Annotated in this window: 114 protein-coding genes and 1 pseudogene (1 of these 115 running past the window's edge); 45 read left to right on the forward strand and 70 right to left on the reverse strand. The window is 70.5% G+C overall.

Annotated features, from left to right (window positions below):
• Positions 1-71: 71 nt before the first annotated feature.
• Together ACIP84_RS34855 and ACIP84_RS34860 are read right to left on the reverse strand one after the other, a co-directional pair.
• On the reverse strand, positions 72-332 hold the full coding sequence (locus ACIP84_RS34855) for a hypothetical protein (RefSeq protein ID WP_401803543.1): 261 nt from the start codon (positions 330-332) through the stop codon (positions 72-74).
• Positions 333-903: 571 nt separating this feature from the next.
• The gene (locus ACIP84_RS34860) at positions 904-1,290 is read right to left on the reverse strand and encodes a hypothetical protein (protein WP_401803545.1); all 387 of its coding nucleotides are present in this window, start codon (positions 1,288-1,290) and stop codon (positions 904-906) included.
• A 276-nt stretch (positions 1,291-1,566) separates the two neighbouring features.
• Between ACIP84_RS34860 and ACIP84_RS34865 the strand changes: the two genes are divergently transcribed.
• From ACIP84_RS34865 to ACIP84_RS34910, 10 genes are all read left to right on the forward strand, one after another.
• Positions 1,567-2,040 carry a hypothetical protein gene (locus ACIP84_RS34865; protein ID WP_401803548.1) on the forward strand — a complete coding sequence of 158 codons (474 nt, stop codon included), beginning with the start codon at positions 1,567-1,569 and terminating at the stop codon, positions 2,038-2,040.
• Complete coding sequence (locus tag ACIP84_RS34870; protein ID WP_401803551.1) at positions 1,989-4,703, forward strand: Helicase associated domain protein; 2,715 nt, start codon at positions 1,989-1,991, stop codon at positions 4,701-4,703. The genes ACIP84_RS34865 and ACIP84_RS34870 overlap by 52 nt, the downstream gene beginning before the upstream one ends.
• 282 nt (positions 4,704-4,985) lie before the next feature.
• Positions 4,986-5,693, forward strand: a complete 708-nt coding sequence (locus ACIP84_RS34875) for a hypothetical protein (protein ID WP_401803554.1) — start codon at positions 4,986-4,988, stop codon at positions 5,691-5,693.
• Entirely contained in the window at positions 5,686-7,662 is a 1,977-nt protein-coding gene (locus ACIP84_RS34880) for a hypothetical protein (protein WP_401803557.1), read from the forward strand. The genes ACIP84_RS34875 and ACIP84_RS34880 overlap by 8 nt, the downstream gene beginning before the upstream one ends.
• 31 nt (positions 7,663-7,693) lie before the next feature.
• The gene (locus ACIP84_RS34885) at positions 7,694-9,766 is read left to right on the forward strand and encodes a hypothetical protein (protein ID WP_401803558.1); all 2,073 of its coding nucleotides are present in this window, start codon (positions 7,694-7,696) and stop codon (positions 9,764-9,766) included.
• Positions 9,767-11,379: 1,613 nt separating this feature from the next.
• Positions 11,380-12,363 carry a TnsA-like heteromeric transposase endonuclease subunit gene (locus ACIP84_RS34890; RefSeq protein WP_401803561.1) on the forward strand — a complete coding sequence of 328 codons (984 nt, stop codon included), beginning with the start codon at positions 11,380-11,382 and terminating at the stop codon, positions 12,361-12,363.
• On the forward strand, positions 12,360-14,528 hold the full coding sequence (locus tag ACIP84_RS34895; protein ID WP_401803562.1) for a transposase: 2,169 nt from the start codon (positions 12,360-12,362) through the stop codon (positions 14,526-14,528). The genes ACIP84_RS34890 and ACIP84_RS34895 overlap by 4 nt, the downstream gene beginning before the upstream one ends.
• 41 nt (positions 14,529-14,569) lie before the next feature.
• The gene (locus ACIP84_RS34900; protein ID WP_401803909.1) at positions 14,570-15,580 is read left to right on the forward strand and encodes a TniB family NTP-binding protein; all 1,011 of its coding nucleotides are present in this window, start codon (positions 14,570-14,572) and stop codon (positions 15,578-15,580) included.
• Between the two features lie 15 nt (positions 15,581-15,595).
• Positions 15,596-19,165: a helicase associated domain-containing protein gene (locus tag ACIP84_RS34905; RefSeq protein ID WP_401803563.1), complete on the forward strand. Its 3,570-nt coding sequence runs from the start codon at positions 15,596-15,598 to the stop codon at positions 19,163-19,165.
• A 58-nt stretch (positions 19,166-19,223) separates the two neighbouring features.
• On the forward strand, positions 19,224-19,421 hold the full coding sequence (locus tag ACIP84_RS34910; protein WP_401803565.1) for a hypothetical protein: 198 nt from the start codon (positions 19,224-19,226) through the stop codon (positions 19,419-19,421).
• 732 nt (positions 19,422-20,153) lie between these two features.
• On the opposite strand, the gene ACIP84_RS34915 is transcribed toward ACIP84_RS34910, so the two are convergent.
• The 32 genes from ACIP84_RS34915 to ACIP84_RS35070 form a co-directional block, all read right to left on the reverse strand.
• On the reverse strand, positions 20,154-20,504 hold the full coding sequence (locus ACIP84_RS34915; RefSeq protein ID WP_401803568.1) for a hypothetical protein: 351 nt from the start codon (positions 20,502-20,504) through the stop codon (positions 20,154-20,156).
• 28 nt (positions 20,505-20,532) lie between these two features.
• Complete coding sequence (locus ACIP84_RS34920; protein ID WP_401803571.1) at positions 20,533-21,390, reverse strand: hypothetical protein; 858 nt, start codon at positions 21,388-21,390, stop codon at positions 20,533-20,535.
• A gap of 453 nt (positions 21,391-21,843) precedes the next feature.
• Positions 21,844-22,641 (reverse strand): methyltransferase, encoded by a 798-nt coding sequence (locus ACIP84_RS34925; RefSeq protein WP_401803573.1) that lies wholly within the window; start codon positions 22,639-22,641, stop codon positions 21,844-21,846.
• Positions 22,642-22,802: 161 nt separating this feature from the next.
• Positions 22,803-24,671 (reverse strand): DUF3560 domain-containing protein, encoded by a 1,869-nt coding sequence (locus ACIP84_RS34930; protein ID WP_401803575.1) that lies wholly within the window; start codon positions 24,669-24,671, stop codon positions 22,803-22,805.
• A 251-nt stretch (positions 24,672-24,922) separates the two neighbouring features.
• Entirely contained in the window at positions 24,923-25,351 is a 429-nt protein-coding gene (locus tag ACIP84_RS34935; protein WP_401803577.1) for a hypothetical protein, read from the reverse strand.
• Positions 25,352-25,776: 425 nt separating this feature from the next.
• A complete protein-coding gene (locus ACIP84_RS34940) occupies positions 25,777-26,034 on the reverse strand; it encodes a hypothetical protein (RefSeq protein ID WP_401803579.1) in 258 nt (85 codons plus the stop codon).
• A gap of 123 nt (positions 26,035-26,157) precedes the next feature.
• Positions 26,158-26,532: a hypothetical protein gene (locus ACIP84_RS34945; protein ID WP_401803581.1), complete on the reverse strand. Its 375-nt coding sequence runs from the start codon at positions 26,530-26,532 to the stop codon at positions 26,158-26,160.
• 27 nt (positions 26,533-26,559) lie between these two features.
• Positions 26,560-26,955, reverse strand: a complete 396-nt coding sequence (locus tag ACIP84_RS34950; RefSeq protein ID WP_401803584.1) for a copper chaperone PCu(A)C — start codon at positions 26,953-26,955, stop codon at positions 26,560-26,562.
• An 80-nt stretch (positions 26,956-27,035) separates the two neighbouring features.
• Complete coding sequence (locus tag ACIP84_RS34955; protein ID WP_401803587.1) at positions 27,036-27,242, reverse strand: hypothetical protein; 207 nt, start codon at positions 27,240-27,242, stop codon at positions 27,036-27,038.
• Positions 27,243-27,342: 100 nt separating this feature from the next.
• Positions 27,343-27,597 (reverse strand): hypothetical protein, encoded by a 255-nt coding sequence (locus ACIP84_RS34960; RefSeq protein ID WP_401803590.1) that lies wholly within the window; start codon positions 27,595-27,597, stop codon positions 27,343-27,345.
• Positions 27,598-27,863: 266 nt separating this feature from the next.
• The gene (locus ACIP84_RS34965; RefSeq protein ID WP_401803592.1) at positions 27,864-28,412 is read right to left on the reverse strand and encodes a hypothetical protein; all 549 of its coding nucleotides are present in this window, start codon (positions 28,410-28,412) and stop codon (positions 27,864-27,866) included.
• Positions 28,409-28,675 carry a hypothetical protein gene (locus ACIP84_RS34970; protein ID WP_401803594.1) on the reverse strand — a complete coding sequence of 89 codons (267 nt, stop codon included), beginning with the start codon at positions 28,673-28,675 and terminating at the stop codon, positions 28,409-28,411. Before ACIP84_RS34970 ends, ACIP84_RS34965 begins: the two co-directional genes overlap by 4 nt.
• Before the next feature lie 65 nt (positions 28,676-28,740).
• A complete protein-coding gene (locus tag ACIP84_RS34975) occupies positions 28,741-29,112 on the reverse strand; it encodes a DUF3846 domain-containing protein (protein ID WP_401803597.1) in 372 nt (123 codons plus the stop codon).
• A gap of 431 nt (positions 29,113-29,543) precedes the next feature.
• Positions 29,544-30,200 carry a hypothetical protein gene (locus tag ACIP84_RS34980; protein ID WP_401803600.1) on the reverse strand — a complete coding sequence of 219 codons (657 nt, stop codon included), beginning with the start codon at positions 30,198-30,200 and terminating at the stop codon, positions 29,544-29,546.
• Between the two features lie 92 nt (positions 30,201-30,292).
• On the reverse strand, positions 30,293-30,979 hold the full coding sequence (locus ACIP84_RS34985; protein ID WP_401803602.1) for a hypothetical protein: 687 nt from the start codon (positions 30,977-30,979) through the stop codon (positions 30,293-30,295).
• 158 nt (positions 30,980-31,137) lie between these two features.
• A complete protein-coding gene (locus ACIP84_RS34990) occupies positions 31,138-31,515 on the reverse strand; it encodes a hypothetical protein (RefSeq protein ID WP_401803605.1) in 378 nt (125 codons plus the stop codon).
• Between the two features lie 434 nt (positions 31,516-31,949).
• The gene (locus ACIP84_RS34995) at positions 31,950-32,102 is read right to left on the reverse strand and encodes a hypothetical protein (RefSeq protein WP_401803606.1); all 153 of its coding nucleotides are present in this window, start codon (positions 32,100-32,102) and stop codon (positions 31,950-31,952) included.
• Between the two features lie 112 nt (positions 32,103-32,214).
• Positions 32,215-32,589, reverse strand: a complete 375-nt coding sequence (locus ACIP84_RS35000; protein ID WP_401803609.1) for a hypothetical protein — start codon at positions 32,587-32,589, stop codon at positions 32,215-32,217.
• Positions 32,590-32,592: 3 nt separating this feature from the next.
• Entirely contained in the window at positions 32,593-33,072 is a 480-nt protein-coding gene (locus ACIP84_RS35005; RefSeq protein ID WP_401803611.1) for a hypothetical protein, read from the reverse strand.
• A 227-nt stretch (positions 33,073-33,299) separates the two neighbouring features.
• The gene (locus ACIP84_RS35010; RefSeq protein WP_401803614.1) at positions 33,300-34,754 is read right to left on the reverse strand and encodes a hypothetical protein; all 1,455 of its coding nucleotides are present in this window, start codon (positions 34,752-34,754) and stop codon (positions 33,300-33,302) included.
• 157 nt (positions 34,755-34,911) lie between these two features.
• Positions 34,912-36,153, reverse strand: coding sequence for a phosphoadenosine phosphosulfate reductase family protein (locus tag ACIP84_RS35015; protein ID WP_401803615.1), 1,242 nt, complete (start codon positions 36,151-36,153; stop codon positions 34,912-34,914).
• A gap of 105 nt (positions 36,154-36,258) precedes the next feature.
• Positions 36,259-36,942, reverse strand: a complete 684-nt coding sequence (locus tag ACIP84_RS35020) for a hypothetical protein (protein ID WP_401803618.1) — start codon at positions 36,940-36,942, stop codon at positions 36,259-36,261.
• A 69-nt stretch (positions 36,943-37,011) separates the two neighbouring features.
• Complete coding sequence (locus ACIP84_RS35025) at positions 37,012-38,409, reverse strand: hypothetical protein (RefSeq protein WP_401803620.1); 1,398 nt, start codon at positions 38,407-38,409, stop codon at positions 37,012-37,014.
• Positions 38,410-38,511: 102 nt separating this feature from the next.
• Complete coding sequence (locus ACIP84_RS35030) at positions 38,512-38,883, reverse strand: DUF6409 family protein (RefSeq protein ID WP_401803622.1); 372 nt, start codon at positions 38,881-38,883, stop codon at positions 38,512-38,514.
• Positions 38,884-39,119: 236 nt separating this feature from the next.
• A complete protein-coding gene (locus tag ACIP84_RS35035) occupies positions 39,120-39,749 on the reverse strand; it encodes a DUF6248 family natural product biosynthesis protein (protein WP_401803625.1) in 630 nt (209 codons plus the stop codon).
• Between the two features lie 83 nt (positions 39,750-39,832).
• On the reverse strand, positions 39,833-40,549 hold the full coding sequence (locus ACIP84_RS35040) for a hypothetical protein (RefSeq protein WP_401803628.1): 717 nt from the start codon (positions 40,547-40,549) through the stop codon (positions 39,833-39,835).
• A 99-nt stretch (positions 40,550-40,648) separates the two neighbouring features.
• Positions 40,649-42,187 carry a hypothetical protein gene (locus tag ACIP84_RS35045; RefSeq protein WP_401803631.1) on the reverse strand — a complete coding sequence of 513 codons (1,539 nt, stop codon included), beginning with the start codon at positions 42,185-42,187 and terminating at the stop codon, positions 40,649-40,651.
• Between the two features lie 170 nt (positions 42,188-42,357).
• Positions 42,358-42,666, reverse strand: a complete 309-nt coding sequence (locus tag ACIP84_RS35050; RefSeq protein WP_401803633.1) for a hypothetical protein — start codon at positions 42,664-42,666, stop codon at positions 42,358-42,360.
• A 358-nt stretch (positions 42,667-43,024) separates the two neighbouring features.
• Positions 43,025-43,600 carry a hypothetical protein gene (locus tag ACIP84_RS35055; RefSeq protein ID WP_401803634.1) on the reverse strand — a complete coding sequence of 192 codons (576 nt, stop codon included), beginning with the start codon at positions 43,598-43,600 and terminating at the stop codon, positions 43,025-43,027.
• A 290-nt stretch (positions 43,601-43,890) separates the two neighbouring features.
• Positions 43,891-44,424, reverse strand: a complete 534-nt coding sequence (locus ACIP84_RS35060) for a hypothetical protein (RefSeq protein WP_401803637.1) — start codon at positions 44,422-44,424, stop codon at positions 43,891-43,893.
• 69 nt (positions 44,425-44,493) lie between these two features.
• The gene (locus tag ACIP84_RS35065) at positions 44,494-44,790 is read right to left on the reverse strand and encodes a hypothetical protein (RefSeq protein ID WP_401803639.1); all 297 of its coding nucleotides are present in this window, start codon (positions 44,788-44,790) and stop codon (positions 44,494-44,496) included.
• Between the two features lie 236 nt (positions 44,791-45,026).
• A complete protein-coding gene (locus ACIP84_RS35070; RefSeq protein ID WP_401803642.1) occupies positions 45,027-45,425 on the reverse strand; it encodes a WYL domain-containing protein in 399 nt (132 codons plus the stop codon).
• A gap of 298 nt (positions 45,426-45,723) precedes the next feature.
• Between ACIP84_RS35070 and ACIP84_RS35075 the strand changes: the two genes are divergently transcribed.
• Positions 45,724-45,924, forward strand: coding sequence for a hypothetical protein (locus ACIP84_RS35075; protein WP_073919197.1), 201 nt, complete (start codon positions 45,724-45,726; stop codon positions 45,922-45,924).
• 418 nt (positions 45,925-46,342) lie between these two features.
• Here ACIP84_RS35075 and ACIP84_RS35080 read toward each other — a convergent pair whose 3' ends face one another.
• The 3 genes from ACIP84_RS35080 to ACIP84_RS35090 form a co-directional block, all read right to left on the reverse strand.
• The gene (locus tag ACIP84_RS35080; RefSeq protein ID WP_401803645.1) at positions 46,343-46,837 is read right to left on the reverse strand and encodes a hypothetical protein; all 495 of its coding nucleotides are present in this window, start codon (positions 46,835-46,837) and stop codon (positions 46,343-46,345) included.
• A 52-nt stretch (positions 46,838-46,889) separates the two neighbouring features.
• Complete coding sequence (locus ACIP84_RS35085) at positions 46,890-48,131, reverse strand: IS110 family transposase (protein WP_401803648.1); 1,242 nt, start codon at positions 48,129-48,131, stop codon at positions 46,890-46,892.
• A gap of 558 nt (positions 48,132-48,689) precedes the next feature.
• Positions 48,690-49,409 (reverse strand): prepilin peptidase, encoded by a 720-nt coding sequence (locus ACIP84_RS35090; RefSeq protein WP_401803651.1) that lies wholly within the window; start codon positions 49,407-49,409, stop codon positions 48,690-48,692.
• 311 nt (positions 49,410-49,720) lie between these two features.
• On the opposite strand from ACIP84_RS35090, the gene ACIP84_RS35095 reads away from it, so the two are divergent.
• The 8 genes from ACIP84_RS35095 to ACIP84_RS35130 all read left to right on the forward strand — a co-directional run bounded on the left by ACIP84_RS35095 (position 49,721) and on the right by ACIP84_RS35130 (position 59,404).
• Entirely contained in the window at positions 49,721-50,542 is an 822-nt protein-coding gene (locus tag ACIP84_RS35095; protein WP_401803654.1) for a hypothetical protein, read from the forward strand.
• A 110-nt stretch (positions 50,543-50,652) separates the two neighbouring features.
• The gene (locus ACIP84_RS35100) at positions 50,653-50,877 is read left to right on the forward strand and encodes a hypothetical protein (protein WP_319322338.1); all 225 of its coding nucleotides are present in this window, start codon (positions 50,653-50,655) and stop codon (positions 50,875-50,877) included.
• 89 nt (positions 50,878-50,966) lie between these two features.
• Positions 50,967-51,968 (forward strand): conjugal transfer protein, encoded by a 1,002-nt coding sequence (locus ACIP84_RS35105; protein WP_401803656.1) that lies wholly within the window; start codon positions 50,967-50,969, stop codon positions 51,966-51,968.
• The gene (locus ACIP84_RS35110; protein WP_401803658.1) at positions 51,968-52,312 is read left to right on the forward strand and encodes a hypothetical protein; all 345 of its coding nucleotides are present in this window, start codon (positions 51,968-51,970) and stop codon (positions 52,310-52,312) included. The genes ACIP84_RS35105 and ACIP84_RS35110 overlap by 1 nt, the downstream gene beginning before the upstream one ends.
• Positions 52,309-52,920 carry a hypothetical protein gene (locus ACIP84_RS35115; RefSeq protein ID WP_401803661.1) on the forward strand — a complete coding sequence of 204 codons (612 nt, stop codon included), beginning with the start codon at positions 52,309-52,311 and terminating at the stop codon, positions 52,918-52,920. Before ACIP84_RS35110 ends, ACIP84_RS35115 begins: the two co-directional genes overlap by 4 nt.
• 9 nt (positions 52,921-52,929) lie before the next feature.
• Positions 52,930-55,494 carry an ATP-binding protein gene (locus ACIP84_RS35120; RefSeq protein ID WP_401803912.1) on the forward strand — a complete coding sequence of 855 codons (2,565 nt, stop codon included), beginning with the start codon at positions 52,930-52,932 and terminating at the stop codon, positions 55,492-55,494.
• Between the two features lie 74 nt (positions 55,495-55,568).
• Entirely contained in the window at positions 55,569-58,232 is a 2,664-nt protein-coding gene (locus ACIP84_RS35125) for a hypothetical protein (RefSeq protein WP_401803663.1), read from the forward strand.
• Positions 58,229-59,404, forward strand: coding sequence for a hypothetical protein (locus ACIP84_RS35130; RefSeq protein WP_401803665.1), 1,176 nt, complete (start codon positions 58,229-58,231; stop codon positions 59,402-59,404). The genes ACIP84_RS35125 and ACIP84_RS35130 overlap by 4 nt, the downstream gene beginning before the upstream one ends.
• Positions 59,405-59,553: 149 nt before the next feature.
• Here the strand turns inward: ACIP84_RS35130 and ACIP84_RS35135 are convergent, their stop codons facing one another.
• The 5 genes from ACIP84_RS35135 to ACIP84_RS35155 all read right to left on the reverse strand — a co-directional run bounded on the left by ACIP84_RS35135 (position 59,554) and on the right by ACIP84_RS35155 (position 63,563).
• Positions 59,554-60,366 carry a hypothetical protein gene (locus ACIP84_RS35135; protein WP_401803668.1) on the reverse strand — a complete coding sequence of 271 codons (813 nt, stop codon included), beginning with the start codon at positions 60,364-60,366 and terminating at the stop codon, positions 59,554-59,556.
• Positions 60,363-61,031, reverse strand: a complete 669-nt coding sequence (locus ACIP84_RS35140; protein WP_401803669.1) for a hypothetical protein — start codon at positions 61,029-61,031, stop codon at positions 60,363-60,365. The genes ACIP84_RS35135 and ACIP84_RS35140 overlap by 4 nt, the downstream gene beginning before the upstream one ends.
• On the reverse strand, positions 61,028-62,518 hold the full coding sequence (locus tag ACIP84_RS35145) for a pyridoxal phosphate-dependent decarboxylase family protein (RefSeq protein ID WP_401803672.1): 1,491 nt from the start codon (positions 62,516-62,518) through the stop codon (positions 61,028-61,030). The genes ACIP84_RS35140 and ACIP84_RS35145 overlap by 4 nt, the downstream gene beginning before the upstream one ends.
• Positions 62,519-62,754: 236 nt before the next feature.
• Positions 62,755-63,180: a DUF6415 family natural product biosynthesis protein gene (locus ACIP84_RS35150; RefSeq protein ID WP_401803674.1), complete on the reverse strand. Its 426-nt coding sequence runs from the start codon at positions 63,178-63,180 to the stop codon at positions 62,755-62,757.
• Positions 63,177-63,563, reverse strand: a complete 387-nt coding sequence (locus ACIP84_RS35155; protein WP_401803676.1) for a hypothetical protein — start codon at positions 63,561-63,563, stop codon at positions 63,177-63,179. Before ACIP84_RS35155 ends, ACIP84_RS35150 begins: the two co-directional genes overlap by 4 nt.
• A 156-nt stretch (positions 63,564-63,719) precedes the next feature.
• Between ACIP84_RS35155 and ACIP84_RS35160 the strand changes: the two genes are divergently transcribed.
• From ACIP84_RS35160 to ACIP84_RS35245, 18 genes are all read left to right on the forward strand, one after another.
• Positions 63,720-64,973 (forward strand): XRE family transcriptional regulator, encoded by a 1,254-nt coding sequence (locus ACIP84_RS35160; RefSeq protein ID WP_401803678.1) that lies wholly within the window; start codon positions 63,720-63,722, stop codon positions 64,971-64,973.
• The gene (locus tag ACIP84_RS35165; protein ID WP_401803680.1) at positions 64,970-65,500 is read left to right on the forward strand and encodes a GNAT family N-acetyltransferase; all 531 of its coding nucleotides are present in this window, start codon (positions 64,970-64,972) and stop codon (positions 65,498-65,500) included. The genes ACIP84_RS35160 and ACIP84_RS35165 overlap by 4 nt, the downstream gene beginning before the upstream one ends.
• Before the next feature lie 531 nt (positions 65,501-66,031).
• Positions 66,032-66,376, forward strand: a complete 345-nt coding sequence (locus ACIP84_RS35170; protein ID WP_401803682.1) for a hypothetical protein — start codon at positions 66,032-66,034, stop codon at positions 66,374-66,376.
• On the forward strand, positions 66,376-66,882 hold the full coding sequence (locus tag ACIP84_RS35175) for a hypothetical protein (RefSeq protein ID WP_401803683.1): 507 nt from the start codon (positions 66,376-66,378) through the stop codon (positions 66,880-66,882). Before ACIP84_RS35170 ends, ACIP84_RS35175 begins: the two co-directional genes overlap by 1 nt.
• Positions 66,882-69,215 (forward strand): hypothetical protein, encoded by a 2,334-nt coding sequence (locus tag ACIP84_RS35180; RefSeq protein WP_401803685.1) that lies wholly within the window; start codon positions 66,882-66,884, stop codon positions 69,213-69,215. The genes ACIP84_RS35175 and ACIP84_RS35180 overlap by 1 nt, the downstream gene beginning before the upstream one ends.
• Entirely contained in the window at positions 69,215-70,162 is a 948-nt protein-coding gene (locus ACIP84_RS35185) for a replication-relaxation family protein (RefSeq protein WP_401803688.1), read from the forward strand. Before ACIP84_RS35180 ends, ACIP84_RS35185 begins: the two co-directional genes overlap by 1 nt.
• Positions 70,163-70,512: 350 nt before the next feature.
• Positions 70,513-71,058 carry a hypothetical protein gene (locus tag ACIP84_RS35190; protein ID WP_401803691.1) on the forward strand — a complete coding sequence of 182 codons (546 nt, stop codon included), beginning with the start codon at positions 70,513-70,515 and terminating at the stop codon, positions 71,056-71,058.
• 32 nt (positions 71,059-71,090) lie between these two features.
• Entirely contained in the window at positions 71,091-71,951 is an 861-nt protein-coding gene (locus ACIP84_RS35195; protein WP_401803693.1) for an ATP/GTP-binding protein, read from the forward strand.
• Between the two features lie 40 nt (positions 71,952-71,991).
• A complete protein-coding gene (locus ACIP84_RS35200) occupies positions 71,992-72,702 on the forward strand; it encodes a hypothetical protein (protein WP_143204941.1) in 711 nt (236 codons plus the stop codon).
• Complete coding sequence (locus tag ACIP84_RS35205; protein WP_401803695.1) at positions 72,702-73,547, forward strand: hypothetical protein; 846 nt, start codon at positions 72,702-72,704, stop codon at positions 73,545-73,547. Before ACIP84_RS35200 ends, ACIP84_RS35205 begins: the two co-directional genes overlap by 1 nt.
• Before the next feature lie 145 nt (positions 73,548-73,692).
• Positions 73,693-75,057 (forward strand): CpaF family protein, encoded by a 1,365-nt coding sequence (locus ACIP84_RS35210; protein ID WP_401803698.1) that lies wholly within the window; start codon positions 73,693-73,695, stop codon positions 75,055-75,057.
• A complete protein-coding gene (locus ACIP84_RS35215; RefSeq protein WP_376455318.1) occupies positions 75,057-75,974 on the forward strand; it encodes a type II secretion system F family protein in 918 nt (305 codons plus the stop codon). Before ACIP84_RS35210 ends, ACIP84_RS35215 begins: the two co-directional genes overlap by 1 nt.
• Positions 75,971-76,855, forward strand: coding sequence for a type II secretion system F family protein (locus ACIP84_RS35220; protein ID WP_376317589.1), 885 nt, complete (start codon positions 75,971-75,973; stop codon positions 76,853-76,855). Before ACIP84_RS35215 ends, ACIP84_RS35220 begins: the two co-directional genes overlap by 4 nt.
• 39 nt (positions 76,856-76,894) lie before the next feature.
• Positions 76,895-77,134: a hypothetical protein gene (locus ACIP84_RS35225; RefSeq protein ID WP_073919232.1), complete on the forward strand. Its 240-nt coding sequence runs from the start codon at positions 76,895-76,897 to the stop codon at positions 77,132-77,134.
• Between the two features lie 21 nt (positions 77,135-77,155).
• Positions 77,156-77,563 carry a TadE/TadG family type IV pilus assembly protein gene (locus ACIP84_RS35230; protein ID WP_401803702.1) on the forward strand — a complete coding sequence of 136 codons (408 nt, stop codon included), beginning with the start codon at positions 77,156-77,158 and terminating at the stop codon, positions 77,561-77,563.
• Positions 77,563-78,024 (forward strand): TadE/TadG family type IV pilus assembly protein, encoded by a 462-nt coding sequence (locus ACIP84_RS35235; RefSeq protein WP_401803704.1) that lies wholly within the window; start codon positions 77,563-77,565, stop codon positions 78,022-78,024. Before ACIP84_RS35230 ends, ACIP84_RS35235 begins: the two co-directional genes overlap by 1 nt.
• Positions 78,021-78,464, forward strand: a complete 444-nt coding sequence (locus ACIP84_RS35240; protein WP_401803705.1) for a pilus assembly protein TadG-related protein — start codon at positions 78,021-78,023, stop codon at positions 78,462-78,464. Before ACIP84_RS35235 ends, ACIP84_RS35240 begins: the two co-directional genes overlap by 4 nt.
• Before the next feature lie 6 nt (positions 78,465-78,470).
• Positions 78,471-81,974, forward strand: coding sequence for a LysM peptidoglycan-binding domain-containing protein (locus ACIP84_RS35245; RefSeq protein ID WP_401803708.1), 3,504 nt, complete (start codon positions 78,471-78,473; stop codon positions 81,972-81,974).
• Between the two features lie 465 nt (positions 81,975-82,439).
• Here ACIP84_RS35245 and ACIP84_RS35250 read toward each other — a convergent pair whose 3' ends face one another.
• Positions 82,440-83,957 (reverse strand): DUF2637 domain-containing protein, encoded by a 1,518-nt coding sequence (locus ACIP84_RS35250; RefSeq protein ID WP_401803710.1) that lies wholly within the window; start codon positions 83,955-83,957, stop codon positions 82,440-82,442.
• A 729-nt stretch (positions 83,958-84,686) separates the two neighbouring features.
• Here ACIP84_RS35250 and ACIP84_RS35255 point away from each other — a divergent pair.
• Positions 84,687-85,973: a ParA family protein gene (locus ACIP84_RS35255; RefSeq protein ID WP_401803712.1), complete on the forward strand. Its 1,287-nt coding sequence runs from the start codon at positions 84,687-84,689 to the stop codon at positions 85,971-85,973.
• The gene (locus ACIP84_RS35260) at positions 85,970-86,995 is read left to right on the forward strand and encodes a ParB/RepB/Spo0J family partition protein (RefSeq protein WP_401803713.1); all 1,026 of its coding nucleotides are present in this window, start codon (positions 85,970-85,972) and stop codon (positions 86,993-86,995) included. Before ACIP84_RS35255 ends, ACIP84_RS35260 begins: the two co-directional genes overlap by 4 nt.
• A 406-nt stretch (positions 86,996-87,401) precedes the next feature.
• Here ACIP84_RS35260 and ACIP84_RS35265 read toward each other — a convergent pair whose 3' ends face one another.
• The 12 genes and pseudogenes from ACIP84_RS35265 to ACIP84_RS35320 form a co-directional block, all read right to left on the reverse strand.
• A complete protein-coding gene (locus tag ACIP84_RS35265) occupies positions 87,402-87,791 on the reverse strand; it encodes a hypothetical protein (RefSeq protein ID WP_401803715.1) in 390 nt (129 codons plus the stop codon).
• Between the two features lie 217 nt (positions 87,792-88,008).
• On the reverse strand, positions 88,009-88,251 hold the full coding sequence (locus ACIP84_RS35270; protein ID WP_401803716.1) for an NUDIX domain-containing protein: 243 nt from the start codon (positions 88,249-88,251) through the stop codon (positions 88,009-88,011).
• A 265-nt stretch (positions 88,252-88,516) separates the two neighbouring features.
• Positions 88,517-88,669: pseudogene (locus tag ACIP84_RS35275) on the reverse strand (DNA polymerase III subunit beta); the annotation flags it as partial.
• A gap of 111 nt (positions 88,670-88,780) precedes the next feature.
• A complete protein-coding gene (locus ACIP84_RS35280; RefSeq protein WP_401803718.1) occupies positions 88,781-89,257 on the reverse strand; it encodes a hypothetical protein in 477 nt (158 codons plus the stop codon).
• A 2-nt stretch (positions 89,258-89,259) separates the two neighbouring features.
• Positions 89,260-90,072, reverse strand: coding sequence for a hypothetical protein (locus tag ACIP84_RS35285; RefSeq protein ID WP_401803720.1), 813 nt, complete (start codon positions 90,070-90,072; stop codon positions 89,260-89,262).
• Between the two features lie 9 nt (positions 90,073-90,081).
• Positions 90,082-90,603, reverse strand: a complete 522-nt coding sequence (locus ACIP84_RS35290) for a WhiB family transcriptional regulator (protein WP_401803722.1) — start codon at positions 90,601-90,603, stop codon at positions 90,082-90,084.
• Entirely contained in the window at positions 90,600-91,064 is a 465-nt protein-coding gene (locus ACIP84_RS35295; protein ID WP_401803725.1) for a hypothetical protein, read from the reverse strand. The genes ACIP84_RS35290 and ACIP84_RS35295 overlap by 4 nt, the downstream gene beginning before the upstream one ends.
• Complete coding sequence (locus ACIP84_RS35300; protein ID WP_401803728.1) at positions 91,061-91,738, reverse strand: GGDEF domain-containing protein; 678 nt, start codon at positions 91,736-91,738, stop codon at positions 91,061-91,063. The genes ACIP84_RS35295 and ACIP84_RS35300 overlap by 4 nt, the downstream gene beginning before the upstream one ends.
• A 91-nt stretch (positions 91,739-91,829) precedes the next feature.
• Complete coding sequence (locus ACIP84_RS35305) at positions 91,830-92,135, reverse strand: hypothetical protein (protein WP_401803730.1); 306 nt, start codon at positions 92,133-92,135, stop codon at positions 91,830-91,832.
• 176 nt (positions 92,136-92,311) lie between these two features.
• Positions 92,312-92,968 carry a hypothetical protein gene (locus ACIP84_RS35310; protein WP_401803733.1) on the reverse strand — a complete coding sequence of 219 codons (657 nt, stop codon included), beginning with the start codon at positions 92,966-92,968 and terminating at the stop codon, positions 92,312-92,314.
• A 108-nt stretch (positions 92,969-93,076) separates the two neighbouring features.
• Positions 93,077-93,589, reverse strand: a complete 513-nt coding sequence (locus ACIP84_RS35315) for a hypothetical protein (protein WP_401803735.1) — start codon at positions 93,587-93,589, stop codon at positions 93,077-93,079.
• Positions 93,590-93,606: 17 nt separating this feature from the next.
• The gene (locus tag ACIP84_RS35320) at positions 93,607-94,035 is read right to left on the reverse strand and encodes an RRQRL motif-containing zinc-binding protein (protein WP_401803736.1); all 429 of its coding nucleotides are present in this window, start codon (positions 94,033-94,035) and stop codon (positions 93,607-93,609) included.
• A gap of 128 nt (positions 94,036-94,163) precedes the next feature.
• Here ACIP84_RS35320 and ACIP84_RS35325 point away from each other — a divergent pair, with 128 nt between their 5' ends.
• A complete protein-coding gene (locus tag ACIP84_RS35325; protein ID WP_401803739.1) occupies positions 94,164-94,394 on the forward strand; it encodes a hypothetical protein in 231 nt (76 codons plus the stop codon).
• 297 nt (positions 94,395-94,691) lie between these two features.
• On the opposite strand, the gene ACIP84_RS35330 is transcribed toward ACIP84_RS35325, so the two are convergent.
• From ACIP84_RS35330 to ACIP84_RS35400, 15 genes are all read right to left on the reverse strand, one after another.
• A complete protein-coding gene (locus tag ACIP84_RS35330) occupies positions 94,692-94,940 on the reverse strand; it encodes a hypothetical protein (protein WP_401803741.1) in 249 nt (82 codons plus the stop codon).
• Positions 94,941-95,089: 149 nt separating this feature from the next.
• Entirely contained in the window at positions 95,090-95,716 is a 627-nt protein-coding gene (locus ACIP84_RS35335) for a hypothetical protein (RefSeq protein WP_401803744.1), read from the reverse strand.
• Between the two features lie 117 nt (positions 95,717-95,833).
• Positions 95,834-96,436 carry a hypothetical protein gene (locus ACIP84_RS35340; RefSeq protein WP_401803747.1) on the reverse strand — a complete coding sequence of 201 codons (603 nt, stop codon included), beginning with the start codon at positions 96,434-96,436 and terminating at the stop codon, positions 95,834-95,836.
• 83 nt (positions 96,437-96,519) lie between these two features.
• Entirely contained in the window at positions 96,520-98,580 is a 2,061-nt protein-coding gene (locus ACIP84_RS35345; RefSeq protein ID WP_401803749.1) for a hypothetical protein, read from the reverse strand.
• 200 nt (positions 98,581-98,780) lie between these two features.
• Positions 98,781-99,170, reverse strand: a complete 390-nt coding sequence (locus ACIP84_RS35350; protein ID WP_401803750.1) for a hypothetical protein — start codon at positions 99,168-99,170, stop codon at positions 98,781-98,783.
• A gap of 15 nt (positions 99,171-99,185) precedes the next feature.
• Positions 99,186-100,541 carry a hypothetical protein gene (locus tag ACIP84_RS35355; RefSeq protein WP_401803752.1) on the reverse strand — a complete coding sequence of 452 codons (1,356 nt, stop codon included), beginning with the start codon at positions 100,539-100,541 and terminating at the stop codon, positions 99,186-99,188.
• A 15-nt stretch (positions 100,542-100,556) separates the two neighbouring features.
• Positions 100,557-101,024: a hypothetical protein gene (locus tag ACIP84_RS35360; protein ID WP_401803755.1), complete on the reverse strand. Its 468-nt coding sequence runs from the start codon at positions 101,022-101,024 to the stop codon at positions 100,557-100,559.
• Between the two features lie 185 nt (positions 101,025-101,209).
• Entirely contained in the window at positions 101,210-101,491 is a 282-nt protein-coding gene (locus ACIP84_RS35365) for a hypothetical protein (RefSeq protein WP_401803758.1), read from the reverse strand.
• A 144-nt stretch (positions 101,492-101,635) separates the two neighbouring features.
• On the reverse strand, positions 101,636-103,363 hold the full coding sequence (locus ACIP84_RS35370; RefSeq protein ID WP_401803760.1) for a DUF2637 domain-containing protein: 1,728 nt from the start codon (positions 103,361-103,363) through the stop codon (positions 101,636-101,638).
• A gap of 180 nt (positions 103,364-103,543) precedes the next feature.
• Positions 103,544-104,104 carry a hypothetical protein gene (locus ACIP84_RS35375; protein WP_401803762.1) on the reverse strand — a complete coding sequence of 187 codons (561 nt, stop codon included), beginning with the start codon at positions 104,102-104,104 and terminating at the stop codon, positions 103,544-103,546.
• 224 nt (positions 104,105-104,328) lie between these two features.
• A complete protein-coding gene (locus ACIP84_RS35380) occupies positions 104,329-104,637 on the reverse strand; it encodes a WhiB family transcriptional regulator (RefSeq protein WP_401803765.1) in 309 nt (102 codons plus the stop codon).
• Positions 104,638-104,799: 162 nt separating this feature from the next.
• Positions 104,800-104,946, reverse strand: coding sequence for a hypothetical protein (locus ACIP84_RS35385; protein WP_401803768.1), 147 nt, complete (start codon positions 104,944-104,946; stop codon positions 104,800-104,802).
• 118 nt (positions 104,947-105,064) lie between these two features.
• Positions 105,065-105,496, reverse strand: coding sequence for a hypothetical protein (locus tag ACIP84_RS35390; RefSeq protein ID WP_401803771.1), 432 nt, complete (start codon positions 105,494-105,496; stop codon positions 105,065-105,067).
• A 168-nt stretch (positions 105,497-105,664) separates the two neighbouring features.
• Entirely contained in the window at positions 105,665-106,105 is a 441-nt protein-coding gene (locus ACIP84_RS35395) for a hypothetical protein (protein ID WP_401803773.1), read from the reverse strand.
• A 103-nt stretch (positions 106,106-106,208) separates the two neighbouring features.
• A complete protein-coding gene (locus tag ACIP84_RS35400) occupies positions 106,209-107,078 on the reverse strand; it encodes a hypothetical protein (protein ID WP_401803776.1) in 870 nt (289 codons plus the stop codon).
• A 424-nt stretch (positions 107,079-107,502) separates the two neighbouring features.
• Between ACIP84_RS35400 and ACIP84_RS35405 the strand changes: the two genes are divergently transcribed.
• From ACIP84_RS35405 to ACIP84_RS35425, 5 genes are all read left to right on the forward strand, one after another.
• The gene (locus ACIP84_RS35405; protein ID WP_401803778.1) at positions 107,503-108,048 is read left to right on the forward strand and encodes a UTRA domain-containing protein; all 546 of its coding nucleotides are present in this window, start codon (positions 107,503-107,505) and stop codon (positions 108,046-108,048) included.
• A gap of 2 nt (positions 108,049-108,050) precedes the next feature.
• Positions 108,051-108,815, forward strand: coding sequence for a GntR family transcriptional regulator (locus tag ACIP84_RS35410; RefSeq protein ID WP_401803915.1), 765 nt, complete (start codon positions 108,051-108,053; stop codon positions 108,813-108,815).
• 1,253 nt (positions 108,816-110,068) lie between these two features.
• Positions 110,069-111,559, forward strand: a complete 1,491-nt coding sequence (locus ACIP84_RS35415; RefSeq protein ID WP_401803779.1) for a transcriptional regulator — start codon at positions 110,069-110,071, stop codon at positions 111,557-111,559.
• A 13-nt stretch (positions 111,560-111,572) separates the two neighbouring features.
• Entirely contained in the window at positions 111,573-112,457 is an 885-nt protein-coding gene (locus tag ACIP84_RS35420; RefSeq protein WP_401803781.1) for a DciA family protein, read from the forward strand.
• Positions 112,458-112,896: 439 nt separating this feature from the next.
• Positions 112,897-113,234: the 5' portion of a hypothetical protein gene (locus tag ACIP84_RS35425; RefSeq protein ID WP_401803783.1), read on the forward strand. It continues 67 nt past the right edge of the window; 338 of the gene's 405 nt are visible here — the first part of the coding sequence; it begins with the start codon at positions 112,897-112,899; the stop codon falls past the right edge of the window.

Below are 113,234 nucleotides of genomic sequence, written 5' to 3' on the forward strand. Positions count from 1 at the left end.
CGGAGAACGCTGCTCACGTGTCCCTCGGTGCCCTGGGGCGCACGGGGGTGTGTGAGAGGCAGGGGGTGGGTTCAGGCTTGTTGGGGGTGGCCAGCATCGCCTTCGACGACCAGGCGATCGATGCCGGGCTGTTCGGCGCGTTCGACGATGGTGACATCGATCTGTCCGTCGCCGGTGGTGTCGAACTGGTACAGGTCGGCTGTGCCGTCACCTGTGGTGTCGGTCATCCATACGTCGGGCTTGCCGTCACCGTTGGTATCGGCGCTGAGGATGACATGGTGCTCATCGCCCTGAGTCTCGATCGCTTCTTCGGTGTGCGCTGAGGTGTCCATGACCGCCGAATGCCCCAGAGTGAAAGACGGAAACGAGCACGGGTCAAGACGGCTTTAGACGACGGGAGGGGGGCCGCTTCGTGGGGGCTGCGCACACGGGCGGCGCGGCGGGGGGCGGGGCTTTCGCTGCGCCCCCCGCCCCTGGCGGACTCTTCTGATGGTGTATGCGGCTGCTGGCGCGGGCCTGGCTGGCTGGTTGGCTGCAGAGGTGGGTGCCGGGGGTGGTTATTCGATGTGTCCGGTGGTTGGGTCCACCTGCTTCAAGAAGTCCCGAGCTGACGACTGTAGTTCCGGCTCGCTCAATGCTCTGGCCGGCTGCACGGCCGAAGTGAAGCCGTATCCGGGGTTGGGGCCTGACAGCCAGGTGAAGTCGTATGTACCCAACTCGTCGGGTCGCTCGGTGACCTCGAACGCTTCCCCGTCGACCATCAGTGTCAACCGCCGTGTGCTGCGTCTGTCCATGACTGGCCAGTATGCCGGGGTCCTGCCATCGCTCGTTCGTGTCGGTGTCTCAGGGGCGTGCGTTCCGAGCTGATGCAGCATGTAACCTTGGAGAAATTCAGCAACACCCTCAGAGTGCTGCGAGTAAGGCTTTACGATGCTTGTCTACACATATCTTCCCTATGAGCCGGCTCGCCTCGATGTGCTGGGTAAAGCGACGGGCCCGGACCTGAACCAGGTCATGGAGCGCGTACGTCTCGCTGCGATACGCGAGAGTCTCGCGAGCGCTGGGCCGGATGAACCACACGCCCTGAGCGAGGCTTGGATCGCCTTCTCCCAGCACAGCCAATGGCGGCGGATCGCTCGTGTGATAGCTGAGCAGCGGATGTCTGTGTACGAGCCCTCGGAAGACCGGCGCGCAGTCCGCTACGAAGAAGAGCGCCTGCAGCGCCTTGAGAAGGACTGTGCCGACGCCGGGCAGACCGATGGTCAGGACCCCGTCGAAAGGCTCAGGCACCGCGTCTACCGGATCGCAGCACGCCCGGATGGTCGCGGTGTGCTCACTGGAGAACGACCCGGTCCGGGGCTCGCTGGGGTCGCACCACCACGAACCCGATCCAGCTCGCCCTGTGGGCCGGGGAGGACGAACGGGCGCAGCATCTCGCCTGGCAGATCGGACACGACGTCATAGGGCTTGGGGAGCACGGTTGGTGAAGCGGCTGCTGAAGATACGGGGTCTGAGCGGTAGGGCGGCCCGTCCGCAGTGTGCTGAGGACGGTCTGGAGAGGGGTGGGTGGCTGTGTCGGACAACGCAGGAGTCTCGTACGAGGACTGCTCGGTCTACGTGGATGCCACGGACAGCTCGACGGTCATCTCCTGGCTGAAGCAGCGTCTCGGCCCCGGTGAGGAGGGCCGCGGCCTGGTGATGGGGCCGCTGCGGGTGAGCAGCGCCTGCAATGACTACTCCACGGGCAGGAAGGCGCGCCCTTTCGAGTTCCTCGAGTGGCCGACCGTGCTGGAGTGCGAAGCGCCGGCGGGAGTGGAGCCCGGTGCGGTGGTGGCCGCGGTCACGGCTGTGCTGGAGATGCTGTGGTGTGGGGGGTGGAAGGCTGTGGCGGCGTGTGACTTCGAGGACGAACTGCCGGCCCACGGGGGCAGGGATTGCTACCCCCTGCAGTCCCCCGCAGAGGGCCTGCCGCATGCAAGAACGGGCCGATGGCGAAGCCTGCTGGTGCGGAGTGGGAAAAGGAAGAGGAAATCGGTGTGATTCAGCTCCGGGAACACCAAGTGGACCAGAAATCGGCCTTTCGTAGATGGGTGGGATTTCCTGAAAGATCATTTGTGCCTGCGGAAGGGGCGCGGGCCATGGGGGTGTCCGCGACAGGGTCCGGGAAGACGATCACAGCCGCTGCGAGTGCCCTGGAGTGCTTCCCCGAGGGCCGGATCCTCGTCATGGTGCCCACCCTGGATCTGATCGTGCAGAGTGCCCAGTCCTGGCGGCGGGTCGGGCACCGGGCGTTGATGGTTGCGGTCTGCTCGGTGGACAAGGACGAGGTCCTGGAGCAGCTCGGAGTGCGCACCACGACCAATCCGATCCAGCTCGCCCTGTGGGCTGGAACCGGTCCGGTGGTCGTGTTTGCTACGTACGCCTCTCTCGTGGACCGTGAGGACCCTGCCGGTGTGTCTGGCCGTGGGACTGTTCGGGGGCCGTTGGAGGCGGCTCTGGTGGGCGGGGAGCGGTTGTACGGGCAGCGCATGGCGTCGTTCGACCTGGCCATTCTGGACGAGGGGCACATGACCGCGGGGGATGTGGGGCGGCCGTGGGCGGCGATCCACGACAACAGCCGGTTCCCTGTCGACTTCCGGCTCTACCTCACCGCCACCCCGCGGATCCTGGCCGCGCCCCGGCCGCAGCGGGGTCGGGACGGGCGGGAGGTGGTGATCGCGTCGATGGAGGACGACTCCCCCACGTACGGCACCCGGATTTTCGATCTTGGTCTGGCGGAGGCGGTGGAACGCTCGATCCTCGCCGGTTTCGAGATCGACGTGCTCGAGATCCGTGACCCCGACCCGATCCTCGGCCTGTCCGAGGACGCGCTGCGCGGCCGGCGCATGGCCATGCTCCAGGCCGCACTGCTTGAGCACGCGGCGCAGCGGAATCTGCACACCACCATGGTGTTCCACCAGCGGGTCGAGGAAGCCGCGGCGTTCGCCGGGCAGATGCCGGCGACCGCCGCCGAGCTGTACACCGCTGAGGCCTCCGCGGCGGCGCTGGCCGGTGCGGAGGAGCTGCCCGCGTCATCGATCGACGCCGAGCTGTACGAGCTCGAGGACGGCCGCCACGTACCACCGGACCGGGCCTGGGCGGACTGGCTGTGCGGGGACCATCCCATCGCGCACCGGCGTGCGGTGATCCAGCGGTTCGCCAACGGCATCGACGCCGAGGGCCGGCGGGTGCACCGGGCGTTCCTGTCCTCCGTGCGCGCCCTCGGAGTCGGGGTCGACATCACCGGGCTGCGCGGGGTCGAGGCCGTGTGCATCGTCGGCTCCCGCAGCTCCCAGGTCGACATCGTCCAGAACATCGGGCGCGCCCTGCGGCCCAACCCGGACGGCACGGTGAAGACGGCGCGGATCATCATCCCCGTCTTCCTCCAGCCCGGGGAAGACCCCAAGGACATGGTCGCCTCCGCCAGCTACCAGCCCCTCGTCGACATCCTCCAGGCCCTGCGCTCGCACTCGGAACGCATGGTCGACCAGCTCGCCTCCCGCGCCCTCACCCGCAGCACCGAACGCCGGCGCCTCCACGTCCACCCCTCCCCCGCCCCCGCGGCCGGCCCGCAAAACGGGGACGTGCCCGAGGAGGCCAGCGAGGCGCAGCAGGAGGTCGACCGGGTCACCTCTATCGTGGTCAACTTCGCCTCTCCCCGCGACGCCGCCGACATCGCCGCCCTCACCCGCTGCCGTGTCATCCGGCCCCAGTCCCTCGTCTGGCTCGAGGGCTACCAGGCCCTGGTCAGGTGGCGGGCCGAGAACGGGATCACCGGGCTGCACGCCGTTCCCTACGACGTCGAGACCGAGGTCGGGACTACGACAGCGTTCCCGCTTGGGCGATGGGTCCACCAACAGCGGAAATCGCTGCGGGCCGGAGAGCTCGACCCCCACCGCAAAGAGCTCCTCGACGAGGCCGGGATGGTCTGGGAGCCCGGCGACGAAGCATGGGAAACCAAACTCGCCGCGTTCCGCTCCTACCGGCGAGCCACCGGACACCTCGCACCCCGACAGAGCGCCGTCTGGGGCGAAGGCACGGCAGACGGGGAGCAGCTAGCTGTCGGACAACTCCTCGCCAACCTCCGCCGCAAAGACGGCCTCGGGAAGGATGCAGAGCGGGCCGCAGCGCGCGCGGAGCAGCTGGCGGAGATCGACCCGGACTGGAACTGCCCCTGGCCACTCGACTGGCAACGCCACCACCGCGTTCTGGCGGACCTCGTCGACGCCGACGGCCACCTGCCCGACATCCAACCCGGCGTGACCTTCGACGGCGACGACATCGGACGATGGCTCCAGCAGCAGCGCAAACCAGGCTCTTGGACGCGGTTGTCGAGCGAGCAGCAGGAGCGGCTGTCCACGCTGGGCATCAAGCCGCTCGAGGCGCCGTCTGCTGCCCCGGCGGCCGGGCGGGCGGCAAAGGGTTCGGGCAAGGCGCAGCAGGCGTTCCAGCGCGGACTGGCGGCGCTCGCACAGTGGGTCGAGCGGGAGGGCGCGGACCGCTCGGTACCAAGGGGCCACGGCGAAGAGATCGCGGTCGACGGCGAGACAGAACCAGTCGTCGTCAAGCTAGGTGTGTGGGTATCGAACACCCGCGCGAGGCGGGACAAACTCACCCAGGAGCAACTGGACGCGCTGCGGGAGCTCGGCGTGCAGTGGGCCTGACGGAGGCAGCCGCTGGGCCCGGCAGGCGCATCGTACTGCTGCCGCTCTTCCCTCAGCGCTGGGGCGGGCCCAACCGGACCCGCCCTGCAGGGCGGGCCCTCAGGCCAGGGCAGCGTAGAGGCCGGGCTGGGCAGGAGTAACGGATTCCGGGCCTAGATGTCGGTAGCTGGGCGAAGGACAACAAACGGGCCGGCTGCCGTGATCGCGCGAACGACTGCGCGTGCACACCCGGTTTGGTACACGAGGGGTCCAAAGAGGATTACTCGCCGCTACGCTGAGCCGGTGGATCAAGAGCTTCCCACTGCAGACGAATCGGTCACCAGCCGGGAGCAGGATGCGGTGCGCCTGCTACTGCTCATCGATGGTGCGTGCGAGAGCGTCAGCGAGCCTGAGCTTGCCGATCCGGGGCTCGCTGAGGCTGTGGGCGTGGTCCGGACCCAGGTTCGGCTGCAGAAGCTGGATTTCTGGCTGCGCAATCCGGACTACCTCGCCAACGAGCTGCTCACGGAGTACGAGAAGAGCGGCGAGGTGCCCCTGCTGAAGCTGGCGGGCTCGATCTTGAACTCCGAGGAACCGGAAGTACGGCGCTACCCGATGCTGCGCCACCACTTCGGCGCCTACGAGCCCTTGGACGACGCCCTGGCGGTGCTGCGCAGCGCCGGACTGGTGGCCCGTCGCCGGCGCGGCACCGTCAACCGGGTCCGCCAGCACGACTACTTCCTCCTGGAACCGGGTCGCGTGGTGGCCCGTGAGGTAATCCGGGAGGCGCCGGACTTCCGCTACTACGTCGACCGTGCGCGGTTGGTGCTGGCGCTGGCCGACGGGCTGGGCGGCAGCGAGTTGAAGAAGCGGCAATACCTGCAGCGGGAATACGCCGAGGCGGTGCGGGGCGAACGGATCGGTTCGGTCGCCGTCCGTGCGCGGGTGCGGCTGGGGAAGCTACAGGGGCAGGCACGGGCGAAGGGAATTCGGGTGGGGGAAGATGGCTGAGGACGACTATGTCCTGCTGGAGTCGCGGATCGCGGCGCAGGCAGGCGTAGCGGTGGAGAATGTTCGGTCGGTGTTCGCGGGGTACGGCCTGCCGCTGGTCAGTCCTCCTGCCAGGTCCCGGACGCTGCGGCTGCACCGTCTGCGGATCGCCGGGGTACGGACGGGGACGGTGCACCCTGGGCCGTTCGACACCGAGATGCGGTTCTCCGAAGGGCTGACCGGCCTGGTGGCGTCGAACCTGCGGGGGAAGACCAGCGTTCTGGAACTGGTGACGTGGTGCCTGCGGGGGTCCCCGCGGGAGCCGACCGGGGTGCGCCACTGGCTGCGTGAGCTCGACCTTGACGTCGTGGTGGCGGGCAATCCGATGGGCTTCCGCTTGGACCTGGCCGACGAGGAGATCTCCTCCGCCGTCGTCCTGTCCGGACCCGAGATCACGGCGCTGGAATCCGTGCGCACGCCGGACAGAGCGCGCGAGATTGTGCCGGTGCTGCGCGCGTCGGGGTCGGACAGCTACTCCGAGCAGGTGCAGGCCCTGATGATGGACCGACTGGACCTGCACCCGCTGGTCAACAGCTTCCAGCAGACCGGGACCCAGACCCACGGCTGGCCGGTCTACTTCGGGGCGGTCTACCTGCCAGCGGGCCGGGACAAGGCGCTGCTCGGTGACGTGGTCACCGGCGGGTTGCCGGGCCGGCTCCTGCAGGTGTTCTTGGACCTGCCCGCCGCCGCCGCGCTGACCCGGGTCAAGACCGCCTCGGACGTACTGACCGCCAAGCGCAAGGCCCGGCTCGCCGCCGACAAGACCGCCCGGGACCAGCGCACCGGCGAACGGAAAAAGATCACGGATGATCTGGCGAAGGCGAAGGCGCAGCTCGCCCTGCTGACATCGGCAGAGCCGGGCGAGCAGGAGACCCTGACCGAGCTTGCGGCCCGCGCCGTCCAACTGGCCCGCGGCATCGCAGACGCCCAGGACTCCTGGGAGGAACTGATGCAGGCGCACCGCCGGGCCCGAGCCCAGCGCCAGCACGACGCGAAGCTCGTCAATGACGTCACCGAGAGCGCCACCGCCCGGCTTCTCTTCCACGGGCTGGACCCGAAGGCCTGCCCGCGGTGCGACCAGCCGATCGCGGGGGACCGACGCCGGCAGGAGCGCGATTCCCATGCCTGCGCGGTGTGCGCCCGGCCGGTGCACGGTGACGACGACACTCCTCAGGAGGTCCTCGACGAGGCCCGCCAGCGGCTGGAGGAGAGCACGGCGGACGAGAAGACCGCCAAGAAGGCCCTCGAAGCAGCCGAGGCCGGGCTGGCGCGCCTGACGGAAGAACTGGACCTGGCTCAGGCGCAGTTGCGCCGTGCGGAGTTCGCGGTCCAGGTACCGGCCAGGGCCAAGGCCCAGGAAGACGTGCTGCGCCTGGAGGGCGCCCTGAGCGTGTTCCCCGAGCTTCCGCCCCTGCCGGACGACCCGATCGAGGCCGAGGCCCTGAAGGTGCTCAAGGCTGGCACGAAGATCCTGGAGGATGACCACCAGACGGCCGCCGAGTCGCTCTTCGCCGACATCAACCGGGAGATCGCCGATCTCGGCCGGCGCTTCGGCATCGACTCCCTGGAGTCGGTGAAGATCAACCGCGCCGCCCACCTGGACGTGACGAAAGGCGGCGACCGGCCCAAGCCCTTCGGAGAGCAGAGCCCCGGCGAACGGCTGCGCTTGCGCATCGCGGTCGTGATCGCCCTGCTCCGCGTGGGCGCCGCCCATAACGTGTCCACCCACCCGGGCCTGCTGCTCATCGACAGTCCCAAGGCGGAAGAAGTCCAGGACCTCGATATCCGCAGGCTGCTGGGTGAGCTGTCCGAACTGGCCGCTCACAATCACCTGCAGGTCCTGATCACCACAAGGGACTTCGACCTGGCCCACGACGTCCTGCCGAAGCAGAACATCATCGAAGCGCCGGAAGGCAAGCCGTTGTGGTGAAGGACCGCAAGCTTCCGGCAGGAGGGCGGCCATGACGCAGCTGGCGGACCGGCTGGACGCACTGGCAGCCTCTGGACAACCGGTCACCTTCCACGCGGTCGGCCTGACGCAGGACGTCGTCGTCGCCGAGATCACAGAGGTGGCCGCCGGCCCCTGCGCGCCCTTGCTGGCCGAGGCTGTCGCCGCCGTGTTCGACCAGACCGACCCGGTGTGGGCGCAAGCGGCTGGCCTGTTTCCCGCAGGGTTCGCTGGCCAGGGCAGTCTGCTGGCCCTGACCGAGGCCCTGGAGACCCTGCTGGGCAGCAGTGCCGCCACAACGGCCCTGGCCGGGCCGCTGAACACGGTGCTGCTGGACGGTCTGGCCGACGCCATCGCCCGCGTGCCGCTGCTGGCCGCAGCCCGCCTGGAAGGCGCCGTACGGCTGGCAGCCGCCAACGCTGTCCGCCCCTACCGGGTGTGGGAGGCCCTCGAAGAGCTGCCCGGTGACGGCCCCGAGGACTTCACCGAGCGCCTGCCGAGGATCCTGGGTGTCGCCCTGGACTGCTGGGCCCAGCAGGAAGCCACGGTCAGTGCAACCGTGCGTAACTTGTTGGAGCAGCTGTCCGTCGATGAGGCTGCCGATGTCGATGCGCTGTTCGAGCTGGGTTGCGACCGGCTGCGGAGCGCGCTGTCCTCACACGACCTCGTCGACGTCAGCGGCCGGATGACGGAGGCCAGGCGCTTCTTCTCGGCGGCGCAGGCAGCCGAGGAGGCCCGGGATGACGCGGCCGTGTACGTGGCTGTGTGCGATGCGGTGCTGGGATTCACCGCGGGCAACACCCCCCAGGTGGCCGAGGCGGCAGACTGCATCGAACAGGCCCTGGAACGCCGAGCCGCATGGCTGCACGGCACCCACCAGCCCGCATGGCTGCAGCCGCGACGCTCCGCGGAGATCGCCTGGGGGCGACTCCTTCTCCAACTCCGGTCGGCCGCACAGACCCTGACGGCGCCCGTGCGGATGGACCAGTGGCAGGCCCTAGACGCGGTGCTCGCCGCCTACCGCGCCACCCGGACCATTCACCCGGTCGGGACCAGCGGCGATGTCACCGGGCTGGCCGCCCTGATCGAGCCGGCCATCGAAGACGGCTTCCTGCGCGAGCAGTCCTTCCTCAACGCCCTCCGGCACGCCGCAGCACACCCGCAGGACTACCCCGGACCGCTGTTCGACGCGGAAACGGCCGCCGTCGTCATCGCACGGATCGACGCCCGGGAGACCACCACCGACCCCGCCAGGGAGCCCGCGGGCGAGGACGAGGAAGAACCCCGACGAGCAGCTGCCTCCGAGCGACTGCACCGCATCGCCCCCACCCTGGTCCTCAAGCTCGGCAGCCACCGCGCGCTCAGCATCGCCGATGGCCTCGACGATGACGCACTCGCCGCTGTTGAAGGCCTTGCCTACAACGGCGATGTCGCCCGGCTGAAGGCCTCCGACCCGCTGATCGTGCCGCTTCTGGACCGCTTCATCAGGGAACTCTCCGGCCACGCAGAGTTCACCGGCGATGTCCGCCAAACCTTCAGCGCCTTGGTTGAGCAGACGCTGTTGTTCCTCAAGAGCCGCTCCGACCTGACGCGCACCAGCCTCTTCGGAGCCGGTAAGAAGGACGATCCGCCGTACGATTACCGCCGCAAACCGCCGAAGGGCCACAGGAAGGCTGCCGAAGCCGACCTGCAACGCGACTTCCACGGCTGGCTACAGGCCGGGCCGCTGCACAACATCGTCTTCGTCGAGCCGACTGACATGGGAATGGGCCGCGCCGACGTCCTGGTCCACTTCGGCTCACTGCGCTACCTCACCGAGATGAAGCAGGACAGCGACGACAACACCCGCGCCCACATCGAGGCCAAGTACCTCGCGCAGGAAGCCGAATACACCAACACCAACGCACCGTTCGGGCAGCTACTCGTCCTCGACCTCACACCGAAGAGCGGCACCGGAGGGACCCGCCGGATCGACGAACTCACCTGGCTGACCACCCACCGGCCCCAAGGCGCCCACACGGACCGCCGCGTACTGGCCGGCATCGTCACAGGCAACCGCCTCACCCCCTCCGCCTACTCCAAGTAACAACACGCCGTAAGGAGTCGCGTGTCGCTTCCGGGCACGCTGGGAGTTGCCCCTACGGCCGGGGAGACGACGTGGTCGTACCTGTCCCGAGTTGCTGGGCGCTACGGCATGGATCCCGGCGCGCTGCTGCCCTGGTAGACCTGGTCAGGTTTCCGGCCGCGGGACGAGGCCGGTCCGCGCGAGGACACCGAGGTTCTGCTGAACCCGTCCGGCCGACAGTTGCTAGCCCGACTGGGCGGGGCCGACGAGCAAGTGCTGGCGCGGGCGCTGCCCGCGTTTGACAACTGGCCGCAGCCGACCCTTTCCGGCACGCCGGGTGGCCCCGGTAGGGCTGGGCCGGACACAGCGGCAGGCCGGTGGAGGGTCGCGTCGGCTGGGGAGTACGGGCCGGTGGCGTACGGGTGCCGACTGTGCACAGCCGCCCGCACCAGAGAGGACACGGTGGTGGTGAGGTACGTGGCACCGTGGCAGCGGGTCTGCACCCGCCACCGGCGGTGGATGCTCACCTGCGGGGACGGGCACCGGCACCGCAACCTCGACCTGCGGGCAAGCCCGGAGGTTGCCGCGGCGCAGCGGGGCTGGCCGAAGGTCGCCCGGACCGCGGCCGCGGCCGGCGCCGATCCGGGGCGGGTGTTCGCTCTCGCCCACGCGGTGGTGTGTGCGTGGTGGGAGCAGGCCCTGGGGTGGGAGCGGGAGCGGATCTGGCCGGCCCGGCTGCATGCGGACGCCGGAGGTGACGCGGGACCGCGGTTTTGGTGGTGGCGAGTGGTCGCCCGCGACGCGGTGACGTTCCCACCCTCGCCGCCGTGCTACTCGACCCCGGGGTGCAGGAACGGATCTGGGACGATCACGGGCGCGACGGACCGGTACGCCCCTTCCGGCCGGACGGGGCTTTCTTCCGCAAACTCGCAGTACGGCTGGAGCGGCCCTGGCTGGCCAAGTGTGAACAGGCTGCGGAGCGTGGGCTGGTGCTGGAAGGCCCACTGCATGCCGGACCGCTGCTGGACTGCATGGGCGCGTTCACCCGCATCCGGCGCGGACAGCAGCACTCCAAAGGGTACGGGCTGGATCCGTGGTGGCTGCGCGCGGAGCACCGCCCCGCCTCGGCCCGGGTTCAACTGCGCGCCTTGGCTGAACGAGTTGCGGCCGCACGCCGCGCCGGTGAGGACCGCGCTGCCCGGCCCGGTGGCGGTACGTTTGCGGCCCGTCGGCTGTTCCGCGACCCGGGACGGGCGCGGGACCACTGCGTACTACCGCGCCCGGTGACCGTACTGGGCCCGGCGTGGCTGGCGGAGCGGGCTCTCACTGCCCCGTGGGCGGAGCCGCAGCCGGCACAGCGACGGCCCGGGCTGCGGCATGGATCACGCGTTCATACTCCTCGTCGCCCAGGAGGATCGGGAGGCCGAGCATGGTGGCTCAGCAACTGCGACCTCTTCGGGCGCGTCGTCGCCGTGCCGCCGGTACAGCGCCCTTCCCCGGGTAACCGGGGTGAAGATCATGCGGCCGGATGCGCGCCCGGGTCGGTGACGTCATCGGCGGGGCGAGGCGCTGCGCGCTGTGGAGATTGGCTGATTTCGGCGGTTCGCGCGTGTGGGCGCGCTTGACTGGAGCGCATGATCAACGAGCATCACCCGCCGGCCGCCGGCAGCACTGCCTTGCCCGCATCGCCATGGCAGAGCGCGGGAGCGCAAGGTGGTGCGCGGGCCGCAGTGGAGACAGGTCCTCAGGTATCCGGTCCGGCAGACGGAGGATGCGACCAGTCGCCGCTCGTGGCGCTCCGAAAGCCGGCTGGCGCATCCGGGGACTTCGCCGGGCTGCCGGGCGAACTGCCGGATGCTGAGACGACCGCGGATTTACCGGTCGGGATCGGCGACCGGCTGGAAGCTCGGTTCGTTGACCAGGCAGGAACCGAGCAGCGGACGTTGTGGCTGGAGGCCGCGCCTGGTGTCTGCTTGGAGGAGTGCGTCCCGGTGCGGAGGTTCCCGGTGCGCCACGGCAAGCGGATGGCGCCGGGGTGGTGGTGGTCGGCGACCAACGGACGGCTGGTGCACTACGCGTCCGGGGTCATGCGGACCCAGGTGATGCTGCTGGACTGGGATCCTTCGGTCGTGGCCATTGCGTGCCGCCCGGTGGAACTCGCCTGGTCTGAGCGTGGCGGGGGCTGGGTGCGGCATGCACCGCATCTGATGGCCCGGCTCGCGGACGGCAGGGGTCTGCTTGCGGACTGCGCAGGGCACGGCGACATCTCTCCGCGCCTGGCCTGTCGGGCGGCGGTGATGGAGGCTGCCACCGCGGCGGTGGGGTGGCAGTACCGGGTTCTGCGGCCCCCGGATCCGGTTCTGGCGGCCAACCTGCGCTGGCTGGCCGGGTACCGGCACCCCCGCTATAAGGGCGGAAAACTGGCCAGGCGCGCGGCCGAGGCATTCCGGCGGCCGCGGCCCCTGATCGAGGGGGTGCATGAACTCGGCGACCCGATCCAGGTCTTCCCGGTGGTCTTCCACGCATTGTGGCACGGTGACTTGTCGGCTCCACTCGGCGTGCCCCTGCACGAGCGGGTGACCGTGACGGCGGTTGCCCGAGGGCGGGGGCAGGGATGAGCGGCACGGTACTGAAGCCGGGAGCTCAGGTGCGCTTCGCGAAGCGGACCTGGACGGTCGTCATGCTGGAAGGCCTGTCCGTAAAGCTGATCGACGCGGACAACTCCGTCGCCACGGTCCTGGTGAACTACCTCTTCGCCGACCCCGACTTCGAAGTGGTGGGCGCCCCGCGGCGCAGCGTGCCGCCGTTCGGGCTCCTGGAGGAACTGCCGGAGCACGTGCGCGAGCAGGCGTACGCCTGGGAGCGGCACGTGCGCGAGGTGGAGACCGGGTACCCCGTTCCGGGACAGGACCAGGTGCCGCGGGCCGAGTACGATCCGGCCCGGCGCACCATGGCGGAGCGGGAGGAGGCCAAGGCCGCCGAGCTGACGGCGGCCGGGCAGACGGCCAGTGCGGTAACGGTGCGGCGGATGCGGGCTCGCTACCGGGAGCACGGCCTGTGGGGGCTGGTGGACGGCCGGGCCGCCCGCCGCCGCTCACCGGTGGGACGCGCCGACGAGCGGGTGGTCGCCGCGATCGAGCAAGCACTGCAGGCGCAGCGGAAACGGTCGACCGGGACGCTGAGCCGGCTGCGGCGCACCGTCGGCTGGATCCTGGAAGACACCCACGGCGTGGGGGTGGTGAAGGTACCGCCAGCCTCGACGTTCAACCGGCTGGTGCACGCCCTCGCCGACCGCCAGGGACTGCTGGGGACGGCGGCACAGCGGCGCCGTCATTCCTCACGGCCGGCTCCGCCGTTCACCCCGACGGTGGCGTTGCGGCCCGGTGAGCTGGTGATGCTGGACAGCACGCCTTTGGACGTGATGGTGGTCCTGGCCGACGGGGTGGTGGGTAAGGCCGAGCTGACGATCGCGCTGGACGTGGCGACGCGCAGTATCTGTGCGACCGTTCTGCGGCCGATGGGCACAGGGTCGGTGGACGCGGCGATTCTGCTGGCGCAGATGGTGACGCCCCTGCGGATGCGCCCTGGGTGGCAAGAGGCGCTGGCGACGTCGCGGTCGGTCATCCCCTACGAACGGCTGGTGTCTCTAGACGCGCGGCTGGAGGGGGCGGCGGCCCGTCCGGTGATCATGCCGGAGACGGTGGTCGTCGACCAGGGCCAGGTGTTCGTCTCCGCCTCGTTCGTCGCGGCGTGCGACAGCCTGGGGGTGTCGGTGCAGCCGGCGCCTCCGGCCAACGGCCCGGCCAAGGGAAATGTTGAGCGGATGTTCCGCACCATCGGCGACCGGTTCTCCCAGTACATGGCCGGTTACACCGGCTCCGACGTCACTCAGCGCGGCTCTCACGTCGAGGACGAGGCGTGCTGGACGCTGCCGCAGATGCAGGATCTGCTGGACGAGTGGCTGGTCGCAGACTGGCAGCACCGTCGGCACGCATCCCTGCGTCATCCTCTGGCCCCGAAGCTCGCGGTGTCGCCGAACGAGATGTGGGCCGCGCTGGTCGGCGTGACCGGCTATGTGCCGGTGCTGCTCAGCGAAGACGACTACGTCGAGCTCATGCCGGTCAAGCGGCTGGGCATCAACGATTACGGCATCCGCTTCGACTACCGCACCTACGACCACGAGGTCCTCAACCCGCACCGCGGGTTCCAGTCGACGGCCCCGGACGGTATGTGGGAGGTGCACCACAACCCTTATGACCCCCAGCAGATCTGGGTGCGGCTGCCCGGCGGCTGGGAGGAGGTGCCCTGGATCCACAAGGAGCGGGTAAGCCTGCCCTTCACCGACTTCACCTGGCGGCACATCCGCGCGACCGTCGAGCGCCGCGGCGACCGCGACGAGCACGAGCAACAGCTCGCCCAGGCCCTGGACCGCCTCCTGCGGCGGGCCGGCAACGGGGAGGGCACCCGCCGCGAGCGGACTGTCGCGGCACGCGCCAGCGCCGCAGCGTCCCTCGCCGGGCCCGCCCCAAACCGACAGGAGCCGCCCGACCCCCTCACCGCCCCGACCCTCTCCTACGGCCTGGTCGGCGCCTTCACCCCAGCAAGCCTGGATGAGCCCGACGACGAAGAGTTCGAGGACGGCTGGGACGAGGACGAAGACCCGCTCGGCACATCAGACGATGCCGGCGGCGGCGCCGACGGGGACGGACAGCCATCCGGGCGGGCCGCAGTCCCCCGCCCGTCGCGGATCTACGACGCCCGCCAGGAGGCAACCCAGTGGTAGCAGTCCCCGAAGCCGGTCCCGTCCCGGACGAGGAGCAGCAGATGGCGGCCTATGCGCCGCCGACCACGCGGGAGGGCTGGCAGCAGTTCGTCGGCACTCCCCCGCTGAAGCCCCCGCCCACCGGGGACGAGGACTGGTCGCTTGAGGAACGCCTGGACTACCACTCCCGGTTCGTCGTCCTGACCACCCCGGCGATGGAGCGCATCTCGCTGTCGGTGCGGCGGCTTATGCTCCTCAACCGCCGCCAACAGGGCACCGCGCGCCGCGGGCTGATCGTGTCCGGGCCGCCCACTACCGGCAAGACCACCACCCTGCTGGAAATGGGCCGTACCTTCGAACTCGCCGAGCAGCGCCGCCACCCCGGCCGCACCGACCGCCTGCCCGTGGTGTTCCTGGCGGTGCCGCCCGCCTCCACTCCCAAGATGCTGGTATCGGAGTTCGCCCGGTTCCTCGGCATCCCCATCGCGGCCCGGATGAACCAGGCGCAGATCACCGACGCCGTCTGCCACCTGCTGTGCCAGCTGGGCACCACGCTGGTCCTCGTCGACGACGTCCACCTGCTCGACACCCGCACCCGGGCCGGCGCGGAGACCTCCGACCAGATGAAGCACCTCGGCGAGAGAATCCCGGCGACGTTCGTCTACGCAGGCGTCGATGTCGAGGCATCCCCCCTGCTCAACGGGCCGCGCGGCGCACAGTTGGCAGGCCGCTTCACCCTGGTCCGCAACACCGCACTGTCCCGCGGCACAGCCGAACAGCGCGCGACCTGGCTGGACCTGGTCACCGACATGGAAAACGCCCTGCACCTGCGCCACCACACTGGGGGCACTCTGGCCCGGCACGCCGACTACCTCCACCAGCGCACCGGCGGCGTCATGGGCAGCCTCTCCCACCTCATCCGTCAAGCCGCCCTCACCGCCCTCCTCGACGGCAGCGAAAAGATCACCAAACGGCTCCTGGCCGGCATCCAGCTCGACATCCGCGCGGAGCAGCAAGCCCGCCCGCCCCGAAAACGCCTCCCGCGCCCCCGCAACAACGGCACTGGATCCTGACGAGGCAGACCAGCGGTGAAGACCACCAGCCCTTTGATGGAAGCTGCCGTCAGGGATCATTCGCAGCCACCACAGCGCGAGCAGAACGAACTACCCCTGCACAGACCGCCTTCGGGCGCGGTGCGTGTCGCTCCGCTGAACGGCGAGACGACGCTGTCGTTCATGAGCAGAGTCGCCTCCCGGTACAGGCTCACGGCCAAAGAGCTCATCGGCGCCCTCGTGGACGTGGGACGGCGGCCCAACCTGTTCACGGTGCGGCCCGACGGCGAAGTGGTCTTCAACGCCGAGACACGGGCGGTGGTCGCCGCTTACTGCCGCATGCCCGAAGAACACCTGCACCGTGCCCTGCCGGCCTGGGGCAGGGACGTTCCTTCGAGCAGGCTCGGCAGCGGGCCGGCCGCCTGGGTCCGCACCGCAGCCACGATCCCGCCGACCGGCCCCGGATGCCGGGCCTGCACCGCGACCGCCACACGAGGCCAGGAAGAAGCACGCCGCTACCTGCTGCCGCACGGCCGGGTATGCGTCAAGCACCAGTGCTGGATGCTAGAAGCACCCGTCGTCGACGGGACAGCGGCCGTCCCCGGGCAGCTGGACCTGCGGTATGTGCCGCAGATCGGGGCGGCCCAGCGCCGTCATGTACGGCTGCTGCGGCGCTCTGCGCACGCTGGCGAAGCATTCACCGTGGCGCAGGCAATCATGGCTTCGTGGTGGGACGAGCCCTGGCCGGAAGAGATCCTCTGGCCTGACCGGCTGCGGCTGATGGCACCCGGCAACGACCTCGCTTGGCGTGCAGCAGCGCGGGATGCGGTGACCTATCCCGAAGCCGTCACGCTGGCCGCAGCCCTCGCCGACCCGAGCCTGCAGCAGCGGCTACTCGATGACGCGGGGCAGCATCAGCCGCACGCGCTCGCCGATGTCCCCAGCCTCGTGGGCGAACTGGCTCGGCGTCTTGAGCGGCCATGGATCGCCGGTCGCCTCAGCGCCCTCACGACAGGCCCGCTGAACGCCTGGGTACGCGCCTGCGTACGCACCCACGCCGGGCACAAGCCGAAGACACGCAGCATGTGGCACGTCTCCCCGCCCCACCGGCCCGCACCGATCACCCGGCTCCTGGCCGAAACCCGGCCCGTAGACGAAGCGCCCGGAAAAACGGAGTCGGCAGGGGCGCCGGCCCCAGACGTGGCTGAGACCGCCAAGGGGTTCGCGCGCGGCGTGCGCCACGCCCGTGCCTACGCCACCGAGCACGGCCACCTCTGCATTCCTTACCGGTACGAAAAGGACGGGTTCCAACTCGGCCTGTGGCTGTCCAACCAGCGCGCAGCAGGCCCCCAGCTCTCCCCCGAGCGCAGCCAGGCCCTGGCCGCTCTTGACCCGTGGTGGAATCCTGCGTGGAGCACGCTGTGGCAGCGCATCTATCTGCGCGCACGACGGCTGCTGGACTCAGGCACCGACATCAGACCCGAGCAGGGCTTCCCGGGCACCAGCGAGAATCTCGGCACCTGGCTGTACCGGCAGTGCCAGGTCTACAGCAGTCTCCACCCCCAGCAGCGCAGACTACTGGCGCAGATCGGCATCAATGCTGAAGCCGCCCGCCACGCACTGCCGCGGCGTCGCAACCTCGCCGAGGCCCGAGACCAGGGCCTGACCAACGCGCGCGCCTACTGGAAGGAGCACGGGCACCTTTGTGCGAGCGCTACTGATACGTACGCCGACTTCCCCATCGGCCAGTGGCTGACCAACCACCGCGTACGCGCCCGACGCGGCATTCTCGATCCCGCCCTCACGCAGCAGCTGGACGCAATGGATCCGTGGTGGGCACCGCCCTGGCCCTCCGACTGGCAGCGAGCCTGCTACACGGTGCGCGATCTCGTCCGCGCCGGCCACCCCCTCGACCCCGGAAGCGCCTTCACTGCCTTCGACGACGAGCTCGGTCAATGGCTATACACCCAATGTGTGTCCTACTCCGGCTTGGCAGTGGAACAGCGCCGACAGCTCGCGACCATCGGACTGACTGAGCAGACTGTCCAAACCGCCCGCCCCAACCCCGCCACCCACAGGCCGTCCCTGCAGACCGGTCTCCACTACGCCCGCTCCTACGCGGCACTGCACGGCGACCTCAACACATCGCCCTCCGACCGGCACGAGGGCTTCCCCGTCGGAAAATGGCTGGCCCGCCAGCGGCACCAGGCCAGCCTTCACACCGCCAAGTTCGCCACACCCTACCCAGCCGACTCGCTCCTGGCAGCCGTCGACCCGTGGTGGAACCCCCCGTGGAAAGGGGACTGGCAGATCAACCACCGCGCCGCCCGCAAACTCGTCGAAGACGGTCTCAGGCTCCTCCCCGACCAAGGATTCCCCGGCACCCCCGACTGGACTGGGCAGTGGCTCTACACCCAGTGCATCGCCTACCAGAACCTCCACCCGGGGCAGCAACACAGGCTCACGCAACTCGGCATCACCGCCACCAATGCCCCCACCGCACGGCCCCGTCGCGTCACCCAGCAATCCTCATTCGACACCGGCCTGGACCACGCCCGCTCCTACGCTGCCCAACACGGACACCTCGCCGTGCCCAAAAGCGCGAACCACCACGGCTACCGGCTGGGGACATGGCTCGCTCACCAACGCAAACGGGCCGCCAACGGCCGACTCCCCCACCACCGCGCCGAGGCCCTCGACGTCCTTGACTCATGGTGGAACCCACCCTGGGGCCTACCATGGCAAATCACCTACCATGCCGTCAGAAACGAGATCCACGGCCACGCTCTGAACGCAGCCGCAGGCTTCCCCGGACTCCCTCCAGCCTCCACCAGATGGCTGCTCACCCAGTGCATCAACTATGACGACCTCCACCCGGGCCAGCAGGAACTCCTGACCGGCCTCGGCATAACACCCCAGGACGCACACGCCGCCCGCCCCCAGCAGGAAACACGCACGCGCCGCAGAACCGGCGCCAGCCGGTCGCGCCCCACAACCGTCTCCTCATCCATCGACGGCGGCCTGCCCTACGCCCGCTCCTACGCACACACTCACGGCGGACTCGGCACCGCCCACTACACCACCGAACACAACGGATTCCCCCTGGGCTGGTGGCTGTACGAGCAGCGCAAACGCGCCGTCGCCCACCTACGCCGCACCGGCCAACCCTGGCCCCACGACAGACAGCTCACCACACTCGACCCGTGGTGGAACCCACTCTGGCGGGCCTCCTGGAACTACAGCTACCACCAAGCCCACACCCGCCACAACGCCGGCGTGCTCCTCCCCAACCAGACCATCCGATGGATTCGCACCCAGCAGCAAGCCTGGAACCAGCTCCACCCCCACCAACAACACCTCCTGACCACCCTCGGCGTCCACCAATCCACCCCCTTGATCAGCTACAACAGCCGCCCGACGAAAATGACCGGCCAACCAATAGAACTGACCAACGGACCTACCGCCACCCCGAGGCAGGAAACACACAGCTCACAGACCCCGCCCAGCCCGAGCCCGCAAGCAACGTCAAGCCCCTCGCCAACGCAGAGCACACCGCTAGGCCCAACCAGCCAACTGATCAGACCAGCTCAACACCCCGGACACTGATCAGATCGAACGAGCCGCGACAGCCGCCCTCGCCGGGCTGGGCATGGAGTGGGCGGGCGTGGTGCCGGCCGTCGAAGCTGCCCCGGAGTCGCCGGCCCCGCAGCCCGCGCCGGCGGCGGCTCCGACCAGGCGGCGGGTGCGGGAGCATCACGAGGAGTGCGACGGGGAGCTGTACGAGGGCGGGAACTGCACCTGCGACCTCATCGAGCGGCTCGGGCCGCCCTCCGATCGGGAGGGCTACGGGGACGACTTCTGAACGCTCCCCCCACCGCACGAGACCTCGGGCCCGCGCAGGGCCCAGGGTCTCGTGCGCTCGGCGCTGCACCACGGTGGTGCAACAGCGGTCTTCGGTAGACGGTCCGGCGGACGCTTCATTAGGACGCGAAGGGTGCTGGCCCCAGTCCTGCAACGCCGACTTCAGTGTCGCCGCTTGTCGCCATGAACTCGCTCTCACGGCCATCGGGCAGGCGGAGCACTCCCGGGTCCGCGTCGAAGAGGTCAACGTGGCTTTCTGGATCTGCCAGGGTGATGCTTCCGGCCCAGGTACTGTCCCGGTCGGACTTCCTGTTGTCGCTCCGGAGCGGGTCGTAGCGCAGAACAAGGGATGCCGTGACCGCGACTTCGCGACCGTCTGGCATGACGACGACGGCAGGGCCCGCATACCGCTGACGGCCATCGCCAGGGTGGAAGGGCGCTCGAGGATCCATGCCGGGAGGCTAGCGCGCAGCACGTGGACCTCCTAACCTCCCCCGGGGATTCCGAGATCGGACGACTGTGCTCTGCGGGAGACGTCGTCCTGGCTGCCCATCAGGAACTGCGCCCTGCGGGAGGGGTTCTTACCGTGGTGGTGGGGCGGCGGACAGGACCGTCGCTCCTTGCCGGTCGGCGCCGGTCCCTCTCTCCCCCTCCCGGGGGGGCCGACCCCGCCGTGAAGCCGGTCGGGCGTCCCGTTCACAGCCTGGCGTCTGCGGCGGTGGGCCGGGCGTGGCTAGCGGCCTCCCATGAGGAAGAGGGCCGAGGCGGGGTGGGCCAGGTTCTTCGCCAGCTTCTCGGTGCCGGCCGCGACGGCCCGGAGCTCCGCGGCGGTCGTGGCCGCCTCGGTCTGCGGGTCGCCCTGTTCGATCGTGATCCGGTCCTGAGACGCCAGCATCTCCAGGACGTCGGCGGTCTGCTCGAATGCCTGCGGGAGGCGGTCGACCAGTGACTTCAGCGCCTGGGTCGCTTCCGACAGAGCAGGCGCCGACAGGGCGTGCGCGTCGTCCAGGAGCACACGGTTGTACTCCTCGATCAGGTCCCGGGCCTGCCGGGCCAGCTTCGCCGGATCCGTCTTCGCCGCCATGTCCTCGCTCCTCACCGTTGGGTGGTGCTCAATGTTCCAGAACCGGTGCCAGCGGCAGATGCGGCCACAGCAGCTTGAGGTCGCGGGCGACCCGCTCGGCCAGGACGTCGGGGTCGCCTGCGGTCCACTGGTGAGCTGTCCCGATGGCGTTCGCGGCCTTCGTCCTGGAGGAGCTTGCGCCGGGAAACGAGCCGGCCTGGGCGCGGGCGGTGAAGGTCACCGGGCCAGGCGGGCGGGGCAGAAACAGCAGCGGGTGGTGCGGGGTGAAGCCGAAGTGGCCCAGGCGGGCGGCGGGCTCTTCGTCGAAGAGCTGCGGCTCGGTCCACAGGCCGACGGTGACGACGAGCCAGGTGTGCGGCCGGTCCGGGTCTTCGCAGAGCCACAGGTCGAACGTGCCGACCAGGAGGTTCTCCTCCCACTTCCAGACCTTCGCCCGCGGATCGAGAGCGTCGGCACCGTCCCGGCGCAACGGCATCAGGGCGCGCTCGAACGGGGCGATCAGATCGTCGTAGGCCGTCCGCACGGCGGTGCTCGCGGCCTGGTCGACCGTGTACTCACGGTCCGGCGTGACCTCCCACTTCAGGCCGTCGGGCAGCTGGGTGGTCAGGTACTGGCGCAGCGGGCCAAGAGCTTGCGGGAGGCCGTCCGTGTCGCGTCGGGCATGCTCGGCTGCGGGCAGGCGGACCCACCAGGCGTAGTACGGCGTGCCGTCCGGGTAGGTGTCGGTGTCGACGCAGTGTTCGTACACGCAGCCCAGCGAGGCCGCGAGCTCTGTCATCGCCCCCTGGGTGCGCCCGTCCAGGTCCGGATGCTCGCCGGCGAGCTGCGATGGGTCCTGGGCCTCAAGGCGCCACACCACCCACTCAAAGTCGTCCCAGTCCGTCACGCGCACCCCAGTTCAGCGGTGCACCCCGTGCTGTACCCGGCCAACGTCCCGCTCCCCTGCTTCGCCCTGCTCCGACACCCCAGTACATCAAGGCCGACCAGGCGGGCGGGAACGTATCGCGGCATCCGGCCCGGACGAGCGACGCACAAAGCCGGCTGCACCCGGCGCACCGGTTCAGTCGGCGTCCGGGTCGTATCCGAGGCTCTGAAGGGAGTGGAGCAGGTCAGGACGGGGTGGTCGATGTGGTGGTGCTCGATGTCGACGCCGTACGAGCCGCCCACGCCTCCCAGACGTGGCGGGCCGAGGCGGGGGCGGTGCAGGGCGGGCCGCTCCGGGTAGGCGAGAGGCCGCGCGGGTGGAGGCGGGGGCGATCCGCTCGGCCTCCGCGATCGGGTCGAGTACGGCGGCCGCCCGGCCGGAACGGCGGACCGCACTGCCCCGGAGCAGTCAGACCTAACGCGCAGCCCGGTACGGAGGCGCCGGAACGACTCCGCTGGTGGGATCGGTGAAATCGGCCGTGACGACTTCGACAGTGGGCGACACCCCGCGCCACCGGTAGCCGTTGCAACTGGTGTCGATGCCGATGTTCTCACCCAACGTCAGGCCGGTCTCACGGTGGAAACGGGCGTACTGCTCACTGGGACGGTACCGGAAGCAGGGCCGACCGCTGTACTCGAAGGGGGCGGACTGCTGGGGGATGACGAACGCACCATGCCGTGCGAGGGTGGATGCACGGTCGATGACGTGGAATTCGAACCGGTCGCCCCGATAGCGGGGCCCGGACCCGTGGCGCTCGACTCGGGGGCCGAAGGGCGGGTTCGCGATGGCGGTGTCGAACTCGCCCAAACTCAGTTCTTCGGCGTCCATGGTCAGCACGTCGGCAACGATCCACCGGGCCTCGGGCATGAGCTTGCGGCCCACGGCGACGTAGTCAGGGTTCTTCTCCACGCACACGATCTCGCGGGGCGGGAGACCCTCCCACCGGCGGCTACAGAGCTCACGGGCAGCGTAGGCGAGTCGGCCCACACCGGCGCACAGGTCGATAATCCGGGTGCCGACCACATGGAACCGGAGGTCGGACGCGAGGGGCAGCGGTGTGAAGTGGGCTCCGTCGAGCTTGTTCGTGACGCTACTGGACTCCTGCCAGTGCTCGGCAACGGTGTCCTTCTCGTCCTCGGTGAGGTCGCGGGCGAGGGCGACGAGTCGGCGGGCCTCGCGGTGCGCCTTCTGCTCTTCGCGGGTCATGGTCACGATGGAGCTCCTCAGAGTCTTTGTGAATTCAGTTCGCGGTCGGTTGCCACCACCGACCAACAAGACAACTATACCACACATTCATCACTCCCGGCCGGGTTCGTCCCGGTCCATACCGGAGCGGCGGCCGGCCTCTGAAGGGACCGGCCGCCGTGCCCTGATCAGCTCTTGAGTGCCAGGCGGGCAGCCATGTCCGCGGCACTCATGCGGCCCCTGATGTCGTCGTACTGAATGCGGTCGTCCCAGGAGTACGCACGGGTGTTCCGGTCGATGACGGGCTGGATGTCCGGGCCGCCGGGAACGGTGAGCGAGGCGCCGTTGACCCGAAGCACCTCGTACCAGCGGCCTCGGGAGCGCGCGTAGTCGCCCTTGGTGAAGTCGGCGCGGGACCAGAGCTTGACCCCCTCGGCCTCCGCCTTCGCAATGATCTCCCTCCAGTGCGCCATCTCGTCGGCGGTCTCGGCGTGGCGTCGGGTGAGTTCCGCGACGTTCTCCGGCTTGGTGATGTCCCACGAGGAACCGAACGCGGACTCCCCTGCCAGCAGCTTTTCCAGGCCTCGGAGGGTGGCCTCAAGCTCCTTGAGGCGGCGCAGGGTGCGGCCCGGGTCCTTGCGGTGCTGCTCGTAGCGGGCGGCGGCGTCGGCGCGGCTCGCCCAGTGCTCCGCTCGGTCTCCCTCGTCGATGCCCTTTCGCATGTTGTTGTCGATGCGGTCGAGGGCGGCGCGGTGGCGCTTCTCGGAGTGGTGGCCAACCAGAATCGGCTGTCCGAAGGGGATGGCGGAGCCGATACGGCGGGCCTCTGCGAACGCGGCCGTGGAAGCGCCGGCGGCCAGGTCGGCTCGGTCGCTGAACCGCTCGGCGCGGTCGGCGGCGCGCTCCTCCCTCTCCGCCTCAGCTTCGCTGAAGCCGCGGGCGATGTCCTCGCGCACGGTGACGTGCACGGTGTGCCCGGCCTCGCGGAGCGCCTCGGCAAGCGCGTTGAGGGTGAAGCGGTCGGCGGCCTTGTCGCGGGAGTGCGGGAGGTACCAGCAGCCGAGGTTGCGGGACCAGCGGAAGCGGCGGCCCCTGAGGATCTCGGCGGAGCCGTCGCCGCGGGCAGTGCCCTCGGCGAGGGCGCCGCCCGCCCGGGTGTGGCGCAGGACGATCCCGGCGAAGTCCTCCGGAACGTCGTCGCCCTCGACGTCCTCGGCCGGGGCCAGAGCCGGAGCGACAGGGAGACCGGTGTCGGCGGGAAGTGCGGGCAGCTCGGCCGAGACGGTGATTCCGGCTGCGCGCAGGGCCTGGGCGGCGGTGTGAGCGGCAATCAGCCCGGCGCTGGACTGGTCGCCTCGGGTGCCCTTGACGTACCAGCGCGCGGCCTTGCGGCTCCAGTCGAAGCCGTGGGTACGGAGAACCGGGGCGGCGCCGTCGCCGAACATCGTGCCGGTCACGGTGACCCCCGCCTCGGCCGTGTAGCTGACGGTGACCCCGGCGGCGGGGGCCTTCCGGCGAGACTTGGCCGTCGTCTTGGCGGAGCCCTTCGCGGCGGCCTGGGCGGCCTTCCAGCGCTTGGGGGCCACGATCTCTCGCGCGATGAAGTGGACTTGCTGCGGGGCCCAGGTGTCGGGGAGGTACTTCCCGCAGACGTAGGCCGTGTCGCGGATCGCGCCGGGCGCGTCCGGGTCGGCTCCGTCGAAGGCTGCGGACCAGAGGGCCTTCGCCTCGGCGAGGACGTCATCAGAGAAGTCGCGGTGCGTGTTGATGCCGTCCACGATCGGCTTGCCGGTGATCTGCTTTCCGTCCACGGTGACGGTCACCTCGTTGTTCGTCTGCACGTAGCTGTCCGTGGACCCGTCCCAGTGGGCGCCGTGGAGGGGGCCCGCGATCCGGCTGACGGCTTCGGTGTCCGGACCGTCGGTCCAGCTGACGGAGATCCAGGCGGAACCGGTGCCGGTGCCGGTGCGGACGGAGAACTTGGCCCCGGGGAACTCGGCCTTCAGCCGGCTGCGGAGCTCGGCGGACACGTACTTGGTCGCGACGTACTGGGTCATGCGGGCGTCTCCTTGAGAGCTGAGAATGTGGATCCGGTTGTGGTCGGCTGCCACCGCCGACCACGAGATAACTATAACTGACATTCATCACTCTGTCTACCACTCGCCTACTCGCACTGCCGCACCGGCCGGCCGAGCGAGGTAGCCGCCGGCGCCGCTGCCGCAGGCCGCGCAGAGGCGGCCGGGCGAGACATGGTCAGGCCGGAGAGGCTCCGAGGCCGGGCAAAGCGCCCGACCCCGGACCCCCCGATTCAGACCCTCAGACGGGGTGCGGCCGCGTACTCCACACCCCACTCCGGCGGGATCGGTTCGCCGGTTGCCGCATCCGTGCAGTAGGCGCTGGAGATCTCCGCGACGCTGAGCGGCTTGGCGTGGTACTCAACCAGCTTCCAGCCCCTCACTTCGGAGGTCTCGTCGGCGAAGTTCGTGCGCATCACCGCACCACCGCCCACCACGGCGGCGAGGGCGAGAACTGCCATCACCTCAAGGGCGCCTTCCGGGTCCAGGCTGCTCGCCTCGCCGTCCTTGCAGAACGGCACGCAGGCCGAGAGGGTGGCGCCGTTCGCGGATGCAGCGACGACGAGATGGTGACAGCCGTCGCCCACCGCGTTGACGAAGCCCATCAACAGCGCAGAGGCGCGCCCGGCCTCATAGGGGGTCAGGGTTTGGGAGATTGCCATGCCGATTCCTCTCGGTCTGCTTCCGGTTTCAGGTCGGCTGCCACCACCGACCCACTAGATAACTATACCTTACATTCATCACTCTCGGAAGGCTTCGTGGATCTTCCCAGGGGAATTCTCCCCACGCGGATAGCGCCGCTTCCGCCGGTCAGTCCTCGCCGGGCAGGGAGATCGTGATCACGGGCCCCCATTCGTCGCCGGGCCCGCACGTGGCGAGCAGCCAGGCCTGCCCGCTCTCCTAGGCCGTGTATCGGAAGTGGATCTCGACGATGGGTGAGCCCGTGGGCGGCCGTCGGAGGTGGGCCGCATGGACAGCGGCGGTCGGGCCGGAATCTCGGGTGCGCCGTGGATGGCTGCATGGACGCCGGTCTTGCGCCCGCCAGGACTTCGGGTTCCTGGCGGGCGCTTTGCGCGTGTGCCGCTGGTCAGTGACCGATTGGCAGGGCGTCGGCGGCGTGGTCGATGACGTTGCCGTTGGAGCAGTTGTTGTGGTGGTTGCCGGTCCAGTCACTCAGGGCGGGGACGACGGCGAGTTCCTGGATGCAGACGTCGGCTGCGGTGAAGTTCCAGTTGTTCGCGGCGTTGACTCCGTTGCCGAAGTTGCTGTCGTTGTCGGCGAAGGCGGGCGTTGCGGCGGAGAGGGCCGCGGCGGCCAGGAGGCCGCAGGTGATGATCTTTCGCATGGCCGGTGAACGCGTCCGGTTGCCCGCGGGTCACGCGGCGGGCGTCCGAACGGGAAAAGGGACCGGGCGCGGCCGGGCCCGGGGAGGAGACTGGCGGCGCGCGCCCGGTGGTTCGTCGCGGTGTTACTTAACGGTGATGTCGGCGAAGGCGAGGGCGATGGCCTCGGGGTCTTCGTCCTCGTCCTCGTGGAAGCTGGTGGCCGCCCATGCCTTGGTGAGGTGGAGGCGGCGGGCTTCGGGGGAGGCGGGGTCGCCGGCAATGATGACGACGTCCTGCTCGGTGGTGAGGTCCTCGACCGCCTGGACCCAGCGGGTGGCGGCGGCGTTGCGTTCGTCGTTGCGGACGATGACCAGGCTGCCGCGACGGGGCTCGTGGGAGCCCTGGTCGGAGGCGATGAAGGTGTCGATGTCGAGCTCGGCGTCGTTGACCATCAGGTGGATGACGTCGTCGAGTTCCTCGGTCTGCGCGTCGCCGAGGTCGAGGTGGTAGATGCCCATGTCGGTGCTCCGGGTGGTGAGGGGCGGTCAGGAGAGCTCGGGGGAGGTACGGACGGGCATCCGCAGCTTCAAGACCCGGCCGGTGGACAGGAAGAAGATGACCATGGCGCTGTCGCCGGGCGTGATCACGTGGATTGGGTTCTCAAGCATGAGGTGGTACCTGCCCGGCACCATGGCGAAGTTGCCCTTGGCCGGGATCGTGACCTTGTCCACCTTCACCATCTTCGAGGACTCCGAGTCCACGACGGTCTCGTAGATGCGGACGTTCTTGTAGTCGGGGCTCTTGATCTTGGCGATCTCGATGGGTTCCTCGGAGGAGTTCTTGAGCGTGGTGTAGCCGGCGGCGGGCAGCGAGTTGGGCAGCCACCGCAGCCAGGTGGTCTCCGGGACCGTGGTGACGTACGTGGAGACGGGCATCTTCATCGGCGCATGAACCTTTCTGTCGTGAGTCTCAGGGCCTGGTACTGGCCGCAGTGATCAACGAGCTTCATGCCGCCTAGGCGTCAAGATTGGCAAATATTCGCCATATAGACCGAAATCACCCGTCCTTCCAGGGCGGTGTGCGGCTTACTCTCAAGGGATTGCGAGGCCGGTCGGTGCCGAGATAGGGCCAGTACGGCCGGCTGCTCCGGCTCGGGGGTCCAGCGCATCGCATCGGGGCCCAGGTTGTCCGGGTTGGCGGTGCCGTCGATGGGGGTCTTGTCGGTCAAGGGCTGCCCTTTCGTGAGCGGTGTTCTCGGCGGCGGCGGGGTGCCACTCCCCGCCGCCCGGGGCGGGGGCGCAGCCGGGTGGCTGCGCCCCGGGGGAGGGTCAGGCGTTGGCGGTGGATCGGGTGATGGACTGACCGCGCACGCAGCGCAGCGTGAGGGCCTCCGGGTCCTCGGCGAAGGGGTCGCTCAGCTGGTAACGGACATCGGTGCTCCCGAGGTAGTCCGCGCGTCCGCAGTCGACGCAGCCGCACGGCCGGGCCAGGTGGAGGCCGTGGCGCGACGGAATGCTGCCGTGGTAGATGACCAGGTCGCCGGGCTCGATGAGGCCGAGGGTGCGGAACAGGGTGTCGGACATGATGACTCCTCACGGCTATGCGTGGATTCGGTTTGTGATCGACTGCCACCGCCGACCAGCAAGACAACTATAACACACTTGCATCACTTCGGGTGCCCTCATCAGCCCGCCCCCCTGGGTGAATTGGCGGCCTCCGCCTTCCGCCGACGGCGCGGGAACCGCCGGCGCTTCTCCCGTCGCCGGCGCGGCTGCACCTACCGACCGGAACGCCAGCGCGCCCCCACCGTGCGGCAGGAGCACGGTGGGGGCGCAGGATGGGAGGGCGTCTAGCCGGTCGTAACGGTGGCGTGTACGGCCGCGACGGCGGCGGCGGTGTCGGCGGCCAGGTCGGTGGAGTGGGAGTCGTACAGGACGGTGGCCTCGACACCGTCCTTGCCGAAAGCACAGGCGAGCCAACCGGCGTGATCGGTCAGCGGGTAGTCCACCTCGGACTCGTGCCTGTCCTGGCCGGTGAGCAGGACCTCGCCGCCGTCGGGTGTGGGGACGGCGATCCAGGAGCCGCCGGAGCCAGGGTGTGCGCCTCTGGTGGCTTCGATGCCCGCTTCGGCCAGGATCCGCTGGAGGTACTGCCCGGCGGTGTCTTCCTCGGCGTAGCCGAATTTGCTGCAGAACGCGTAGGCCAGGTCCGCGGCGGTGTCCGGGTCGGGGGCGTTGAACTCCTCGGCCCACCGGGTGAAGTCCTCCTCGCTGGTGGCCAGCAGCTCGACCTGGTCGGCGAGGGTGCCCGCGACCACGGCCGCGATGAGCAGTTCCGTGCGGTCGACGTCGAGGGTCAGGCCGATGACGGTGTACGTCTGCGTCTCGGTGGCGGTCATGCGATCAGCCGGAAGCTCGCGGCGTCGACCGCCTGGGCGCCGAGGTCTCCGAGGAAGGCGGCGACGATGTAGGCGCCGTTGTCGCCTCCCCAGAGGGTCTCGGGGGTCTCGCCGTCCTCCTCGGCGCGCCACGGGAAGGTTTCCAGCACGGCGGCGGCCGCGTTCGCTTTGGCCTCCTCGAAATTCGATCCCTCGGCGACGACCGCGAACGAATGGGCGAGATCCCAGACTTCGTACCAGTCTCCGATGATGGTGTATTTCACGGGTTCTCCTTTCGTCGAATTCGAGGCCCCGGAATTCGGTTCCGGGGCCCGGGGATGACCTGCGTTTAGCGGCGCGGCCGGGGGACGTCGCGGTAACGGCTGAGGTAGCGGTCGACGAGCATGAGCGCCTGGTCCTCGGTGAGGCCGAGCAGCGCTCCGCCGCGCGTGGATCCGGTGAAGACGGCCACGCCACGGACCGGGGTGGGCTTGTCCTGGTAGCTGTGGAGAAGCTGGCGCGCGGGGGCGTTGACGGGGAGACCGAGCGGGACGGCCAGCTCGTCGGTCCACATGATCAGCTGGGTGGTCAGGTCGGTGGAACGGACCTGGTCGGCGCCGAGCACGTCCTGCGGGCAGGTGTCGGCGTCCCAGTCGAGCAGGCTGAATCCGCCGGTGGGCTCGACACGCAGGGCGTAGCCGTCCTGAAGGAGGGTGGGCATGGGGGTCCCCTTTCCTGGGAGTTGGTTTTCGGTGCGGGTCGGCTGCCACCGCCGACCCACGACTTAACTATACCAACTATACATCACTTTCGGAACGCCGCAGGCGTCTATTTCCCCTGTTCAGCGGCATGCCGGAGGGCCGCCGGCGGAGTTCGCGCGCACGCCGCCGGCTCGTCCTGGCTCCAGGGCGCCGGCGCCGAAGCGGCCGGCCGCGGGCCGGAGGCGGCCGCGGTGGAGGCTCCCCGGCCGGGCCGAAGGCGCTCCGGCCGCGTCCACGGGCCCGAAGGGAACGCCCGGCTACCTCCACGGCCGGCGAGATGTCCTGCGGCCGGGCACGACTGCGCCCCGGCGCGGCTGGGGGGCCGTGCCGGGGCGCGAGGAGGTGCGGGGGCTATGCGGTCAGCTCCAGGGGCCGCTCAGTCGTGGCAGGTCTAGGCGGCGAGCGTGAGTTCGACGTCGTCCAGGCTGCGCTCGTTGATGGTGACGCCGCTGACGGGGTCGAGGTCGTCGAGCCATAGCTCCTCGTTCTCGGCGAGGTAGCCGTGGAGGGCGCTCGGGTTGTTGGCGATGTACGCGGGGAGACGGACCTCGGAGGTGAATTCGTAGGTGACCTCCTCGGTCACGGTCAGCGCGAGGCACACGGTCACTTCCAGGTCGTGGCCCTCGGGCTCGGGCGCGTCGGCGTTGACCACGAGGCACAGCAGGGCCGCCGTGTCCTCGTACGGGTCGGCACACTCCTGTGCCGAGTCGGGAAGCCGGCCGAACGGGGCGCCGAAACGGTCGAGGTCGCGGAGAACCTGGAGCAGGGCCTGAGGGTCGCGCGGATCGGTCCCGCCCCAGGCCGTGCGCAGTTCGGGGTCGGTGAGCTCGGGGAGCGTGTCCAGGTCGCCGCAGACGCCCTGCGCGCCGCTGGTGGTCCGGAGGCTGTCGAGGTGGAGTTCGCCGGAGCGAGGCTCGCGGCGCAGCACCAGGTAGGCGGCGTGCGGGTACATGTGGGCGAGGGTGGCGGCGAGGGTGCGGGCCAGACCCTGCGCCTGATCCTGGGCGGCTTCGAGTGCGTCCTGGCACTGCTGAATGGTGGTGTGCATCGTTCCTCCTGGGGTGTGGGCGGGGGCCGGCGGTGCGGCCGGCCGTCGGCTGGGGAGCCCCTCCCCCGGCGCCGGGCCGGGGGAGGGGGCGGTCAGGCGCTGAGGAGCTGGTTGCCGGTGCGCTGCCAGTACCCGGCGGGGGCGCGGTCCGCGCGGCACTCGTAGGTGCCGTAGGCGGTCATCGTGAAATCGTCGTCGCAGACCAGGACACGGGCGTCCGGGATGAACTCCAGCGTCTTGCTGTCGGCGGGGAAATCCCTGAAGCACTGGAAGCGGTGGGGGGTGCTCAGGAACCAGTAGACGTCGCCGCGTTCCAGGTCGGTGTATCGGACGCTGACGGTGTCGCCGGGGTGGAGCTTGCACCAGGTGCGGACTTCGAGGTCGGCGCAGATGTCCTTGACCCGGCCGTAGAGGACGTCGAAGGCGTCCGGGGCGATGCCGAGGGCGCGGTCGGTCTCGCCGCTCGGGCCGGTGAAGTGGACGGGACCCCGGACGTCGAGGCCGTCGAAGCCGTAGCGGGCGGCGAGGTGCTGCGCCACGGTGTTGGGGGCGCCCTGGTCGCCGGGGTGGTAGTGCATGTCCGTCTCGTCGTCGAGCGGGACGGTGGTGTAGGCACCGGGGCCGGGGAAGTAGTCGGTGATGTCCAGCTCGACGTGGGGGTCTCCGAAGGACCACGCAACGAGGTGGTCGGGGTGGAGCGTGCCGAAGCAGCTGAATTCGTGCGGGTGGGTGAAGTCCAGGGGCATGCAGTTCTCCAGGGTGTATGGGTTTCCGGTCATGGCCGACTGCCACCGTCAACCACAAGACAACTATACCTCAGCTTCATCACTCCCGGGAGATCTTCGCCCCCGTTTTCACTGAGCCGCCCCCGTGGCCGCTCCCGATATGCAGAACTGGCCTCGCCCGTTACGAGCGAGGCCAGTTGATTTGGCGGCGTTCAGGCCGCGGGCGCGGCCGCGGCGGTCAGCTGGCGGAGGACGTCGAGCGGCCGCTCGGCTCGCGCCAGCCGGGCAAGGCGGGCGCGCTGCTCCCTGATGCCGCGGCAGCCGGCGAGCGGCTGCAGGGTGTCCGGGCGCAGCTGCGTGACGGCCTGGACGTCGGCGCGGCCGCCGAGGACGACGACCGGCCGCGGACCGGGCAGGACGCCGAGCTGCGCGGCCTGGACGGCGAGCAGCTCGGCGGTGACGGAGCCGGGCTGGCCCATGCGCAGGTCGTACGGGAAGAGCGGCTCGTCGAGGGTGACGAAGCCGTTCTGCGCGGAGAGGACGACGACGTCGCCAGTGGCGCCGCGAGGCGCTCGGCCGCCTGTCGGCACAGGAGGTGATAGCCGCCCCGGTAGAGGTCGCGGGCCGGCAGGGCTGTCTTGGTGGGCGCCATCATGCCGCTGCACGGTACGACGATGACGGGCCCGAGCGGGCCGGGTGCCGTCGACCGGGGGGTCTCGCGTACGTCGAGGGCGGCGCCGGCGCTGCGGCTGCTGTGCACGGGGGCGAGGCCTTCGTGTTCGGCCGGCTGCCACGGGTAGGGGTCGCCGACGTGGCGGCGGGCCCAGGCCATCGCGCGGCCGGTGGCGGGGTCGAGGACGTCCCAGCCCGCGGCGGCGTACGCGCGCAGGTTGTCGTCTGTGTGGTCGGGCGCCTGGACAGTCCGGCGGTCGATCCGGGCGACCGCCTGAGCCACAGCGTCGGCGAGGGTGGCGGCGCAGCGCACGACGGCTTCGCGGGGCACCGGGGCGGTGCGGGGCATCAGCTAGTCGACGTGCCACCGCCGGCCGGTGCGGAAGGCCTCCAGGTGTGCGGCGGCGTGGCGGAAGCGGTGGACCGTGCTGTAGGCGCCGGCCCGGTAGACGACTCGGCGGCGGGGGCGGGGCAGCTGCTCGGAGGGGACGGGGATGGCGGACATACGAACACTCCTGGGATCTGGCGCGCGGTGGCGCTGGGGCCGGTGCGGCAGGGGGCGCCGGGGAGGCGGGGCGGCGGCCGGTGTCGGGCCGCCGCCCCGCCGGTGGGGTGGCTCAGCCGGTGGGCGGCAGGAACTGCCGGTCCGGCTCGACGCGCCAGGTCAGGCCCGGGAACAGGCGGCGGACCTGCCGTTCGGCCCAGGGCCGGACGGTGTCCCAGGCCTGCTGCGTCGGCTCATTAGCCCAGGTGTGCCAGCCCTCCGCACAGTTGGCGATCTGTTCGCCGAGCGCGGCCATGAGGGTCTCGGTGGAGATCTCCTCGGGCAGTTCCGCGTTGCTCTCGGTGGTCATGGCGTAGGCCTCGTAGAGGCGTTCGGCCAGGGTCTCGCCGTCGAGGTTGTGCACGGAGGTGACCTGGAGGACGGTGCCACGGCCGTCCGGGTCGAGGACCAGGCAGGTGGAGGGCTGGGGCGCGGTGTTGATGGCCATGACTCAGGCACCAAGCTCGACGCGGCTGGGGCGTTCGCCGCCGCAGTTCGGGCAGGGGTCGGTCTCGTGGTAGTACCAGCTGGTGCACGCGCAGTCCCAGGTGGAGATGGACCACGTCCACTCCCAGCCGCCGATGCCGTAGAGGCCGTCTTCCGGCCTGGGGTTGATGACGGAGGTGACCTGGGCCGGGCCCTCGTCTTCGAGGTACATCCAGCGGATGTGGAGGACGACTGCTCGCGGGGCGCCGTTGCTGTCCGTGCCGCCGTCGATGACGTGGATGGTGTCGGCGCAGTCGTAGCCGTACTTGGCGGCGTCCTTGAGGGTCTCGGCGGAGAGCAGGCGGACGGTGTCGAGGGTGAAGTAGGGGGAGACGAAGCCGTTCCAGCGGTTGGCCGGGTCGACGACGGCGGGGTAGGCGGGGATTCCGTCGATCGTGACGCGGGTGGGGACGGAGCCGGTCTTCGGGGAGGATGGTCGGGTCATGACTCTCCTGGTGTGAGTTCGGTTGGGGTGGTCGGCTGCCACCACCGATCACGAGACAACTATACCAGGCATTCATCACCTCCATGGTGGATGCGGCCCTTGGATCGCCGAAATCCCGCAGCTCAGCGACCCTCTGTGGCGGCCGCCCAAACGCCCGGAACGATCCGGCGGGGCAGTCCCGCCGGCGGTGGTGCAGCCCGGGACTGCACCACCCTGCGTGGGCTGACCTACGCAGCCAGCGCCAGCCGGTCCGCCGGGACGCGCGCGCTGCGCTGCTGCGGCACTACCACCGGCGCCGTGACCTCGGCTCCCCGGTAGACCCGGCCGAGGTAGTCCTCGACCGGCCGGCGCCACGGGCGGCCGGTCAGGGCCCCCAGAACGACCGCGCCGACGGGCGGGCACACCACGTCCCCGATCCGCTGGAAGGCGCTCGTACGCGAGTCCTTGCGGGCCGTCGGCTCCGAGGCCCGCCAGGGGAAGGACGGCAGAAACCCGACCAGCTGTCCGGCCTCGGCCTCGGTCAGCCGGTAGCCGTCCGACTCGCGGTACCAGGTCCTGGCCTTGCCGGTGAGGCACCAGCCGGCCTTGTCCGCGGAGAAAGTGTTCCCGCCCTTGGGGCGGCCGTTGGCGTCCAGTCCCCGCGTGCCGCGAGTGTTGACCCGCTCCCCGGGCGCCCAGCCGAGGGCGGCGGCTAGGGTCTGCTCGGCGAACGGCAGGCCGGACCGCACGGAGCCAGGGATCCGGCCGTAGCGCACCGCCATGAAGAAGACCCGGCGCCGGTGGGTGGCCACCCCGTAGTCGGCCGCGTCCAGCTCGGCCCACTGCTGCTGGGACCAGCCTGCCAGGGCCAGCTCGAAGCTGACCGCCTCCCGCACTTCTTCGAGGAGGTTCGCGGACTGCTCCATGGCGACCCACCGCAGGGTCTCGCCGTGGAGCTGGAGGCCGAGCGCCCAGATGAGCACCTCGGCGACGAGCCCGGCTTCCGGGTCCGGCATGGCGGCCGCCATGGCGCGCACCTCGGCCCACGTCATCCCGGAGCGGTCGCGGTACCCGCCGTGTCCGGCCGCCTCCCCGGCGGCGCGCAGCATGGCGGCGAGGACCTGGAGGGACTGCGCGGTGAGTCCGGCGCGCTTGCCCCCGGTGGACCAGGCGGGGCAGGGCGGGGAGATGATGACGCCGACGGTCCAGCGCAGGGCGGGGTGTTCGGGGTCGAGCAGGGTGATGTCGATGACGATGCGGCGGTGCCCGGCGCGCTCGGCGGTGGCGCAGGCGTCGCCGGAGAGGTCGAGGCCGACGGCGTCGTAGCGGGCCCCGAGGGCTTCGAGCCCCTCGTCCCAGCCGCCGGGGCCGGCGCAGACGCCGACGACGCGTTCGCGGTCGCCCTCGCGGGGGCGCAGGAGCCAGCGGCCCGGCCAGGGCGCGGCCATCTCGTCGAGCTCGGCGAGGACGTCCGCGGGGGTTTCGGCGCCGAGGTCGAGCGCGAGGTCGGCGAGGCAGACGGGGCAGGTGCGTTCCTCGAACCAGTCGATGCAGATGATGTGACTGTGCCAGTCGGTGAAGCCGCAGCGGGCGGTGGTGTCGTCGTGGTCGGGCAGGAGGTGCACGAGGCCTTCGGCCGCGGTGCCGAGGGCGGTGACGCGGATGGGTTCGGCGACGCGCTCGGCGGTCTGAGCGTCCGTCATGGGCTGCTCCCCTCGGGTCGGCCGGTCCATCGGCCGTGCGGTGTGCTGTCGGTCGCCGGTCGGGTGCCACCCCCGATCAGCGACACAACTATACGCATAACTCATCACGAATGGCCAGGAGGGGCGCGCTCTCTTCTCGCGGGATCCGTCCCGGCGGTCAGGCAGCCAGCGCCAGGGCCAGCCTGCGGAGGTAGTCCGCCGCGGCCTCCTCGCCCAGGTGGCGCCGCAGCGCGTCGCCGCGCGCCCACACCAGAGGGCCTTCCTCGGCCTCGACGCGGGCGGCCTCGGCGACGATCTCGGCGACGCTGAGCTTCTCCCGGAACTTGTGGCCGATGTGCTCCTCCAGGGCGACGTACCGGGTGGGCAGGTCCAGGCCCAGGGCCCAGCACAGCCGTACGGCGCGCACCAGGACGTCCCGACCGGCGAGCACGCAGAAGACGCAGCTCAGGCGGGGGATGACCGCGTCGTAGACGGGGTGGTACTCCAGGGCGGCGTCGGCGATCTGCTGCCAGACGTCGGCCTCGGAGAGTTCCAGGATCGGGTGCCAGGTGAGGACCATGCGCTGGCCGGTGCTCGCGCGCATGTCGATGGCGAGCGGCAGCTTCCGGGCCCTGGCGGGGGATTCGGCGGCCCGGATGCCGAGAGCTGAGAGGATCAGGGCCTGTTCGTCCAGGCCGAGGGCGTCGGTGATCTGCTTGAACAGCGGGGCGATCTTGTCCCGCTTCAGGGTAGATGTGCAGAGTCGGCGGGCCGCGTCCGGCCACATCTTGCGCTTCTCGACGAGGCCGAGCAGGCCGCGGTCGGCCTGGACGACGATGAACTCGACGCCCCAGCGCTCTGCCTGGCGCTGGGCAAGCTCGCGGACGCCCGGCCATTCGGACTCCTCCCCCAGGTCCGCGTGGACCAGGACCACCTTGTCCAGGCAGGCGGCCTGGGCGGCCAGGGTGACCACGCGCTGCCCACAGACGAGCGAGTCCTTGCCGGCACTGGTCGAGACGACGATTTTGTCCGCGGCCAGGATGAGCTCGCGGGGCGCTTCGGCGAGCTCGCCGAGAAGGCTGGCCGCGACGCCGGACCGGCGCCCGCCGCCGGTTCCGCGGCCGGGGGCGTGCGGGGTGTAGAGCTCCGCGAGGGTCCGGTTGGCCGCGCGGGCCGCGGTGAAGGCCCGGCGGACCTTGGCGCGGGCCTCCCGCTCGCGGCGAACGAGACCGGCGTGCGCGGCCTGGGCGGCCGCCGGCTCGTCGGCGCCGGCCTGCAGCTGCGGTTCCTTGGCGATGCGGACGCGGTCGGCAGCGACTGCCTTGGCCGCCCGGGCGCGGGCCCGGTCGGCGGCGGTGTACGCGGCGTCGGCCTGGTGGGCGCGCCGGATCCCCTCCAGCAGCTGTCGGCGGGTGCTCATGTCCATGGGACTCCTCAGGGGTGCGGGTTGGTGAGTTCGGCGCCGGGCGGCTGCCACTGCCGCCCGGCTGGGGTGGTTCAGGGGGATGTAACCGGGTGCCGGCTGTCAGACGGCCAGCTGGAAGGCGGTCCGCAAGTGCTCCAGTCGGTGCCTTCGGGATTCGCGCTGCGCCATCGCCCGGTCGTCGAAGCGCGATGGCGAGCGGTAGCCGCAGGAGCAGCGGGAGAGGAACAGCCCCGGGCCGATCTGCCATTCGCCGACTCCGAACGCGTCGACCACCCATTTGTCAGTGCCCATGTAGCCGGTGGCGGCCTGATGGTCGTGGAGCGTCATCGCGACCCGGCCCGCGTACGACACGGTGACCACGTCCCCCGGCTCCACGGCAAGCCACCCGTGCTCCAGCAGCCGGGCGGCGGCTGCGGGCGGAATCGACGCGATCCCCGCCCGGATGCGGCCGTCGACGAGGGTCCCGCCACCGCGCTCGTCCTGAGCCAGGATCAGCAACAGGTCTTCGTACTGGCGGGGAGTCAGCCGCCGGGGCGCCCGTACCGGCTCCAGACGGATGGTGCGGCGCAGCGTCCGGGGCTCGGTGTCGAGGGCGCTCCGGTGGCCGGTGATGGTGCGGATGACGGTCAGCCGGCCCGAGCGGTCGGCGTCCGGGATCACCTCGTCCTCGTCGAGCAGGGCTGTGGCGATGAGCGCGTCCGCCTCAAGGGCGGTGTACGCGCGCTCGGAAACGGTCCGGTCGTAGTCAGTGATCTTGGCGCGGTAGGCCAGGGCGGTCTGCATCGGAAGTCCTCGGAGCTCGAACGGGCGCAGGGGAGGGCCGGGGCGCGGCGTGCGCCCCGGCCAGGGTCATCAGCCGGCGACCTCGGGGTCCTCAGCTGCCGACAGGGGCTCCCACTCCAGGGAGCGGGCGGTCTTGCGGGACCGGCCATCGATCGCGACGGTGACGCCGTCCTGGTACGCGCGGGCGCCTGCCATCCGTACGTCCACCGCTTCGACCGAGCCGGTCTGGCCGCTGGCCACGTGCCGGACCCGCTCGCCGACGGTGCGGACCAGGTCCGTTTCGCGCAGACGCCGCGCGCCGAGCCGATGTCCCGCCCGCTGAGCCTGGCGGCCGCCGCGGGTGGCCAGGGCGGCCGCGAAGGCAGCGTGGGAGTCGGGAGCCTCGACCCGCAGGAAGGAGCGGCCCTCGGGCAGGCCGGTGTGGGTGATGGTCCAGGTGTCGGTGATCGCGCCCCGAGCCTGCTCGGCGGCGGCGCCCTGCTTGGCTGCGGCGTCCAGGGTCGGCACGTGCCAGACGAACAGGGGCGGGTGGTCACCGGGTTCGACGAGCCAGCCTTCGGTGCGCTCGAAGAGCTCCTTCGCGACGCTGAGCGCGCCCAGGGGCGGCCGCCCGTCGGCGCTGGTGGTCAGCCTGCCGCCCTCGACCCAGCCGACGGCCAAGCGGCCGCTGGTGCCGTCCGGCCGGACCCAGTAGCCGGCGACCTCGCCGAGGTCGTCGGGGCCGGTGACGTCGGCAAGCGGCTGTCCGGAGAGGGCGGTCACCGCGGCAGCAGCCGCCGGGTGTTCGGCATCCTGGGGCAGTACGCCCGCACCGGTGGCCGGGGCGGCCTCGGCCCGGCTGGCGGCGGGCGGCGGAACGAGGACGGCGTTCCAGGAGCCCGGGCCGTACTCGGTGAGCTTGACGAGGCCTGCGGCGTGCAAGCTCCGGACGGCGGTGAGGTTGTGCCCGTACCCGGCGCCGATCGCCCCGTCGCGCTTGACGACGGCGTACACCCGTCGCTGCGGTTCGGTCAGGGCGTCCTCGGCGCGCTTGCGGTTCTCCTGGGCGTTCAGGAACTCGGCGCGCTCCTGGGCGCCGACCTCGGTCTGCCAGTCGCCCGAGACGACCAGGCCGGAGTGGTTGACGACGTCGAAGCCCCCGCCCGCGGCCGGGCCTACGGAGTACAGGGCGAGCGGCGCGCGCTCCTCGGCCAGGGCCGGCTGCTCCGCGGCGTACGCCTGGGCGGGGGTCGTCTTGCGGGTGCGGACCGGCTTGGCCTGGACGGTGACTTCCTCGATCGCGACGTTCTTCCAGCCCGCGCGCTCGGCGGTCCGGGCCGCCTTGGCGACGTTGGCCGCGGACATCGACCAGGTGTGCACGATGCGGCCCTCGCCCTCGCGGCGGTCGACGGTGACGGCGTGGGTGTAGTGACGGGTCTCGCTGGTGCGGGTGCAGCCGGTGGAGGCGATGAAGGTGGTTCGGGCCATGACGGGACTCCTTGTGCATGGGGTGTGTTGTCGGTGCTGGTCGGCTGCCACGGCCGACCAGCGGGCGGGCCGGGGGCGGTGGTGCCGCCCCCGGCATCGGGCCTACTGGCCCAGGCGGATCGCGCGCTTACGAAGGCCCGCCTTCTGGATCCGGTACCGCGCCTGGGAGAACTGGTCGCGGTCCCGCAGCCACCGGTAGAGGCGGATCAGCGTGCGCTCGGACATGTCGTCGACCGTGCCCACCACGGTGGGCTCGCCAACGAACGCGAATCCGAGGGTCCTCGGCGCGAACGAGGGGGCGCCGAGCGTGTAGAACCACACCTTGTATCCAGCCTTCGGGTCGTTCTCGTTCCAGAGGCCGACAACGATGGCCCGGCGCTCGCCGGTGCTCTTGCCCTCGTCGTAGCGGGGGGTACGCACGACCGTGCCCGGCTCCAGAACGGTCTGGACGGTGGAGGCGGTGGCGACGGTCATGTGGACTCCCTTGGAGAGTGGTGGGGTGGTGGCGGGGATTCCCGCCAACAAGAAAACAATAACCACTATCCATCACTTTGGCAAGAGGGACGTGCCCCTCCTCACTGCGCACGTCCCCACCGCCCCCCCGTATGAGCCGAGTCGGCCTCTCGGCCTCCTGGCACACCCCTTCCGGTCCGGCCCCGGGCGCTCTGCATCGCCCGGATCCGGACCGGCCCAGGATTCGCGGACCGCCCTCAGAACAGGACGCACTGCGGCCCCTCGGCGGCCTCGCCCCCTTTGTCGCGATGGCTGCGGGAGGGCGCGACTCTGTCCGGCCGGCCGAGCGGGCCCGCCTCCCCCGGGCCGGCGTCGACCTCAGCCGGAGCCGCGGGCGGGGTCGAGTCGCTCTTGGGACACGGGCACCGGCACCACCACGCGCACGGCTCCCCGCCGGGCCGCAGGACGAGCTTGGCGACGCACCGGCCCCGACTGCTGTGCACCCAGTCGCTGTTGTCGTCGACGTGCGGTCCGCCCTCCTGGCGGTGGACGCAGAGGTCGCAGCGGTTGGCCAGGCAGTTCCAGCAGGTCCCGCGCTCGCACATGGCCCATCGGGCGAATCCGAACGGATACTTGCGCTCGATCTCCTGGAGGTAGGCCGGCCACACCCGCTCGCGGACCCAGGCGCCCTCCGGCTCGCTCATCGGCGACGCGTTGGGGACCGGGTCCACGATGCCCATGAACAGCGCTGCCTGGAAGTTCAGCATGGGAATCCCCCGCACGATTTCGCGCTCCTCGGGGGTCAGCTCGCGCTGCGGTCGGCGAATGACAGGCCCGGCGCCGCGCGCCGCCTGCTTGCGGTCGCCGGCACTCGGGGTCTCGTTCATACGATTCCTTTGTTGCCGAGGGATCGGCTGTCTCGGGCCGCGTCTGGCAGGGGGCGGTAGCCCGCCCCCGTCGTGCGCGTCGGTCAGCGCTCGGTCTTGGCGTAGTTGTGGCGGTCGTCGGTGGCGGCGAACTCGGCCAGCCCGGTGACGCGCGCGCAAACCCAGGTGTCCACGGGGCCGGAAGTCTCCTGCTCGCCGGTGAGCCACCCGTAGACGTCCGGCTGAATCTCGGAGAGGCGGCCGTCCTCGTCCTCGGCGTAGAACTCGGAGTTGCCGCCGAATCCGTAGTCGTCCGCGAGGTCCCACACGCAGACCAGGTACGGCCCGCCCGCGTCGTAGATCCGGCCGAAGACGCGCCGGATGTCGTCGGCGCCGTAGCCGTGCTCGAACACCCCGCGCAGGTCGGCGATCTCGGCCAGCAGATCCGGCCCGGTCGGCTCGGCGGTTGCCGCCTCGGCGCGCGGCGCAGGGTTCTCGCACTCCTGGTCGTTATGCTCGCCGCCATGCTGGACGATCAGGGCGCGCAGCGCCTCGGTGGGCACGTCCAGGAACATCCCGCTCTCATTGCCGAGGGTGCCGCCGGTCAGCCAGTCCTCCCAGGAGTCCTCGCTCCCCCAGGCCTCGGTGTCGGGAGCGGTGAGGCCCGGGGAGAGGAAGACCTCCTCCGCGGCGGGGGCGCCGGGCTGCGTCTTGAGGGTGATCGCGTGTCCGTCGGAGAGGCGGATCCGGGCGAAGCCGCGTCCGGTCCCCTCGGTCACGACGGCGTCGAGTCGGGACGTGCTGAGGGTCTGCATGCTCATGAACCGCCTCCGAGTACGTGTTCCGGGGGGGCGGCTGCCACGGCCGACCCACAAGACAACTATACATGCGATTCATCACTTTGCAAGCGAGGTGCACGGTCAAGCGATCAGGAACACGTCCTCGGCGACCTTCGCCCGGTGCAGCGGTGCCGGGCCGCCGGCCGACCGTCGGCGCGGCGCCGGCTCGGGCAGCTCGCGCAGCGGCCGGAACACCGGCCGGGCGCCGGTGCGCTTCGTCCAGCGCTCCTCGAACCCCGGGCGCTGCTTGTCAGCGACGCCCGCAGGTGCCGCGACGATGAACGCTTCGGCGTGCGGCAGGCCTTCGGAGTCGGGCAGGTAGTGGGCGCGCCGGATCCCGGAGGCCTCCCCGGCGATCAGGCGGACGCGCCCGGGGAATCGCTCGGCGAACCGGGTGACGAGTTCCTCGGCCCGCTCGCGGGGCGCCTCGTAGACGGTGCGCACCGATCGCCAGGTCGGTCCTTTCTGCTGCGCGCCGCGGCACCGCTCGTCGCCGCCGAGGCACTGCGTTTCGGCGTCCACCGGCGCGCCATCCTCGTCGGCGGCCGTGTGAAGTCGGCGGCAGCGGGGCTTACGCTGCTGGGTGCACCACCACTTCGGCTCCGTGCAGTCCTTGCCGTGCCAGCGCCGGCAGTCCTTCGTACGGCCGACGCCGGTGAGGCGGCGCACCTCGTACACCGCGTACGACGTCTGCTCCAGGTCGGCCTGGAAGGCTTCCAGGACGGGCCGGTTGCGGCCGTCCTCGGCCAGGCGCCGGTGAAGGGATCCGGCGGGCCCGTACAGGGACATCCGCTCGTTCAGGGCGAGCGAGATGTACTCCATGCGCAGGACCTGTGCGGCCTCGGCCGGGTGGGAGCGAAGCCGCTCCTCGTAGAGGTCGCGGGAGGAGCAAACGCCGGTGAACGGGCACATGGTGCAGTGGCTCTTCAAGATCATTTCGCCGAGGTTGTCGAGGACGTACTGCTCGACGGCGGCCCTGGCCATGCCCGCGCGGATCAGGGGGCAGTCCGGCTCGCAGATGATCCGGCCGGCAGCGGTGTTCAGCTGGTCCTGGATGGCGGAGTCCTTCAGCGCGCGGCCGGTCTCGTCGGCGTGATAGCCGATCACACGGCGGAAGGTCTCGGTGCCGAACTCGTGGGCAGCCCAGGTATCCAGCACCCAGCCTTTGAACCGAATGCTGCAGCGCCTCTGGCCGGAGGCGAGCATCGGGACGGTGCCGGCGGTGCGCAGCTCGTCGGACAGGCGCCAGGGGCCGGCCGCGTGGATGCGGCGGGGCGCGCGGGAGTCGTCGAGGACCAGGACGCCATCGGCGTCGCGCGGGCCGCCGCGGCAGACCTGGACCAGGCGGACCCGCCATGCACGCAGGAGCGGCAGGACCAGACGGTCGGCGTAGGACAGGGAGTCGCTGAACTCGTCGCCCGTGACGGCGTGCACGATCACGAGGTCGGACAGGTCCGGCTCCAGGCCGTGGGCGACCGGGTCGTTGAGGAACATGAGGATCTCGGCCGTCGAGTCCGCACCCAGACCCCAGGTGAGGACGGTCGGGCGCTTACGTCGGACGGCAGGGCGTGCGAGCCGGGCAGCGTGGACGGCCGTCCGGGTACGGGCAGGCAGGGGCATAGATCTCCTCGGGCGGGGTGCGTGTTCGGGGTGCGCGGCTGCCACTGCCGCAGGGGCGTATCTGATGTGTCTCGTCGGCCGCGCCAGCGCGCGTCGGCGCGGCGCACCCGGCGGTTCGCCGCAGTCAGGCTGGTCCCGCCCCGCGTCACCGGGGCGGGACACGGCCGGGGTCAGTCCCCCAGGCTCATACGCCAGGAGGCGCCGCAGACCGCGCACGTCCGGGAGTCGGCCCAGGAGTCGGAGGTGTCGAGCAGTTCGCCACCGTCGGCGTCGCAGACCCTGCGCGGCTGGGGGTTGGTTACGGGGTAGGTCGTGGGGAGGTCGGGAAAACGGCTGGAGCGGGGGCGCGTGCGCATGCAGGGAGTTCCCTCGTGCTCGTAGCGCGGCGGGTCGTAGGCGCTGGACGGCTGGAGCTCGCGGAGCGGCTCACAGCAGCGCTCGCATTCGAGGATCACGCGGGTAATGAGGGTGGTGGTCATTGCACTCTCCTGGTCTCGGGCTGCACGCGGCAGTCCGCCGGTTTCTGCGCATTCGGCGCTGGCCGGGTGCCACCCCCAAACCAACGATACAACCATACACACTACTCATCACTTTCGATAGGGGGCGCGCCGGAGATCCACAGAACTCGCACGGCTCGCGATGCCAGCGAGCAGTGAGAGCCAGCGAGGGCCGCGACCTCGCACCCGCTCGGGCCGGCGGCCGTACGGGTGCCCGACGGCCGGCACTGGCGGATGGCGCCCCCAGGGGAGCGCCAGCCCCGCCGATGGAGCCCCAGGGGAGGGCGCGACCGCGTGGAGGAGCCCGGGCCCGCGCGGGGGCCCGGGCCGGAGGAGCCGACTACCGGGTGGCGGCGCCAGCCGCGACCCACGCGGCGACGGGGCTCACGGGGTTGTGCTTGACGATGGAGCGGGCAAGGGCGAAGAGGTGGCGGTATCCCTTCGGGGCGCGGGCGGCCAGCTCCAGGTTCCTGACCGCCGTGTCGTACTGGAACTGCAGGACCATGCGCAGGGTCTCGGAGCGGCTCATGTCTCGCCGGTAGACGAGCACGTGGTGAGCCGCCTGGATGGCCTGTTCACCGATGCCGGTCCAGACACGCCCGTTGAAGACGTGGTCCCCGGCGGTACGGTCGGCGTCGGCGACATCGAGGGGCCCGGTGTGGGTGATGGTGAAGTGCTTGGGCCAGGCGGAGCGGGGACCGTAGGCCAGGGCCGCGTACGCTCCGGCGGCGGCGTCCAGGGCCGCGCCGACGGAGCGGACGGTGAAGCGAGGGAGCGTCCGGTCCTGCTCGGTGTCGGCCTTGAACACGTCCAGGCGCGTGGTCCCGCCGTAGTTGTAGACGTCCACGGTCGCGGCTTCGGGGTACAGGCGGCGGGCGATGTCGAGGACGGCGTACGCGGCGCGGGAGGTGTTCACGGGTCTCCTTGGGTGGTGCGGTTTTCGGTGTGCGGCTGCCACTGCCGCCTCGGGACTCCCCGCCCCGATGAAAAAACTATACCCACAATCAATCACGATCGCAACCTGTGACTACCCGTCAGATCTCTGTGTCGAGGGAGACTGCGGCCGCCGGCGCCGGGCTCGGCTGGAGCCTGGCGGTGGCTGGGAGGGGAAGCGGCGCACACCGCTTCCCGCTCAGTCACTGGGGGCCTGCGAACGAGCCGGAGACACGGCGTTTCAGGCCCTGGCGCACCGCAGCGGAGGGAAGTTCAGCTGCCGATGACGGCGCGGATCGCGGCAGCGGACTGCTCGGCAAGGGTGTCGAACCCGACCGGGGCGCAGGCGTCCATGAGTGCTACCCCATCGTCGGTACGCACGACGTTCTCAGGGAGTTCCGGGTCTTCGGGGAAACCGTCGTCGACGTAACGACCCTCATAGTCGATGACGAGGTCTCCCTCGTAGTCGATCCGGAAGGTAAAGGAGGCGATGCAGGGCCCGGAGATGGTACCCGTGACGCCCCAGTACCCGGCCTCGGCCGTCCACTCGTCACCAAGATCGGCAGTCAGACGGGCGGCCGTGGCGTGGGCAATGTCAGAGATGCTGAACGGATACTCGACGCCGTAGAGCGGCTCAGGGACGGGCGTGGCGGAGGCGCAACCTTCACAGCGGGACGTCCTGGCTTCGTGGAGCGTCTGCACCGTGCCGCAAGAGCTACAGGTGGCTCCTTCCCTGACGCCAGGCTGGACGTCATGGCCGCCGCACGCGGCGCAGGCGAGGGTGGCGTTCGTGGTGGTGTCGTTCACAGGAAGCTCCTTCGGGTTGTAAGTCGGGTGGAACGATCACGCGAGGGAGCCACCCGACGACTGAGTGGGTCAGCGCATGTCGCGGACGGTTCGGGCGATCACGTGGGCGATCTCGTCGAGGGTGTCGGCGATGGTCAGCTCAGGCAGGACGCGCCGGTCCCCGTGAGCGTCCTGGACACACAGGGGCCGGTCGACGCAGCCGGGGCCGAGGTCGAGGACACCAATCGTGTACTCCTCGTCGTCGGGGGCGAGGAGGAAGCCGCAGGTGCCCCACGCGCCAGACTCAGCCCGCCAGTCGTCGCCAAGGAGTGGTCCGGCCGTGTGGGCGATGTCTGAGACGTGGAATCCGAACTCGCGGCTGCGCATAGAGGTCTTCCTCTCTTCTGGCTGATCCCCGGGCCCTCTCGCCAATGGGCAGGGTGCTCGACGGCGCGATGAACCCGGAAGGTCAGGGCGGGTTGTGGGGGCGGTGTCGTTGACGCGGTCCCGTGGGCAGAGCGTCTGCCGTTCCGCTCCTGCTGCAAGCGGGGGCCGGGGGCGAGTGCGGCCCCCGGCGGTGGGGCGCAGCAAGGGGGCCCGCCCGGCGGGGCGGGCCCGCCCGCCTATGCGGCGAGCTTCAGCTTGGGCGCCGGGTAGTCGCGCTCCAGCTCCAGGTCAACCAGTTCCTGCGCGGTGAAGACGAAGTGGGCGAGGGGGGTCACGTCCGCCGCGTTCTCCTCCGGGACGGCGAGGACGAAGCGGATGCGGTGGACGGTGTACGCCTTGATCTGCTCCAGGGTGAAGGAGCGCATCTCACCCCGGGTGCGGCACATCGCGCGGACGACGATGCCGCCCTTGCTGGTGGTGAGGATGTTGTGGATCTCGATGGTGCGCACCGACTCGTCACCCTTGCTGTCGACGTAGGTGATGGTCGCGGCGCGCTGGCCGTCCATGGCGCGGATCAGGTCGGTCAGGGTGCGGGTGGTGGTCTGACCGGCGGTGATCTTCATGGAGTTCGACACGGGTTTCTCCCTGGAGCTTGTGAGTTCGGGGGGTGTTGGCCGGGTGCCACTCCCGACCAACAAGACAACTATAACTCACACACATCACTTCCGGGAAGCCGGAACGGCCTTTTTCTCGACCTGATTTCGCATTCACCCATCCGGCCGCACGCATCGCGACGCGCCGCAACTCGCCACACACTCCCGCTTGACGAAAGTGATGAGTCGGGATTATTGTTGTCTCAGTTGATCGGCCGTGGCAGCCGCTCAGCGACCGCGAAACACGCACCGCTACAAATCCACAGCGAGGAGCCCCGAGATGGCCCGTACCTTCCACGACCGCCCCGCGCACCTGCAGCTCCAGGAGCGGCCCTGGATCTCCCACCTGAAGGACGGGAGCAGGAAGCCTCACCAGCAGGCGGCACACAAGCGGGACCGCGCAGCGGTCCGGCTGGCGCTGCGCCTCGGCGTCGAGCCGCCGCTCCCCCAGCGCCGCTGCGTCGACTGGGAGATGCACTGAATCAGCTCCACACCAAGCGGCCTCGCCTTCCCGGCGGGGCCGCTTCGGCATGTCCGGGCGCAGCCTTCGAGCGGGAGCGCACGCGGTGTCCGGGCCGGGGCCGCGCAGCGGGCGGCCCCGGATCCGGAGCGGGGAGCAGGGAGCAGGGCCGAAGAACGGACCAGGCCGTGGGGACCGGTCCGAGCTGGCCTGGCCTGGGCTGAGCTGAGCTGGGCTGGGCTGGGCTGGTGCAGGCCGGGCCCGGCCCTGAGAAGAAGCAGGCCTCTTCCTCCGGCTATCGCGGAGAAAGACACCTCATGCAGTTAAGCCGTCAAGTCGTGGGGTGTGAGGCCGTCCCTTTACAGATCTTGCCGAGGATCCACCCCGGGCCTCAGCCGGCGCCCAGAGGTCGGCTGAGGGTGGTGGCCGGGCGGGTGGGTCACCAGAGGCCGAAGAACCGTGTCCACCAGGTGGGCCGCCTTGCGAGGCGCTCCAGCGCGCTGGGGCCCTCGTAGTCGCTCTCCAACAGCTCCTCAGGGACACTCACGTAGCCGAGGTCGGCCAGCGCCCCCTCCACGGTCGCGAGGTCGCCGAGGTCCAGCGCCCCCTCCTCGTGGGCCTCGTCCGTGCCTAGGAACGCCCCCGGATTGTCGGCGCAGACCTCTGCGAGAGAGCCGAACTTGCTCACGCAGACCACGATCCGCGTCCCGCAGACCGTCGCGTCCGCGGGCACGTGGATGCGCCCGTACTCGCTGGAGTCCTGGGTGTCCCGCTCGGACTCGCACGAGGCACCGAAGTCTGCTTCGAGCCGGCGCACCAGCCCGCCGAACTTGAGGCCGGTCGCCGCGCGGTCGTAGTGCAGCGGCCGTTCCAGCCGCTCCGGGTCATCAAGTTCGCGCAGCAGGGCCAGCAGTTCTATCTCGCTCTTCGCCATGCGCACATCCTGCCGCCCGTCGGGTGGGAGCGGAGAGACAGGACCGTCCTCTTCACGCGGTAGCTGTCACTGCCGCCTGGGGCTCTGAGGGAAAGGCGATTGCTTCATCGAATGGGACGCGTGCCAGGAGGCAGTGGTGGAGCTGGCCGAGCATCCGATTGAACAGGTGCCGTAGGGCCTGCATGTGCCAGTCCCCTCCCGCCCGGCGGCGCCGGTAGTGGGAATCCGCACCGGATGAACCGCTGAGGGAGGCGAAGGCCCACAGGTGGCCGACGTGGTTGAGCCGGTTGTTCTTCACGAACCGGCGTCCGACGTAGCGGCGTTTGCCGGAGGCCCGCGTGATCGGGGCCGAGCCGGCGTACGCCTTCAGCCCTCCAGCCGTGGCGAACCGGGTCCGGTCGTCGCCGATCTCGCCCAAAATGCGGGCACCGACCTGGGGACCGATCCCGGGGAAGCTCAGCATGATCGCCGCATCCGGGTGTGACCGGAAAGCCTCCTCGGTAGCGTGCGCCAAGGCGTCGACCGCCTGGCAGGCCGCGTCCAGCTGCAGCAGCAGGGCCAGGGCCTGCTTGCCCATGGCGTCCTCGACGAGGGGCAGCTGCCGCGGGGCTTCCGCACGGAAGAGCTGCTGGATTCGTTCAGCGTCCGTTTCGATTCCCCGGCGGCGGCCGGCCCGCCGGAGCATGGCGGTCAGCCTCCACATCTGCAGCTTGGCCGCCAGGGCAGGCGTGGGTGCGACGGCGAGGATGCGGCGGGCATCGGGGCGGGTCAGGGTCCCCGGCTTGTCCCGGAACGCCTCGATCATCGCCGGGAAGTACTCCCTGAGCAGGGACCGCAGCTGATTGGCGACCTGCTGCCGGTTCCAGACCGCGTCCTGCTGCGCGCGGGCCAGGACGGCGACGGCTTGGGCCAGGTCGGTGTCGGCGGGCAGCGACCGATGCATCGGCGCGTCGGTGCGGATGATGTTGGCAAGGACCAGGGCATCGCCCGGGTCGGACTTCTTGCGGCTGACTCCGTGCCGGTCGCGGTAGCGGGAGGCAGCCATCGGGTTGACCGCGTAGATCTTCCGGGGGCCCTGCCGCAGTGTGGCGACGAGCAGGCCGCGGCTGGTCTCGATCGCCACTGGGATCGGGGTCTCCGCGGTGTCGCCGTGCTCGGCCAGGAGGTCGATCAGCAGCCGGTAGCCGTCCAGGTCGTCGTTGATCCGGCACTTGGCCAGCAGCTTGCCGGTGTCGTCGACGAGCGCGACGTCGTGGTGTCCCTCCGCCCAGTCGATCCCGCAGAACACGTCCATGGATCCCGCCCCTTCTCCGGTGCTGTTCTCGAAGGCGAGCACGCGGGGCCGCACGGCGCACTAATTCCAGGGCTCCAAGGCCCGCCACCTCATCAGCCGTGCGCGGCGCCGCCAGACCGCACGGGCGCACGCCGTGTCCAGAGCTCGGAGCTCGTGAGGAGAAACGCGTCACCGTGCGGCAGCTCATCCTTCGAGGATCCCGAACCCGACGGGCCCGTGGGGGCAGAACGTGCGAGGACCGGCCGGCGCCCAGCGCCACCAGTCTTTACAAAGACCTCGCACGGTCGGAGGTGTCGTAGGGGTCACTACGGCACCGACCGGACCACACACGTCCTGCCCCAGGTTGGACAACGCCGCCCCGGGCCCCTCAGAGATCCAGAACCTCTAATTACTAACGAATTAGAGGTGTCGGCGCCGTTAAGGAGTGACCCACAGGGGTTGACCTGGGGCGACGAGCAGTGCCGTGAAACGGGTTGGCAACCGATGAGGCAACCATTGAGGCAACAGGTGAAGCAACCAGTGAGGCAACCGGCAAGGCAACCGGTGAGGCAACCGGGTTCAAGCGCCGGCGGCGCCCAGGAGCATGCCGAGTAGCGTCCCGCTCGCGAGGAAGGGCCCGAACGGGATGGCCGACGTGCGGGAGGCCTTGCGGAGCATGAGCAGCGCGAGTGCGTAGACGCCGGCCAGAACCTGCGCGGCCATCACCCCCGCCGCAAGGGCCGTCCAGCCGTGCCAGCCGAGCACGGCGCCCAGAGCCAGGGCGAGCTTCACATCACCGAATCCGAGACTGCGCGGGCTGATCAGGAACAGCACGAGGTAGCCGCCCGCCATCGCGAGCATGCCCCCAAGCGCCCCGGTGAATGATCCGCCCGCTCTGGGGAGGAGAGCTGCGACGCCGAGCCCGGCCAGGGCAGAGACAGCGAGCGGCAGGGTGAGGACGTCGGGCAGGCGATGCGCCATCAGATCGATCACGCCCAGCAGAACGAGAACCGGCACCGCAAGCAGCCAGATCATCAGCTCGGGGCGCGGTCCGGTGGCGTGAGCAAGGAGCGTGCAGCCCAGCGTGGTGGTCAGCGTGACCGGTAGCGCGGATGGCCCGTAGGGGGCAGCACAGGTTGTGCAGCGGGCAAGTCCGGCCCAGGTACGGATCGGGTGGCCCTGCGGACAGCTCGCACGCCAGGGCGTCCCAGCCTCCGTAGAGAGACGGTAGGCGACCCGCGGGATGAGGATCCCGGCGGCGATGCCGTAGCAGGCGGCGAAGAGCGTCAGCTGGGTCACGTGGTGAGAGTACGAGACGGCTCCACGTGCCGGACGGTACGGGCCTCGTCAGCGGCAGGTACCTCGTGGTCACGTTGGCGGCGACGTCTCAGGCTGCAGCGCGGAGTAGCCGCGCAGACGCAGCCGTGGGTGAATCGCCGCGCTCCAGAAAGTGACCCAGGGCTCCGGAGGGAGTGACCCATTGGGGGTTCGGGGGCGGGGTTCCGATTGGGCAACCGTTTGACCTGCAGCTTTGGTGTTCCGGGTCACCTTCTGGGTCAGGGGTGCTGAGGACAGTCGACGACACGTCATCGAGAAAGTGGGGCCGTGTCGTGGACATCCGTGTCTTCAAGGGACTGAACGCCGAGTGGGCGCTGGTGTGTGCTGAGCCGGGCTCGGGTGAGCAGGTGCGGGGCTGGCTGGAGGGGGCTGGCGTGCTGTGCCGGGGTGAGGGTCCGGCGGAGTTGGCGGAGCTGCTCGGCTGGATCGGTGTGCGGGATCGGCGGCTGGGCCGTGAGCACAGCGACCGGTGGATGCGGGCTCTTCTCGCGGTGGCGTCGGGTGAGGGCGCGGAGGCGAGGCTGGCGGCTCGGGTGGTCGTCCAGGCGATGTTGGACGGGGCGGTGCGGATGACGCTCTCGTTGCTGCGCCCCGTGCGGGACTTCGACGAGGTCGGTCAGGTCGTGGTGGCGAGCTTGTACGGGGTGGTGCGCTGCTATCCGCTGCACCGGGCCCGGAAAGTCGCCGCGAACCTGCTTCTGGAGACGTTGCACCGGGCAAGCCGGGAGCTGCGGGACGACGACCCGCAGGGGCTGGAGTGGGATCCGGCGCTGGCGGAGCTTCCCGGTGCCGAGAACGTCGCGGACGTCGTATGCCGCAAGGCCCTCACGGAGCAGGCCGTGTCTGACGGACTCGCGCACGCTGGCGAGGAGCTGGATCCCGCTCAGGCTGAGCTGGCCGAACTGCTGCTGTGGGGAATGCGGAAGGGCTTGCTGACGCAGGCGCGGGCGCGCCAGATCGCGGGTGAGGTGCGTGAGGAGTCCCGGTCTGCGGCCCAGGAGGCCGGGGTTTCGGCGGTGACGTGGCGCAAGCGGCGCAGTCGGAGCGTTGCGCGGCTGCGGTCGGTCGCGGAGCAGTGGGTGCAGGCGGCGTGACGTTCCGCGGATTGGTGGGTGCCGGGGTGTCACGTTCGGGCCGGGGCGGCTCCTTGCGGGGGTGGCACGGCGGATCGGCCGCCGGTGAACCGGTATGGGAGGTGTCGGCTGTGGTGGACACGGACGAGGCGGTGCTGGTGCGGGCCCGCCGTCGGCTGGGGGAACTGGCCGCGCTGTTGGAGGTCGCGCCGTTCTCGGCGGACACGGAGGAGGCGATGCGCTCCTATCTGCGGGATGAGGCTCCGGGAGCGCGTGCGGCGTTTGCCCGGTGGGCGGCGTTGCCGGCGCAGACCCGGCGCACTCGCGCCGCGCTGCTGAGGGAGGCGCTGTCGTGAGGCGCCGGGAGCACGACTCGATCCGTGGTCGTGGCGGTGCGGACGGGCGGTCCGGTCCTGGGGTCGGGCGTCGGTCGGAGGAGGAGTCAGTGGTGCTGCCCGGGGAGGCCGGCGGGTGGGCTCTGGGTTCCCTCGGCGCTGCGGCGAACGCGGTGACGGTGTTGCGGCGCTCGGCGTGGGTGCTGCTGCTGACCGGGCCGGCACTGGGCGTGTGGGCGCTGCTGGCGCAGCCGGACGTGGCATCAGGTACGGCGGCTGTCCCGGAGCGGTCCGCAGCCGCGGTCAGCAGTGTCTCGGATGCAGGTCCGGGTGGGTTCGCGGAGTTGTTCGTCAGCGCCTACCTGGAAGCCGGGGAGGGGACGCAGGCTTCGCTGGCGGCCTTCCTGCCGGGCGCCGAGACGCTGGCGCTCTCTGCCGGTCCCGGGAGTCAGGTGGCGGAGCAAGTCGCGTCGGTACGGATGCGTGCCGTTTCGGACGGCTACTGGGCGGTGACGGTCGCCGCTCGCGTCCGCCTGGTCAAGTCCGCCCCTGAGAAGCCTGGTGCACCGGAGCGAACTGATGTGGTGATGCGGTACTTCCGGGTGCCGGTGCGGTCTGGGCCCGGCGGGACGCTCACGGCGGTGTCCCTGCCTGCCGAGGTGAGTGCGCCGCCGGTGGGGAAGGCACCCGCGCTCGTCTACGGGCAGTGGGCGGAGGCACGTGAGACGGACGCCGGGGTGAGGACGCTCGGGGGGTTCTTGTCGTCGTACCTGGCGGGCGAGGGGGAGCTGGACCGGTACATGTCTCCGGGCAGCACGCTGTCGCCGGTCGTGCCGGCGCCGTATGTGTCGGTCAGGTTGGACCGGCTCGCGGAGTACGGGACGAACGCCCCGGGGGCGGCTTTCCCCGAAGGCGCGGAGATCGCGGACGGCACTCGGCGGCGGCTGCTGCTGGGCGTCACGGCAACGGATCACGCGGGCGTCGAGCGGCCGCTGACGTACGCGCTCGCGCTGAAGGCGCGGGATGGACGGTGGGAGGTGGAGGCCGTCGAAGCGGCGCCGCTTCTCGCTGCCGCTGCAGGTTCTGGTTCCTCTGACGAGCGGAGCAACTGATGGACGGCATGGCGGTGCTGGCGGATGCGCTCACCGACGTGGATGGCCTGGGCGTTCGGGTCCGGAATGTTCTGACGGGCACGGTGATGTCCGTGATGCTGGTGGTCTCGGTGATCATGACGTGGGGCAAGACGAAGTCGGTACTTGCTGCGGGTGTGGCGTTCCTGGGGGCGGCTGCTCTCTGGTTCGCGGTGATGAACGCGGTCGTCTTCCGCAACAGCGTCGGGGAGACCATCAAGCCTGGCGGGGGTGTTGCCCCGCCGGTGACCGAGGGGCGCGGGCCGGCGGTCGTCCGGGTCGTGGAGCCTGCGGGTTCTTCGGGGCCTGGCGGTGAGGTGCTGTGAGCGCGGTCAACCCGTCGGTCGAGGACGAGGTGCTGGTCGGCCGCTGCTACACGAAGGCGCGCCGGCATCCGCTGATGATCGGGAAGTGGCCGGGAGGCCGCGGCGCGATCTGGGGTGGGCCGTACACGGTGCCGCAGGTGGTCGTGATCGCCGTGGTGTTCGGTGTCCTGATGCTGACGCGCGGGGTGTGGGCGCACTTCGGGCTGGTGAATCTGGTGATCGCGATCGGTGTGCCGTATGGGCTGTCGCTGGTGGTGCGTCACGTGCACATCGACGGGCGCAATCCGCTCCTGGCCGCAGTGAGCGCGGGCGGGACTGTGGTGGCGCCGGCCGGAGGGCGGCTCGGGGGCAGGCCGGTGAGGCCGCGGGGGCGCCGGCCGCTGGTGGGTGTGTGCAGCGTGACCTGGACGCCGGCGGCGTCCCTGCGGGAGGTCCGGCGGCTGGCTGAGAACCAGGGAGACCGGGTGGCCAAGTCGGCGGCCGAGCAGGTCGCTGATTCGTCGGGATCGGGGGTGGGGCGGCCGGTTTCGGCGGCCGCGGGGCTTCTGGCGTTGCGTCATGAGCGCGGACAGGTTCGGCAGACACGTAGCGGAAGGGCGGGGGTGTGAGCGGTGAGGATGCCGATCCGGCACGTGGCCGGGAACGTCGTGTGGACGACGCAGGGAACGGTCTGGGCGGTCTTCCGGGTGCAGGGCGCTGATACGGCTCACGCCTCGCGGCGTGCCAAGCAGCAGCGGCTGGGCTACCTGGAGGCGCTGGTCAAGCAGCTGCGGGGAGAGTCGATGCTGCTGAGCCTGTGCCCGGCAGTGGACCCGGCCGCGGTAGTCGCGAAGATGTGCGCGGACATCGATATGGGGGCCTCGCCGCGCTATCGCGAAAGCGTCGATGTTCTGCGCGGTCAGCTGGAGCAGCTGGAGTTGACGGGACGGTCGGACTGGCTGGCCCTGCCCCTGCCGATGCAGCGGGCGGAGTCGGTGCGCGAGGAGTTCACGGCCGCGCGCGCCGGAATCGCGTTGACGCTGGGACTGCTCCCCCGGCCCGTTTCCGCGCGTGAAGAGGAGCTGCGCCTTGGGCAGGCGGAGCGGCTGGCGTCGGCGTGGCCGTCCGGGATCGGTATCCGTCCGGCGTCGGCAGCGGAGGTGCTGTGGATCTACGGGCACAGTGCGCGCCGCGGCCTGGTCGAGCCGGCCTTGCCCGATGGGGTTCAGGGTGAGCGGCGCATGCGGGGGCGTGGGCGGGGGGCGGCCGCGCTGGGTCAGGTGGTCCTCGCCGAGGGCGGCCACCTTCTTGCCTGGCAGGACGAGGACGGCGACACCGAAGGCGGTCACAGGACGAAGGGGTGGGGGAATCCGTTCGCGCGGCGGTGGCTGGAGGTGACGACCGAGTGGGGGCCGTCGTACCAGGCGATGCTGGCGCTCGCCGAGATGCCCGAGGCGTTCGCGTTTCCCGGCTCGGAGTATCTCGGCCAGCTCGATGACTTCTCCTTCCCGGTGGACTGGGTGGTGCGTCTGCGGGTGGAGGGCGGCGCGGCGGCGGAGGCCAAGAGCCGGCGTCAGGCAAGGGAGCTCGCCAACCAGTATCAGGAGTACGGCGGGGAGACGGCCGGGGTGCCGGCCAGCGTCGACAAGGCTGCATCAGGCCTGGATGAGTTCCGTGAGCGTCTGACGTCCTCCACGACGGAAGTGGAAGTGCGGGCGATGACCGCGCTGTGCGTGTGGGGCGGCACCCCGCAGGAGGCGGAGCGGCGGGCGAGTGAGCTGGCCGGTCACTTCGCCGGCGGCGAGTACACCTATGTCCGGCCGCTCGGGGAGCAGGAGAACCTCTGGTACGGAATGCTGCCCGGCGCCCGTACGCCGTCGGTGATGGCCCAGTACTCGCAGTACCTCCTCGCGCGTGACTTCGCGATGGCAGGCCCGTTCACCGGCAGCGCGCTGGGTGATGAGACAGGGCCCCTGTACGGGCTGCAGCTGGCTAACGGGGGTGTGCGGCCGGTGTTGTGTGACTGGTCGCGTGGCCCGAGGGAGAACGTGTCGGCGGCGGCCGCGTGGGTCGGTGAGCTGGGCAGTGGCAAGTCGGTGGGGATGAAGGGCGCCATGTACTCGGTGCTCGCCGCCGGGCGGCGTCTTCGCGGTGTGAGGCGGGGGCGGGCGGTGGTGGTGGACCGGACCGAGCAGCAGGAGTGGGTGCGCTTCGCCGAGGCCTGCCCCGGCGAGAGCGAGATCATCACGATCGACGACCAGGCGCGGATCTCCCTGGACCCGCTGCGGATCTTCACCAAGCCGGCGGAGGCGCAGCGGTTCACCGAGTCGTTCCTCACGCTGCTCCTGGGGCTGGCGCCGATGAGCGAGGAGGGAATCGCCCTCTCCGAGGCGATCGAAGCAGTCCTTCAGGAACCGGGCCCGTCGATGCGGGTCCTGGTCGAAGAGCTCACCAACCGGGGAGCGGGCGGGGATACCTTCGCGGCACTGGCGGCCCGCCGGCTCGCGGCAGTACGCCGCAAGGACCTCGCCCGCGCGGTGTTCGACGAGTCTCTGCCGGTGGTGCGCAACTCGACCGCCGACAGTGTCGTCTTCGCCGTAGCGTCGCTGGCGCTGCCGACGAAGAGCGAGCTCGAGGCGGGGCGTCTGGAGAAGCTGCAGTTCGAGAAGACGTTCGGGCGCGCGGTGATGTATCTGATCGCCGCACTGTGCCGGAAGATCGTCTACGCGCAGCCGGATGAGTTCGCGGTCGTGGTGTGGGACGAGTGCTGGTGGCTCACGTCCTCCCCCGAGGGCCTGGACCTGGCGATCGAGCTGGTCAAGGACGGCCGCAAGCACAACGCGGGCGCCTGGTTCGGCGGGCACGACGAGGACGACATCGGCCCCGCCTCCAGCGACAAGGGCCAGATCCTGCGCGGGCTGATCCCGCGCAAGTTCCTCTTCCGGCACACCAACCGCAACCTCGCCCGGCGGGGCCTGGCGTTCCTGGGCTGCAACCCCGAGGACGAAGACCTCCTCACTCTGGTCACCGCCGGTCTGTCGCCCAACCGGCCGGACATGAACGACGCGGAGCGAGCGGCGCGTGCCGGCGAGTGCCTGCACCGCGATCTGACCGGGCGGATCGGCACCATGCAGGTCGTCATCCCCGCCGACCAGGCCGCCGCCGACCACATTCACTCCCAGCCCGTCCGGCAGACAGTCTGATGCCCCAAAAGCAGCGCCTCGTGCGGAGCGCGACACGTGTGGGGGCGGGTGTCGGGGGCCGTGCCGTCGCAGTGGTGCGGTGGGCGCGGCCGGGCCGGGCGCTGCTGCTCGCGGTGGTCCTGCTGCTGCTCGCCGGCGTGGCATCTCTGACGCTGACCGCGGTGGCCGCCGCCGCCCCAAGGCCCACGCCCACCCCCTCCCCGACGGCACCCTGGCCGCTCGCGCCGCCGGTCGATCCGGACAACCCGCTCGCGCCCGGCCCGGTCCTCACCCCGCCCGAGAACGGCACCACGCTGGAGGAGATCGGCAGGGAAGCGGAGAAGAAGGCAGCCGCCGAGAAGGCGGCGAAGGCGAAGAAGGCGAGGGAAGACTGGGACAAGGAGGTGGACAACTACCTCAAGACCCAGGCATCCCAGGGCGGTGTGCTGTCCGCGTTCGAGGTCACCGACCGCAACAACATCCCCGTCTCTGCCTACCGGATCTACGCCGACACCGGCGACTGGAACGACTGGGACCTCAAGGTCGAGCACTTCCTCGTCGAGATGATGTTCCTCTGCAACAAGTGGCTGGTCTCCTTCGCCTGCTTCCTCATCGCCTGGGCACTGTCGTTCTCCCTGGCCGGCCTGCTCCTCAAGCCCGCACTCCAGGTCTCGACCTCGCTGTATAGCGGGGTGATCATGCAGCTGGGGCTGCCCGCGCTGTTCCTGACGTTCTCGGCCGTGGTGGCGTCCTGGCACCTGATGTTCGGCAACCGGGCCCGCGGCTGGGGCGAGATGGCCGCGGCGATGGTCATCTCCGCGCTCGCCATCGGCGCGCTCGCCTCGCCGCCCGAGATGCTGCTGTCCAAGGACCACGGCGCGGTCGCCACGGTCCGCGCCCTGGCGGTGGAAACCGCCGCGCTCGTCCTGGACAAAGAAGCCATCGACGCCGGCGGCACCGCCACGACGACGGCAGGCAGCACATGGGAGAAGGCCGGGCAGGGATCGACAGTCGGACAGCGGGTGCGCAGTTCGTCCGGCTCGATCGCCCGGCCCATCACCGATGCCCTCGTCGACGCGTTCGTCGCCCGCCCGGCCATGATGCTCTCCTACGGACGGACCTTCGAGGACCCGAAGAGCGGCCGCGGCCCGCAGTGCGGCACGCTGTTCCGCCAGTCCCGCATCTCCCAGGCCGTCTTCGACCAGAAGATCGACGAGATCCTGGCCGCCGACAACAAGTACGTCCAGGACGTCCCCTTCATCGGCGGCCCTCTCAGCGACCTCGTCGACACCGCGACCCAGCCCGCTGAGACGGTCGTCCGCGAGAAGCTCGCCGCCAAAGGGCCCTTGAAAGAGTTCGAAGCCGCGTGCGTCAAGGACGGCGCCGCGTCGGCGAAGAAGGCCAGCATGGAGAAGGTCGGCGGCGCCTTCTTCATGGTCATCGCCGCATTCCTGACCTGCTTCTTCATGATCGCGCTGACGTTCAGCTTCCTCTTCGCCCAACTGCAGATCGCCCTCGAGGCGATGATCGCGAAGGTCGCGCTGGCCTTCGGAGTCCTGCCCGGCCCCGGACGCGGCTGGCTCTGGGACCGCGCGACCGCCATCGCCCGCTCCCTGGCCCTCCTCATCGTCTCCGTCACCGCCATCGCGGTGTTCGTCGTCGTCGTCAACGCCGTCCTCAACGCCTCCGACACCGACATCCCCGGCGGCATCACCATCCGCTTCGTCGTCCTGGACTGCGTCGTCGTCGGCGCCTTCGTCTACCGAAAGCGTCTGACCCGCGCCACCCGCGGTCTGGCCATGCGCGCCCGGGCCCGGGTCGGCAGCAGCGTCGCAGGCGGGGCGGTATCTCCGTCCGAGCTCGCCCGGCCACAGCGCGGCGGCATGGGCCGGAAGCTGGTGGTGGGCGGGCTCATGCTCGGCGCGCTCGCCGCGACCGGCGGCACCAGCGCGGCAGTCGGCATCGGCCGGGCCGGCGCCAGCCGGGCGGTCGCGCGTCTGGGCGGCAAGGCTCTGAGCGGCGCCGGGCGGGCAGTGGCCGGGACGGCGAACCTCGCCGGCCGCACGGCCCTCGCCGGGGCCAAGGGCGCGGCGAAGACGACGGCGTTCGGGTTGAAGGCGACCATCGGCCTGCCGGTCTACGGACCCCGCGCGGCCCGCCGGGTCGGTGCCGCGGCCGCGGCCCTGCCCGGCCAGGTTGCCTCCGTGGCCGGCAGCGCGGTGGCCGGAGTTCAGGGCGCGGTCCAGGCGGTCCATCAGAATGTCGTGGCACCCGTGGCGAACTTCAGCGGGGAGTACACCCACAACCTGCGCTCGCTCGGCCGGATCGTGACCGGCCGGGGCGGACTCGGCCGCTACAACGCCCCGCACAGGCCCGGCCCCTACCCGCCCGCCCCGCCCGCACGGCGCCCGCGTCCAGCACCCCGCCCGCGTACTCCCGCCCTCGCAGCCACTCCTGCTCCCGTTCCTGCCGTACCCGCTGTGCCGGCCGTGCCTGCCATGCGTCGGCGTCCGGCGCCACCGCGGGTCGTGCAGCCTCCGGCCGGACCGGCCCAGGCCATGCTCCGGCAGAGGCTGCACCGCCTCCAAGCCCAGCCTCCGCAGCCCGCGTCTCCCCCGCCACCTCAGCCCCCCGCTGCCCCGCCGACCCCGCAGACGCCTCCTCCTCCGGCTGCCCCGCCCACTCCTGCTCGGGCGCCTCGCCCTGCCCGCAGGACGCCGCCCGTGAGGCCGAATCCGCGCCGCCCGGGCCGGCCATGAGCGCGTCAACCAGGACAGCGCTGACCGTCGGTTCGGTCGTCCTCGCCCCTCTGGCATTCGTCATCGGACTCCTCGTCCTGTTCATCGCCGCCGTAGCCAGCGGGGCGACCGGCAACGAGGAAGAGAGCGGGAGGTCCGCCCCAGGGCCGGCAGACGCGACGCCGTCCAGCGTCCCCGGGATCGGCCCCGTCGTCCTCAGCGCCTACGTCAAAGCGTCAGATGCCGTCACCACGCTCCGCCCGAAGTGCTTGGGGATGCGCTGGTCCGTCATCGCGGGTATCGGCAAGGTCGAGTCCGGCCACGCCGCCGGCCGCAGAGTCTCGGCGAACGGCGACGTGACGCCCAGGATCCTCGGCGTGCCGCTCAACGGCTCAGGCGCCGGCGGGAACACCAGCGTCCACAGCGACACCGACAACGGCACCCTCGACGGAGATGCCGTCTTCGACCGGGCGGTGGGCCCTATGCAGTTCATCCCCTCCACCTGGCAGGGACCCTCCGGGCAGGACGGCAACGGCGACGGCATCCGCGACCCGCACAACATCTTCGACGCCGCCCAGGCCACCGCGTTCTACCTGTGCGGCACGGGACACAACAACCTCACCGACGAGGCGCAGCTACGCAAGGCGGTACTCCGCTACAACCAGTCCGGGACGTACGCGACCGAGGTCATCGGGCACGTCCGCACCTACGACCAGCTCAGCCGATCTGGTGTCGGCCATGGAAACTCGCCGGGCAGCCCCGTGTTCCATGACGGCAGTGCCGGCTGGCCCACTTCTGTCAGGAACCCCCGCTCTACAGCCGCAGCGATCACCTGGGCGCGCCAAGAGGCCGCCGCTGGGGGCCGGAACTGGTACCGGGCCTGTCTCGCGTTCGTCGCCCGGACCTACGGCTGGTCCTACTCCGGCGTCCAGTACGCCGTCGATCACTACTGGCAGATGCCCGCAGCCCTGCGCCACGACCGCGACCGCAGGCCGCCGCCCGGAGCACTGATGTACTGGGACACCGGACAGCGAGCCGGTCACGTCGCGCTGTACCTCGGCGGCGGGAAGATCGCCTCCAACGACATCCGGCGCAAGGGCTACATCGACGTCGTCGACGCGGGCGACATCGAATCCGTGTGGGGCGCCACGTACCTCGGCTGGGCCCCGCCGTACTTCCCCCAGGGTGGATAGAACACCAGGCAGACCGTTCCTACTCAGCGGACTGAGCCCCGGCGTCTGGCGCCGGGGCTCAGCTCATGTGGGTGCGCCCATGCGTGGATTGGGGGCGCTAGGTGGCCGGCGCCTGCTGACTCGGGGGGGGCGTTCCGACCTCCCAGGAGCTACCTGCGGTGTGCCTCCCACGCTCGCCCTGCTTCACGGGCGCGATGGCGGTACTGGCGCAGCTCGGGGCCGCCTTGGTCGGCTCGATCGGCCCAGTAGGCGGTGATCGAGGAGGCGAAGGCGGTGACCGCCGCCTCGGGCGCGTTGCGATAGGCGGGGACCTGGGCGGCGTGCTTCTCCGCGTCCTCGGGCCCGTGGCCGGCCAGGATGAGTTGGGGCACGAGGAGCGCGATGTCGAGCCAGGCGGCCCCCCGGTGGGCACTGGCCCAGTCGACGAAGCGAACGTTGGCGTCGTCGAGCAGGAGGTTGTCTGTGCGGATGTCGCAGTGCAGGAGTGTGTCGCCCCTCATCGCCTCGTGGTGCTCCGCGGCCCGTTCGACGACCGGGTGGTCGGCGAAGTTCGGTGCGTCCTGGTAGGGGCTCGGGGTGAGGGTGTCGTGGAGGGTGGTGACGGCGTCCAGGAGAAGCGGCAGGTCTGGGGAGCCGGGCGTGAGTTCGGGGTGTCGGCCGTCGATGTGCTCGAAGGCGAGGACGACCCAGCCGTCGGCGTCCGTGTCGGCCAGGAGTCGGGGGCCGGGCCCTTCAGGGAGGGCGCGGTTGATGGCCGCTTCGGTGCGGTAGGTGGCGGCGAACGGGTCGGTCGTGCGGATGGCCTTGACGAAGGCGGCGCGGCCGTCGGCCTGGGGCATGCGGACGCGGACGCCGGGGGTGTATCCGCCGGCCACGGGCTGGGCCGGGCCGGTGGCGGTGAGCTGGTCGGCGATCCGCTCGCGGAGCGCGGGCGGGAGGTCGTCCCAGGTGGGTGTGGTCACGTCGCTCTCCAGGTGATGGTGTCGCGGTCGATGTGGACTTGGCCTTCCTGGGCCAGGTGGAGCAGGCCCCGGTGCAGTACCGCGTGGAGGTGGGTCTCGTGCCGGTAGCCGAGGAAGTACTTCTCCGTCAGGCCTTCCGGTGACGAGAGTAGGGCGTGTGCAGCCCGGGCAAGAGGGATTTTTCCGGCGCCGGTGATCCTCAGGGCGAGGAGCGCGGCTCCTCGTTCCGCGGCGGCGACGTGTCGGCGGTAGCCGTGGACGTCCCCCGTCAGGAAGACGTGGGGCGTGGTCAGGGCGTTGAGCAGGAGGCGTGCCTTGAACCGGGGCGAGTTCAGGGCGTCGGGATCTCCGACGGGTGTGGCGTAGTCGGTGACGCCCTCGAAGCCGCCGAGACGGGCTGCGTTCTCGATCTCCCGGGTGGTGGCGTAGAGCTTGGACGTGAAGGCGACCTCCTCGTCGATGTCCAGGCCGTGGTCGGCGTGGAGCCGCTTGACGCCGTCGATGAGACGCGCGAGGCGGGCGGGCGGCAGCGGGGCGGTCCCGGTGTAGAGGAGGTCGAGGTCAGATGCCGGCCTGGGGCGGGTGGCGTGGGAGCCGTACGCGAGGGCGTAGCCGTCGCGGGCCGGGTGCAGGGCTGCGGCCGCGGTGAACAGGCGGGTGCTCACTGCTGCTCCAGAGCCCGGCCGAGGCCGGTGACGTATGCGAGGGCGTCTCGCATGTGGCTCTCGGCGATGCGGCCGTTGTTGCCCATGAAGCGCAGCGGGTGGAGCGTGGCGCCCTGCTGGAGGCGGCCGGTGTCGTCGGGGAGGGAGAACTGGTGGAAGTGCCAGCGCCCCTCGTCCAGGATCCGCGCGTGGATGGCCTTGCTGATCGTGTTGATCCGCTCGATGTCGGGATGGCGGGGGTCGTGGCCGGTGGGCAGGTACATGAACACGACGGCGGTCATGTCGGGGTCGTTCAGGCGCAGCAGGCGGGGATTGTCGTCGACGAGGCCGGTAAAGGTGCGGGTCGTGATGAGGCGGCGGCGCATGAGGTCGGCGAGGCCTCGGCGGCCGTGGGCGCGCATCATCGCCCAAAGCTTGATCGACGACCATTCCTTGGTGCCGATGAAGGGGGTGACCTGCCCGAAGGCGAAGTCCTCCTGCATGATCAGGTCCGAATAGGAGGACACGAGCCGCAGCGAGGCGGGGTCGCGGACGAGGAGGGCGGACATCGCGTACGGGATGTCCATGACCTTGTGGGGGTCGACGGTGATGGAGTCGAAGTCCTCGATCCCGGCGAGCTTGTGGCCGAGTTCGGGCGTGAAGGCACACATCAGGCCCCAGCAGGCGTCCGCGTGGAGCCAGATCTGGGGGTCGATGCTGCGGGTGATGTCGTGGACGGCACGGAGGTCTTCCACGGTCTGGGTGCGGCTGTCGCCGGTGTAGGCGACCACGGACATGATCTCGCCCTGCCGGTCTTTCAGTGTGCGGTCCAGGGCGGTGCGGTCGTACCGGTAGCCCTTGGTCGGTACCTCGATGATGCGGCCGCCGCAGCCGATCCATTCCAGCGCGCTCTTCACGCTGTAGTGGCCGATGCCGGCGGGGACGACGATGTGCATGCGGGTGGCGTCGGTGACGCCTTCGTGCATGGTGCCGGGGGCGATGTTCTCGCGGGCCAGCATCATGGCGGTGGTGTTGGAGCCGGTGCCGCCGTAGGTGGTGACGCCGCCGACGTCCCACACGGTCTTCACGTCGGTGACGGCTGGGTTGGTGAAGCCGATGAGGTCGCGCAGCCAGCGGATGACGGCGATCTCGGTGAAGGTGGCGGAGGGGGCGGCGAAGGACTGGTTGATGAGGTTCTGCTGGGCGAACAGGGCGAGCAGCCCGCCGGCCAGTGCGGCGACGTCGGCGCCCGTGTGCCCGAAGCCGAGGAACCGCGGGGAGGCCTCGTTGTTGCACATCGGCAGGACCGTGTCCACGAGCTCCTGCACCACGGAGGGGACGCCGGTCGACCTCTCGGGCAGGTCGGTGACCAGGAGGTCGCGGATCTCGGCGGGGGCGAGGCGCTTGCGGGTCACCTGGTCGTCGAGCTTGAAGTCGACGCCGACGGTGACGAGCTGGTTCAGCAGGGCGATGGCGCTGTTGCGGTCCATCTCGCTCAGCAGAGGCATGACAGGGCTCCTTCTCGGGCTCAGTGAAGGTGCCCCCGGCCCTCCCGGGTGGGGAGGTGTCCGGGGCGATGCTGCGTGCGGAGACCTCCGACGGCGCGAGGCGCTCACTCGAAGGGGCTCCGAGCCCGCACTCCTTGCCTTCCGGCGCGGGTACGGGGGCTGTGGGGGCCCGCCCCTGGCAGGCGGGCCCGTGCTGCGCGCAGGCCCCGTCCGGGCGGGGCCTGCGCGCAGCAGTTTCACGGGCTCGGTACGGTGACGGGCGCCGCGGCAAGAACGCGGTCGAGCGCGACGTGCAAAGCCCGTACGAGCCGGGCCTGGGACTGGGCCACCCGCAGGGGATGCCGCCCGGGCACCGGCGGGACGCTCAGGCGCCTGACGGCCTCCCCGATCGCGATGTGCGCCAGGGTCCGGGCCGCCACGGTCGACGCCTGTCCGTCTCGCGGCAGCGCCATGGCTGTCGACTGCACCTCGCGGACAAGAAGGTTGGCGTAGCCGGTGAGCTGAAGTGCGACCTGCTCGATGCCGGCCGGGGGCGGGAGGGTGTCATCCCCCGGCGTCCAGCTGAGCACTGTGGCCGCGAGCTGTTCGTGGAGGCTGCGGTCGAGCGGGATGTCGGCGTCCAGAGAGCCGGTTGGGTCGTGGACGATGCTGCCGTACGTCACCGGTTCTCTCCCGTCAGGATGGCGTCGAGCATCGGCTCGACGGAAACGACGGACACTCCACGGCAATGCAGGAACCGCTGTTCAGCGAGCCATACCGCCCAGGTGAATCCGATGTGTCCAAGGGCCGGGACGAGGACGATGGTGATCCGGCGCAGCTCGGCGAGCTCGCGGAGGCGGTTCCAGCCCGGCCGGGACTGCGGCGCCTCGGTCAGCAGGCAGTCGTCGGAGACTGCGCCGCCGTCCACGACCGTCCAGCCGCGCGCTACGGCGACGCCGGCCGCGGCCGCAAGCATCCCCCGGACCGTGCCGGGATCGGGGTCGGCCGCGTACAGGGCGACCGCGGTGGGCTGCCGTGGTGCCCTGGGCGGGTCGATGGGGAACATGACTCTCCTCCACGTTCTTCCGGGTGCTCCCCCAGGTAACTGCCGCCAGGGTGGTTCAGGACACAGCGAGTTGCGTCGCGTCACTCGACCTGGCCGTAGCGACTTGACTATCCGTTGACTCTCGCCGAGGCGCGCGACAGGTCTACCGTGGATCGCATGGCGCGCAACGAGGCGTTCATCGTGTGGATGGACACCGAGGGCTGGACGGCCCCTGATCTGGCGACCGAGCTGAACACGGCGATCGGTCAGAGCACCGGAAAGCCGGGCACGCTCTCCGATGTGACGGTGCGCAAGTGGCGCTCAGGCGAGACGACCTGGCCCCGGATCGCGGTGCGCCTGGCTCTGGAAGCGATCAGCGGCCGGTCCGCCCAGGACTTAGGGTTCGCCGACCGGCGCCGTAAGACCAGCACTCCCCCGGAGGACTCCATGCTCCGCCGCTCCTTCCTGAACTCGACCGTCGGGGCGTCGGCGTCCTTCGTCCTGGCAGGTCCCGCTCCATCTGTCGGCACCTCGGATGTCCTGCGGCTGCGGGCACAGCTCGACTCTCTGAGGACGCTTGATGACCATCGGGGTGGGCACGCGACCTTGGAGCAGGCGGCGCTCGCCGGCGCGCACGAGGCCGCCCGGCTCCAGGAGAAGGGTGCCTCGGCGCGCACCCGCGAGCGGCTGTTCTCTCTGGCCGCCGCGTTCACCGCGGCGGCCACGTGGTCACTGATCGACGCCGGCCGGCTCGACGGTGCCGGCCAGCACCTGGACAGGTCCCTCACTCTTGCAGGCTTGGCGCAGGACCCCGAGATGGTGATGCAGGTGTGGAACCTGCGGGCGATGCTCGCCCGGCAGCGCGGTGACTACTCCGAGGCGGTGGCATCCGCTCAGGCCGCCCTGACGACGGCCATCGCACGCCGCTCGCCGCTGCACGCGTCCCTCGCGCACGCCCGCGCCGCCGTCGGCCTCGCCCACGGCCGGGACCGCAGATCGGCGCTGAACTGCCTGGGCCGCGCGCAGGAGTCCTTGGCCAAGGTAGATCCGGCACAGCCCCGGGCCGCGTGGATCGCGTTCTACGGACCGGCGGAGCTGTACTCCTTGACCGCGATCGTGCGTGACATCGTGGGCGACGCCGCAGAGGCCGAGGCCGCCTCGCACAGAGCGCTGGCGGTCCTGCCGGAGACGTACCGCCGCAACAGGGCCTACACCACCGCGCGGCTCGCCCTCGCGCAGCTGCACCAGGGCGACGCCGAGCAGGCGTGCGCCTCCGGTGGCCAGGTCTTCACCATCATGGCCGGCACGCCCCTGCCGGGACGTATGCGCAGGGTGCTGGGCGACTTCCAGCGCGAGCTGCTCTCCCGAGCCCCCCACCCCATGGCCGTCGAGTGGACGGACCGGTACCGGACCGAATGGACCAGCGCATGACCGCCATAGCCCTCCGTCGCTTCCGGCACGAAGACCTGCCGGGCATCCGGCAGACCCTCCTCGCCGTGCACGCGGACGCCTACGCCGACGAGATGGACGAGTTCGCTCAGCGCTTCCCCTGGTTCGTCGACCACTGGGGCTCCCATCCCGGCTTCTCCTGCGTGATCGCCTACGACGGCGACGAGCCGGTCGGCTTCGCCTACGGCGCCCCCGCCCGCCCGGGCCGCGAATGGTGGCGCGAGCACCTGCCCGAAGCACCAGCCGACGACTCGACGTTCAGCGTCTCGGAGCTGATGGTCCGCCCCCGCTGGCGCAAGACCGGGGCAGCCGAGCAGCTGCACGCCGCACTCCTGCAGGACCGGCCCGAGGCCCTGGCCGCACTCCTCGTCGACCCCGGCCACGACAGGGTGCAGGCGCTGTACGAAACGTGGGGCTACCAACCCGTCGGCCGCCGGCAACCGTTCCCCGACTCCCCGAACTTCCTCGTCATGGTCCACGGCCTCCCTGGCAAGCCCGCGGCTGGGTGACCTCGTATACAGCAGAGCCCTTCGACGACTCTAGGTGGCGCCTGAGCCGCTGGGGATGTGCTCCGTCTGCCGGTACAAGAAGTTGCCGCGCTCCAGGCTCTGGATACTGCTCTTGCGGCCGGACGCGACGACCCCGCCGGCCCCAGGGCTGAACCGCGCGGGCCCCCAGATCGCGGACGGCAGCTCCGTACACATTGCTTCGTCGTAGTGCGGTCTGGCTGAGTGATCTTTCCGGCCTCGTCGCGCACCGTAAGCGCTCCACGCCGCGTTGCCGCTGCGGCTCTGAGCGGCTTGTCCGTGCCGCGGAGAGGGACCTTGCGTCTGCTGCGGGTGGTGGAGCCTGCTCGGGCTGCGCTCGCACGAACGGCGGGGAGGGGCCGGGAGGCCACAGGCCTTCCAGAAGTGCGCCAGGTGGTCGCGGGGTCCGGCCCCACATTCATCGTGCCCGGGCGGTCACGTTCTTGGGATTGCGGGTCCTTGCGGAGGGCGTACGGGCGGCGCGAGGCCGCCCCGGCCTGCGGGGAGTGCCCGATGGCAACGGATGAACAGCATCTGATTGGGCGGCAAGATGCGGCAGTCGACGCGCTGGTGAACTGGATTGGCTGGCTCGTCGCGGTCGTCTTCGTGGTCGGCTGCCTTCCGGGCTGGTGGTGGGGTGGCGACCTGAGCAACCTGCCGTTCATAGGGGAGTCGGCGGCCGAGGCCGCGGCCAGGCGCCGTGGCTGGCCCGCGGTGCCGGTCCTCTTCATGACGTGCGGGGCGGTCCTGGTGCGGCGTGGCTGGTACGCGGCCGCTGACCGAGCCCGCGGGGCGGACCCGGGGCGCCGGTATCGGCGGGGCCCGCTTGGTTTCCCTTTGTCTAAGGCGAACTGGTGATGGGCGAGGTCCTGCTCGGTCCGTCCAGACCCCTGTCGGCCGTGACCCCGTCGTTGACGGGGTACGCCGAGGCGCATCTGTGGTGGCTGGGGCTGTCCGTAGTGGCGGCGGCCGCCCTGTGGGGGGCGTGCTGGGTGTGGTGGCGTCGCCGTGCCCGCGCCGCGCTCAGGTCCCGGACGGTGGTGGACCTGGTGCCGACGCGTGGCTTCGATCCCTCGGTGGAGGAGATCGGGCGGCACGCGGCTCGTCTGGCCCGGGTGCCGGCAGCTGCCGGATGGCTGCCGCGCAGAGCGTCCGGGGTCCGCATGCGCCACATGAGCGTCGGGGGGAAGTTGGCCACTCGGTTGGAAGGGCCTGCGCGGGCTGCCGGGCTGCTGCGCCTGGTGTCGTTTCCGGACGTGGACGTGCTCGAGGTGGGCCGCAGTCATGGCGAGCTGCGGCCGATCCGCTTTGCCAACATCCCGCCGCTCAACGTGACGGACAACGGGAACGAACAGGAGGTCTGATGACCCAGGTCCTGATGGAGAAGGCCATCGCTCCCGCGGCGCCCAGTCGCCGACGCAAGGAGAACAAGGATCCGCATCGGGAAGAACGCGGGGCTTACGTGGCACGGGCGGAGCTCGTGCTCGCCCGGGCCGATCACCGGCGGCTTGCGGCGGCCAGCCTCGATCCCGATCCGCTGCAGATGATGGCGGCCGCCTGCGCGCACGTCGCCAGCGAACGCGGCGAGCACGCCGAACTGGTCGTGGACCTGGTGCCGGTCTCTGGCCGGAAGGTGGCACGGTGGCGGCGCCGGCTCATGCGGCGGGCGGCGAAGCGGGGACCGTCGGCGTACGGGGAGCAGCTCGGAACCGGTCCGAGCGGTGGCCGGGCGGGCCCGGTGTTTGGTCAGGTGATGGCGGGGCTGAACGGCGGAACGTCATCGGGGTCCGGCCGCTCGCGGGGCGGGTCCGTGCCGCGGCCGCGGCAGACGGATCTGGCCGACGGGGTGGGGAAGTTCCTGCCGGGAGTGGACGGTCAGGTCTTCGCGGTGCAGGTTCTCGTCCGGGTTCAGGCGCGGCGTCCGGAGCGGGCGCAGGCGCTGTTGCACCAGGTGATGGCGGTGATGGACGCCTGGAGTGGGGAGAACTGGTGGCGTCCGGTGGGGCCGCGTCGTACGGGATGGCGGCCGTACAGCAACGTGTGGTGGCGTCGGTCCTCTTTCGATCGCAGATTCCACACGGGCGAGTTCGCTCCTTCGAGGCGGCAGTGGGTGACGGTCAGGGAGGTCGCCGCATTGCTGAAGCCGGCCACGGTGCACTGCGCAGCGGCGAACGTCGTGCGTACGGGCGGGGTGGTGCCGGCGGCGCCGGCGGGGCTTCCGGAGTGGACCGGGCAACCGGGTGTGGTGCCGCTGGGGCGCGTCGTGGGCTCGGACGGGCGGGCGCGCCTCGCGGCCGTGCCGGAGAAGGACGTGTTGTTCGGTGCGTCGTTCGGGAAGAGCGGGTTCGGCAAGAGCGAGCTGGCTCTGGTCCAGGCCATTTCCCTGGCGTACGGGGGGCTGGGGGTGTGGTTCCTCGACCCGCATGGTGCGGCGGTGAAGCGGGCGATGCCGTATCTGTCGCATCCTGCGCTGCGCGAGAGGGTATGGGTCATCGACCTGAGCGTGAAGGATCCTGCGGCGCGGGTCGGGGCGTGGAATCCGCTGTCGATGGAGCACCGCAGCGCTGCTCAGGTCCAGGATGTGATCGGTGCGGTGGTGGGCGGGCTGGCGTCGGCGCAGGGCTGGGGTGACGGTGCGCCGCGTGCCAGGGCGATCCTGTCTCACGCGGTGCAGGTCCTTGCGTACCTGGCGCTGGAGATGTGCCGCCGGGGACGTCCCGATCTGCAGCCCACCCTCTTCTCGATCACCCGGCTGCTCACCGACGAGGAGTGGCGCGAGGGTGTCCTGGAGCATCTCCCGGTCAAACTGCGCCGGTTCTGGACCACCACGTTCCCCAAGTACGAGGGGAGCGCGGTCCCGGTGGTCACCCAGACGCTGGAGCAGTTGGAGACATCGGACTCGCTGCGGGCGTTTCTGGGCCAGCCGCGGTCGACGTACGACATGCGGCACGCGATGGATACGTCGAAGATCGTGCTGCTGCGCTGCTCCGGTACGGGCTCGTCGGATCAGGTGATCACCTCGTTGCTGTTGTTCGACCTGTTCCTGGCCGGCTGCTCGCGTGAGGGTGTCGACCAGGACCAGCTGGCGACGATGTTCGCGTACTGCGACGAGCTGACCGCTATCGATGGGGCATCGCGCGGCTATGTCGCCGCGATCCTTGAGCAGCTGCGGAAGTACAGGCTGAAGCTGGTCGGGATGACCCAGATGGCGATGCGGCTGAGTGCTGAGACGCGGATGGCTCTCATGCAGAACCAGTCGCTGCTGTCCGCGTCGGCGGCGGACAGCGACGAGGCGGCGTTCGTCACCAAGCGCATGGAGCCGGTCTCCCCGCAGACGCTGATGTCCCTGCCGAAGTGGAACTACGTGATGTCCACGATGCTCCACGGCGAACGCACCACTCCGTTCCGGGTCGCCGGCGTGGCCGTGCACCAGGCCCTCGCCGACTACCACCACCCCGAACTCCTGCCGGATCTGGAGCGGGCCGTGGACGACAACCTGCGGCGCCGGACTGTCGCCGAGATTCTTCGTGCCCTCGAGGGCGACGACACCGGCAGCAGGCCTGGCCTGGACGACCGGATCCTCGCCGAGCTCACCACCTCCCGGCCCGCACCGGCAGCACGGCCGGAGCGACCCACCGAACCGAGCATGCCCGCAGCCGGAGACCGGCCTGCGGCCAGCGGAAGTGAGATCGGCTGATGACCAACGCCCTGTCCCCTGCCGCCACCAGTCTGCCCCGGCTCGGGCAGCAGCTGCTGCCCGTCCTCTACCAGCACCGCCTCGTCGCCACCGGCCAGCTCCACCGGATGCTGACGCCTCACGCCCAGCGGCCCGTCTACTTGCGTAGCGTCCTGAACCAGATGCGCGCCATGAAGCTGGTGGAGTGCACCGCCCGCCGGGCCGGAAGGAGGGGCGGTCCTGAACTGCTGTGGTTCATCACCCCTCGCGGCGCGGACATCGTCGAGGCCAGCCGGGAGGTCACCTCCCGGGCCTACCGCATCAGCCCTGAGACAGCTGCCTCCCAACTGCAGGAACACACACTGGCCGTCGTCGAAACCGGGCTCGCGTTCAGCACCTGGGCCCGGGCGCTTGGCGACGAGTGCGGGCCACTGGACTGGGAACCCGAACTCGTCCACCGCGTGCGCGACGGGGAGAACCGGCTCGGAGACGATGCCCTGCTCATCCCGGACGCCGTCCTGCGCTACACCCGCACGACACCCACCGGGCGCCGGCTCCTCACCTACTTCCTCGAGATCGACCGGTCCACCATGCAGGTCGGACGGCTCGGCCGGAAGCTCACCTCGTACGCCCGCTACGCCACCTACGTGCCCGCTCCCCCGCACGGCCGCCGCGTCGCCGCCCCTGCCGGGGCCGGACGGGAGGCATGGCGCGACCGCTACCCGGCTGTGCCACGTCTGCTGATCGTCCTCACCGGGGCCAGCCCGACGGTTCTGCAGCGTCGGATCGAGGACCTGCGGGCTCTCGCTGCTGCCGACGCCCGCGTCCGGCGCACTCCTCAGCTCGCCGTCGGCATCACTACGCTTGAGCAGCTGACCGACCGTGGCCCGTTCGAACAGGTTGTCATTCCGCTTCTGGGAGAGCCGACCCCCGGCGATGTCCTCCTCTCCGCCCCATCAGCTTCATGAGGCGGCTCACCAGCGCCGATGGGCGACGGTCTCTGACCAGCGGGCTCGGCGAAGACCTAGGCAACCTGACAGACTCACATCCATTCTCGGCCCCATTTTGGCCGATTACTTCGCATCCCAACCCATCAACAACCGTTACGCCCGGTGTGGTTGGTGTGATCTTGCGTAGGCTTGCCCTTCGCGTAACTGAAGTGGTCCCGCGGTACACGACGAGCTCGTCAGGAGCCTCAAGCGGCAGGTCGCACCGGGTGACCGCATATGCATCGGGAGACATCATGACGACCCATACGCACATGCGACGCGTGCGCCTTCGATCGACACCGCTTCTGCGAGCAGGTTCACTCCTCGCCGTGAGCGCCTTCCTCCTCACCGCCTGCAACAGCGCGAAGGAGCAACCCAGCGCCAAGCCCTCGAACACTTCGCCTGCCACAGCAACGCCGACCAAGACGAAGGCCCCGGCCACCCCGGCAGACCCGGTGGAGGCAGCGAAGAAGGAAGCGATCGCCACCTACCTCTCGCACTGGAAGGAAGTGGAGAAGCGCTACGCCGACAAGGCCGGCAAGGCCGGCGACCTCAAGAAGTACGCGGCCGCGGCCGCTCTCGCGCAGGTCGAGACGGGCGCAGCGGACATGCGGAAGAAGAACGCGATCGTCCTGGGCGCGGTCACCGTCGACAACCCGATCGCCACGAGCGCGGATCTCAACCGCAAGATCCCTCACATCATTCTCTCCAGCTGCCTGGATATCTCCCAGTGGACGGTCACCGACCTCGACACCCGGAAGCCGGCCAGCCTGCCGAAGAACCGGCTCGTCCGCTACGTCATCAAGGCCACTGTCGAGAAGTGGCCCGAGGGATGGCGCGTCATCCGCGACGAGCCGCAGGGAAAGAAGTGCTGACCCCCCGGAGAGCAGCAGTCTCAGGAGTCCTCGTGCTCAGCGCCGCGGCGTTCGCCGCTGTTCCTGCGTACGCGGACGACCCTGGTGGAACGGGTGACACGAAGTGCGGCACCTTCTTCTGCGAGGTGGAAGTCGACGTGCCTGGCTCCGGTGGCAACGGCGGCGGATCGCCGGCCCCCGGCGGAAGCTCCGGCGGCACCGGCGGCGGAGACGGCGGCGAGAAGCCTGCCACCCAGCGGGTGTGCACCTACAAGAAACTCGACCCGCAGCCGCCCGCTGGGAGCCTGGACTGGGAAGGGCACACGCCCGGTGACGGCGCGGTCTACGAAGAGCGGTGCACCTACAGCGACGGCCCCAGTCCCACAACGTTCATCCGTAACGTCTGGGCTGCCACTCCCCCAGGACCGGCCGCTGTCGACCCTGCCGTCCTGGCCCGGCAGGCCGTGGACCGGATGGTGCTGCGCGGCCCGGAGATCGGGATCACACCGAAGCCAGGCGGAATGGGCCTGGTCGGGATGCCGGTGTACCTGTGGACCGAGCAGGGCCCGGAGACGTACGGGCCGAACGTCGCCTCCGCGTCCGCGGGCGGGGTCACGGTGACCGCGACGGCGAAGGTCGCGAAGATCGTGTGGCAGATGGGAGACGGGAAGACCGTCACCTGCACCACCCCCGGCACTCCCTACAAGGCCGCCTACGGCACGAAGTCGTCGCCGGACTGCGGACATCGGTACGCCAAGCCGTCCACGGCCGGTGCCGGCAAGTACCACGTTGCCGCAACGTCGACGTGGGAGATCAACTGGCAGGCGACGACCGGGCAGTCCGGGCAGATGACTCAGACCCGGCAGAGCGCCGTGGACATCCGGGTCGGCGAGCTCCAGGCCGTCGGCAGCTGAAGCACCCGGGTCAGTTCCAAGACGAAGAAGGCGAGAGACCGTGAGCAAGACCGCTGTTCCGGCCCCTGCGGGCCAGGTGCCTGCGCAGCCGGCGCACACCCAGATCCCGGGCGCGGCAGTCGGGTTCCGTGCGCGCAGGCGCCGCCCTGGTATGTACGCGCTGGCCATCGCGCTGATCGCGGCGGGCGGAGGCGGCGGCTTCCTCGCCTTCCAGGCGACGGGAGAGCGCACCCCGGTCCTGGCTGTCGCGAAGGGTGTTGAGGCCGGGGACGTCGTGAAGGACTCCGACTTGATCGAGGCGGCGGTCCAGCTTGACCCGGTGCTCAAGCCGGTCCTCGCCGCCGATCGGAAGAAGGTCGTCGGCAAGCGGGCCGCCGTCGCCCTGGTGCCGGGCGCCCTCCTGGCACAGGGCCAGGTCACCACGCGCACTCTGGTGAAGCCGGGCGAGCGGCTGGTCGGGATCGGGCTGAAGACCTCGCAGATGCCCGCGAGCCGCCTCTCCCCTGGCGACAAGGTCCTCGTCGTTTTCACCCCCGCGGACGGCCAGAGCACCAGCACTGCGGGCGAGGATGAGAAGGACGCCGGACCCCAGCAGATCGCGGCCCGGATCGTGAGGGTGGGCGAGCGGCAGCAGAACACCGGCGAGCAGGTCGTGGACGTCGCCGTCCCCTCTCAGGTCGGGCCGGTACTGGCCGCGCAGGCCGCGACGGGGAACGTCGCTCTCGTCGTTGACGGGCCGGGTGAATCCTGATGGCCGTGATCACCCTGGTCGGTCTCCCGGGTGCTCCGGGGGTCACGAGTACGGCGCTCGCGCTGCTGCGGTCGTGGCCCTTGGAAGACGGCCGTCGCCTGGTGCTTGCCGAGTGCGACCCGGACGGCGGCGCGGTCCTGTCCGGCGCGCTGCAGAGCACGGTGGTCGCCGACCGCGGCCTGAGGAATCTGACCGAGTCCTCCCGGACGCAGGACCTCGTCACGGCTTTCTGGCCGCAGCTGATCGCCCTGGAGAACGACGAGAAGCGTTCGGAGCGTAACCGGCTGCTGCTGCCGGGACTGACCACGATGCAGCAGGCCTCGAGTCTCGCGCCGGTGTGGGGGCAGCTCGCCGATCTGTTCACTGGTATCGAGGAGCACGGCCACGATGTCCTGGTCGACCTCGGGCGTGCCGGTGCGTTCGGTCCGGCCGGCGTCCTGGCGATGCGTGCGGACTCGGTCCTGGTCGTGATGCGCGGCACCCTGCGCAGCATGCACGCCGCCCGCTCCCGCATCGAGGCACTGCGCACCTTGATGGACGGCGATTCTGGGCGGGGTTCCAGCGCTCTGGGCATCCTCCTGGTCCGCCAGGGCCCCTACGGGGCGCGGGAAGTCGAGGCCGAGCTCGGTGTGCGGGTCGTCGCTTCTGTGCCGTACCGGCCGGAGGAGGCGGCGGTGTTGTCCGACGGGGCTCCCGAGGGTCGGGGGTTCATGACGGGCAAGCTGATGAGCGCCGCCAGGGACGCGACGACTCCGATTCGCCAGCAGGTGGCCACCCGGCGTGCCCGGGTTGCCTCTCCGCTGCAGCAGCGGCTGATGAGGGCGGTGCAGCAGAATGCGCGCTGACCCGATGTACCCCGCTCCCGTTCCGCCGCCGGCGGCTGCCGCTCAGGGCCGGGGGCCTGCTTCCGCTCCGGGGCCCGTTGTGTCACCGGGCCGACCAGGTCCCGGCTACGGTTCGCGCCGTGGCGGGCAGGCTGCCGCCCCGGCGATGGTCAACCAGGTCGCTGTACCGCAGGCGAGGGTCGACGCCCACGCGGCTGGGGAGATCAAGAGGCAAGTCAACAACCTGCTTCTCGCCGAGGCGAAGGCGAACCCCGGCCTTGTCGGTCCCGTGCGCGAGCAGCGGGCCCGGGCTCTGATCAACGAGCGGGTCGCGGTGTGGGGTGATGCCGCCAGGACCACCCGTACCGTCACCGCGGCCGAGGAGCAGCAGCTCGCCGCGCTCGTCTTCGACATGCTGTTCCGCTCCGGTCGTCTGCAGCGCCACCTCGACGACCCGCGGGTCGAGGACATCTGGATCAATGGCCACGACCGGGTCTCACTGAAGTACAGCGGCGACAGCGAACCGGTCGCGGCCGAGCCGGTCGCCGAGTCGGAGGAGGAACTGCAGGAGCTGGTACGCGATCTGATCCGCAACAGCGGGCAGTCGGGCCGCACGTTCTCCACCGCGTCCCCCGACGCCGCGATCCGTCTGCCGGACGGCTCCCGGCTCCAGGCACTGCACCCGGAGATCACGGGTGAGCGGACGTTCGTCACGATCCGCCGCCACCGCCTGCAGAACGCGACCCTGGACGACCTCGTTGCGGGCGGCGCCATGGACGCCACGATCGCGTCCCTGCTGCGTGCCTGCGTGCGGGCGCGGCGCAACGTGATCGTGGTGGGTGAGCAGTCGTCGGGGAAGACGACGCTGATGCGAGCTCTGTTGCGGGAGATCCCGCAGCACGAGCGGTTCGGCACGGTGGAGACCGAGTTCGAGCTGTGGGCCCACCAAAACGGCTACCACACGCAGGTGGTGCCGATGGAGGCCCGTGAGTCCAACGGCGAGCGGGTCGACGGCCGCGCGGTCGGCGAGATTACGCTGCTCGACCTGATGTACCGTGCGAAGCGCATGTCGCTGAAGCGGGTCGTGGTCGGTGAGGTCCGCGGTCCGGAGATCACGGCGATGATGCAGGCCCTGACCAGTGACCGTCCCGGGTCCATGTGCACGATGCATGCCTCGGAGCCGCACGTCGTGTTCGACCGCATCGCCGAGCTGTACCTCCTGGCCCGCGGGAACTTCTCCGAGCAGCTGGCCTACCGTCAGATCGCCAACGGCCTGCACTTCGTCGTTTTCATGTCGGTCGACGAGTCCGGGCCTGCCCCTCGCCGGCTGGTGAGCCACATCTGGGAGATCACCGGCATCGGCGAGAACGGCCGCCCCGCGTACAACGAGGTGTTCCGGCCTGCGTCCGAGGAAGACCTGCGCGCGGTCCCGGCCGCTCCGCTCTCCCCGAGGTCCCGGCGGCGCCTGGAGGTGGCCGGGTTCTCCACCCACGTCCTGGATCAGGCCGCCGCCTGGAACAGGGGGCTGTGATGGGCGCCTTGTGGTGGATGCTGTGCGGGGCGATGCTCACCGGCGGTATCCTCGCCGCCGTCGTTGCCACCATCGGCACGACCGCTCCCAGAGGGCAGGGGCGAACGGCGCGCTGGCGGGCTCAGTGGTCCGGCGGGCCTGACGGGCAGGCGCGTGCCGCCCGCCGCCGCGCGCTGATCATCGCCGCCGTCGCCACGACCGCTGTGGTGTGGCTGGTCTCCGGCGTGTTCGTCGCCGCCCTGATCCTGGGCGGCTCGGTGATCGGCGTGCCGTGGCTGCTCGCCTCCGCGAACCCCTCGAAAGGCCGCATCGCCAAACTGGAGGCGCTCGCCGACTGGACCCAGCGCCTCTCCGAGATCCTCCGCCTCGGCTTCGCCCTGGAACAGGCCCTGATCACCAGCCGGAAGAACCCGCCGCCGGCGATCGAAGACGAGGTCGGCGAGCTCGCCGACAAGCTGAAGGCCGGCTGGCTGCCCGTCGACGCACTGCGCGACTTCGCGAACCGCCTCGACGACGTCACCGGCGACAAGGCCTGCGCCGCACTCATGCTGTGCGCCGTCGATCCCGGCCCCGGCCTCGCCCAGGTCCTCGAGGACGTCGCCGCCCAGGTCCGTGAGGAAGTCGCCGCCCGCCGCAAGATCGAAGCCGACCGGGCGAAGTCCCGCACCGCGATGCGCACCATGACCCTGATCTGCATGGCCCTGGTCGTGACCGGCTTCCTCATCCCCTACACCGCCCCCTATGCCACCCTCCTCGGTCAGCTCGTCCTGGCCCTGCTCGGCGCTGCTTTCGCCGCGGTGCTGTGGTGGACCCGGAAACTCGCCAGCCATCAGCCGGTTCCCCGGTTCCTGATCAACGACCCGCGCAGCCAGGTCAAGCAGCCGGGTGCCGAACCTGCGGAGGTGCCGGCCTCATGAGCCTGACCGCCCTGATCCTCTGCGGCGCCGCGGCCGGAGGAGGCATCGCTCTCCTCGTCCGAGAGGTCACGCCGTCCGCGCCCCGCCTCGGCCCGGCCCTGCGCCGCCTCGACCCGCCCGTCGCCGGCCCCGGCTCCCGCCAGCCCGGTCGTCCGCAGCCCGCCGGAGGTGCGTGGGCGGGACGTCTGGCGGAGCGCATGCCGGGCAGGATCCCGCGCGCCGATCTCGACCTGCTTCACCAGAGCCCGGAGCAGTTCGTCACCAACAAGGTGGCCCTGGCGCTGCTGGGACTGCTCGTCCCGCTCGTCCCCTCGGTCGGATGGGCGCTGATGGGGCTGCCCGTGTTCATGTTCATTCCGGCTGTGGCCGGCGTGCTGCTCGCGGCTGTCCTGTGGTTCGTGCCCGACTGGGCGGTCGCGACCGAAGCAGGCAAGGCCCGCACCGAGTTCGCGCACGCCGCAGCGGCCTGGATGGATCTGGTCGCCACCCGCATGGCCTCCAACGTCGCGGCCGACCAGGCGCTGGAGGACGCCGCCCGCATCGGCAACGGGTGGGCCTTCACCCGCATTCAGGAAGCGCTGTTGCGTGCCCGGACCGAGAAGTCGTCCCCCTGGCAGGCGCTCGCCGACCTCGGCACCCAGCTGCGCCTGCCGGTGCTGAACGACGTCGCCGACATCATGCGGTTGTCATCCGACGACGGTGCCTCCGTCTACGACACCCTGCGCAACCGTGCCAAGAGCCTGACCAACGAACTCCTCACCGCCGAGGCCGCCCGCGCGAACGCCGACAGCGAGAAGCTCCACACCCCCGCCGCACTCCTCGCCGTCATCGTCATGATCGCGATGGCGTTCCCGGCGGTCCTCAACATCTTCTCCATCTGACCGAAGCCGCACTCCGCACCATCCGAAGGGACCTCACTCATGAAGACCAGCCTTCTGCTCCGCGCCCAGGCCGCCGCGACCACCTGCGCCTGGGCGCTCCGTTCGCGTCTCGAGGAGGCACGCGCGGAGGCTCGGGACCGCGGCGACCGCGGGGACAGCCCGATCTCCACGGTCGTCATCATCATCGCGGCCGTCACCGGTGCCCTGCTCATCGCCGGCGGCCTCGCCGCCGCGTACGGGCGGGCCAACGGCAGGCTCGACGGCATCCTCGGCGGCTGATCCCAGGGACCCGGACACCTCATGCTGACTGCCCTCGCACGCGCCGACCGGGACAGGGGATCGTCACCGATCCAGGTGGCGATCCTCTTCCCCGTCGTGATCCTGCTGATCCTCGCGATCGTGCAGGGCTTCCTGGCTGCCTACGCCCGTAACGTCGCGGCGACTGCCGCCCGCGAGGGCGTCTCCGCTGGCCGCATGTACGAAGCCGGGGCCGGGGAAGGTGCGGCCAAGGCGCGCTCGGCGGTCAACGCGTTGGGCGGCGGGATTCTCGTCGATGCCCGCGTCTCCACGGCGGGCAGTACTGCCGACAGGATCAGCCTCACCGTCGAGGGCCGTGCGGTCTCTCTCGTTCCAGGGCTGAGGGGCTGGCCGGTCAGCGCGTCCGCGTCCGGGCCTGTCGAGCGGTGGACCACCGCAGGAGGCCGCTGATGCGCGCTGCTCTGCACCGGCTTGGCCGCGGTCTGCGAAAGGAATCGGACCGGGGTGACGCCGCGATCGAAGCGGTCATCGTCGTCCCTCTCCTGATCGCGCTCGCCCTCGTGTTCATCGCCGGCGCCCGTCTCTCGCTCGCCGGTCAGAAGACCGATGCCGCCGCGCAGGCCGCCGCCCGCGCCGCCTCCCTCGAACGCACTCCCGCCGCCGGGCAGTCCGCCGCCCGCAGCGCTGCCACTGACGCCCTCGGCCGGCAGGAGCAGACCTGCTCGGCCACCCGGGTCACCGCCGCCACCAGCGGGCTGAGCGCGCCGCTCGGTCAGGTCTCGACCGTGACGGTGACCGTCTCGTGCACCGTCCCCCTCGGTGACCTGCTGCTCCTCGGCGGTGGCCCTGGCGTGCGGACCGTGACCTCCTCCTTCACCTCGATCGTCGACGCCTACCGGGAGCGCGGATGAGCCGCAAGCACCCCGCCCGACGGTGGGACTGGAAGGACGACCGGGGCGGGATCTCCCCGTTCGTCGCCATCATCACCGTGCCCCTGCTCCTCCTCGGCGGCCTGCTCGCCATCGACGCCTTCGGTATCACCCGGGCCCACGAACGCGCCGACGGGATCGCCACCGAAGCCGCCCGCGCCGCCGCCCAGGCCGTCGACCCCGCGCGTGCCGTCACCGGCGAAGGCGTCGCAGCCGATCCCGATGCCGCCGTCGCCGCCGCCCAGGCCTATCTCAGCAGGGCCGGTGTCCGCGGCACTGCAAGCGTGTCCGGCGACGGCAGACGCATCACCATCCACGCAACCGGCAGCTACCGGGGCGTGTTCGTCCCCAAGACCTGGACCCTGCACGCGACCAGCTCGGCCACTCTCCTGCATGGCACGACCCGACCCGAGAAGGACTGACCGCCGATGCCCGCTCCCCGCTCCCTCGGGCGGCGCCTATTGCGCGCCCTGGTCTCCGCCGTCGTCCTGGCCGCCCTGACCGGAGGCCTGCCGTGGCTGCTGTGGGCGACCACCACCGCCGTCTGGGTCCCGGGCACTGACGCCTTCGCCCACTTGCTCTCCCGTCCGGACACCGGCGCCGCGTTCATGCTCGCCCTCTGCGTCATCGGATGGATCGCCTGGGCGAGCTTCGCCGTCTCCCTGCTCCTGGAGATCCCGTCGCAGCTGAGGGGCCGTGCCGCGCCACGCCTGCCTGGGCTGCACCTGTCCCAGCGCGCCGCCGGAACACTCGTCTCCGGCATCATCGTGCTCTTCGCCTCCAGCGCCCTCGCGTCCGCGACACCCGCTCTCGCCACCGCCGGCCCGGCGACGGCAGTCACGGCCTCTACTGCCGAGGTCGTCCCCCCGGCGTCCGCAACGGCTCCTGAGGATCGCACCGCAGCCACGGCCGGAACGCGGCAGGCAGCCGAGCAGACGTACACGGTCCGCGACGCGAGGCCCGCGGAGAGCCTGTGGAGCATCGCGGAGAAGGTCTATGGCCACGGCGAGCTCTACACGAAGATCGCCGACGCCAACGAAGGCCGGCAGATGACCGACGGGACCACCTTCCACGCCGACGCACCCATCCAGCCAGGATGGATCCTCGCCGTGCCCGAAGCCCCCACCGCCCAGGCCCCGGCCGCCCCTTCGCAACCGAGTGGCGGCTCGTACACGGTCCAAGGCGGCGACACTCTGTGGAACGTGGCCGAGGAGGAACTCGGCGACGGCGAGCGGTACGGCGAACTCTTCGAAGCGAACATGGGCTCGCCGACCCCGGACGGAGGCACCTTCGACAATCCCGACCTGATCGTCCCCGGCCAGGTCCTGGACCTTCCCAAGGCCGCGACGCCGGGCGCACCTCCCCCACACCGCAGCGCCCCCAAGCCGGATACGCCGCCCAGCAGTCCGAAGGCTTCTGACCGGGCCGAGGACGCGCAGCACGACACGCCGCCGGCTCCCAGCAGCCCCGCCCCGGGTACGGAAGCCGTTCGCCCCGCGCAGCCCACACCGCCCGCGGTCTCGTCTCCCTCTCATACCGTTCAAACCCCGGGCAGTGCCACGCCCTCCCCCAGCACCACGGCCACGCCGATGCCCGCTGTCCAGCACAGCGACGAGGATTCCGCCCTGGGTACCGTCCTGTATGCGGCAGGCGGCACCCTGGTTGCCGGCGGCGTTGTCCTGATGCTTCGTCGTCGCCGGATACTGCAGAGGCGAAGGCGGGCTGACGGCCAGCGCATCGCGATGCCTTCCGGTCCTGCAGCGGTCGCCGAGCGGGCACTGCGCAGCGTGGATTCGAGTATGGAGCTCGTCTTCCTGGACCGCGTGCTGCGCTCGTTCGCGTTCCACGTTGCCGCCGAGGACCGGCCCCTGCCTGCTGTCGCAGCCGTCCAGCTGGGCGCCGAAGGAGTCCTGCTGCACCTTCCCGCCGCTGCAGTCGCCGCCGGCGCGGAAGCGTCGCTTGGTTCGATGGCTCCCTTTGCTGCCGTCAAGGACCAGCCGGGGGTGTGGTGGTGCCCGGCTGATTCCGCCGAGCTCCTGGACGACGAGGCGCTTGCCGGGGTCGCCTCCCCCTATCCGGCGCTCGTGCCGCTGGGAGAAGACGGCACCGGCGGCATCCTCCTCGTCGACCTGGACGAGTTCGGTGCCCTGCACCTGACCGGCAGCCGCCGCATCCAGATGCTGCGCACCCTGGGAATCTCCTTGGCCTTGTCTCCGCTGGGGCAGGTCGACGTCCTGGTCGCGGGAGAGGACACCGCCCCGGGGCTGTCGTTGCTCGATTCGGATCGTGTCCAATCACACGACGACCTGGCGTCGGCAGCCGCCGCCGCACACGCGCACCATGCCGACCAGCAGCGGCTCATGGCCGACACAGGCCTGCCGGATCTGTTCCACGCTCGGGTGGCCTCGGACCTCGCAGAGGAGTTCCACCCGCTGGTGGTCCTCTCCGATCTGGATACCTGCCCCGTCCTCGAGGCAGTGGACCGGATCGACGGCCTCCTGGAGTCCGAGCCGCTGTCGTCCACAGCCGTGATCACCTGCGGTGCTCAGCCCGCTCGGCCGGCTGGCGGCGGGATCTGGGAGATCGACACCGACGCTCCCACGCTCCCTGTTCCAGACACGTCTCTGCAATGCGTGTTGTCCATGTGCAGCGATGACGACTATGCCGACATCCTCACCCTCGCGGTGACAGCGGACTCCCCCACGGCCGTTCCTGCCGCCGCTCCTGTTCCGCTGTCCAAGCTCTTCCCCGACATCGCCCCAGACTCAGATGCGGGCACCTCTCTGCAGACGACCGCTCCGGCTACCGGCGGGGCGGCACCGAGCCTGCTGGCCAGTCTCGCCGCCCTCGATGAGGACCCCGAAGACGCCGGTGAGGAGGAAGACGAAGAGGAAGAAGAGGAGGCGCCAGAGGCCGCGGCTGAAACAGTGACTGAGCCGATGGAAAGCGCCGATCCGTCGGCCGGTGCGGAGGACGACGACGCCACGATGGCCGCGAACACGGTGACCGTCCTGCCGGCCGCGGCAACACCCGGGCAGGTCGTCCTGCCTGCGTCGCGAGCCCTTCCCCAGGTCAGTATCCGACTGCCCGCCCCTCTCGCCGAGGACCCCGAGTGCCAGCCGCCGTCAGAATCCACCCCGCCTTCCGACGGCCCGATCGAAGCAGTGTTCCCGGACATCGACTTCCCGCGGGACCAGCCCGTGATCAACGTCCTCGGCCCGGTCGAAGTCTCCGGGGCCCGTGGCACCGTCGACTCCAACCGGCGTACCCGGGCCATGGAACTCGCCGCCTTCCTCGTCCTTCATCCAGGCGCCACCGCCCCACAGATCGATGAGGTCCTTTCGCCCCGCGGTGGACTGACCAACCCCAAGACCCGCAACTCCCGCCTGCGTGATGTGCGGCGGTGGCTCGGCCTCGACGACGAGGACCAGCCCTTCTTCCGCCGCATGGCCAAGCACGCAGACGGCCACCGGCTCGTCGGAGTCGAATGCGACTGGATCCAGTTCCAGCTCCTCCACGACGTCGCCCTCCAAGTACCCCGCGTCCACGGCCAGGCCCTGCTCCGCCGCGCCCTCGAACTGGTCCGAGGCCGCCCGTTCTCCGGAGTCAGCTCCACCTACTACAGCTGGGCCGAACCGATCGTGGAGGACATCAACGACAAGATCGTCAACAGTGCCAGCCTGCTGGCCAACTGGTATCTCGAAGCCGGTGACGGCCGAGGGGCACTGTGGGCCGCCGGCCGCGGACTCGAGGTCGCACGAGAGCGCGAGGAACTCTGGCGCCACCGCTTCCGCGCCCTGGCCCTCCTGGGCGACCACACCGGACTTGAGGAAGCCATTCACCGGCTGGAGGCTCTCCTGGTAGATCACGGGTGGGCCATGGATGAAGAGACCTCCCAGACCATCCGCATGGTGCACGCCACCCGCCGCTAGCCCAGCACCAAGAAAGGGGTGGGACCGCCAATCTGGTGGGTCTCACCCCTTCTCATTCCCAACTCGCCCTGGGGCATCGCGACCTCTGGCGCGGCCGACCCGTCCGCTCGCTTTGGCGGACCCTTGTCCGCCTCCGGGGAACTTCAGCTCTGCGACGGGTCACTGTTTGGGTCACCCGGGAATCAGTGACCCAAACAGTGACCCACGAGAGAAGACCAGGTCAGAGGCGGCGGGTCACTCTTGAGTGAAGCTAGCGGCCCCTCTTGTCAGAGCTCGATCCGGTCACCGGTCAGGCAGGCTGGGGTGCGGACCTGACGGTCCTCTCAAAGGCGCCGCCCAACCGGTCGGCCCGCCGGACAGGCAACAGGCTGAGACCTGATGTCAGGTGCCCTCATCGAACGCGGCCGGGTGGCACCCCTCGAGGGAAGCGGGTGCCGCCCTGCCAGCTGACTCAGATGAAGGGGGTCAGCCGGCGTATCCGTTCTTGATGAGATCGGCGGCAGCTTGCCTTCGTTCACTGGCAGCCGTGCGGGCGACATTGAGGGCGCTGCCGATGTCCTCCAGGGTCACGGCGTACATGTCAGGCTCAATGGGCCGCTCGTGCTCGGGGAGAGCATGGTGAGCGGCAAGGATCATGCGGGCTACCTGACGCTCGCCTCGCTCACGGGGACTCAGGCGGGCAGCGTCGTCGGCTTCCTGCGCGGCCAGCTCAGCCCGGGCGGCTGTCTCGCGGGCAAGGGCAGTACGCCCATCGGCCTCCGCCTGTCGTGCCACGGCTTCCCTACGCTCCGCCTCTGCGGCCTGCCTCGCCGCTTCCTCGCGGGCTGCTTCCGCCTCGACCTGGAGCCGGATCAGGCGGTCCTCCTCGGACCGGAGCCGGGCGGCCTCGGCCCGGGCCTCAGCCTCCGCCTCGGCGGCCGTTTTCTCCGCCCGCTCCTGCCGTGCCGCAGCATGCTCCGCCTCCGCGGACTCGCGCTCCGCCTCCGCAGCCAGCCGCTCCGCCTCCGCGGCCTTCCGTTCCGCCTCCGCAGCTTGCCGCTCCGCCAGCCGCAGGGCCGACTCCGCCGACAGCAGAGCTGTCTTCTCCGCTGCCTCCGCTGCCGCCTTCGCCGATGCCTCGGCCGCGTGGGCCTCCGTCTCAGCGGTGGCGGTCTGCGCCGCGATGTGGTGCTCGGCCGTGGCCACCTTCGCCTCGATGCTCATGCGCCGAATCGTCGCGTCGGCCTGCCGCTCCTCCTCTTCCAGCATGCGCTGCTCATCGCGCTCGGCGGCGGCCGCGACCCTCGCCTTCTCGGCGTCCAGGCGCCGGTCGGCGTCCTCCTGCTGCTTGCGGGGCAGGTCCAAGGCCTCGTCCACTCCCAGGCCGAAGGGCGCCAGGGTGAAGGGCAGCATCTCAGCAGCTCCGGCCTTCTTCTTCCATTGCCGGCCGTGCTGGTGCTGGAGCCAGGCCCGGTAGACGGTCAGTTCCTGCTCCATGGCGACCATCTGGACATAGGAGGTGATGTCCCAGAGCTTCATTCGCCGGAACAGAAACCAGGTCTTCCAAGGGGACAGCAGCCAGCGGTGAAGCGGGATCCCATCCGACTCGACTGCCAGGACCAACTTGTTGGTGCGGATGATCAGGTGGCGTATGGCTTCAACGACGGCAACGAAGAGCAACGGGAGAACGCCGTGCATGAAGGCGCCGAGTGGGTCATCCTTCACCGGCTTCTGACCCGAGGCCGCGTTGAACAGGATCGTGGCCAGGGTCAGGATATGGGCCACTAGCCGCAGCACGGGCTTGGGCATCCGGCGCGAGACCAGGACCAGGTCCAGGCCGTACATGGCGATGATGCCTGCGTCGATGCCGATCGGGAAGACGTACGAGTAGGCACCGAAGCCATGAAACTGAGCAAGGTCCCGCAGGGCCGCGTAGGAGCCGGCGAACCCGATACCGGCGACTCCGGCCGCGCAGACCCCGGAGATGACGACCACCCAGCGCATAGCCTTCAGCGACCAAGGTTTGGGCGTGGCGGGGGTGTCGGCCTTCTCTTTGATGGCAGCCTGGGTCGGGGCTCCGCCTGCAGGCGGAACGGCTCCGCCCGCAGGCGGAACACTGCTCCGTGTAGGCGGAACACCGCTCCGTGGGGGCGGAGCGGTCGGCTGGGTCCCCGGAACAGACTCGTCTGCACCCGGAGCGGCCCGCCCCATCACAGGCGGGGCAGCCGGAGCCTGGTCTTCCGTCAGCACATCACGCATCCGCACAGTCTGCCGCAGGTACGGACAGCTGGAGCTCGGGGGCCTCTTCCCGGAGCGACGCTCTGTGGAGAATGGCGCGCGCCGGTCGGGGTGGGGACTCGCCCCAACGCGGTATGGGCTCGCGCCTCATGCACGGCAATGTGTGGGCGGCGCGGGCTCGTCGCGCCGCCCTTCGCTTGCGGCAAGCCCCTGCCCCGGACGGGAAGTGCCGGGGCCACTGCGGGAACGGGCTTCGGCGAGACGGTTCGGCTGGCCATCATTCTTCGCTTGTCGATCATTCTTCGACGGGAAGGCCACTCGAAACGACTTAAAGCCCTGAATCGTCAGAAATGCGACGTCCAGAACGGGGGCCTGGGCGGCCGTTCTCGTGATCTCCGGTATGAGGAGACGTCAGGAGCCACCCCAGGCCCTTAGGCGGGCTCACAGCGGCGCGCCAACTTCCCCCAACCTCACCGAGGTAAGTAAGCTCTCCTCGTGACGTCCTCAAACGATCAAGGGGAGAGGCAGAAGGTTACCTTCAAGCTTCCGGCGCCCCTCAAAGCAGAACTCAAGATCCGCGCTGCGGAGCTCCGCAGCGACATCCAAGATGCAGTGGCCGACGCCCTCAGCGAGTGGAGCGAAGCCGCACCAGGGAAAGTTCCCCAAGTCGACACGGCTGGAGCGCCACCGTTCGCCACCTGGCTCAAGGAGTCGAGCACCGCTCAGTTCAAGGCGGAGTGCAGCAAGCGAGGAATCCCGTACGTCCAGGGGCTCGCCCAGGCGGTGTCCCTCTGGCTGGCCGCGCACCCTTCCCCCCGCCATCAGCCGCTGGAGCGCACCACACGTCGCCTCATCGTCTGCAACCAGAAGGGCGGCGTAGGGAAGACCGCGGTCACGGCCGGCCTCGGAGGGGCCTTCGCTGAGGACGCAGAACTTGCCCGTCTCGCTGGAGGAGCCTTTCCGGGCGGGGCTGAACTCGTTCGTGTGGCAGCGCTGCTGACGGAGCAGGAGGCGGGAGGCTCAGCCTCAGGCACAGCAGAAGCAGACGATTCCTACGAAGCCCCGGAACTGCGGGTACTGCTCGTGGACTACGACCCGCAAGGCCACTTGACCAAGCAACTCGGCGTCAAGCAGCTCCCCGCGAACGGGCCCAGCTTGGCCAAGTTCATGTCCCGGCAGGCCACCGGCGACATCCATGACCTCATCGTCCCCGTGGAGGAAGAGCGATTCGGCGGCCGTCTGGACCTTCTGCCTTCCTGCCAGGACGCCTTCCTGCTGGACGTCATGATCTCGGCTGCGCGCAACCGCCAGGCCACCCTGGAGCACGCACTCGAACCGCTTGAAGCTCACTACGACATCATCATCGTCGACTGCCCTCCAAGCCTGGGCATGGCCATGGACGCCGCCATCTACTACGCCCGGGAACGAGACGGCGAGCCCGAAGGCGATTCCGGGATCGTCATCGTGGTCCAGGCGGAGGACTCATCCGCTGACGCGTACACGATGCTTGTCGAGCAGATCGACGACGGCATGATCGACTGGCGGATCACGACCGCCTATCTCGGTCTGGTGGTCAACCTGTATGACGCCCGCGACGGGCACGTCGTCACCAGTTCGCTCAATGAGTGGTACGCACTCGAAGAGCCCCGCGTCATAGGAGTCATCCCCCGGCGCAAAGAGCAGCGGGAAGCCGCGCGGGCACGCCGGCCGCTGCTCGCCTACGACCCGTCCTGTGACCAGTCACGCGTCATGCGCCAGATCGTCAAGGAGATCTCCTCTTGAGTTCCGACCGTCGAAAGTCCGCAGCCGAACGGACCGGGCCCAGCGCGGCTTTCGGATCCGCACGCTCACTGCGTGTCACTCGCGGACAGATCATCGACTCCGTCGTGGGTGCTCCCCCGGCTTCCGTCTCGCCTGAAGTCGTCGCTGAGAACCCTGAGAACCCGCGCCGGGAGTTCGACGAGCAGTACCTGGACAGTCTCGCCCGCAACATGCGCGAAGTCGGTCAGATCCAGACGGCCACTGTCATGACCCGGCTGGCCTTCCTGGTAGCCCACCCCGAGCACCAGGACGCAGTGCCGGCCGGGCTCGAGTACGTCGTCATCGACGGCCACTGTCGACTCAAGGCCGCTCGCAAGGCGGGCATCGACCTGCGCATCACGGTCGACGACTCATCGGCAGGCACCCGGGAGGACCTTCTCGCTGCAGCTCTCAGCGCGAACCACTTTCGCAAGGACCTGACGCCCATCGAGGAGGCCGAAGCCCTCGATGCTCTCGTGGCCTTTCACGGCAGCGCAGCAGCAGTCGTTAGCGTCCTGGGGGGGACGGTCAACGACTCGTGGATTTCCACCCGTCGCGCGCTACTCCAGCTTCCCGAGCCGATCCAGGAGCGGGTCGCGGCCAAGGAAGTACCCATCGCGATTGCCCGTAAGGCAGGACGCCTTCCTGCTGAGCAGCAGGCGTCCTTCGTCGAAGCGAAGATGGCGGAGCGCAAGGCAGAGCAGGCCCGGAAGCCCAAGGCCATCCGCGGCAGGGCCGCCGCTGCGCTCAAGAAGGAGCAGCAGCCTCAGGCCCCGGCAGCCGGCACGTCCACGGACACACTTATGCACCCGGAGGCTTCGGGAGACGATGCCCTTGGCACGGCCCAGAGCGTTCCCGAGCCGCGTGTCGAAACGCCTTCCCCGGACAGGAGCGAGGCTCTCGTCGATTGGGCAGACGCTGATGCCGTCGTGGCCACGATCTTGCAACGCTCCCCCTCCAGTACGATCCAGAAGATCGCACAGGGCCTCCTCGACGCACTCTGAGAGACAGCGGTTTTACGCGGTAAAACCCCCTGTCCTCACGGCGGCAGTTTTACCGCGTAAAACCGCCTGTCCGCAGACCAGCCCGATGGTGCTGACCTCGGCCCACTTTTACGCGGTAAAAAAGCCCGCTCCGCTGAACGCCAAGAAGGCCGGCACCCCACGAACACATGGGGTGCCGGCCTTCTTGGCGTGGCGAAGAGCGCAGGTGGTGGCCTTCGTCAGCATCGGGGACGAGCAGGCCGGTGATGTGCAGGTCGCCAAAGCCCCAGGGGAAGCCGACGTCGCCGAGTCTTCAGCTGGAACCGGGACCTGTTCTGGAGGGTGCGTGATGCCGCCAGCGCCCCTCTGGTCGCAACGTCGTGCAGGCCGGTGGGTGTCGTGCGCTCGCTCCAGTGCCGGTACCGGACTACTTGAGGATGCGGGGGAGATGGACGTGGAGGTGCTCGACATCGACCAGTCGGCTGCGGGAGCGAAGCTCTCGGGCGAGGAGTTCGGTGAGGCCGGCTGCCCTGTGCTTCCCGCCGGCACAGCCGATGGCGATGGAATGCGGGCCGGCGGGCAGGCCTACGTAGTCGGCAAGGTTGGCGAGCAGCTCGCGGGCGCCCGGAGTGCTGAGGACGATGTCCTGGACGCGGGGGTTGAGGCCGTCGAGGTCGAGGATGTCGCGGGCGGCGGCGGGGTCCCGGAGCCGGACGCGGACGTCTTCGATCCGGTCGGCGGTGGGCGGGATAGGGCGGCTGTCCAGGCCAGTGGGCAGGTGCAGGTAGCCGAACGAGATCAGACGGATCGGGTGCAAGGGAAGCCTCCTGCTCGTGGTGAAGGGCGAGACCGAGCGGAACGCCGTCGGCGGGGCCGCCTGTGGCCTTCGGGCGGCTCCGTTGGGCGTGGATACAGGCGGGGTGAGGTCAGAGTGTGGGATGCAGGACGGTGTTGAGGACCTTGGCGTGGTCGAACGCGAGCGGCTGGCGGAGGTCGGTCAGGGGCCACCAGCGGGCGTCGTCTCCGGCGGTGGTCTAAGTGCCGGCGGGGACGGTGGCGAGGTAGGCGACGGTGACGTACCGGCCGCGCGGGTCGCGGTCGGGCTGGTCCCAGATGCCGACCAGGCGCAGCTCGTCTTCGGTCACGCGGACGCAGGTCTCTTCCTCCAGCTCGCGGACGGCGGCCCGACTGGAGGCCTTCCCCTCGTCCCCGTCGGTGACGGCGACGACGTCGGCGGTGTAGCGGATGGTCGCGTGGTTCTCGTGGGTGTCGGTCATGGTCGGCTCCTTGAACGGGTGCTCGGTGGGATCGGGTCGGGTGGGCCGGGGCCGGGCCGCGATGGTCACGGCCCCTGGGGTGGGTCAGTCGGTCTGGCGGATCGGCATGAGGAGGTAGCGCAGGGCCTGGTCGTCCCGGGTGCCGTCGAGGTCGAGGTGGATGTCGCCGCGGATGGTGGCGGTGATGTCGGCCAGGAGCCGTCCGGGGGACCAGGGCGCGGCCGGGCGTGGTGACGGCGGCCGGGACGGTGGTGTCGGCGGAGACCTCGTAGTCGAAGGCGCGGATGCGCAGGCGCTCGTCGCCGGTGGCGTCCAGGAGCAGACCGGCCAGGACCGGGGCGGGCGGCCGGGAGGGCAGGGTGCGGGCGGCGTAGCCGACGGCTGCGGCAAGGTCGGCGTGGTCGATCGTGAGCTTCACGAGGGTGTCCCTTCGGGGCGGTGAGGTCGGGGAGCAGCTGCGTGGGTGCCGGGGCGGGGAGCCGCCCTGCGGTGTGCGGGCGGCTCCGCCGGTCGTGGGCGGGTGAAGGGCTCAGGAGTTGGGGGGCGGGTTGCCGGTCTCGTGGGCGTGGATCAGGTCGGTGATGGCGTCCGCGTTCTCGGCGGTGCCGACCCAGACGCCGGTCTCGGTGAAGACCGGGACGGTGTCCACCTCGGGGTCGAAGACGACGAGGTAGGGGCCGTAGCGGTCGAGAACCATGTCGGCCAGGTGCCGGGCGGGTGCGGGCGCCAGGAGCTCCAGAGAGTCGACGGCGAGGCGCGGGCCGCCCCCGTCGCCGGGGCCGGGCACGGCGAGGTGGCCGCCGATCCGCAGCAGGTCGCCGGGCTGCATCAGGTTGAGCAGGGCGTGGGCGAGGTGCGGGTCGACGGTGCGGCAGGCGAAGACGGTCTCGTCGACGTTGTTGTCGGTGGGGGAGGAGATCACCCGGAAGCGGGCGGTGAGGCCGTCGTCGCCGGGGACGGGGAGTTCGTCGAGGTAGCCGTCGAGGACCAGGGGTATCGCGGTCATCGTCAGCTTGCCTTCCGTGCCGGGGCGGTGGGGTGGGCGGCGGCGTACTTGTCCAGGACCGTCTTGCTCGGCAGGCCCCGGCCGGCGACCTGGTGGCCGTTGGCGCGCGCCCAGGTCCGGATCGCGGCGAGCTCGTCCCGGCTGTAGGCGCCGCTGGTGCCGGTGCGGATCGGGGTCGGTGCGGTGGCGGCCACCGTGGTGGTGCGGGTGCCGGCCTTCACGGCACGCAGCTCCTGCTCCGCCTGCTCCAGGGCCTCGCGGGCCTTGGCGACGCGGGCCTCCGCCTCGCGCTGCGCGGCCTCGCTGTCGCGGCGGGCGGACAGCTCGGTGAGGGCGGCGGTGATGCGGGCGGCGCTCTTGCGGACCGAGGCGGCCGGGTGCGCGGCCGCCCACTCGATCAGCTTCTGGAGGGAGTCGGAGCCCGGGAGCGGGACGACGGGCACGTCGATCACCGGGCTCATGGATGCGCGGGGGAGGTCGAGGACCTTGTCGGCGATGAGGTCGCTCAGCTCGGCCTCGGTCAGTCCGGTGGCCTCGCGGATGTCCTGCTCGCTGGCGCCGTCGGCGTGCATCGACAGCGCGACGGACTCGTGCGCGGAAAGGGTGCCGGTGGTGGTCGTCATGGTGGCGGTGTCTCCGGTTTCCGGGAGCGGGTGGATGGTGGGCAGTCCGAGGACGTCCAGGAGGAGCGCGAGGTCGGCGTGGTCGCGGGCGTGCCGTGCGACGGTCCGCGCGGCGGCGGCGAGCTGAGGCTCCGTGCTCGGGGCCAGGACCAGCGCTCCGGCCCGGGTGCTGACGGTCAGGTCGGTGCACACGGTCGCCTCCTACGCGGCCTTGAGGCCGGCCACGAGCCGGGAGCGGTTGAGGCGCTGCTCCTCGGCGGTGAGCTGCGGCAGCAGGCGAAGGGAACCGTTGAGTTCGCGGTCGAGATGGACGATGCGGGCCTGGGCCACGGGCAGCGGGGTGTGCCGGGCGGCCTCGGCGCGCTCGCGGCGGGCCTGGTCCCGGGCGGCCAGGACGTCGACCCAATCGGGTCCGAGCCGGTCGGCCAGGCGGCGGCGCAGGGCGCAGCGCTGCGCGGGGGTGGTGCCCGCGAAGACGCCGTCCTGGGTGAGCGTCCTGTTGACCAGCGCCCACCGCAGGCAGGCGGTGACGATCGGGCAGGCGGAGCAGGAACGCCGCGCCTGCTCCAGCCGCCCCCGCGCCGCGTCCTTCGTGTCGCCGCTGAGGTCGCCGGAGGCGAGGTCGAACAGGGCCGGGTCTCGGCGGCAGCAGGTCGGGGCGGAGGTGCGCGGGAAGGGGAAGCGGGGGTCGGGGGCGGGGTCGGTGGGGTGGGTGCGGCTCATGACGCGGACTCCGGGGCGAGCTGGGGGAGCTGGAGACGGACCTGGTCGACGAGGTCCTGCGTCGGCTTCCACGCGCCGAGCTGCCCGCGGACGGCGGGGATCGGCAGCGGGAGCTCGTGGACGTCGGACAGGACCAGGTGCCAGGCATCGGCCTGGGCCCAGGGGGAGCAGGGCGGGGGGCCGGCCGGGTCCTGGTGGCAGTCGGTCAGGCGGGCGATGCCGATGACGGCGCCGGTGTGCAGGTCGCGGCCGCGGATCGCGGTGGCGACCAGCGGGTCACGCAGCAGCGCGGGGGCTGGCTTCGCCTTCCCGGCGTGGATGAGCACCCAGCCGCGCCACGGCCAGGGCACGGGCCTGTTCTCGATGTTCTTGCCTGCCAGGACGCAGGTGGCCCAGGGCTGGCGGATCGTGATGCCCCGCACCCAGGTGCCCGGGTCGGCGGGGAGAGTCGAGTCGCTCATGCCGCCCGTCCCCACGTGGCCGTGCCCGGGCGGCCGAGGCGCCGGCCGTTGAGGGAGGGGACCGTGGCGTGCTCGGCGGTGGCGAGGACCGGGCGGCCGGTGTGCTTGCCGTCGTACAGCGCGGCGTCGGCGGCCCGCTGAAGTGCGGACAGGTCCCGGCTGCCGACGGCGGACGGGGCCGCGGCTCCGACCGAGGTGGCGACGTCGACCGTGCGGCCGTCGTCGAAGACGACCATGGTGTGCGGCATCCGCACCAACTGCTTCAGGCGCTGGACGCGGCGAGCGGCGGGGAGGTCCAGGACGAGTGCGAACTCGTCGCCGCCGAGCCGCCCGACGGCCGCGGACGGCCCGGCCCAGGCGGTGAGGCGGGCGCCGGACGCGGCGAGGACGGCGTCGCCGGCCGCGTGCCCGAACTGGTCGTTGATCGCCTTGAAGTGGTCGGCGTCGACCATGACCACGGTCACGGTGTCGCCGTGGCGGGCCAGGAGGCGGCGGGCGCGGTGGGTGTAGGCGTCGCGGCGCAACAGGCCGGTCAGCGGATCGCGCTTCGTGGCGGCGAGGCGCCGGTGGAGGGTGAGCGCGTGGAGGGTCCAGCCGGTGAGCGGGACCGCGAGGGTGGTGATGAACAGAGCGCGCTGACCGATCGGGCCCGGAACGCGCAGAACGGAGTCCATACTTGGATCTCCCTCTCGTCTCGTACGAGTTGGGTGGCCCGGGGCAGGCGGACTGGTTTGGACGCCGATGTACGCCTGTCCCGGGGCGGAGCTACAGCGCGAAGCGGCTGCGGGTGGTGCAGCTGAGCGGGTTGTGCCAGGGGCCGGCCTTCGCGGCCGTCCACTCCATCTCCCAGCCGGGCCGCAGCCCGGAGGCTCCCCAGCTGTCCGGCTCCTTGCCGGGGACCTCGAGGCCAGCCTGCTGCGCGGCGAGCGCGGCGTCGTACACCTCATGGGCGCGGCGCAGGGCCGCGGCCGGGGAGTCGGCGACGCCGGTGAAGACGTGCAGACCCCTGCGGGCCGGGTCGGCGGTGTCGTGTATCGGGACGTCTACCTCGTAGACCTTGTGGTTCGGCATGACGCCCGTCTCCTTTCTTGTCTGGTTCGTGAGGGGCCACCGCGCCGTCCCGGCCTTGGTGGCCGGGGCGGCGTGGAAGCCCGTCGCGGTCGCGACGGAGCAGGGGGTGTTCCGGTCCTCCGCACCGCCCCCGGACTCCGCGCGATGCACGGGCCAGGGGGCGGCACAGGGAGCCGTCAGACCGTGCTCGGCGCCACCGCGTCGAGGGCCTCGGCCGTCTTGCGGGCGCGCGGGGCGAGGTCGTCGAGGATGTCCCGGACGTTGGTGATGGGGACCGGCGTCGGGTCGTCGGCGGCCAGGAGCGTGTAGCGGGGCTCGGCGATGCCGCGCTCGCTCTCCTCGCGGCTGTAGTGCAGGACCGTGCCGGGGGCGAGGTAGTAGGTGGCCTCGCCGTTGGTGTAGCCGCGCCACCGGCCGGGGTTGCTCAGCAGCTGGTCGCTGAGATCGATGCGGTAGGCGGCCTGGGCGGCGCGGCATGCGGCGTCGTCCTCGGCGGCTGCGGCGACCTGGTCGAGCGCCTCGCCCAGGCCGCTCGGCACGGCGACACTGCGGGCCTCGGCCACGCGGGTCTGGGCGGCGGCGCGCATCTCGGCGACGTCGGCCGGGGCGAAGCGGCGGCGCAGCGGGGCGAGCACCGCGTCGGCGACTGTGGTGAAGACGAAGGCTCCGCCAAGCGCGACGGCGCCGGTGGCGGCCAGGCGCAGGTCGGCGTAGTAGGTGGCCGGGTAGTAGGTGTAGCCGGCCACGGCGCCGCTGACGGCACCGGCCAGCATGGTGACCATGTCGGTGCCGTCGAGCAGGGCCTGGATGGAGCGGCGTACGGATGCGCGCACAGCGGGTTCTCCTTCGAGAGGGGAAGGGCGGCCCCCAGGCGGCGGGCCGCTTCAGCGGGGTGGTTCGTCGTGCCCGGCGGTGCGGGAGGGGAGCGCGCGGGCGGCCGGTTACCGGGTCTTCGCGCCGGTCGTGGCAACCAGGGAGGCGACCGTCTCCCAGCCGTGGTGCCAGGCGGAGTCCAAGTGGAAGGACCCGTTTATGCCGAAGTCCGCGAGCTTGTAGAAGCCGCCCTTGCCGGTCTTGGAGGCGAGCTTCTCCAGCAGGCCCTTGCCCGGGACGCGCCGGTCGGCGGCGTAGTGGGTGCCGAACGACACCGCGAGGGCCGCCGCCGCGGCGGCCGGGTGGACCTTGATGCCGAGCGCGCGGGCGCCGAGTCCGGCGACGATCGCCTGCGTGGCCGTGTAGGTCAGGCAGTGCTCCAAGCACGCCTTGCGGCCGTCGGCCGTGCCATGGGTCGTCTTCTTCTCGGTGACCGGGTCCTCGTAGGTGACCGGGTAGTCGTCCGAGGCGCCCTTCACCCGGGCGCAGAAGTCGTTCTGCACCCAGAAGTCCCCGATCGCGCTCCCGGCACGGGTCAGTCCGAGCAGGGCGGCGAAGAGAGCGGGACGGTGAGCCTGCATGAGGTGGTCCTCTCGGTTCAGGCGGCCAGCAGGTGCGGGGCCGGGGGAGCGGTGTAGGAGGCGGGGTCGGCGGGCGTGCCGTCGTAGCACTCCAGGCACGAACCCAGGGCCTTCAGAGGGATGCAGTGGAAGTAGCGCCGGCGGCAGGTGCCGCAGGTCTGGCGCTTGGCCATCGCCTTGTCGAGCGCGGCTTCCTTGGCGAGGGTCATCGGGAGCTTGGGCTTGGCCAGGTCGATCCGGTACAGCCACGCGAACCGTCGGCCTCCGCGGCACTCGATACGGGCGACGGGCTCCTGGCCGCCGGGACGCAGGCCCATCTCCCGCAGCTGTCGGCGGGTCGCGAGCCCGGGACCGGCCTGGCGCCACCGGAAGACCGGCAGCGAGCCGTCGCCGGGGTCGTGGGGGTCGACGTCGACAAGGTCCTCGTCGGTGTAGTGGGCGTGCACGGGTGCCTCCCCCGAAGTGGGTGGGTGGTCTCGCTCCCACCACCATGCTGTAAAGGGGTTTACGCTGTCAACGTGTTTACAGAAGAAAGACGTTGACAGGCTGGTGGTATGGCTTGATCCTCTTAGGCATGACGAATTCGGATACCTCCGCGCACGTCGGCGTCACGGAGATCGGGGAGATGCTGGGCGTCAGCCGCCAGCGGGCGAACGCCCTCGTGGCCAGGCCGGACTTCCCGCCGTTCCTCGCGCGGACGAAGGCGGGCCGGGTGTGGGAGCGGGTGGCCGTCGAGGAGTGGGAGAAGGACTGGGACCGTACGAACGTCGGCGGCCGGCCTCCCAGATCCGCCCCGCAGCAGTAGCAGCACAACGACCGGCCTCGAGCCGGAAGCGCGCCGCACGGATCATCCGTGCGGCGCGCTTCCGTGTGCAGCCGACCGGGACGTCACCGGCTCCAGGCACCAGGGAGCCGAGCGGGGTGCTGCGGGTAGCGGGGTCCAGGGCGCCTCAGTCGCGGGCGTCCGATCCGGCGGCGCGGGCGGGGAACGAGCACGGGATGTCCTCCAGCAGGTGTGGGTGGGCAGTGCTGCGCCCTGTCGGCGAAGGGCTCGCCGACAGGGCGCGGGGGTGCGAGCGAATGGCCGGGCGGTGTGGCCGGATCAGCGCTGGACCTGGGTGGTGCGGTGGGGGTCCGGGGACGGCGCGACGGTGAAGATGCCGTCGCCAGTCAGGGCGTAGGCGAGGCGGGTGGACAGTTCGGTTTCCTCGGCCTTGAGGAGTTCCAGGGCCTGGGTGATGCGGTACTCGGCGGCCAGGCGGCCGCGCTCCTGGTTGCTGGCGCGGTCGTGGAGTTCCTGGATATGGGTGGCGAGCTGGCGGTGGGTGCGGGTGCGCATGAGCCGGAGCATCGGGTCCTCCTTGGCGGGGTGGAAGCACCGCGCCCTTCGGTGGAAGAGAGTTCCGGCGAGGGGCGTGGGGGGCCGGGCGGCCGGTCCGGATCACCGGTCCTCGCCCCGGTGCGGGGCGGGGGACGGTGGTCCAGGCGGGGCGTCCGGGGTCAGTTCTGGGAGGGCTTTTGCGGGTCGAACGGCTTGTAGACCGGCGTTTGGGCCTCGGTCCGGGGCAGGTGGATCTCGGCGTGGACCTGCGGGGCGGGCTGTGTGGGGATGTGGACGTCGACGTTGATGTCCCGGGTGAAGGAGAGGCTGTGGAGGGCGAGCAGGCTGAGCGCGGATCCGGCGACGGCAGTGATGGCGGTGGCGACCGTGCGGCCGGGCTCGGGCGTCGCGGACCACACCATGGCGATGGTCGATCCGACCCATAGGACCCAGGTCAGGCGGGCGACGCTGGCTGCGAGCGCCTTCCCCAAGTGCGCCATGGCCGCGATCATCTCTGTGATGACAGGGCCTTCGATACCGATGACCCGGGCGGCGTGTTCGCAGTGCTCGCCACCATGACCAGCCCGTACACAACTACGCGGTCGGCGCGGCCGCGCTCGACGCCGGACACGCGGCGGGGCGCTGGCGGTGGGGGTGTTGTCGGCGTGCTGGCCCAGGACGAAGCCGCCGACGAGGGCGGCGGAGGCGAGGACTTGGTGGCGGTGGGCCTGCCACCAGGTCGGCTTGGCTGGCTGCATCGGCTGGATGGTGAGAATGGGGACGGGCGCGGGCTGGGGACGGAACATGCGGCACTCCTGGTCGACGAGGGGTGGAGCGGGTGCGGGCCGGGCGGCCTGTCCGGTCCTCGCCCGGACCGTCGTACGGGCGGGGCGAGGACCGGGCGGGGCGGCAGGACCGGGGTATTACTGCTTGTTGCGGTTGCGGTTGCGGTCGCCGAACTGGATGTTGATGTCGCCGCTGCGGCCCAGGAGACGAGTACCGCCGGTGTCGATCTGCGGGGCGAAGACGACCGTCTGCTCGGTCTGGCTGGTGGTGGCCTGATCGGTGCCGAGGGCGCCGCGCAGAGAGCGGCTCAGGAGACGGGCGCCGAGGATGAGGACGGCGAGGGTGACGGCGACCTTCCAGATCATGTCGAGCAGGTCCACGAGGTCTCCGAGGGCGGGGGCGGCGATCCGCAGGGCGACGGCGCCGCCGAGCGCGAGGAGGGTGAGACTGCCGGCGACCATGCCGATGGCCTTCGCCCATGCGGGCATCGGCTCAGCCGGTGTCGTGTGGGTGGGGGCCGGGTCGAGGCGCTGCGGGACGGGGCGGCCCCAGGCGATGCGGCCGTCGGGGAGCTGGACCTGGACGGAGCCGGGAACGGGTACCTGGTAGAGCGTCACCTGCGGAGCGGTGACCGGCTCCAGGGTGTGGTGGGTGGGCGGGGCCGGCTGCCAGACGGCAGCGGGCAGGGCCGGGTTGCGAAGGCCGACGTCCTGGCCGACCGCGCACTTCTCGGTGTTCATCGGGCGCTCCAAGGGGTCAGGGAAGCGAGAGGGGATGCGCCGGAGGCCGGCCCCGGGGGCCTCCGGCGTGAGGGGCGGATGGGTCAGGCCGCGGTCTTGTACTCGCCGGCGTGGGTCTCGTGGATCCAGGCGCCGTGGCCGAGGTTGACGACGGGGATCTCGGGGTCGTCCTTCATCCGCTTCAGGGCGGTGCGGACCTGGGGACCGGTCAGGTCAAGGGACTTGGAGATGACCGCGGGGGCGACGGGCTTGCCGTGCTTGAGAAGGAAGGTGACGATCCGGCGGGCAGTGTTCGACAGGGCCGGGCCCGAGGGCTCGACCGCGTCGGGCACGGCGTCCTCCTGCTGCGCGGACACGGAAGTCTTGGCCCTTTTGCGGGCCTTGGCCGGGGCGCCGTTGGTGAACCGGTCAGGGTCGTAGGTGTACTCTTCGCCGGCGTTGCGCAGGGAGAGCATCAGAGCGTGCTCGTCCAGGACGTGCCGCAGGATCGGCAGGGCGTCGATGGACGCCTGCTCGATTCCGGTGGTGACGCCCTCGTGAGCCAGGCCGAAGGCGTCCTCGACGTTCGGGGCGCGCCACATCGCGGCCCGGTTGTCAGGTCCGGCGAGGTAGCCGAGGCCACCGGTGGTGCTGCCGTCGCTGAACTCCTTCGGAATCGCTCCGGGGTCGATGTCGCCCAGGGCGTTGCCGGCGGCCCGCTTGCCGGTCGCCGAGGAGCCGGAGCGGAGGACGAGGTTGTTGCCGCCCTGGAGGATGTCGCGGATCAGGGTCTCGCCGCCGAGCTCGCTCGCGTTCGGGCTCTGGTTGGCGAGGCGGAACTTGATACCGACCTTGCGGGCCTCCTTCACCAGGTCGCCGATGAGCTTGACGGCCTCTTCGCCGTATTCGGTGTCGTTGAGGAGGTCGTGGGCCTCGTCGAGGGTGAGGACGACCAGCGGGTCGGGATCGCCGGGGACGAAGAAGGCGCGGCCGACGCGGGTGCGGCCCTTGTCGTCGGTCCACTTCATCCGGTTGTAGCGGCTGGAGCGCTCCTTCATCAGAGCGTGGACGGCCCTCAGGACGACGATGCCGAAGTCGTTGCCGGGGGCGAAAGCGGCGACACCGTCGGGCCAGTCCGGCAGGGACAGGCCATGCTGCGGGTCGATGACGAGCGAGCAGACCAGTGGGCTTCTGCGTTCGATCGCCAGCAGCGCGTCCAATGCCCGGGACTTGCCCGAGCCGGAGGTGCCGGTGATGAAGTCGTGCACGGCGCCGGAGCCCGGCAGGAAGAACCGGTAGTTCGCCTCGTCGCCGTCGTAGTACACGCCGAACGGAGCGAGGCCGGTGTCCGGGTCCAGGACGTGCTGGGGGCCGAAGAGAGTGCCTTTCTTCAGCGGGTTCTCGGTGAAGACGGTGATCTTGCCCTTGCGGGGGGCGAGCTTCTCCAGCGCGATCAGGTCGGGGTCGTCGATCCCGAGGGCGGACAGCACGTCGTCCAGGCCGGTGATCTTGAAGGACTTGCCGCGCGGAACGTGAATCTCCGCCGACCAGCCGCCGCCTGGTGTGGCGAGCGGGGAGACCAGCTTGCTCTTGGGGTAGGGGCCGTCAGCGGCGGCGGCGTACTCCATCCAGTCGAGCATCTGCTGGGCGAGGGCGGGACTGGACTCAGCCGGTCGTCGGCCCCACCTGCGCCATACCCAGGCGCCGTAACCCAGCGACCAGGCCAGGGAAAGACCCCACAGAGGATTCTCGCCCCACTCCGGGCCGCCGGTGGCGGCCATGGTGGTCAGCAGGCCGGACCCGGTGAGCGGCATGGACAGGCCGGTCACCTGGTCGACCTGGGACGGCAGGGTGCGGGCCGGACGCCAGATGCCCTTTACCTTGACCAGGCCAGGCATCCAGCCCCAGGCTCCCGCGCCGGCGGCTCCGGCCGCGCCGAGGGTCAGGGCGGTCTTCCAGCCGTCGCCGGTCATCGACAGCAGCTCGCCGGCGGGGCCCAGGCTCGCGGCGGTGAGCGCGACCGTGAGGCGGCCGCGATTGTCCAGCGCCCACTGCTTGACGGGCCGCTTGCCGGTGGCGGCCTTCGCGGTCACGGCGCTGTTCTGCGCGGCGATGAAGGCCGCGAAGTCGGTGTACTGGGGGGAGGGGTTCCTCGGGGCGCGCACGGGGGTGTCCCTTCGTGTTCGGGCGGCGGAGAGCCGGGAGTCGGTGGTGTTCGTTTCGGGTCGGGCCCGGTGCTCCCCACCGCCTCCGCCCCGCCCCCCGTACGTGACGGGAGGGGCGGGGCGGGGGCGTCTGGGCAACAACGGGGCCGGGCCCCGCCGAAGTTCGGCGGGGCCCGGACGGCCGGGTACTGCGGGGGCGTCTATTCGGCGTTGTAGAAGGTGTTCGTTGCCATCGGCACGTCGGCGTCGTCGACGGCGTCCTTGATCCGGCCGTGGTTGCGGTGCGCGGTGCGCGCTGCCTGCTCGGCCTGCTGGACGGAGTTGTCGGTGGCGTTCTTGTAGGCGTCGGCGTACGACTTCTGTCCGGTGATCAGGTCACCGAGCATCTTGACGTTGCCGATGGTGTAGCGGTCGAGGTTGAGGGCGGTGAGCTCGCCGGCCGCGCCGTCCATGCGGGCGGCCATCGCCTCGTTCCAGCGGGCGATGTTGTCGACGTCTTCCTGGCGGGCCTCGACCTCCGCCCTGATCGCGTTCAGTGCGACGAGGAGCGCGCGGTGGGTGGCAACGTCGCCGACCTTGGTGATCGCCATAGGGGCTTCTCCTTGTCAGTTCTCGTAGTAGCCGGCCTGGGCGGCCAGCTCGATGGGGGAGGACTGCACGGCCTCGGCGATCCCGCCGTGGCTCTTGTACGCCGCGGCCGCGGCGGCGCTCGCGAACGCGCCGGTGTCGGTGGCGGCCTTGGAGTAGGCCAGGGCGGTGCGGGACTGGACGCTGATGGACTCGCGCAGCAGGGCGATCTCCTGGAGGGTCTTGTCGTCGACCTCGAAGTCGGTGAGCTGGCCCTCGATCCGGTCGAGGAGGTCGGACAAGGCCCTGTCGTCGGCGGCGACGGCCTCGGCTTCCTCTGCGCGCATCTCGCACATCGCGCGCGTCAGGGTCAGGGCGTTCATCAGGCCGTCGAGGGTGCGGATCTCGGGGATGAGGGTGGCCGGTGAGGACATCAGGTCTCCGGTCTGGTCGGGGTCGGGCACCACCGCAAGGTGGCGGTGGCCAGTGGGGGTCTCGGGTTCGGTGGTCTTCTGGGCTGCGGAGGCGGCCCGTTCTTCGGCGGCGCGGGCCCGTTCCTCGGCGGCTGCCTCGCGCTCCTTGGCCTCCCGCTCGGCCTTCTGCGCGGCGAGAACTTTCGCTGTGGCCTCGCGGTGACGGGCTGCTTCGGCTTCCTTCCGCGCCTCCTCGGCCTTGCTCTCAGCGGCCTTGACGCGCTCTTCAGCTGCCTCGGGGTTCAGGCCGCGGCCGTAGCCGAAGCGGGGGTCCTCCAGTTCGTCCCAGAGCAGCCGCCTGCCGGAGTTCTGCTCGGGTGTGTCCTCCTCGTCGGACCAGGGATCGGTGTCGAGGCCTGGACGTTCAGCGGGAGCGGACGGGCGTTCAGTGTCTGCGCCCCGGTGTTCAGCGGGAGTCGGCGGGAGTTCAGCGGGAACGGTGGGGGGTTCAGACGGCTTGGGCGGGTGGGCAGGCGGCGGGCCGGCCGCTTTCAGTGCCTCGGCCGCCTTCCTTTTCGCATCGGCCTTGTCCTTGGCCGACTTCTTCCTGGCGGCCCTGGCGGCCATCTTCTTGCGGCGCTCGGCGCGGATCTCCGGCCATCGCTCGCGATAGCCCTCACCGGCCGCCTTCCACATGGTGGAGCCGGTCTCGGTGACAACCGCAAGGGGGATGGCGGCCTTGCCCCCGAGCTTGGCCGAGCGGGGGGCGACGGCGCTGAAGGTGCCGCCCGGGTCGGTGGGCCCGGGCGCCTCCTTCTCCTTGGTCTTCGCCGTCTTGTCCTTCGGGCCGCGGTCGGCGACCTTCGCGACCGTCTCACGGGCCGCGGGGGAGTCGTGGCGGCGGTCGCTGGTGCTCGCGATCGACTCCACGCCGCGGGCTCCGGCGTAGGCGATGGCGGCCAGTACGAGCAGTTCGATCACGGGTCAGGCTCCGTTTCAGGAGATGCCGAAGGCGCCGGCGATGAGCATGGCGACCTTGGTGACGATCCAGCCCAGGACGGACTGGACGCCCTCGCCGACGGGGCCGGGGATGGTGGAGGCGAGGACCGGGACGACGGCGGCGACCAACAGGGTGCGCTTCTCGATCCTCCGGGTGATCAGGTCGTTGGCCAGGACGAGGACGCCGGCCAGGGCGGGGACGCCGGTGATGATCAGGCCGGTCCACTCCCCGACCGCGCTGACGGCCCAGGAGTCGACCTGGTTGACGGTCTCGTTCCACCAGGCGCCGGCTGGGGTGGCGACCATCGCGGCCGACGCGGTCATGACGAGCACGGCCTGGGCGCGGTCGGTGTGCAGGCGGCCGGTGACCCGGCTCAGTCCGGGCAGCTTCTCGGCGAAAAACAGCAGAGCGGCGGACCCGGCGCAGGCCCCGCCGGCGGCGGCGGTGACGGCGGTCTCGATCATGGTCGTGGTGTCCTTTCCGGGACTAGGAAGGGGGCTTGACGGATGGTCACTCAGAGTCGTACCCTCGCGCGCGCACGCACGCGCTCGTGCGCGCGAGTGCGCGTGGCCGTACGGGTGGGGTCGGTTTCGGCGGTCACAGCCGCCGTCACAGCTCTTGTCACAGCCCCGGTCACAGCCGGGGGCGGTTACTGAGCGTGCGTTTCGCGGAGGCGCTCGAGCGCCTGGACGACGTCCTCGTAGGCACGCTCGCGGGCCGTTTCGGGGAGCCGGTCGAACTCCCCGCGCAGCCGGTCGAAGAGGACGGAGGCCTCCATGTCGGAGCCCTCGGCGCGGGCCTCGGCCAGGCGCGCGCCCCAGTGCTCGGCTCGGCGGGCGAGCTTCTCGGCACGCTTACGGCGCAGGGTCTTCTTCCGCTCCGGCGGGTTGTCCCACGGGGTGGCCGGGGTGGGCGGGTTGGGGTTGGTCACGAGCGGATTCACCTCCTTGCGGAGCGGGGTCGTGGCAGGGTGGGTACCGGCGCTTCGGCGCCCTCACCGGGTCCCGGGGCGCTTGTCCCGCCCCGGGACCCGGTGGACCGTCGAAGCTGCTGGTTTGCGCGGTTCAGCGGCCTGTCAGACCGCCCGCAGGATGGCCTCGGGCCCCTGGCCGCCCTGCTCCTTCTGCTTCTCGAGGAGCTGGACGGCGCGTGTCCTGCGGTCGTGGGCGGAGCCGGTGGAGATGCCGAGCTCCTCAGAGATCACGCGGATGGTGACTGCGCTCTCGCCGCGGGCCTGGATCATCGCGGCGACCCGGTGGGCGTCCCATTCGGCCTGGTTCATCCGGGCCTGGGCGGCGTACTCAACCGCGCGGGCCACGTGTTCAGCGGCCCGCGCCTCGTGTTCGGCAGCTTCCGCCTTCGCCTTCTCCTCGCGGGCGGCGGAAGCAGCGATCTCCTCCTTGTCGAGCTGCTCCTGCTTGACCGCGTTCACGGCCTGCGCCCGCTGTTCAGCCTCCCGCCGCTCGTGTTCAGCGGCGTCCGCGAGGGCTTTCCTCCGGTCCGTCTCGGCGCGGGCCTCACGCTGCTCCGCCTCGACGATCCCGGCACGCCGGGCGGCCTCCTCGCGCTCGAAGCGGGCAGCGGCGTCAGCCTGGATACGGCGCGTCTCCTCCGTCGCCTCCGAGGCCATCCGCTGCTGCTCCAGACCCCATTTGGCCTGCGCCTTCTCCCTTTCGATGCGGGCCGAGGTACGGCGCTTCTCGGTCTCGTCAGCGAGGTCCTGAGCCTCAGCGGCTGCCTTGTCCTCGGCAAGCTTGAGCGCATGCTGACGCTGCGCCTCGCGCAGTTGAGCATCCGCCTCGGCCTTCTGAATCTCCGCCTGAGCCTCGCGCTCCGCTTCCGCCTTGGCGATCTTCAGGCGGCCCTCGGCACGGATCCTGTCGACCTCCGCCTGAATCCGAGTGGTCTGGATCTGAACATCAGCCTTGACCTTCTGAATCTCGGCCTCAGCCCTCTGAACAGCCGCCTCGGCGAGACGCTTGGTCTCGCGGACGTCCTCCATCAGCGGGACAGCGAGCGCCTCCTCGACTGAAAGGCCGACCCGGCGAAGTTGAAAGGGAGCCAGCTCCTTCTGAGTGGCCCGCCGGCGCCACCGCCGCGTCTGGTACTTCGAGGCCAGCTGCTGGGCGTAGACCATCCACTCCTGATGCTGAGCGAGCGCGTCCTCGTAGGAGGTGATCTCCTCCTGCCGCATCAGCTTCCAGATCAGCCACGTCGTCCGCGGCTGGGTAAGCCACCGTGACAGACGGATCTTGCCCATCCGCCGCGCCCCGGTCGTCTCGCCGATGTGCGCGGCATACAGGTGCGCGGCAATCTCGGAGAAGATCACCCATAGGGCGGCGAGGGCGGCGTGGCCGATCTGCGCCGGAACCGTGTTCGCAGCCTCCCAGTTGAGATAGATCGTGGCGATCGTGCCGCCCCGCGGCACCCACTTAATCCACCACAGCGGGCGGCCCGACCGGATCAGCAGCAGATTGATAATGCCGAAAGCCAAGATCGACACGTCGATGCCGACCGGCAGCAGCCACGGGCTGTCCCACGCCCAGCCGCCCTCGGCGGCAGGCAGCTTCGCCTTGTCGTACAGGGCACCAAAGGAGGAGTAGAGGCCAAGAACGGCGACTGCGGTGCCGAGGAACGCACCGAAGCCCGCGAGCCACAGCTCCCACTTCGCGTAGGCGCGCTCCACGGACTGCTTGTCGACGTGCTCGTCGGACTCCTGGTCACCGGGGTGAAGGCCGGGGGCGTCGGCGTCGGCCGGGAGGGGGATACCGGGCGGACGGGCCGCGTCGGCGTGGATCGTCATGCTGTACTCCTTGATCGGTCGTGCCGGGTAGCCGGCCGCGACGGTCAGCCCGTCGCCGCAGTCCTGGATCCCAGGCCGGTTGGACAGGTCCAGGGCGGAGCCCCGGAGCTCTCCGCCGCCCCTCGGCATGCGGGCGAGGAACGACAGGAAACTCAGGGAGCGCGAAGGAAAGCCGGCCCGTCAGACGCCCTGGGCCGGCTCAGCGGAGCCGGGCCCATGCACCCGGGCGAAGCGGGCGCCGGCGGTCAGGAGAAGGGCGACGTCGGCATGAGTGCGGTGCAGCCGCTCCGACCAGGGCGTGGCCCGAGCGGTGTCCGACCCGGTGCGGGCCTGGACCAGAAGGTCCAGGACGGTGAGGGCGATGTGAGCGGTGTCCGTGTCACCGTGCTCACAGGCCTCGCCGACGTGGCGCAGCGCGGTGGGCAGGGTGCGCTGCGGAACGTCGTCGATCTCGTCACGCACCAGGCGCAGGAGCAGCCTGAGCATGTCCTCGGCAGTCATGGAGTCGTCGGTGGTCAGGTCCGCGCCCCTCGACCAGTCGGTGCCGTGGTTGTAGGTGGGGATCCATCCGTCCTTGTCGAGCAGGGCGATCGTGGCCTCCATGTGGAGGGCCACGGCCTCGCCGGTGGACTCCTCGCCGGACGGGCCGGTCCACACCGGCCGGAAGCTGTCCTTGATGAGTCCGGCAGCCTGGGTGAGGGTCCTGTTGGTGAACGCGACGTCGGTGTTGGTGGTGGTCATGCGGATTTCTCCTCGGGTGAAGGGGAGCGCCCCGGCCGGTTGGTCGGGGCGTCAGGGAGGGAGCGGAGCTGCGGAGCTGCGGGGACGCGGGGGGGGGCGGTCGCCCCGCGCCACAGCAGTTCCGGGGGTGTCGTTGAGGTGGGTCCCGAGCCGTGGTGTGCGGCTCGTACGCTTGCCACCCGGCCTCTGTCGGGTGTTGGGGGGCGCCCCGGGTTCCTCGGTGTCTAGGCGGCGGCGACGGACCGGGCGCGCGACTTGCGTCGGCGCAGCGCGCGGCGCTCGTCCTCGGACAGGCCGCCCCAGATGCCGGACTGCTCGCCGCGCTCCAGGGCACCCTGGAGGCAGTCGGCGATCACCGGGCAGGTCGCGCAGATCTTCTTGGCCTCGTTGATCTGCAGGAGCGCGGGCCCGGTGTTGCCGTTGGGGAAGAACAGGTCGGGGTCATCCACGCTGGTGCAGGCACCGCGGGGCTCGGCGGGCGCGGTCTTGGTGGACACGGGCGCATAGTGGAGAGTGGCTACGATGTACTTCATCAGGGGCCTCCAGACAGGGTCCTGTTGAAAGAGCAGCCCCGGGGATTGCGGCCCTGGGGCTGTTGCTTTGTCGACGGCCGCACAGGCCGGAGCGGGGTGATCCCGACGCTCTCCATCGGCCCCGCACGGAGCGCGGGGCCGATGGGCAATGCCGGAGTCGCGCTAGCTCAGGTGGTTGAGGTAGGCGTTCTGGAGAGTCGAGAACGACTCGTACAGCCGCGCCCCGGCCCGGCATTTCGGGCTCGGGGCGGTGGGCGTGCAGCCGGGACAGCCAGCGGCGTGACGGCGGTAGGCGGTGTCGGCAGCCATGTACCGGCGGTACAATTCGCTCTTCTGGCGATCGGTCACTTCTGGTGGTTCTCCGACCTCTTGTTCTGCTCTGCGTTCTTGCGCGACAGCTCGGCGCGTTCGGCTTCAGTCACAGCGCTCACTCCCCTCGGGCCGTGCCGGTCCCGGCCAGAGCCGGGGTGAGCGAGTCGTTGCTCCGGCGCTGCCGGTACGAACGAATCGGGCTCGCGCCCTCAGCGGCCTTCACCGACCGGGCAAACGTCAGGACCTCCTGACGCTCGTAGCCCGGATTCATGTGGCCGAGTGTGCGTCGGGCCTGGCGGCCGGTCTGCTCGGCGCGGCAGTCACCGTCGGAGACGAGGTGACGCACCAGCTGGTGCAGTCGGGCCTCGGGCTCGTAGCCCTGGGCGTCGTCCTCGTCTTGAACGTCGTCGATGACCCCGGCTCGGACAGGCAGACCCGCCCGAACGGCGGGGCGCGCACCACTGCGGTAGGTCTGGAACGTGTCAGCAGATGTCGGGCGGTCGTCGATCAGCAGCGGAGTGGTGTGTGGAATGCTGGAGGGGAACAACGGGGCCTCCTACAGGGGTCCAGGATCGGCCTCCGGTGGCACCCGGGGGCCGATCTGCTTTCGGTCGGCTGTCGTACGAGCAGCCGCAGGCCGCCCCCGCCTCCGGAGTCGGAGCGGGGGCGGTCTGCGGTCACTGGTCCGGGAGCTAACTGGCCGGGCGCCGGGTGGTCAGGCGGCGGCGGGCTCGGTACGGCGGCGGCCCGTGCAGATCGTCCGGCGCAGCCGGGCGGCATAGGGGAGAAGGGCGTCGACCAAGCGCTCGCGGACGAGTGCGGTGACGGTCGGGTCGGTGGCGACGATGTCGCGGGCGGCGTCGACCCGGGCGGCGATCTCGGCGGCGTGGGCGTGCGACAGGGCGAAGCGCTGGTCGGCCGGGGTGGTGGCCAGCGCGGCAGCGTACCGGCGACGCTCCCGGATGGTGGCCGCCGGCTCGTGCAACTCCAGCGGCGTGCCGAATAGGACGTCCAGGCCTACATCGAGCCCGTCGTCCAGGTTGGGAAGCGGGACGTCGAGAGCGTCCAGGAGAGCGAGGGTCTGACCGTCCAATGCCTCCTCGTCGTGGTGGGGCCTGGCGGTCAGCCGGTCGGTCGGGGCGAGGGTGGTCTGCATCAGGTCCTCCGGGTCAAGGCGATCGGGCGGGACGGGAGCGACCAAGGCCCCGGTCGCCCCCGTGATCGGGGCGGCCGGGGCCTGGGTCTGCGGGGCGTGCTACCTACTGGTTCCGTTCGAGCTGTTCTTTCTGCGTCGCCAGGAGCGCGATCACGCTCATGAGCTCGGCGCGCTCCCAGTCGGTGAGCTGTGGCGCGTTGGTCTTGCGCGGGTTGAGCGTCTGGATCACCGCTGTCAGCGTGTCGTCGACCCGCTGGATGTCGGCGGCGCCCACCGCCTCGGTGTGCTGGGCCCACTGCTGCTCGTGCAGCAGACGCAGCTTCCAACCGCGACGGTCCTTCCGGTCCTCGCGGTCCAGCTGAACCTTGGTACGGACGGGAGCGGCGCGCTTGGTGTGGGCGGCGAGCTGGGCAAGTCGGCGGCCGTCCGTGCACCGGGCCGCGAGATCTGCGGCACGGAGGAAGTTCCCCTCTTCGTCTGTGAGGGTGCAGTTGGAGCAGCCCTTGATGTGGGCCTCGTCCAGCTTGTGTGCGGTCTTGTCGTCGACCAGGCCGCCGATGATCTGCATGACGGCAGGCGTGACTGCGGTCTGGGGCTTACGGGTTACGCGGTTCGAGCGGCGGCCGTTGGTCTCGGCGACGCCCTCGGTCAAGCGCTGCGACCAGCGCCTGACGGTGACGTTCATGTCGACCAGGCGGTGGCTGCCAGGGCAGCGGACGGGGTCTTCGGTGCCGGCGGGCTCGGTGTGATGCGGGACGAGCTTCGCCGTGGCCCGCTCCGTCTGGGCGACGCGGATCGGGACCCATGTGCGGCAGCTCGGGCAAATGAGAGAGATGCAGGCCGGGTCAAGGTCGTACTCGTGCGGGTGGAGGGTGGAGAGGACCAGGGTGTCGAGGTGGCTGCGTGTGCGGGACCGGGTCCTGAGCTTGCGCTCGCGGCTGGTGGTCTCGATCTCGCGGAGGGCTGCGGTCATGGGGAACTCCTCACGGACGAAGCGGGGCAGGAATGCGTCGCGGGTGCTCTCTCGGCCCACCAGGCCGCACCGGAGATGCCGGGCGTCCTGTTGGACTGACAGCGCATACGCGCTGCGACGGTGCACGCAGAAGTCCTGGACCCAGGAGGAGTTAGTCGCCTCAGACTCCTGGGGCCACCGAGGTGGCAACAACTGCGATGGTGCGGTCCAGCAGCATTCCTGGAAGAGACCCGGCTTGACGTACGCCAGCTTCATTTCGGGCAAGCTGAGCAGGTGCCTTCCAGAGGTCTGCCTTTGCGGGGCGACCCATGTGAGACCATAAGCCCATGAGCCTTAAGGGCACAAGGCTTATGGTTGGCCATGTGGGTGAAAGTCTCATGGCACTAAGGTTCCGACAGGTCGGCCATGACGGAGAGGACACACCGTGAGCAGCGACGACGCGTGGATCGGAGACGCACAGCCGTACCTCGCGGCCCGTCGAGATGGAGAAGAGGACGCTTGGAGCTCCGAAGCAGCCGCACACGGAAGGAGGGGGGCCCAGGAACTTCTCGCGGTCCAGGAAGTCGAAGGGCCGAGCGTCGTCCGCGAGTTCCTCCAGATCGAGCCCGGCCAGCTGACCGTGGTCCGACGCCGACTGATCTTGCTCGATGGTGCCCCGATCGAACTCGCTGACTCCTATTACCCCCCGAGCGTGGCCCGAGGGACGGCCCTCGCGACGAAGGGGAAGATCCGAGGCGGAGCGATCAGCCTGCTGGCAACTCTCGGGTTCATCCCCGAGGATGGGCCGCTCGAGGACGTCGCCGCCGCGATCGCAGCTCCTGACCAGTGCGCGGCTTTGCAGCTGAAGCCGGGTACGCCCGTGCTAGTGCTGACGCGTTTCACCCGGTCCACCGCCAACGAGCCGATAGAGGTCAGCGTCATGACGATGACGCGACACCTTCAGTACCGACAGTGGAAGGCAACAAGCTGAAGATGACCAGGCCAATCTCTGACCCTCGGTCGGCTCACCAGAAGATCGCAGCTACGCTTCGCCGGCAGATCACGCGCGGAGACCTGACCCCAGGCTCCCGACTGCCGTCCACTCCCGCGCTCATGGCGGAGTACAACGTCGCCGGCACCACGGTGCAGAAGGCGCTGCAGATGCTCAAGGCGGAGGAACTCCTGATTGGCCAACCCGGCAAGGGGGTGTTCGTCCAAGGTGGGACCCAGCAGTCGATTTCACCCGAGATCTACATGCCACCTGCAGCCCCGGGAGAGCCGTATCGCTGGATTACTGAAGCAGAGAAGCGCTCACAGCGCGGTTCGGTGACGTTGCTTGAGGTCGCGTCGGTCACCCCCCCATTCGAAGTCCGTCGCGCCCTCGGGCTCGAGGAGGCGGGCCAAGCCATTCTCCGCAAGCAGGTCCTCCACCTCGACGGCCAGCCCGCCGAACTAACCCATTCGTTCTATCCGCTCGAACTGGCCGAAGGCACGGCCGTGGTGGAGCCTCGGAAGATCAAAGGCGGCACCCCGACGCTTCTGGCCGAACTCGGATACCCACCCCGCTCCTTCACAGACGAGGTCTCATCGGAGATTCCCACGGAGGAGGAGGTCATCGCCCTTCAGCTCCCCAAGGACATGCCCGTCATGGTGACGTTCCGCGTGGTCCGGTCGGACGACCAACGGCCGATCGAGGTGTCCCTGATGACCAAGGCTGCACACAGATACCGGATGCGATACAGCGGCACCGTGGAGTGACATGAGCTTCGAGGATGCCAAGAGAGCTAACCACCTTAAGCCAGCACGCCTTAAGGTGGTAGTCTTCGGTCGACCGCTACACCTACTCGACACGTCGTCACCTGCCGTCACTCTGCGGCAGATCGTGGGAGTAGGGTGTCCCTCGAATCGTGATCCACAAGTAAACAAGAAATAGCCCCGTTCGACCTGCCAGGGTCTCCAGGGGCTCTCGACCGGGGTAACCCGGTCCGGCGAACCCCTTTACTAGAGGAAGGAGGTCGCGTGATGCAGGGTACCCGTACCCGCACGCGGACACACATCACCCCACCGTGGCAGCGACGAACGCGCGTCGCTCCGGTGGGGTGTCTGCGTTCCTCTGAACCTCGTGGCGCCGACTTGAGGGTGGGCCGATGGGCCCGGACGAGCCTCACCAACTTCCGAGCTGGCAGGCAGCGCGGGCGGTTCTCCCTGTCGGGGGTCTTCACGAGGTAGTCACGACGGGCGGCAAACAGCCGCCGGGACGCCCAGTCCACGAGGTGTAAGAGCACCTCGGCTGAGCGCCCCCTCCTGACACCGATCGGGTTAGCAGCCCGATCGAAGGGGTTGTCCGGACCGGTTAGCAGCCGGATCCGAACACTCGTACTGGTTCTCCCTGAACCACGAAGCACCTACAGGGGCTTCGCTGTGCCGTCTTGGCGATGCCTCCACGACAGGAGCCATTGTGCAGGACTGCCATGCCTTTTTCCAGCCCAGCTACGCCTGTTTGATCCGCTTTCACGCGGTATGCGCACTGCCTTTCGCGGCACTCCGTGCCCATGTCGCTCCAGTCGCGGCCGTCGGCAGTGTTCGGTGAGCGCGTTTGCGACGGAGTCCGCGAGGCCGCTGGGGCTGATCGGCGACGCCATGGCCGCGGCTCCGTTGATGGCGCGGCACCGGAACCGAATGCGGCCTACGCCAGCGGATCATGTGACGGCCGTCACACAACTTCATGGTCACAAATCAGCGTCTCCCCGACCCTTCCGGTCGTGTGACCTCCCATTCCTCGCGTATTCGCCTCTCATCGCAGGACAGTTCTCCGAGCCGGCGGTGGCGGTGCTCGTTGTCGGGTTCCTTTCCGTGGTGTCCCGGAAGGTGAGCCGTTGAGCGCGGCACCGGCGGTACAGGCCGTCGCCGGGGTCATCCCGGTGCCTCGTCCCGCCAAGGGAAGAACACGTCAGGGCCTCCCGGGTGCCCTCCGGTGCGGCGCCCACGGTGTTCTTGGCGAGCCCGGTGAGATGGGTGTCGGACAGGATGTGCTCGAGCCGGAGCTGTGGGTGCCGGAAGCGTCGCAGTGGCTGTCGTCGTCGGTGGGGCGGGTGGCGCTGGATGGCTATTCGTGGATGCAGGCGGTGCACTGGGTGGCCGGGTCCGGGCTGTACCAGCCGCGCCGTCACCGGTCCCACGGGCCGCGCGGCTTCGGGCCGACAACCGTGCGTGTCGCCCAGGAGCTTGCGCGGCTCTTCCCGTGCCGGCCGGGTATCGAGTACCTGGTGCGCCGCACGGGGCTGTCGGAGCGGTCGGTACAGAACCACCTGCAGATCCTGCGGGAGACGGGGCTGATCGCGTGGATCGTCCGAGGCACAAGGGTGTCCGGCGGTCCGGCGCAGGCCAGTGAGTTCGCGCGGATGATCCCGCCCGAGTTCGACGTCGCGCTGGGCATCCGTACGGTGCAGCGCGACGAGCTGGCTCCGGCGTACACGCGTGCGGTGACGGGGATCGCGGAGGCCGGCCGGGGGCTGATGGCGCGCCTGGGTAGGAAGGCTGCCCGGAAGGTGCGCCGGCCCCGGCCGACGACGTCGGTGAAGGAGTGCTCGAAGGCAGCTCCGACGGGTGCCGCGGTGGGCGCTGAAGGGGTCGCTGAGGCGGCTGTTTCGGCAGGGTCGCGTTGCACCCCAATGGAGGGTGGTGCTGATGGTTCTTCTGCTACCGGTACTACTTCGCTCCCCCCTGAGAGCAAGCTCGCAAGCGGGCAGAAGGAGTCGTCGAGCAGGAAGAAGCTGAAGGTAAGGGCCGGTGGGCGGAAGCTGGCCGAAGGCCGCCGGAAGCTGAACATCACTGGGCGCCGTTTCCAGATGGGCCGGGAGCTCACCCAGCAGGTGGAGTGGCTGCGGGGCTGCGCGGTGCCCCGCATCTCCTGGGTCTCCCGCAACGTCGCCGATGCCGGATGGACCACCACCGAAGTCCTGGCGTGGCTGCACCTGCGGGGCACCGCCCAGAAAGTGCACCGCGGCTCCGGCCTGCTCGCAGTCCTGCTCACGAACGCCGAGCAGGTGCTGGACACCCCGGCCAAGCGCGCCGACGCCGTCGCACAGTGGCGCGGCGCCCAAGAGGCCCAGCGTCGTCACGACATCAAGCGCGTCCGAGCCGAGCGCGACCGCTACGAGGGCGACTGGCAGAACCCGGCAAGCCGCGCGGTCCGCACCGAGGTCGACGGTGCCATCGCCCAGCTCAACAACCTCTCGCGGACCGCCGCCCAGGACCTCCCCGACGACCCCTTCGCCTCGGGTGCGGCGTCCTACCAGGTCGGCGACGACGAGTTCGCCGAACTGCGCGCCGCTGCCCAGGACGGGCTGGCGCACGGCGACACCAGCCTGATCAACGACACCATCCACGCCTGCGGCCCCGAAGACGCTCTGCGCGTCTACGGCCCGGAGTTGATCAGCCGCGCCCGCCGGATCGACCAGATCCGCCGCAGCTCCTTGACCACCCTCACCTACGGCGCCTGAGGAGACATCGACCATGACCGACACCACCCAGACCACCGCCGTCCCCGCCCACCCGGACGCCTCCGCCGCCAGCACCGAACCGTCGGGGGCCGACCTGGCCCGCCTCATGCTTCAGCGAGCCCGGCAGGACGCTAAGCAGCGCGGCACCGACCAGCCCGGCCCGGCCCGCCGCCCGAAGAGGAAGTCGACCATCCAGTACCACGGGCGGGCCCCGGTCGGACTCGCTGGCGCCTTCCAGGGCCTGCTGGCCGACCGGGGCTGGAATGTCCCGACCGCCGGCGGCAGCATCCTGGACCGCTGGCCCGACTTCGCCGCCGCCGTCGCCCCCAGGCTCGCCGCCCACACCACCGCCGTCGCCTACGACCCGCAGACCGGACAGCTCGACCTGATGCCCGACTCACCTGCCTACGCCACCCAGCTGCGTCTCATGACCCCCCGGATCATCACCGCCATCAACGAGACGTCGGGCACGGCCGCCGTGCGGACGATCCGGGTCCGCCAACCTGGCGCCCTCCCCGCCGTCCCAGCCCCCGCGCCCGCCACCGGGAAGACGGCGACCGAGCCGGCAGGTCCGGTGAAGACCCGCGAGACAGCCTCCGAGGGATTCCGGCGCGTGCTTGCCCTCCACCACGCCTCCTACATGCCCTTCCAGCAGGACCCCGCTCTCGCCGCCGCCGTCGGCCGCCAGGAACAGTTCCGCCGCGACCTCGGCACCCGCATGTTCCCCGACATCGAGGACAACCAGGAGGACGAGACGCCGACTTCGCTGGAGGAGATCCGCGCCCAGCAGCGCCAAGACAACGAGAACATCCGCATCGCCGCGATCCTGCGGGCCCGCGCGGAACGTGCCGGACAACCGGTACCGGCCGTCAGGCCTGCCCTGCGCCAGACCGGATGAGCGCCCCTCCTCTGCTTTCGGAAGCAGGACGGCTGCCACTGAGCCTGACCGCGGCCGAAGGCACTTCCCGTGGGCAACTCCGTGACCGTCTACAAGCGCATCGGGCAGGTCGTCGGCAGCCAGCCGGATGCGGAAGTGGTCGTGCTCGGCGGCGCGCGCAGAGATCCTTGATGACGGGCGTGCTGGTTCGGGGGTCGGTGGAGACGAAAGCGGCCGGCGCCCACTTCCGCCGAGGCGGGTGGCAAGGGCGCCGGCCAACCGAAAACACACACTCCGGGAGACCCGAGAGGCGTATCTCGCTTCTGAGTGTATCCGTACGAGGCGGCGTTGCGGATCCAGCCGACTTGCCAGTGATGATACAAGCTAGGTAATGTTGTCTTGCTCGCGGGTGGTGGCAGCCCGCAGCGCCGAACACACACCCACCCACTCAGGAGGCCCCATGCCCCTCTCCCTCACCCACTCCGCCGTCAGCACGACGCAGAACGCTGCCGCGTCCGCGTGGCCGGCTACCGCCGAGGCCGCAGACGCTGAACTCGCCCACCTTGCCGAGCTCCTGGCCGAGGCCGGCGTCACCGCCGTTCCCGGCGCCGGCGTCCTGGCGGCTCCAGGCCTCGCCGCGGGCCCGGGCGACACCGCGGGCCTCCGGGTGCGCACCACCGCCAACCCGCCCCACGCCCTCTACCTCATCGCCGCCGGCCGCCTCACCCCGCACACCACCGCCGGCAGCGCCTTCGCTCACCTCCGCCCGCTCCTCGAGGCGGCCGCCCGCCCCTGCGA

The organism is Streptomyces sp. NPDC088707, assembly GCF_044752725.1.
GTDB lineage: Bacteria > Actinomycetota > Actinomycetes > Streptomycetales > Streptomycetaceae > Streptomyces.

Coding starts and splice junctions, on each gene's coding strand:
- ACIP84_RS34950 (WP_401803584.1), bottom strand. CDS start 26,955: ATGAAGATGCCCGTCTCCACGTACGTCACCACGGTCCCGGAGACCACC.
- ACIP84_RS35270 (WP_401803716.1), bottom strand. CDS start 88,251: ATGACCGACACCCACGAGAACCACGCGACCATCCGCTACACCGCCGAC.
- ACIP84_RS34935 (WP_401803577.1), bottom strand. CDS start 25,351: ATGGCAATCTCCCAAACCCTGACCCCCTATGAGGCCGGGCGCGCCTCT.
- ACIP84_RS35245 (WP_401803708.1), top strand. CDS start 78,471: ATGCCCGCTCCCCGCTCCCTCGGGCGGCGCCTATTGCGCGCCCTGGTC.
- ACIP84_RS34900 (WP_401803909.1), top strand. CDS start 14,570: ATGGCGGCCTATGCGCCGCCGACCACGCGGGAGGGCTGGCAGCAGTTC.
- ACIP84_RS35085 (WP_401803648.1), bottom strand. CDS start 48,131: ATGGACGTGTTCTGCGGGATCGACTGGGCGGAGGGACACCACGACGTC.
- ACIP84_RS35225 (WP_073919232.1), top strand. CDS start 76,895: ATGAAGACCAGCCTTCTGCTCCGCGCCCAGGCCGCCGCGACCACCTGC.
- ACIP84_RS35420 (WP_401803781.1), top strand. CDS start 111,573: ATGACCGACACCACCCAGACCACCGCCGTCCCCGCCCACCCGGACGCC.
- ACIP84_RS35205 (WP_401803695.1), top strand. CDS start 72,702: ATGGCCGTGATCACCCTGGTCGGTCTCCCGGGTGCTCCGGGGGTCACG.
- ACIP84_RS35330 (WP_401803741.1), bottom strand. CDS start 94,940: ATGCTCCGGCTCATGCGCACCCGCACCCACCGCCAGCTCGCCACCCAT.
- ACIP84_RS35075 (WP_073919197.1), top strand. CDS start 45,724: ATGGCCCGTACCTTCCACGACCGCCCCGCGCACCTGCAGCTCCAGGAG.
- ACIP84_RS35180 (WP_401803685.1), top strand. CDS start 66,882: ATGACCCAGGTCCTGATGGAGAAGGCCATCGCTCCCGCGGCGCCCAGT.
- ACIP84_RS35395 (WP_401803773.1), bottom strand. CDS start 106,105: ATGCAGACCACCCTCGCCCCGACCGACCGGCTGACCGCCAGGCCCCAC.
- ACIP84_RS35380 (WP_401803765.1), bottom strand. CDS start 104,637: ATGAAGTACATCGTAGCCACTCTCCACTATGCGCCCGTGTCCACCAAG.
- ACIP84_RS35360 (WP_401803755.1), bottom strand. CDS start 101,024: ATGATCGAGACCGCCGTCACCGCCGCCGCCGGCGGGGCCTGCGCCGGG.
- ACIP84_RS35250 (WP_401803710.1), bottom strand. CDS start 83,957: ATGCGCTGGGTGGTCGTCATCTCCGGGGTCTGCGCGGCCGGAGTCGCC.
- ACIP84_RS35350 (WP_401803750.1), bottom strand. CDS start 99,170: ATGGCGATCACCAAGGTCGGCGACGTTGCCACCCACCGCGCGCTCCTC.
- ACIP84_RS35045 (WP_401803631.1), bottom strand. CDS start 42,187: ATGCCCCTGCCTGCCCGTACCCGGACGGCCGTCCACGCTGCCCGGCTC.
- ACIP84_RS35185 (WP_401803688.1), top strand. CDS start 69,215: ATGACCAACGCCCTGTCCCCTGCCGCCACCAGTCTGCCCCGGCTCGGG.
- ACIP84_RS35120 (WP_401803912.1), top strand. CDS start 52,930: ATGCCGATCCGGCACGTGGCCGGGAACGTCGTGTGGACGACGCAGGGA.
- ACIP84_RS35215 (WP_376455318.1), top strand. CDS start 75,057: ATGGGCGCCTTGTGGTGGATGCTGTGCGGGGCGATGCTCACCGGCGGT.
- ACIP84_RS35220 (WP_376317589.1), top strand. CDS start 75,971: ATGAGCCTGACCGCCCTGATCCTCTGCGGCGCCGCGGCCGGAGGAGGC.
- ACIP84_RS35025 (WP_401803620.1), bottom strand. CDS start 38,409: ATGGCCCGAACCACCTTCATCGCCTCCACCGGCTGCACCCGCACCAGC.
- ACIP84_RS35230 (WP_401803702.1), top strand. CDS start 77,156: ATGCTGACTGCCCTCGCACGCGCCGACCGGGACAGGGGATCGTCACCG.
- ACIP84_RS35040 (WP_401803628.1), bottom strand. CDS start 40,549: ATGAGCATGCAGACCCTCAGCACGTCCCGACTCGACGCCGTCGTGACC.
- ACIP84_RS35385 (WP_401803768.1), bottom strand. CDS start 104,946: ATGGCTGCCGACACCGCCTACCGCCGTCACGCCGCTGGCTGTCCCGGC.
- ACIP84_RS35175 (WP_401803683.1), top strand. CDS start 66,376: ATGGGCGAGGTCCTGCTCGGTCCGTCCAGACCCCTGTCGGCCGTGACC.
- ACIP84_RS34940 (WP_401803579.1), bottom strand. CDS start 26,034: ATGCGAAAGATCATCACCTGCGGCCTCCTGGCCGCCGCGGCCCTCTCC.
- ACIP84_RS35325 (WP_401803739.1), top strand. CDS start 94,164: ATGACGAATTCGGATACCTCCGCGCACGTCGGCGTCACGGAGATCGGG.
- ACIP84_RS35400 (WP_401803776.1), bottom strand. CDS start 107,078: ATGACCGCAGCCCTCCGCGAGATCGAGACCACCAGCCGCGAGCGCAAG.
- ACIP84_RS34890 (WP_401803561.1), top strand. CDS start 11,380: ATGATCAACGAGCATCACCCGCCGGCCGCCGGCAGCACTGCCTTGCCC.
- ACIP84_RS34895 (WP_401803562.1), top strand. CDS start 12,360: ATGAGCGGCACGGTACTGAAGCCGGGAGCTCAGGTGCGCTTCGCGAAG.
- ACIP84_RS35080 (WP_401803645.1), bottom strand. CDS start 46,837: ATGGCGAAGAGCGAGATAGAACTGCTGGCCCTGCTGCGCGAACTTGAT.
- ACIP84_RS34870 (WP_401803551.1), top strand. CDS start 1,989: ATGGCGAAGCCTGCTGGTGCGGAGTGGGAAAAGGAAGAGGAAATCGGT.
- ACIP84_RS35335 (WP_401803744.1), bottom strand. CDS start 95,716: ATGTTCCGTCCCCAGCCCGCGCCCGTCCCCATTCTCACCATCCAGCCG.
- ACIP84_RS35240 (WP_401803705.1), top strand. CDS start 78,021: ATGAGCCGCAAGCACCCCGCCCGACGGTGGGACTGGAAGGACGACCGG.
- ACIP84_RS34975 (WP_401803597.1), bottom strand. CDS start 29,112: ATGCCCACCCTCCTTCAGGACGGCTACGCCCTGCGTGTCGAGCCCACC.
- ACIP84_RS35160 (WP_401803678.1), top strand. CDS start 63,720: ATGGCGCGCAACGAGGCGTTCATCGTGTGGATGGACACCGAGGGCTGG.
- ACIP84_RS35340 (WP_401803747.1), bottom strand. CDS start 96,436: ATGAACACCGAGAAGTGCGCGGTCGGCCAGGACGTCGGCCTTCGCAAC.
- ACIP84_RS35280 (WP_401803718.1), bottom strand. CDS start 89,257: ATGACCGCGATACCCCTGGTCCTCGACGGCTACCTCGACGAACTCCCC.
- ACIP84_RS35170 (WP_401803682.1), top strand. CDS start 66,032: ATGGCAACGGATGAACAGCATCTGATTGGGCGGCAAGATGCGGCAGTC.
- ACIP84_RS35030 (WP_401803622.1), bottom strand. CDS start 38,883: ATGACCGTCGCCACCGCCTCCACCGTCCAGACCGTTCTGGAGCCGGGC.
- ACIP84_RS35295 (WP_401803725.1), bottom strand. CDS start 91,064: ATGAGCGACTCGACTCTCCCCGCCGACCCGGGCACCTGGGTGCGGGGC.
- ACIP84_RS35415 (WP_401803779.1), top strand. CDS start 110,069: ATGGGTGTCGGACAGGATGTGCTCGAGCCGGAGCTGTGGGTGCCGGAA.
- ACIP84_RS35145 (WP_401803672.1), bottom strand. CDS start 62,518: ATGCCTCTGCTGAGCGAGATGGACCGCAACAGCGCCATCGCCCTGCTG.
- ACIP84_RS34880 (WP_401803557.1), top strand. CDS start 5,686: ATGGCTGAGGACGACTATGTCCTGCTGGAGTCGCGGATCGCGGCGCAG.
- ACIP84_RS35000 (WP_401803609.1), bottom strand. CDS start 32,589: ATGGCCATCAACACCGCGCCCCAGCCCTCCACCTGCCTGGTCCTCGAC.
- ACIP84_RS34980 (WP_401803600.1), bottom strand. CDS start 30,200: ATGCACACCACCATTCAGCAGTGCCAGGACGCACTCGAAGCCGCCCAG.
- ACIP84_RS35130 (WP_401803665.1), top strand. CDS start 58,229: ATGAGCGCGTCAACCAGGACAGCGCTGACCGTCGGTTCGGTCGTCCTC.
- ACIP84_RS35155 (WP_401803676.1), bottom strand. CDS start 63,563: ATGTTCCCCATCGACCCGCCCAGGGCACCACGGCAGCCCACCGCGGTC.
- ACIP84_RS35005 (WP_401803611.1), bottom strand. CDS start 33,072: ATGACCCGACCATCCTCCCCGAAGACCGGCTCCGTCCCCACCCGCGTC.
- ACIP84_RS35210 (WP_401803698.1), top strand. CDS start 73,693: ATGGTCAACCAGGTCGCTGTACCGCAGGCGAGGGTCGACGCCCACGCG.
- ACIP84_RS35165 (WP_401803680.1), top strand. CDS start 64,970: ATGACCGCCATAGCCCTCCGTCGCTTCCGGCACGAAGACCTGCCGGGC.
- ACIP84_RS35235 (WP_401803704.1), top strand. CDS start 77,563: ATGCGCGCTGCTCTGCACCGGCTTGGCCGCGGTCTGCGAAAGGAATCG.
- ACIP84_RS34885 (WP_401803558.1), top strand. CDS start 7,694: ATGACGCAGCTGGCGGACCGGCTGGACGCACTGGCAGCCTCTGGACAA.
- ACIP84_RS35035 (WP_401803625.1), bottom strand. CDS start 39,749: ATGAACGAGACCCCGAGTGCCGGCGACCGCAAGCAGGCGGCGCGCGGC.
- ACIP84_RS35050 (WP_401803633.1), bottom strand. CDS start 42,666: ATGACCACCACCCTCATTACCCGCGTGATCCTCGAATGCGAGCGCTGC.
- ACIP84_RS35375 (WP_401803762.1), bottom strand. CDS start 104,104: ATGACCACCACCAACACCGACGTCGCGTTCACCAACAGGACCCTCACC.
- ACIP84_RS35410 (WP_401803915.1), top strand. CDS start 108,051: ATGACCAGGCCAATCTCTGACCCTCGGTCGGCTCACCAGAAGATCGCA.
- ACIP84_RS35300 (WP_401803728.1), bottom strand. CDS start 91,738: ATGGACTCCGTTCTGCGCGTTCCGGGCCCGATCGGTCAGCGCGCTCTG.
- ACIP84_RS34915 (WP_401803568.1), bottom strand. CDS start 20,504: ATGGCGGCGAAGACGGATCCGGCGAAGCTGGCCCGGCAGGCCCGGGAC.
- ACIP84_RS35315 (WP_401803735.1), bottom strand. CDS start 93,589: ATGCAGGCTCACCGTCCCGCTCTCTTCGCCGCCCTGCTCGGACTGACC.
- ACIP84_RS34995 (WP_401803606.1), bottom strand. CDS start 32,102: ATGTCCGCCATCCCCGTCCCCTCCGAGCAGCTGCCCCGCCCCCGCCGC.
- ACIP84_RS35010 (WP_401803614.1), bottom strand. CDS start 34,754: ATGACGGACGCTCAGACCGCCGAGCGCGTCGCCGAACCCATCCGCGTC.
- ACIP84_RS35290 (WP_401803722.1), bottom strand. CDS start 90,603: ATGAGCCGCACCCACCCCACCGACCCCGCCCCCGACCCCCGCTTCCCC.
- ACIP84_RS35065 (WP_401803639.1), bottom strand. CDS start 44,790: ATGCGCAGCCGCGAGTTCGGATTCCACGTCTCAGACATCGCCCACACG.
- ACIP84_RS35305 (WP_401803730.1), bottom strand. CDS start 92,135: ATGCCGAACCACAAGGTCTACGAGGTAGACGTCCCGATACACGACACC.
- ACIP84_RS34985 (WP_401803602.1), bottom strand. CDS start 30,979: ATGACCGGAAACCCATACACCCTGGAGAACTGCATGCCCCTGGACTTC.
- ACIP84_RS34930 (WP_401803575.1), bottom strand. CDS start 24,671: ATGACCCAGTACGTCGCGACCAAGTACGTGTCCGCCGAGCTCCGCAGC.
- ACIP84_RS35370 (WP_401803760.1), bottom strand. CDS start 103,363: ATGACGATCCACGCCGACGCGGCCCGTCCGCCCGGTATCCCCCTCCCG.
- ACIP84_RS35015 (WP_401803615.1), bottom strand. CDS start 36,153: ATGAGCACCCGCCGACAGCTGCTGGAGGGGATCCGGCGCGCCCACCAG.
- ACIP84_RS35110 (WP_401803658.1), top strand. CDS start 51,968: ATGGACGGCATGGCGGTGCTGGCGGATGCGCTCACCGACGTGGATGGC.
- ACIP84_RS34965 (WP_401803592.1), bottom strand. CDS start 28,412: ATGACCGCCACCGAGACGCAGACGTACACCGTCATCGGCCTGACCCTC.
- ACIP84_RS34945 (WP_401803581.1), bottom strand. CDS start 26,532: ATGGGCATCTACCACCTCGACCTCGGCGACGCGCAGACCGAGGAACTC.
- ACIP84_RS34960 (WP_401803590.1), bottom strand. CDS start 27,597: ATGTCCGACACCCTGTTCCGCACCCTCGGCCTCATCGAGCCCGGCGAC.
- ACIP84_RS35020 (WP_401803618.1), bottom strand. CDS start 36,942: ATGCAGACCGCCCTGGCCTACCGCGCCAAGATCACTGACTACGACCGG.
- ACIP84_RS34855 (WP_401803543.1), bottom strand. CDS start 332: ATGGACACCTCAGCGCACACCGAAGAAGCGATCGAGACTCAGGGCGAT.